Genomic DNA, 115,343 nt, shown 5'->3' with positions numbered 1-115,343 from the left:
GGTCATGCGTCTATCGCGGCATATTGCCGGTGTAAGAAGATACACGTACTATTAAAATCCAATTTTCAATATAATATAGGGTATCCAAAATGAACGGAGCCCTATTTTTCTTTACTTTCGCTCGTCTATGCTTAGCGCCTCTTTTTCGGTTCTTCGCCGCTGGGTTAGTTTGCTTTTACCTTTTGAGCAGCTTTCTCATGTTTTTATAAATTGGCATTCTTCAAGTATTTCATGATAATGGGTGTCGCCCCTGCTTTCTGCTGTACATATTGGCGTGCGCATTTCGCTGCTTCCAAGCGTTTGGATTGATCCTGCAACCGTTCAAATACAGCGGTAAGCTCCTCGCCGTTAGGAAAGGAGAAACCACCGCCTTGTTCAATCAGATCTTTTGCTTCCTGAAATTTCTTAAAATTAGGCCCAAACAGTACCGGCATCCCATAAGTCGCTGCTTCCAGTGTATTATGTATCCCTACCCCAAATCCACCACCAATATAGGCAATCTGACCATAAGCGTACAAAGAAGACAACAGCCCGATATTGTCTATAATCAATACCTTTGCTTCCTTTAAAGTTGCCGTATCATATTCCGTTATTTTTGAAAAACGAAGTGCCGCAGGCCATAGATTTAATATACTGACAATATGGCCCGCATTGATCTCGTGCGGGGCTAAGATCAGCTTATATTCTTGAAACCGTTGGAACAGTTCTTTCAATAATTTCTCATCCTCAGGCCAGGTGCTTCCTGCCACCAAAACAGGAGCGGTACCTACAAAATCCGCTATTAACGGTATGTCTTTCCGATTCTTAGGTAAGTCAATTACACGATCAAAACGTGTGTCACCCGCCAATCCCGCATTCCGAATTCCATATTCTTTCAATAAACGCACGCTTTCCTCGTTCTGTACAAAGAAATAAGTTACGAAACCCAGAATCTTAAGAAAAAAAGTACCATAAGCCTGAAAGAAAATCTGTTCCGGTCTAAAAATTGCCGAAACAAGAAATAATGGAATAGACCTGCTGTGTAAGCCTTCAAAATAATAATACCAATATTCATATTTTGTGAAGACTGCAAATGAAGGATTGATCAGGTCTAAAAACAGCCGTGCATTCTGAGGCGTGTCATAAGGTAAATAGAAAACATGATCCGCCAGATTGGTATTCTTTCTTATTTCGTAGCCTGAAGGTGAATAAAATGTTACAATTATTTTATGGTCCAAATAATTATTTTTTACGGCCTCCAAAACAGGTCTGCCCTGCTCAAATTCCCCTAGGGAAGCGAAGTGAAACCAGATATGTTTTTGGCTGGAATCAACCGTTTGTTTCATCCGTGAATGCCAGTCTTTTCGTCCTGTCACCATGAGCCGCGCTTTGGCATGAAAAGGGGCCAAAATACGCAGTAAGAGTCCATAAAGAAAGATTCCAATTGAATAAAGCAAACGCATGTTGTTAAAATAATGTTTATCTTAGTCAAAGATATCAAACCCATTTCATTAATAAGGAAGCATTGAGTGGAAAATAAACATCGCAAACGGATTTTGATCACTGGAGCAGCAGGCTTCCTTGGTTCCCACCTTTGCGATCGCTTTATTGCCGAAGACTACGCTGTTATCGGGATGGATAACCTGATCACGGGCGACCTAACGAATATCGCACATTTGTTCAAGCTGGAGAATTTCGATTTTTATCATCACGATGTTTCAAAGTTTGTCCATATTCCGGGGCATTTGGATTATATCCTCCATTTCGCTTCTCCTGCAAGTCCTGTAGATTATCTTAAAATTCCGATTCAAACCCTCAAAGTTGGCTCGCTGGGCACCCACAATCTCCTTGGTCTGGCAAGGGCCAAACAGGCCCGGATCTTAGTCGCATCCACTTCAGAAGTTTATGGCGACCCCTTGGTATCGCCACAATCAGAAGATTATTGGGGCAATGTCAATCCTGTCGGCCCCAGAGGGGTATACGATGAAGCCAAAAGATTTCAGGAGGCCATTACGATGGCCTACCATAATGCCCATGGACTTGATACACGCATTGTCAGGATATTCAATACCTTCGGTTCGAGAATGCGCCTCAATGACGGTCGTGCCATCCCTACTTTTATAGCCCAAGCTATTCGTGGCGAAGACATTACGCTGTTTGGTGATGGCTCACAGACGCGCTCATTCTGTTATATTGATGATCAGATCGAAGGGATCTATAGATTATTGCATTCTGATTGTATACAACCGATAAACATAGGCAACCCCGACGAAATATCGCTCTTACAGCTGGCACAGGAGATTGTCGAACTAACGGGCAGCTCAAGCAAGATCAGCCATAAACCCCTGCCGGTGGACGATCCCAAACAACGGAAACCGGATATTGGTCTGGCAAAGGCAAAATTAAACTGGCAGCCCAAAATAGATCGAAAATTAGGCTTAGAAAAAACCATCGATTTTTACAGAAAGGTTCCTTTGGAAACCTTATCACATAAAGACTTTACATACTATAATCAAAAATAATGAGCAAAAAAATATTAGTCACAGGCGGAACAGGCTATATTGGTTCTCACACCGTTGTCGAACTACATCAGGCAGGATATACTCCTGTAATCATTGATGATCTTTCCAATTCAAATATCAAGATCTTGGAACAGATCGAGAAGATCATTGGTATTAAACCCGAATTTCATCAATTCGATCTTTGTGATGCCAATAAAGTAAATGAATTTGTAAAAAATAACAGCGATATCTCAGGGATTATTCATTTTGCAGCATCCAAAGCGGTAGGCGAATCCGTTCAAAATCCTTTAAAATACTACCACAATAATTTCTTCTCCCTGATCAACATCCTGGAGTCCTATCGAAACAAACCAATTAATTTTGTATTCTCTTCAAGCTGTACAGTATACGGCGAACCGGACACGCTTCCTGTCAATGAAAGCGCTCCTGTAAAAAAAGCGACTTCACCTTATGGCAATACAAAACAGATTGCTGAAGAGATTCTTGAAGAAACAGCCGCTGCGTACGATAATTATAACATTATCGCATTACGCTATTTCAATCCGGTAGGTGCCCATGAGTCCGCCTTGATTGGCGAATTGCCGAATGGTGTACCTCAAAACTTACTTCCTTTCATTACGCAGACGGCTATCGGCAAGCGAGAAAAATTAACGGTATTTGGCGACGATTATGATACGCCTGATGGTTCTTGTGTACGTGATTATATTCATGTGGTCGATTTAGCAAAAGCCCACGTCGCTGCAATCAAATTATTGGAAAAAGGAAATCCAAATGGCAAATATGACGTATTCAATGTAGGCACCGGTAATGGCTACTCTGTACTTGAAGCCATCAAAGCATTTGAGAAAGCCTCTGGTCAAAAATTGAATTATGAAATTGGGCCCCGTCGGGATGGTGATATCATCAAGGTATATGGGGATGTAACGAAATCCGCCAATCAATTGCACTGGAAAGCTGCACTGGGTATCGATGAGATGATGGCCTCCGCATGGGCATGGGAAAAAAATCTAAAAGAAAATCCGTTGGATTAGAAAGCCCCTTTCTAGTATTATCTTATAAATGATATAAAAAAAATGGCCGTCTTAAGAATTGGGACGGCCATTTTTTTAGCAGTGAATCGGATTATTTGCATCCTGTCTATTTTTGCAAAAGCTACGCCTTGCTTTTCAGGAAGCAAGTCTTTGTAAAATCATTTCATTTTTGTTGGAAAATCTGCACGAAGGACAACTTTAGTTCTTGCAATTTTCCTCGCCCTTTCTTGTAAATAGCTTATGGGCAAGTTCGCCCCAGCTTCGCCCTCCTCCCGACTTGTAAAAAACGTGCAGGCACAGTGTAAGCACGATAAAAGGTGGACTCAACGTGGACTCACGGTACACTCAATCTGCTTGCAATCCAAAGTTGGTAATAACATGGTGCGAATTTGGTCCCCAGCAAAGCGCACTAATGGTCGAACATATCAGGAAAGAAAAAGGTATAACTTAAATTAATTGAGTACGATATTGTCTAGACCAGATGGGCTGCTTGATTCAAAAAAGTAACAGAAATACACTATAAAGAGCTTGATAAAAGAGTAATTATTCTTCAGCGATCCATTGGACGTTTTATCAAGAAATCTAGTTTGGAATGAATGACTAAACAAGCTCTTTATCTGAAATATATTGCATCAATATGCCTGCTTGTGCACCAAGTTTCTTTTTCAGGCGTTGCATTGATTTTTTGATCGCATCGGGGGTAACGCCCAAAACATTGGCGACCTCTCTATTATTTAGACCCAATTTCATCAGCACGATCACACGCAGATTAGATTCAGTAAGATCTGGAAATTTAGCTTGAATATCTTGCAGTAAATTCGGAAATTCCCTGGTAAGCAAAAGCTTAAATTCCTGCCATTTCTCATCGGTGATAAGATGAGACTGCAAAAGTATTTTAAGCTCATCCCGGTCTTTGATACTTGCCGCCCCCCGCTCTTCAAGCATAGACGAAAGGAGATCGATTTGTTCATTATTACGTCTGAGATAGACCATATACTCATCTATTTGGCTCTTGGAACTCATTAGCTCTTTGTCCAGCTCGGCTTTGGTATATTTGAGATTAAGCAACTGATATTCATATTCCCGCATACGCTTCCGTGAACGGTATCGAAATGCGTTATAAATAAAGAAGAATAGCACCAATACAAACAAGCTCAATATTACCCACAATCTTGTCTCAGCACGCTTTTTCTTGATGAGTGCCTGGGCTAATGATAACTTGTCAGCATATTTCTGCCTGTCAGCCATAAATTTCAACTGGGACAAAACCGGATCACCATCCAGGAAGCGCAATGAATCCTGGAGTTGTTCAATACGCCGACGTGCTTTTAACTCTTGCTTTAGGTCATGATTTTGGATAGCAAGATTCAGCTTATGCTCTTCCAGTTCGAGGATTGTCTTTTTGTCATCGGTTCCTTCCAGTAGTTGCTCGGTATCGCTGATCATTTTTTTGACCTCTTGGTTTGCACCCATTGAAATACGCAGCCGAATCCGCATCATTAAAGCAAAAATGGTGTTTTTATTATTCCCCAGAGATTTTGAAATTTCCAGATCTTTTTCTAAAAGTGATAAGGCTTTTTGATAGTCTCCCCTTCCTTCATAAACCCGCGCCTGATTGCCCAAAGTCTTTGCATAACGAAGAGAATCTTTTTCAGAAAGCGCCAGATTCTGCGCAATCTCAAAATTTTTCATTGCCTCCACGGTATCCCCACCACTTTTCAAAGTCAATAAACCCAGGTTGTCCAAGATCTCCGCCTTCAATTTTGGAGAAATGCCCGCCTGCTTTCGGCCAAGCTCCAGGTACTTAATTCCTGCGCTGTAATCTCCGAGCGTGCCAAAAAAGTAGCCGAGCTTCTTGTAAGTATGTGCTAGATCCAACGCCAGATCCTTGGGTATCTCCTCCAACCCTTTTTCGCCCTCTAAAAGCAAAGGAAGAGCTTCTGACGCTTTTAAACACCTATACAGATAAAAACCGTACATGACCTTTACCCATGCCCTGACATTTTGATAATTATAGTCCTTTTCCAGATCCAGAGCTTTTAGGTAGTATTTGTCACTAAAACTATTTCTTCCACCTTCACTGTCAAAAGATTGATCCGCTAACAAACAATAATAAATGGCAAGCAACGCATTGTCATTTTTCCGAATAGCCTGATTGAAATAGGGAGTTAGGTATCTGCTCAACGCCGCACTTGAAGCATGGTACTTCTGTGATTCACGTATAATTGTCTCATAAAAATTCTTTTCCTCCATCGAGGAATTAGAATCCATCATATCCATTCCAAAGACAGCACGACCGGAAATTATCGTTATAGAAAAAAGTACAATAAAAAATCTCAGCATACTGACATAGTGGTCGAATTTCACATTAAAAATAAAAAATAATTTTAATTAAATCAGTATATAATAAAATCAGCAGGAATTAAATGAGAAATGCCAACAGGATTATGGGCTTCGAAGATACAATAAGCCATGGAAGGAGTACACTTTAGCTTGCTACACCCACAAAATCAGCATAAAGCATATAGAAAATTAAAAACTATAAATGCGATTGGGTGTAATCGCTTGAGTCAGTCGAACATCGTGTTCATTTCGGTCAGCGATCCGTTCGATCGGATTAAAAAAAGATAATCCCACACGTTGGATTTCTGGCGCACAAAGTGCAAAAAACCGATCGTAAAATCCTTTTCCATAACCGACTCTATGGCCGTCAACATCAAAGACCAATAAAGGTACAAGGATAAAATCAATCGCCGTTGGCAGTACTTCTGTTCCTGAAATAGGTTCTGGAATACCCCATTCATTTGTTTCAAACACAGTTTGCTCATCAAGAATATAATGCTGCATGGAATAATCCGCAAAATTTGATCGCGAGACAACGAGAACGACCTTCGGAAAAAATTCCTTCACATAGTTAATGATGGAGTAGGTATTTGGTTCATGATATTTTTCAATTGGAAGAAAAACATGCATAAACTTAACTGCTGTTAGATCTATTTTCTGAAATTGCAGCAGTAAATCACGATTAAGACGCTCCTCTTCTTCCCCAGAAAGCTGGCATCTTTTTAACTTAAATTCCTGTCTTAATTCCTTTTTAGATTTCATGCTTAAAGATATATCATTATCTCATCATTTCGTGGGATAACAGTGGACAAAATAGATTTCTTTCTTATCGGAAATAGTTGACGAAAGGAAAACAGCAAAAAAAACGGCCTTGTAGCGAGCGCTATCAAGACCGAATAATCAACCTAAACCTAAAATCTTATATTACTTTACGCGTTCGATATAATTACCTGTTTGCGTATCGACTCTTACTTTCTCTCCTTGGTTAATGAATAGAGGAACCATAATCTCTACTCCCGTTTCTACAGTAGCTTTTTTCAATGCATTCGTAGATGTATCTCCCTTTACAGCAGGTTCTGTATACGTAATTTCCAATTCAACACTTTTAGGTGCCTCTGCCATAATAGGCTCATCACTTTCAAATGCAATAATCACAGTCATTCCTTCTTTTAAGAAACGCGCTGAATCACCAAATAAAAATTTAGGAATATTAAATTGCTCGTACGTATTATTATCCATTACGACGAAAAACTCGCCATCTTCGTATAAGTATTGGTAATCATTCGTTTCAACACGTGCAATCTCCACACTCTCGTCCACTCTAAAACGATATTCTACTAATTTACCAGTCTTCACATTACGCATTCTTGCTTGATAAAAAGCGCGCAAATTACCTGGTGTACGGTGTATATATTCTTCTACGGAGACCAACTCTCCATTAAATCTTAAAATATTTCCTGATTTTACCTCTGATGCCTTAGCCATTCTTTGAATTGAACTTTAAACGGTTATCTCATTATTGAGTCGTCAAAAATACAAAAACTAATTGTTTTATTAAAATTTCATTCGCTACTTTTTGAAGTCGATGATAGAAATCCTTTCGTCACAGAATTCGTATTCTTTTTTTTGATTTGAACAGATAATAAACATTCTAAAATCCCGCTTGGTACGGTCTATTAAATCCAGATACCATTCCTCTCCTGCTGTATCCAGATTACTTGTTGGCTCGTCCAATAATACCAAATCTGAATGAGAGCAGCAGGCCAAAACTAATTTAACCCGTTGACGCATACCCGATGAAAAATATTTTATTTCTTTATCTAAGGCATTTTCTAACCCCAACAGATTCAAAACACTTTCTTTATCGAATCCTTGGAGATAAGGTTTAAACTGAAAGTGAAAATCGAACAGCTCACGCAAGGTAAACTCTTCGATCAATTCGACATAGGGTGCGGCGATAGACAGTTGCCTGTAAACCTGATCGATACCAATGATGCGCTCTCCATCTGTATAAATCAATTCGCCTTCGGAAGATGACAGACTGCCGGAAAGCACTTTTAATAAGGTCGATTTTCCGGAGCCATTCTGTCCCAGGACAGCATAGCTCTTACCGGATTCAAAACGATAATTAATATGTCTGAAAATCCATTCGCGGTTATATCTTCGACCTATATCCTTTAACGTTATTTCCAAAGCTATGCGGTTGGGTAATGCGATTACATCGCTCTATTGTTGAATCCTTTCATGATACCTCTACCCGAATTGCGGATGAAATCCAAAATTTCATCTCGGATTTCAGTAGCCTGATATTCAGCTTCAATAATTTCGATTGCTTTCGCTAAATTGCGGTTTTGAACAAATAGAATGCGGTAAAGGTTTTGAATTTCGGCGATCTGCTCTTCTGAAAACCCTCTTCTACGCAATCCTACGGAGTTAATTCCGGCATATGAAATTGGCTCACGGGCTGCTTTTACAAACGGTGGAATATCTTTACGCACCAAAGAACCTCCTGTGACAAATGCATGCGAACCAATTTTCACAAATTGATGTACTGCTACCATTCCTGCTAAAACAACATAATCTCCGACGGTGATATGTCCGGCAAGGGTACTGTTATTTGAAAAAACGCAATTATCACCCACTTCACAGTCATGTGCAACGTGGCTGTAGGCTTGGATCAAACAATTTTTTCCAATGACAGTTTTATAACGATCCTTCGTGCCTCGATTAATTGTCACACATTCACGGATCGTTGTATTATCACCAATTTCTGCTGTTGTAATCTCACCATCAAATTTTAAGTCTTGCGGTTCACCAGAAATTACGGCACCGGGATATATCTTACAGTTCTTTCCAATTCGAGCTCCATCCATAATGGTCACATTTGAGCCAATCCAAGTCCCCTCTCCAATGACAACGTCTTTGTAAATGGTTACAAATGGTTCAATGACCACATTTTTAGCAATCTTTGCTTCTGGATGAATATAAGCTAATGGCTGTATCATCTATACTTCTTTAGTTGTTATTTACTCTTACGATCTGTGCCATAAGTTCAGCCTCACAGACAATCTTCTCTCCCACCATGGCCACACCTTTCATTTTAGCGATGCCCCTCCGGATCGGTTCCATCAGATCACATCTAAAAATAACAGAGTCTCCTGGAGTTACTTGTGCTTTAAAGCGTGCATTCTCGATTTTGAGAAATAAGGTTAACCAGTTTTCAGGATCTGGAACAGTCTTTAAGACCAAGATCCCACCAGTCTGCGCCATTGCTTCGACTTGTAATACGCCCGGGAATAATGGTGCTCCGGGGAAATGTCCCATAAACAAATCTTCATTCATGGTCACATTCTTTAACCCTACCACATGGGTTTCCGTTAATTCTAAAATTTTATCGACCATGAGCATTGGTTGACGATGCGGAAGAATTTTCATGATTTCCACCGTATCATACAATGCGGGCATATTAGGATCGTAAACCTTTATCTTTTTGCGTGTTTTATCTTTTTTAATCTGCTCTTTGATTTTCTTTGCAAAGGCAACATTCGCTGCATGTCCAGGACGAGCGGCCATAATATGACCTTTCAAAGGCCTGCCCACCAGCGCCAAATCACCAACCATATCCAACAGCTTATGTCTCGCTGGTTCGTTCTGATGACGCAATTGATTATTATTCAGAATACCTTCTTTTGCTACAGCAACGGTTTCTTTATGGAAAAGATGAGCCAGTTTTTGCAACTCCTCCGGAGAAGTTTCTTTATCTACAATGACAATCGCATTGCTTAGATCTCCCCCTTTAATCAACCCGTGATCGACCAGCATCTCCAGTTCATGTAGGAAACAAAAGGTACGTGAAGATGCGATTTCAGCTTTAAAATCTTCTATTGACGTAATCGCAGCATGTTGACTGCCCAAAACAGGTGAATTGAAATCAATCATACAAGTCAGACGATAACCATCCATCGGCATACCCAAGATCTCGACTTTACGATCAGGCTCTGCATAATGAATATTATTGGAGATTTCATAGTAATCTCTATCTGCTTCCTGTTCTTCAAACCCTGCTTCTTCCAACAGTTTCACGAAAATTGCCGAACTACCATCCAATATCGGAATTTCAGGACCATCAATATCAATCAGGACATTGTCGATTTGTAAACCAATTAATGATGCCATTAAATGCTCTATTGTACTAACACTTGCTCCATTTTGAGAAATCGTGGTTCCCCTGGAAGTGTCTGTGACATTATCTGCATCAACCAATATCTCTGGCTGACCGTCTAAATCTACACGTCTGAACTTAAACCAGTGATTTTCCGGAGCTGGTTTGATTGTCATCGATACAATTTTTCCTGTATGAAGACCTACCCCCGAAATTTCAACCTCGTTTTTGATGGTTCTCTGTTTCACATTCATTTCTAATAACATATTTTTAAATCAAAACTTCTTTTGACAAAACCATCATGAGATTATAATATTATATCGAAATAGCAGCAAGCTAGGACTGCTCATGATAGCTTCATTACAATTAAATAACAGTTTATTTCAATGAAAAAAGATTATTTTAACTTCGATTCTATTAATTTCTCCAGCTCCTGGATACGTTTCTCCAACTCAGGTAAGCGCGCAAATATCACGTTTGATCGTAACTGCGGCTGATAAGGCATTACTGGTGTTCCGCCCCATTTTTTCCCTTCGTCTTTTATTGATCTGTTAACGCCTGATTGAGCCTGTATCTGAGAGCCTTTAGCCACAACGATATGGCCTACAACACCAACCTGTCCACCCAATACCACACGCTCTCCAATTTTTGAACTTCCAGAAATACCTGTTTGTGCAGCTATTACTGTATTTTTACCGATATCAACATTATGTGCAATTTGAATCAAATTGTCCAATTTGACACCCTCACGCACAATAGTTGCTCCCATTGTAGCTCTATCGATCACCGTATTTGCGCCGATCTCAACATTATCCTCGATCTGCACATAGCCTATCTGTGGAACTTTCTTATAAGAACCATCTTCCTGCGGAGCAAAACCAAAACCATCCGAACCAATCACCACACCTGAATGCACAACAACATTCTTCCCTACCTTACAGTCATGATAAATCTTTACGCCGGGGTAAAGCGTCGTATTGTCATCGATTGTGACCTTATCGCCAATAAAAACCTGGGGATAAATCTTAACATGATCTCCGATCTTAGCGCCCTTACCGATATATGCAAAAGCTCCAATGTAGCCCCCCGCTCCTATTGTCGCCTCAGGATGTATAAAACAAGGTTCTTCGCGTCCACTTTTATCAAGACGAAACTCATTGTACATATTCAATATGGTAGAAAAAGCTGCATAGGCGTTCTTAACACGAATAATCGTCAGTGTGGGTTTGGTTGCTTGCATCAATTGCAAATCTTCATTTACAATCACTATCGAAGCATCAGTCGTATAAATAAAATGCTCATATTTTGGATTTGACAAAAAAGAAAGATCGCCTTTTTTACCTTCCTCAATTTTGGCAAGGTTACCTACAGTAACTTCTGGATTCCCTTCAATCCTTCCTTCTAATAATGTCCCTATTTGTTGAGCAGTAAATTGCATGGTACAAATCTATGTTTTTTTATTAAAAAATAACTATCCCATGGAAGGAATTGCAATATATCCGACCTCTTTTGGATAACATAATGCATATTTGGACACATTTTTTGATAATGCTTCTAAATTTCCAAGATCCGACGCCTCAGTAATATCAACCAGTTCGCCCGACTTCAATAATATCTTGATTTGGTCATTGGAAGGGTCATATGCACGATTATGAATTTCCTGCGTAAACACATAATAATGAATATCCTCTTCCTTCACCCCCAGAAACTGTCGAACGCTGTTTTTTACCTGTTCAATATAATCCGGAGAAAAGGGTTTGTTGCTCATGATTGAACGATACAAGTCCCTTTTCATGATCCGCTGACACATTTTACTTAAAATTTTGTCTTCGTGCAGTTCCCATGTTTTTATCGCTGACATAATATCTGTATCATCTAAACGAGTAAACCAGTCTAAATGCAACGGGTCTGCCATAAAATTTGTACGATCAATCTCTTGGCTCAAAAACCAGTGGAATGCTGGAGTAGAAAAGAGTTGTACCCCAGATGCTGTTAAATATTTGGCTCTTTGTAAAATTTTAATCAATAATTGTTCCGCTCCTATTACCGTTTTGTGTAAATAAACCTGCCAATACATCAGTCTGCGCGCGATAAGAAATTTTTCCACCGAATAAAGCCCTTTGTATTCAACGACAATCTCGTCATTCACCACATTCAACATCTTTATAATGCGGTCAAATGAAATCACCCCCTCAGAAACGCCAGTAAAAAAACTATCTCTATTCAGATAGTCCATACGGTCTACATCCAATTGACTGGAGACAAGCTGATGGAGAAATTTTCGTGCGTATTTATTATTAAATATATCAATCGCCAGGCTTAGTCTCCCGTCCAGATCCTGATTCATGCGATCCATCAGTAATGAAGACAGCAATTCATGCGAAACACCTGCAATTAAACTATGTTCCAATGAATGCGAGAAGGGGCCATGCCCGATATCGTGCAGTAAAATCGCGGCTAAGACAGCTTCTTCTTCTTTTTCAGAAATCTCGACCCCTTTACTCCGAAGGGTTTCCAGGGCCATCGACATCAGATGCATTGCTCCGATAGCATGCTGGAACCGTGTATGTAAAGCACCCGGATACACCAAATGTGTCATACTCACCTGCTTGACATAACGAAGTCGCTGAAAATAGGGATGCTGTACAAGGTCAAAGACCAAACCTGTAGGAATGGCAACAAACCCGTATACAGGATCATTAATGATTTTATTTTTGTTCAATGCGGCGATAAATTAATGCTACTTTTCAACATATTAAATAGAAAACCCAGTTATGTAACATACAAACTTATGGTTATCACTAATATAAACTTAAAACAAAGATAGTTAGTTCATCGTTAAGAAATGTTAAAAATAAATCTAAAGCACGATATTTGCTTATAATAGTACGATATTGAAATCCATTCAATAAACGAGGTATTTTTCTTTTGTTACGATTTGAGTAACATATCAACCTCTCTTATAGTAGACATATATAACAAGATGCAAAAAACACATATTCTCTGGGCTGATGACGAAATTGACTTTCTAAAACCTCATATTTTATTTTTAGAAAGTAAGGGGTATAAAGTTGATACGGTCAACAATGGAAACGATGCGGTTGAGGCCTTTAAAAATGGTTTTTTTCACTTAATATTTCTAGATGAAAACATGCCGGGATTGACCGGGCTCGAAACACTCGCGATCATCAAATCCATTAACCCCACAGTTCCGATTGTACTCGTCACCAAAAATGAAGAAGAGCACGTCATGGAAGATGCGATCGGTTCTAAAATAGATGACTATCTCATCAAACCGGTAAATCCGAAACAGATTTTGATGACCATAAAAAAACTCACTGAAAACAAACGCATTGTCAATGAGAAAACTTCCATGGCCTATCAACAAGATTTCCGCAACCTGGGCATGATATTAAATGACAACCTGGATTTCAGCCAATGGTCAGAAGTATACAAAAAACTTGTTTACTGGGAATTATCTCTTGAGAAGCTCGAAGACAACAACATGCATGAAATCCTGACGATGCAAAAGTCCGAGGCAAATATGCAGTTTTCAAAGTTTATCGAAAACAATTATATCAACTGGATCAGTAGACCTGAAAATGCACCTATTTTATCCCACCAGTTGTTTAAAAAGAAAGTATTTCCAGTACTTGAGGAAGAAATATCCACCTTTTTCGTCTTGATAGACAATTTACGTTATGATCAGTGGAAAATCATCAACGAAGTAATTACAGATTACTTCAGACTGGAGGAGGAGATCAATTATTTCAGTATTCTGCCTACAGCGACGCAATATGCAAGAAATGCCATCTTCAGTGGCTTAACCCCGCTGGAAATGGAAAAACGTTTTCCGAAGTTATGGCAAAATGATGAAGATGAAGGTGGCAAGAATTTATATGAAGATAAATTCCTTGATGATCAGATCAAAAGGTTGTACCGCAAACCAATAAAACATTCCTACACGAAAGTTTTAACACTTGAACAAGGGAGGGATGTTTTGGACAATCTTGGCAATATGATGCACAATCAGCTCAATGTCTTGGTCTACAACTTTGTGGATATGCTGTCCCATGCCCGGACAGATAGCTCCATGATCCGCGAATTGGCCAACGATGAAGCAGCATATCGATCGCTTACCTTATCATGGTTTGAACATTCACCCCTCCTAGAGGCGCTCAAATGGCTTTCACAGAAAAAGGTACGGGTTATTATCACCACAGACCATGGAACGATTCGGGTAAAAAAGCCAAGCAAAATCGTTGGCGATAGAAATACAAACACTAATCTCCGCTATAAACAAGGAAAAAATCTAAACTACATTGAAAAGGATGTGTTTACGATCAGGAACCCGCACGAGGCACAGTTACCGAAGCTGCATGTCAGCTCCACCTATGTATTTGCCAAAGAGGATTCTTACTTTGTATATCCAAACAACTACAATCAATTTGTCAATTACTTCAATGGGACATTCCAACATGGCGGAATATCCTTGGAAGAAATGATCATCCCCTTTGCGACATACTCGCCGAAATAGTAATTTTGCAGCATGGAAATTATCGTAAATACAACAGCTGATCTTTCTGCTGCGGCACAAACTCTTTTAAATAGTTTTCCAACGGATCGAATTTTTCTATTATATGGCCCAATGGGAGCAGGAAAAACGACCTTTATAAAATATTTATGTGAACAGCTGGGCGTAAAAGACAGTACTTCTAGTCCCACCTTCTCCATTGTCAATGAGTATGATTCTGACAATGGGCCAATCTATCATTTTGATTTTTATCGGATCAAAGATGAACAGGAGGCCTTTGATTTTGGCTATGAGGAGTATTTCTATTCAGGCGCGTACTGTTTTATTGAATGGCCTGAGAAAATACCAAATTTACTACCAGAAGAAGCAAAAGAAATACAGATCAGCATCTTAGATGCAGCAACACGTAAAATTTCTATCCGTTAAACTATCTTTCATCCCCATTATGGCTCATCCGTCCTCTTGTCAATATATCCCTTCCGATACCCACGTACCGGGATTAGCAGCAATTCATGCCGAAAATCTAAGTTTTTCATTCCATGAAAACAATGTGCAGTTTGCTGTTGAAAATGCGTCTTTTGCTATCGAAGGCGGGAGAATAACAGCTATTATTGGAGAGTCAGGAAGCGGGAAAAGTACATTACTTAGATTAATTTATGGTCTGTTGGAACCGACAAACGGTGTCGTCCGGTATAAAGGCTGGCAAGTGCCTACCCGCAAAGACAAGCTCATACCGGGACATGATGCCATGAAACTGGTGTCGCAGGGGTTTGACGATCTAAACACCTATGCGAATGTATGGGATAACGTTGCTTCACAGCTGCCTAATACGGATATCAAGCGGAAACAGGATAAAACCGCTGCAATTTTACAACGCCTGCGCATCGATCATCTGGCAAAGAAAAGAGTTGCTGACATCAGTGGGGGAGAAAAACAACGTGTTGCCATCTGCCGCGCATTGATCAATGAACCGGAAGTATTGCTGATGGATGAACCATTTAATCAAGTTGATGCGTCCTTTCGAGACACATTGCAGCAAGACATCAAAGATATCGTTAAGGAAACAGGTCTTACGATCATCCTCGTTTCACATGACCCCACAGAGGTACTCGCGCTGGCGGACAACCTTATTGTCATGAAATCGGGAAAAATATTAGATCAGAATAATCCTCACCTATTGTATAGTCAGCCATCACATCCTTATACGGCACAATTATTGGCAAAAAGCAATATCCTCAGCCCCGAAAAAGCTCAAAATTTAGGTATCCAAAGCGATAAGTCCATTGCCATTCATCAAGAATGGATTTCTATTTCGCCAACAGAAGCGTCGTCTTTCTTTGTCAAAGACATTAAATTCAGGGGTTTCTATTACGAACTTGTAATTTCCAATACTATCGTTGATCTACATTGTATCAGCACTTCACAGTTAATCCCAGAGAAAAATCAAGCTATTGATCTAACAATTTCCAATTGGGTCACTTTCGATTAATGCAAATCTGACAACCAGGATAAAAATGCATCAAACCATTTTTTTTCCGAGGTTTTATTAATTAATCCAAAGCCGTGGCCCCCTTGATCAAAAACATAAAGCTTATTTGGGACATGGACTTTATCCAGTGCAGCCATCATTCTATAGCTGTTTTCGATCGGAACAGCAGTATCATCTTTGGCATGCACAAAGAAAGCAGGACAGACTTCAGGTGAAACCTGTAGATCTGAAGAGAATAATTGAACTAGTCCTTCGGAAGGATTTTCTCCAAGGAGATTCATTTTCGAACCTTTATGCGTCACATCGTTCTGCATCGAAATAACAGGATATATCAATCCTGCAAAGTCTGGTCGCAATGAGATATGCGCTGGATTACTGATGTAAGCATTTTTAAACTTAGTCATCAGTGTTGATGCTAAATGCCCGCCAGCTGAAAAACCAATAACACCAACTTTTTTAAACTTTGGATTTGATTCCCGGATCAGCTGTATTGCCCGTTGGGCGTCTTGTAGGGGTCCGATACTTTTATCCCGCATAATATTAGGGGACGGTAATCTATATTGCAAGACATAGGCCGCATATCCATTGCTTACAAGTTCTTTGGCAACCGCATGCCCTTCGTGATCCATTGCAATATGCGCGTATCCTCCCCCAGGAATAACGAGTACGGCGATATTTTTAGCTATATTTTGATCCGGGGTGTAAATAAATAATTGCGGTCTGTTTTTTTCCAGCGAAGCTTGGGCTTTGTCCGTAGCATTTGGAATTGAATCCTGATAAAGATTAATCGCTTCCTGAGCTTTGGCAAGCGAAATTATAGCGCATAAGATCATAAGTATTTTTTTCATCCTTTTAAATTTGGTTTTTCAGTTATGGTTAAGCTATCAGCGTTATTTATCCCCACGATGTGATTACTCGTCCATATTTGTGATTCATGAGTTCGTTTACTCATTATTTTTGTAAGACATCCATGAGCTCATTTCGTTCGTTTCACTCTGTTCGAATAATTCATGATAGTTTCATCTGTATTGTATTTTATGGTATTAGGCTTTCATTATAGCGAGGAAACTACCAATAAGTCCAAATCTTTTGCGGTCATATTAAAGCGGGACGCCATATCGGCATTGGTTAGGTTGCCCTGATAAAGATAAATTGAACTTCTTATCCCGGGGCTTTTCCAAATTGCATTTTTCAATCCACCTAATTCGGCAAAATCCAACAAGATCGAGGTAAAAATATTACTCATGGCATAAGTTGCTGTACGAGCTACCCGCGACGCAATATTAGGGACACAATAATGAATGACATCAAATTTTCGAAAAACGGGCTTATCATGTGAAGTTACTTCCGATGTCTCAAAATTCCCCCCCTGATCAATACTGACATCAATAATAACCGAGTTCGGCTTCATCTTTGACACTGTTTCTTCGGAAATCACACAAGCAGAACGGCCATTGCGTGCGCGCAATGCGCCAATAACGACATCTGAACTGATTACGGCTTTATTGAGAATGATAGGCTGAATGACCGAAGTGAAAACCCTGCTTCCGAGATTATTTTGCAAACGTCGAAGTTTATAAATTGAATTGTCGAATACTTTTACTTGTGCGCCCAGGGCCAAGGCAGTACGAGCAGCTTGTTCCCCCACTGTCCCAGCTCCGATAATGACAACTTCAGTAGAGGCGACTCCGGTGACACCGCCAAGCATGAGTCCTTTTCCGCCGAAAGCATTACTTAAATATTCTCCGGCGATCAACGTTGCCGTCGCCCCGACAATCTCACTCATTGCCCTCACCACGGCCAAACATCCACCTTCATCGCGTAGGTATTCGTAAGAGATTGCTGTGATCTTCTTATGCATAAGTGCCTTTAATACCTCTACATTCATTAAAGACGGTTGCTGAGAAGATAATAGTACCTGCCTTTCTTTCATCAATTTGACTTCAGATACAGTAGGACTGCCAACTTTAATGATTAAATCTGCCTGGTATATTTCTTCTCTAGACGTCACGATACGGGCCCCTTGCTCGCTATAATGGTGATCCAAAAAATTAGCCCCGGCTCCAGCTCCAGTCTCAATTAAGACCTCATGCCCGTTTTCGACCAACAGTGCCACAGCCAATGGTGTTAAACATATACGCTTTTCCTGAAGTGAGATTTCTTTTGGAATCCCAATAAAAAGACTTTTTCCATTCTTTTTCTTCTCAAAAAGCATCTCTTTTGGAGAAATCATGGCCTGGCTCGCAAGCTTTCCTAACTCATTCATTTTATTAAATTGACTTTAGTTAAAATTACGATAAATAATCAATCTAATCAAACGCAGATAAAATTGCTAGAATCACTGCTCGCTGCCTGCCTTTAACAGCAGGCCATCGATCTTTGGTTAGCCTTCAGCAATCATTGGACAGTATAAAGATTAATGCATAGAAGACCATGGGAATGAAACAAAATTATCTACATTTGTCTAAATTAATCAGATATAATACGATGCTAAGTAAAATCAGTATAGTACCCAGGTGGATCATTTTTTTATTGGATATTTTCAGTGTCTCTGTTGCCTATCTCCTTGCAAACATCATTTATTACGATTTTAATTTCGATTTTCTCCTTGATATCGATTTCAGCATAAGGTATATTTTATTTGTAAGCGTTTGTTCCCTGTCCTTTTACCTATTCAAGATGTATACCGGGATCATTCGTTACACAAGTGCAATTGACTCCATCCGGATATTATCCACCATCATATTTAGTGTTTTCATGCTTTTAATCATCAAATTGATTATTCAGGCTAATGAAATTGAACGTAATATCCCCACCGCATTAATTATTTTCTTTGCACTCTTCTCATTTTTAATATTAACCGTATATCGAACTATCATCAAAATTTTCTTTCTCTATACTAAAAAGGTCAATGGCACCAGAAAGAAAACCCTGATCTATGGCGCCGGTGATCTCGGCATTGCTGTAAAAAGAACCTTAGATCACGATCTGAGATCGAAAAATGCGATCATCGGTTTTCTGGACGATAACGACCAGAAGATCAACAAAGTGATTGATGGCACCAAAATTTACTCATCTAAAAAATTTAACCATCTGATCAACACCCTGAATGTTGAAGAGGTCATTATTGCATCACACAATATTCCCTCAGAGCGCAAAAATGAAATTACGGATATTGCTTTGGAAAGGAATGTTAGTATCTTAACCCTTCCCCCTGTCAAAAAGATTATGAATGGGGATCTTAATCCTAACCAGATCCAAAAAATAAAAATTGAAGACCTATTGGAAAGGGATCCAATCAAAATCAATGACGACCATATCCTAAGCCAAACAAAAGGAAAAAGAATTCTTGTTACCGGCGCTGCGGGTTCCATCGGAAGCGAAATTGCCTCTCAATTAGGCAAATATGAACCACAGATGATTATTCTCTGTGATCAGGCAGAATCGCCATTACACAATTTACAACTGGATTTGCAGGACGAATTTCCAAATCAGGTATACCATACCTATATCGCGGATATCCGAAGTACAGAAAGAATGCGCTTGCTCTTTGAAACATTCAAACCACACTATGTCTATCATGCAGCGGCTTACAAACATGTTCCTATGATGGAAAATCATCCGCTTGAAGCTGTACAAACCAACGTTATGGGCACGAAAAATCTAGCTGATCTAGCGGTGGAATTTCAGGTCGAAAAATTTGTTTTCGTTTCAACAGACAAGGCTGTTAATCCAACAAATATTATGGGAGCAACAAAAAGAATCGCGGAGATATATGTACAGTCGTTGAACAATCATTTGGAGAGTTTATCAACTGGAAAAGTCAGTACAAAATTTATTACTACGCGTTTCGGAAATGTTCTTGGCTCAAATGGTTCTGTTATTCCTCGATTTAGAGATCAGATCCAAAAAGGCGGCCCTGTTACAGTAACACATCCTGAAATCACACGTTATTTTATGACTATACCCGAAGCCTGCCGACTAGTCCTTGAGGCTGGAGCTATGGGCCAGGGCGGAGAAATCTTTGTTTTTGACATGGGCAAATCCGTGAAGATCGTTGAGCTTGCTAAGAAGATGATCCGTCTTTCCGGATTTAAGCCAAATGAAGATATCGAAATCAAGTTCACTGGTTTAAGACCAGGCGAAAAACTCTATGAAGAGCTACTAAACGACCTCGAGAATACCCTTCCAACACACCATGAGAAAATTATGATCGCCAAAGTGCGTGAAAATAATTATAACATTGTCAGTTTAAAATTAGCGGAATTGAAAGAAAGATTAGCCACTCAAAATAAGAACGAGGTCGTTTACCAAATGAAGTTGATCGTTCCGGAATTTAAAAGCAAAAATTCGATCTACGAACAATTGGATAAAGAAATCGAATTATCAAATGAGTCCGAAAACAAAAGTTAATTCACTTTAAAATTTCCAAAACACTTGCAAATTTGTTCGAAAATTGTATTTTTGCAATCCATATTTTACTGATTAGTAATGTCTAAAAATACAAATAATACAAATCAAGGTTTAAAACCTTCAAAAGGATCTTTTTTTCAGGATAACCAAAAAAGCGTTGCGTTTATTTTAGGTGGTATCGTTGTATTGATTTTGCTGTACTTTGGATACGAGAAGCTCTATTTGCAACCGCGCGCAGAAGAAGCATCAAATCGCATGTATAAAGCCGAGCAGCTTGTTACAATTGACTCTTTACAGAATAAAGCGATTACAGGTGATGGATCATTCCTTGGTTTTAAACAAATTGCTGAAGAATATTCAAATACAAAGTCTGCAAATATTGCAAATGCATATTTAGGTGGGCTTTACCTACGTCAAGGAAAATTTGATGATGCTGTAAAAGCATTGGAAAAATATTCACCTACAGGAAGTCAAATCTTAGACCCACTGGTTATCGGTTTAACAGGTGATGCCTATTCAGAGTTAAAAGACTACAAAAAAGCTGCTGATTACTATAAACAAGCATCTGAAAAATCAAGCAACTCATACACAACTCCACTATTCTTAAAAAAATTAGGACTTGTTTATGAAGCACAAAACGACTACAAAAGTGCTGAAACAGCATACCAAAAAATCAAAACTGATTTCCCAGAAAGCCAGGAAGCATCGACAATCGACGGTCTGCTGGGCAGAGTACAAGCACATTTATAAGAGATCATAAATACACAAAAAAAGAGGCTATTTGATAGCCTCTTTTTTTGTGACCATCTAAATTCATTATCTTTGTATCTATTATGGCAAGTAGCATTAAAAATCTATCAGACTTTTCGCATATCCAAGTTGCGGATGCAAGTCCATTCAAATTTGCAATTGTAGTTGCACAGTGGAATGCAGAAATTACTGGTGCATTATTGAACGGCGCAATCTCAGGTTTAGAAAAACATGGCGCAAAAGAAGGTAATATCGAAATCATTGAAGTTCCAGGGAGCTTCGAACTGACTTCCGGAGCGGATCTGGCATTGAGAAATCAAAGCTTTGATGCTGTTATCTGTTTGGGTTGTGTGATCCAGGGAGAAACCAGACATTTTGATTTTATCTGCCATGCGGTTGCAAATGGCGTGTCAAATGTAGGACTAAAATATAACAAACCGGTTATCTTTGGCGTACTGACGACGGACAACCTGCAACAAGCTTTGGATCGCGCTGGTGGAAAACATGGCAATAAAGGAGAAGAAGCCGCTATTACAGCAATACAAATGGCTGCCATTGCTAAAAAATTCTAGTTTGGTATCAATTTTGTCTATTATTTAATCATGAAAAAGTATTCTGGGCTAAAACATAAAAACGCAGGAGTACTTTTATTTTAAATAAATCGATTAATAAAGTATGATAATATCTTATTAATCGATTTTTATTTTTTAGATATGATTATGAAAACATTCTCAAACATACTTTTAGTATTGATGTTATCGTTCTTCGGTTCCGGGCATTTATCTGCCCAGAATGATAGTCTGAACAAACAGATCTGGCGTAGTATCGGTGGGCAGGGCAAATGGGATTCCCTACAGTATCTCGCTTTTTCAGCGAAAGGAAATACCGTATCAGAAGAGCTATCCAATGAAGAACGTAAATTCCTCTTTAACCGAACCACGGGAGAATGTAGATTCGATGGGTTCAGTGGTTCTGATCAGGTGACCTATTTATTCAATTTTAAAGGAAGCAGTGCCGATAAACTTTTTATTGCGGGCAATGCAGTTACTGACAGACAGGAAATAAAGAAATCCATAAAAAACCAGCTTTTTGCGGACCTTAATCTACTTCTGCTACCCACGCTAATAGAGCAAAGAAGTGTGCAGTTTAAAATTCAGGAAGAACGTTTTATTGGTGGACAAAAACTTACAATCGCAAGTATTACCTCCTCAGCCCCAGTTCTCGGTTCGAAACTGGAGGGTTTAATCTATATCGATCAAAATACGGGCGAAATTACTCGTTATGAATACACTGATAAATCAGAAAAAATCAGTTATGAGGTTAGCAAATACAAAGAAATAGGAGATGGAATACGTCTGCCCAGTTTATTTAGCGCAGCAAGCAACGACAAGAGAACCTGCGTCTTCTCTTCGATCTCCTCCTTTGTACAAGTCGAGCAAAAGAAATTTAAAGAATTATAATTATGATCAATTGGATAGAATTAAATACAGAAGAACAATTACAGGCGCTATATCAATCAGATAAAGTTTCTGCCATATTCAAGCATAGTACGACTTGTGGCATCAGTAATATGGCAAAACGCAGCTTGGAGCGGATGTCAAATACTGCTGATCAAGACTATTCGATTTATCTTTTAGACCTGTTGCGTTATCGCGCGCTTTCCAATGAAATTGCACAACGCTGGAATATTGAGCATCAATCCCCGCAAATACTTATTGTCGAAGGTAAAAATAGCCTTTACAATGCTTCGCATGGGGATATCCAATTTGACGAAATTGAAAAATACCTATAGTTATTTGATCATGAACACTTTGCCCTTATCATAAGCGCTCAGTGTGAGATGATCCCAAGTCATCATTCCTTTAAATTTTTTGCTTAATTCGCATGAGTTTTGGATAACGATGACTTGGGATTCCCCAACCAGTTTTACCGTATTGTCGAATGACAATCATTGTCCCTTCATCCTTATATCTTCCGCAGACTCTTCGATTAGCGTGGAGGACATCTATGAACTCACAATTAAATCTTTGGCGAGAGCTGAGCTGTATCTGTTTGATTATTTATAAATCTCTACTGTTACCTTACCGTCTTTGGTTACGGTCCCTCTGTACATACCTTCGGTATTAAATGGCATAGCGACATGCCCCTGCTTGTCCATGACGATCATTCCGCCATCTCCGCCCATCTTTCCAATTCGATCAATGACCGCTTGGCCGGCTTGCCATATATTATCATTTTTATATTCCATTAAGGCCGAAACCGAATATGCGGCTACACTACGAATATAAAATTCACCCCAACCGGTACAGGAAACTGCACAGGTCGCATTATTCGCATAAGTTCCTGCGCCAATAATTGGTGAATCGCCTACACGGCCAAATTTTTTGTTGGTCATTCCACCGGTCGAGGTACCCGCAGCTAGATTTCCCTGATTATCCAATGCGACACAACCCACTGTCCCAAACTTAGAATCCTTGTTAAGGATCCCTAAACGTGAGCTCTGCTTCTGATCGTGATCCAGCTGTGTTTTGGTGCTGTCTTCCTTTTTAATTTTTTGCAAGGCATCCCAGCGCATTTTAGTCCAGAAGTAAGATGGATCCACAAGCTGTAAACCCACTTCTTTGGCGAATTCTTCTGCTCCTTTGCCTACCATCATCACATGTTCGGATTTTTCCATCACCGCACGCGCTGCGGAAATGGGATTTCTAATAGTTGTAACCCCAGCAACCGCACCTGCAGCCAGTGTTTTACCGTCCATGATAGACGCATCCATTTCATTTCTTCCGGCGTTTGTAAATACAGCTCCCTTTCCGGCATTAAACAAAGGAGAATCTTCCATCACATGAATAGCGCGCTCAACCGCATCCAAGCTGGAACGTCCCGCCTTCAATTGGTTATAGCCTTCATTCAAAGCTTGTTCTAAGACAGTTTTATAAGCCTGCTCCATCGAGTCGGTCATATTTTTTTTCAAAATTGTCCCTGCTCCACCATGAATTGCCAGAACAAATTTTTCTTTCATTTCTTCTTTTTTATTTCCATCGTTGCGATTACAGGAAGCCGCAACCGCAGCAGCTCCGATAATCATCGCTATCATTGCATGTATCTTCATATTATTCTTGTATATAGCCTAAATTTTGCACCCTATTTTTGGTCACAAATATTTCATCATAGGAAGCGAAGAATTTTTACGAGCACAGTTTGCTGCCATCATTTAAATAAATTCCCATAATTGACAGATGAGGCGGATTGGCTGCAAATAATTACCGAAGAAATGAAATGTTTTTTGTCCTATTCATCGTCTTTGTCCCACCATTCGGAAGCCTGTAAATCATCTATTTCACGACGATCTTTCTTCGTTGGTCTTCCTGTTCCGCGGTCACGTTTAAGCACTGGTGCCTGAAATACCGATTTATAACCCACAGTATCTTCTACCGGGGTTTGATCTTCATAAAACTGCACAGCAGTTTTTGCATCCACCCTACGCTCAAGAAGACCAATTACCTTAACGACCTTCTTCTCTATTCCTTTTTGGATATGATAGACATCGCCGATCTTCACTTCGTAAGAAGGTTTAATATTTTGACCGTTTAGCTTTACCCGACCCGCCTTACAGGCTTCGGTCGCCAAAGTCCTTGTCTTAAACACTCTTATCGACCATAAATATTTATCAATTCTCAATTTTTCTGATGCTGCTGCCATAGCACAAAAATAGTTATATTAGCAAATTATCGTGGTATTTCCACCCAAAATTAACAGATTCTCCGGATGAATATTTTCTTCACCGCTGGGGAGAGATCGATAAAGTTGCTTTTAAATACAACTTTATCTAAGTTTGTACATCAAAATAAACAAATTCAAATAAGCAAACAAATAATATGGTAGAGCCACTTAAAAAATTGATTGAGGAAGCTTGGGAAGATAGACAACTATTGGAGTATAAGGAATATGCAGAAGCTATTCGGACAGTAATCATGAAGCTTGACAGCGGTGAAATCCGTGTAGCAGAATTGATTGGCACCAGATGGCATGTAAATGACTGGATCAAGAAAGCTGTTATTTTATATTTCCCGATCAACGATATGCGCGAAATGACTGCAGGTCCTTTTGTATTCCATGATAAAATGAAGCTAAAAACAGACTACAAACATACTGGTGTACGGGTTGTTCCTGGTGCTTCTGCCCGTTTGGGTGCTTATTTAGCAAAAGGTGTCATCATGATGCCTTCTTATGTCAATATCGGAGCCTACGTAGACGAAGGCACAATGGTAGATACCTGGGCGACAGTTGGATCTTGTGCTCAGATCGGCAAACATGTGCACTTAAGTGGTGGTGTTGGTATCGGTGGTGTACTTGAGCCAGTTCAGGCAGCTCCGGTTATCATTGAGGACAATGTATTTATTGGATCAAGAGCGATCGTTGTTGAAGGTATTCGCGTCGAAAAAGAAGCGGTGTTAGGAGCAAATGTCGTATTGACTGCATCAACCAAAATTATTGATGTTACTGGACCTGAACCAGTAGAATACAAAGGCTATGTCCCTGCCCGTTCGGTTGTCATCCCTGGATCTTATACTAAAAAATTTGCCGCTGGCGAGTATCAAGTTCCTTGCGCATTGATCATTGGTCAACGCAAAGAATCGACCGATAAGAAAACATCATTAAATGATGCTTTACGTGAGCATAATGTGGCTGTCTAATTCAAGATCAGAATTAAAAAAATAAAAAATGAGTGCATTTGTGGATCGAGAGGATCTGAACATGGCGTTGGAAACGCTGAAAGCTGGTGGGTTAATCTTATACCCAACAGACACCATCTGGGGAATAGGCTGTGATGCCACCAATCCTGATGCAGTAGAGAAAGTCTTTCAGTTGAAAGGGAGAGATAAGTCCAAAAGCCTAATCGTCCTTTTACATAACGACAACCAATTGGCTAGTTATGTAAACGAAATCCCTGATGTTGCTTATCAACTTATTGAATATACAGACAAGCCCTTGACCATAGTCTATTCGAATGCCAAAAATCTTGCCCCCAATGCCATTGCAGAGGACGGCTCGATCGGCATTCGAATTGTCAAACATCCTTTTTGCGAACAGCTACTGCAACGTTTCCGTAAGCCCATCATCTCTACATCCGCAAATATCAGCGGCGAACCGACAGCAAAAGATTTTAATGAAATCGCTGAAGAAATCAAAACAGGTGTAGATTATATTGTCGCATACGATAGGCATGTGAAAACGGATGGTAAGTCGTCTACCGTAATGAAACTGGATCCAAGTGGTAAATTTGAATTTATTCGAAAGTAATATAAAACAGGCCTATATCCTATTTGAATACCGTCTTTACAGGCAAGCATGATAACTTGGCTCTTATGCCCGGGCAGTAAATCGGATGGCTCCATAAACTTTAAAAATCAACTTCTATACAGATGAAAAAGATTATTTTATTTTTTACACTGTCAATTGCTGTAAGTACACAATTGCATGCACAAAAAAAAGAGGTCCCTTCGGCAAAGCCAGGTGTAAAATATGGAAAGGAAATTCAGGCAGCTAAGGCGATTTCTATTGCTAAATTAGAGAAAGAGTTAAGCAGCAAGCATACATTCACGGGCAAAATTGAAGGTAAGGTTGTTGAAGTCTGCAAAAAGAAAGGTTGTTTTATGACCCTACAGCGAGATGGCGAGGAGCCTATTATGGTTCGCTTTAAAGATTACGGATTCTTTATGCCAGCAGATATCGTTGGCAAGACCGTTGTTGTCGTAGGGGTAGCTAAGAAAAAAGAAACGTCAGTGGCTAGCCTGCAACATGCCGCAAAAGATCTCGGCAAATCGCAAGCAGAGATAAATCAGATAACGCAGCCAAAAAACGATATTAATATTGTTGCTGATGGTGTTCTAGTGGTCAGATAAACAGGACTTATAATCGTTATTCTCTCCCCAGCAGCGGAGAACAATTTATTCCGATGAAAAAATTTCAGACAGCACCTGCCCCATCCATCAACGTCGGTGGAAAACTAATGACATTTGAAAAACCTGTTATCATGGGTATTCTCAATGTAACGCCTGATTCCTTTTTTGATGGTGGCGATAATACCACGGTGGAGAAAGCGCTGGAAAAAGCAGGACATCTTTTAGAAGCGGGAGCTCAGATCCTCGATATTGGCGCTTACTCTTCACGTCCGGGTGCTCCATTGATCTCTTCACAGGAGGAAATGGACAGAGCACTTCCCCCTATTCAGGCCATCAGAAATACATTTCCAGAAGCCATCTTATCCATAGATACCTTTCGGGCGGATGTTGCCGCTGAAGCTATTGATGCTGGAGTGCACATGATCAACGACGTATCTGGTGGCACGCTTGATGAGGAGATGTTTGCAACAGTAGCCAAGTATCAGGTTCCTTATATTCTAATGCATATGCGGGGAACTCCGGAAAACATGCAAGAGCAAACCGAATATTCCGATATCGTGACCGATGTTGCTACTTTTTTGGGACAGGGTATAGCGCAGTTAAGAGATTTGGGTGTAAAGGACATTATCCTCGATCCTGGGTTTGGCTTTGCGAAAACAATCGATCAAAATTACGAATTGTTATACCGTATTAATGAGCTCCACTATTTTGGACTACCAATTTTAGGTGGTATATCCCGTAAGTCTATGATTTACAAAAAATTGGGCGTTACAGCCCAAGAGGCCCTTAATGGAACTACTGCATTAAACACGTTATTGCTCGAAAGAGGGGTACAGCTTCTTCGTGTCCATGATGTAGCAGAAGCGAAACAGCTCATAGATCTTTTCTATTAGTAGGTATGTATATGGATAAAATGATTTGAACTATACCCTACCCCTTGCTTTATTTTCCAATAAATGTTGGATCACTGAGCGTCTCTATAAAAGCGATAATATCCAGCTTTTCCTGTGCTGTTAATGGAATTCGATTCCCATTTTCTTTTAGAATAGGGTCAAGATTTTCTGCATCCAAGACACCCTTATCAAAATAATCCAAAACAGACCTTAAGGTTGGAAATTGGCCAAAACTCCCATAGGGAGCCGTATAGATAGCATTTCGTAACGACGGAACGCGAAAGGCCATCTGATCTGCCCGACGCCCTGTCACCCGTCCACGTCCTGCTTCCTCCGCATTTGGATTCAATGGAAAGCCAACATTCCTAAAACTCTGATCGGTAAATAATGCAGTACCATGACAACTTGCGCATTTACTTTTAAACGTTGCATATCCCCGGGCTTCTTTCTCCGTAAATTGATCGCCCTCATTTCTTTTTACACGATCGTATTTGCTGTTTGCTGAAATCAAAGTATACTCGTATTGTGCAATACTGCGATAAATCCGATCAGCTGTTATCGTTCCATCGCCAAAGGCCTGCGTAAATAATTTTTTATAATCGGCGTCACCAGCGATTTTACCGATAACCTCCAGAATAGAAGAGTTCATCTCCTCATGTGTAATTATCGGAACAAGCGGTTGTTTTTCCAGTTGCAGGATATTCCCATCCCAATTATAAAACTTCATAAATGCCATATTTTGGATGGCAGGGGTATTGCGAAATCCCGTCCGTCCGTAAATACCGACAGCCCGTGGCTTGCCATCTGAAAAAGCTAGGGCGGGATTGTGACAACTCGCACAGGAAATGGTATTGTTTCCGCTGAACCTCTTTTCATGAAATAACTTCTCGCCTAATTCGACCCCATATTTCGTCGGTCTATTTTGCGCTACGGAACTATTTAAAGCTGGAAATTCAGCAGGAGTCTCCAAAGCAATTTCAGGGTTGTTGATTGATTCGTTCACTTCTCTTTTACTGCATGACATTGCAATCAACAATGCGGTTAAGACCCATAGGACTGTTTTCATTCGAATACGTGATTTTGTATTAAGAATAACCGCCGATGCGGTTATTGTTGCTTGCCTAACAACAAGAAGCTGTTAGATGTTATAGTGAAACAAGGTCACCCTATGAACATCTGAGACATTACTATTTTTAAAATAAAGCTCCGGATGACCTTGTTATCAATTTATGTTTCCTTTAGTTGTTTTCTACACGTTCAACAGAGAACATACCACTCTTATTCTCTTTGCCATTACCACCAATATTATTTACAAATACTTCCATGGCTGCCATGCTGCTATGCAGGCTCGGTGTAATCGCATTTTTTGCTGTAAGGATTACCCTCGTTTGTCCACTCAACAGTTTATCCAAGTCTGCTTTGACGGTGATTTTAGGTGCATTGTTGCCCACGACAGCGGCAGCTGTAAGATCTAATGTAATATCGCGATAGGCATCTACACCCTGTGTATACGTTTCGGGCTTACCCCCTTCTCCGTTCAAGGTGCTTCCTGTATGAACCTGAAATGCTTTATTTTCACTGCCAAAGAAACCTTCGATCTTCGTAAAACGATAGCCAGTTGCCCATTGCCACATCATATCCGTATCGTTGGCACCTGCCGCCGCATAAAATGCCGGAAATCTGACCTGATCCAGTGTATTAATTTCTTGCTTCACTCCTAGTCCAAATTTGAGCTGCCGATATTCCCCGACAGGTATATTGGTCAATATATAGTCGAGACTTGCCGGTTTGGCTTGGTTAACGACAGTAGCACCTTTGTCCAAGTCATTTACATTGTAGGGAACCTCCGTTCCGTCTGCTTTTACAAGCCGGATATTGCTGACAACGTACTTAAGCTCGGAGAGATGATGCACTTGAGCGCTATCGGAAATATTGCTGGTTGCATCAACAGAATTGGCACCCCCCAAAACAATCGTGTTATTTTTAAAGGTATTATTAAAATGTAAACTGATATTGTTGGCGACTGGGCTGTGCTCGTTTTTGCTACAGGCAATCATTACGCATGAAACAGCCACTAAAATCAGATAGTTTGTTGTTTTTTTCATTGTATGTGTTATTTAAATGTGATTGATTTTTAAAAATTGACTTTTAGGGATGTGAAAATATTCCGTCCCATCCGCGGAATATTTCCCCAATCCGCATAGGTGCTATAATATTCATTCAAGAGGTTCTCGGCACCAACCTGAAAAACAGTTTTGAATCTGCCAAGACTGAAACTGTAATCTCCGGACAGGTTCCACAGATTGTAGGCCGCTGTTAGATCTTCACCGTATATGGGGCTGTAATTGCGCTGTGCGAAATCACCGTTTAGTGAAGTCTGCAAGCCGAGCCGTTTAGATCCATAATGCAGTGTTGTCTGATAACTCAATGGCCGTATAAAAGGGAGATTTCCCCCCGCGTCGTCCTTGCCTCTGGCATAGGTAAGCACCGCTTTCCAATGCAGGTTATCCAGGATTTTGTAATCCATGCTCACCGCTGTATTAAACAGCGTCGCATACTTCAACGATGTATAGCCTTTTACACCTATGGATTGATAATTCATGGGGCTTCCTAAACTCAGGATCCGTCCGATGATATAATTGTCGATGTAGAAGTAGTTGACTTTTGCGGCAACACTTAGTTTTTCCGTTTTGAATCCAACACTGGCATTGACCTCATAAGAAATCTCATTTTTGAGATCAGGATTTCCGATGTAATCATAACGATCAAAGCTATTGTAGATATAATAGCCATAGGCTTCCGAAACGGAAGGAGCACGATGTCCAAAGCCTGTTCCGATTGCGATATCAAATTGATTTAAGTTTAACTCGTAACTGGCCTGTAGGCTTGGAAGTACCCTGTTCTTTTTTTGTGGCGCTCCCGGATGAAAAATCCAGTTAAATTCCACGTATTTTGAGTAATTGTAATTCCAGCCTAACGAACCGCCTAAATTCACCTTATCTCGATCGGAAATTTCCCAGGAATTATTCATCGCAATACTTGCAAAACGGGTTGTAATCCAAGGCCAGCTGTAGGCAAACATGGTTTGTTTGGAACGATCCTGAGGATACATCCGCATTTCCGCTATAGAGAGATTATCATAGGCATTCAACTGTATTTCCGAGGAATACTGATCTTTTTTCAAATTTATTTTTGATACCAACCCATAGGTCGTACTCCATCCCGGCATATCCATGTGTACCAAATTCTCCGGACGCGTCGTATCATCCATATAGTGCTCCACAGCGTTGAAATAAACTTTGGTATCCCATACTTTTACCAAACCTTCCTCAAACAATTGCTTATAGGATGCGGATGTAATAATCGCACGTGATAACCAGAGGTCCATAGGCAAAGCCGGGAAACCAACATCTTTTGCACGGTCAAATATCGCATCTACCCGGATGGCAGAAAGCGGACTTGTCTTATAGGCTAGGCCCAATGATGCGTTCAGTTTATTATATTGTGAATGCAATACTTCTTTGTTGTTCCCGTCATAATAATTACCTGCGTTACGATAGGCAATACTACCATCGGCAACAAAATTGTCTGTTGAATAGAATAGATTACCAAGATTAAATGCCTGCTTATTATTAAATTCGAATCCTGTCTGATAAGCTCCGCCTATTTTTTGAGGTAGACCAAAGGGGGTGTTCCTCTTTTTAAGGTCTATACTTCCCGCAACAGTAGCTCCATGCATATTCCCCCCTTGTCCGGATTTGATATCAATGGAAGACAGGTTATTACTTTCCACATAGGAAGTTATGGGATCCATCTTATCTGTACAGGCGCCAAATATATGCATGCCATCAATGGTTATGGTTGAACGCTCCGTACTCATGTTATTTAACAGAGGCTCCCATGCATAGGCCCCACGCTTGATAAAGCTGATATTGTCCGCTGAAGCCAAAAACTCATCGACGGAGACAGCCATTTTCAGGTCACTTTCAACTTTTCGCCTGACCTGTGCGTCGACATTAACTTCGCCTAACCTTCTGGTTGTATCTCTTTTTTCGGGGGTATTCTGCCCATGTACTTTCAATCCAAGAGAAAGAATAAAAAGAACAGTACTTAATTTCTTCATGATTCTTAGAATAAAATATCGAGATGTAGCTCGCTCTTACGTCCTTCCACTCCCGGTGTAAAATCCTTTGGCACCTCAGTACCACGGACTACTTTTCCATCTGGATCCAACAGGATAAAATTTAATGTCCAATTTCCTGTCATGGTGTAATTCACCACACCATGGTATAAACCGTCCCTATCCTGGATCAAATCTTTGTTGTTAGGAGATGAGTGATTGCCCATAGAAGGTTCAGGCATACGTGGGTCTAACTTCAGTGTATAAAGATCGGCTTGCGAATAGGAAAACTTCAATTGATCAGCGATGCTCTTCGATGAAGAATCAAGTGGCTTATTCAATTTATAGATACCAGCGACCAATTTATTTTCTGCAACATTGGGTTTCTGCGGAGAAACCAATGCGATGATATATTGCTGATCATCTTTCCCCGTAAAGGCAGTCATATTCAGATTTTTATTTGTCTGCTGTCTGACCGACACCTCTTTTATCAGGGAAACGGTTTGATTACCGACTGTGAAACTGATATCGAGGGTCCAACTTCCTTCGGTGCCACTTTCGCTCGTGAAAACTGTATAACCGAAAAAATACTTATTCTCCGCGTTATAACCGAAATCATACTGATTTGGACATGATCTTTTCTCTCCTGAAACAGCAGTCTGGATTGGCAAAAATGTAACGCTGGACACTTCCGCAGGCGTATTCGTTTGCGTGTCCTTGATTCTCACGCGGATATCATTATAACCGCGATAGAATGTTCCATTCAACGCCTCTATACTGATCGTGCAACCAGCGGTCACAGCACTTGTAACCTCCTTGAATTCAACAACCTCATCAACAACACCACCTCTTTCGGCTTCATAATCCGTTTTTCCTTTTGTACATGATCCGAGAAAAACGCATGCTATAGCACTATAAAAACCAATGGTTTTTATCAATAAACTTACCTTCATAAAAATCCTATCTTAGCTTGACTCACAGGCCGGGCTTTTGGCACGGGGACGAGCTGGAACCCGTCATCCAAAAAACGACGACCTGTCCAAATAAAATTTTCATCTGCTTAAATTTTTATTCAGTACTGATAAAGCGATCAGATTTATTCATCGCGTGTACTAAGCGGCATTCAGCAATAGCTTTGCCCGGTTATTCCTGCTACGATCGAATAAATCACGATGGCTCCATCGGAATAAATTATACTTTATAGCCGATGAACTGACCATGAGTAGGTATATCGCTATCAATTAGCAACATACATGTCACGATGACTTCTAAAATGGATTTAAACTAACGGTGGGTGGAAAATTGTGAAGATTGGTCTGTAAGAATAATTTTCTTTATATTCAGGGAACGAGCGTTCCACTTCCTCTTCTTGAAATAAAGAAGAAATCTTAAAATCAAAACTCTGGGAGTTATTGATAAAAACGACATCGATAATACGTGATTCAAGGTTCTTTTGCTCCTTTTCTTCATGTTCACGCATTTTCTTCATCAGGATACATTGTCCTCTACACGAGAGTGCCTTATCGTTGAAACGGTTGATACATTCGTAACGGGCGATGTAATCCCGATTTAGCTCAAAAATGGACCATAGCCAAACTGTTGAGAAGCTCTGGAGGAGCATCAAAGGCAACAAAATCCATATGAACTGTCTAGCTTTCATCTTGTGAGTTCGGCAAATATATAAATGAATCGCTGAATACGCAAATTCAGTAGGAATATTAAAGTCCCCAAGTAAAGCCTTACCTGGGGACTGAAAAATCAAAAGACGGATTATTTTGGTACAACTGTAAGTACGGCTTTTTTATTACCGGCGGATAAATCCAGCATAAATTGATAGGTTTTTCCAGCGTCTAAGGTTTTACCCGTTTTGATACCCAGGTTTCCGGAATCACGTCCATTTTTACCGTCACCGATAAAAATCAGATCGCTCGGGGTTGTCACATCCGTTCCGCCAAATTCGCCACCCCAGCCTTTCTGATGGAAAAACTTAAAGTTGATATTATCGGTGTTGATAGACTCCCCAGCCTTTACTGTAATTTGGTACTTCTTATTCCCCAATGGGACTAAACAAAGTGCCTTATCTGTGTTCCAGCCCACCTGATTGTTGGATACCTTTGGTTTTCCAATACCTTCTCCAATAATCCATACAGCTCCAGTACCATCTTCCTGCAATTTAGCAAGGTCATTTCCCGCCATCGCTTCGACGACAAAATACTTTAGCGCAAAATCAGCCGTAACCCGGTATTTTCCATTAATGCCATTAAATGTAATGGTTCCATCGGTTGACTGGCTAAAGAAATCCGGATCAATCCACCAATCTTTCAAATCTTCGATACCATCGATCGTGACCGAATTACCTTTGGTCATATTCAGTTCCGCTCTAAAATGTGTATCATCAAGACGATTAAAAACCGTACCGTCGATCGCGTAGGCGATAATAAAAGGTGATGCCTGATAAGTCAAGGTATTAAATGCGATACTATATACACCAGAGGTTGAATTTGAGAATGGAATATCCAATATGGATCCGAGTGAAACGGCATTATTGACCCATCCAAAAGTCATGTTATTCCCCTGCTCACCAACCTTTGGCGCCTGAATATACCCTTTAACGGAAAATGGAAAATTCTCCTTGGCGGCATATTGATTCCGTCCGGTTTTCTCCATCCGATAAGACTTTGATTCAGTAACCAAAGTGAGGTAAGGAAAGTCCGGACGGCTTAAATCTACTTCAAAAGACTGTTCAGTCTTCTTCTGACTAATATTCTGCAAAACAAACTTAAGCGTCGCTTTTCCATCTGGGATGTCTTTCAAAAAAGGGACATAAATTTTTCCACTATACTCGCCATTCTCTTTTGTACGGATCGTCGTTTCGCTAACTTTATCATCTGTAAAATATAATTGAGCTTTCAGCGTGGACAAAGCGACTTCGCTATCCGATACACGAACATTAAAAACCAAACTATCACCAAAATGGGCAGCAGAAATAGCTGATTTCAATTCAATTTTGGGATCGCCGATTTGATAAACATATTTTTCATCCTTTTTACAGGAACTGACAACAGCTACTGTTCCCAATAGTATATTGATGAGATATCTTTTCATAAGCCCATTATTTAGTTTTTCCACCGATAAGAGACGATTGAATTCGCGGGAACCTCATAGCTAAAATGATTTTTACCATCTGCCAGCGTAATTTTCCGATTATCACTCGATTCATTCAACAATACCACAGCATAGGTTCCGTCCGTATTTTGAAAGGCACTATAGACTAATCCTTCAGCGGTATATCCGGTAGCACCAATGCGAGTTGCCCCAGGCTTCACTACAGATGAAAGTTGACCTATAATATAATAATGCGAATTGCGTGTGATACTCTTGTAATTTGACTTGCTAATATCAACGGCGCCATAACAGGTCTGACAACCGCCCTGGCGATTTGGCCCTTTATCGGTATCCAGCATCAAATTCCAAACAATAACCCCCTTACTCCAATTATTCACTGTTCCCAACGCTACTTCGCGCATATCCTCCATCAAACGCTTGTCAAGGTTACGCCCCTCATTCCATTCGCCAATGGATGTTTCTGTAAAGACTAATTCTTTATCTGGTCGCTGGTTATGAATATCGATGAGCTCGGCCTTATCTCCACCATAGTTATGGTAGGCAGCGCCAGCGATAAAAGAAGCAGCGCCGGAGTCATTATAGATTTTGATCGGATAATCTTCCTGATCGGCCATATTATCATAATTATAATTATGGTCGAAAGCATAGATCTTTGTCGTTATACTTGCGGCCTTTAACTGAGGTCCCAAGGATTGTTTGATAAATGCCTGCTGTTCCTGCCATGACATGTACATTGAAGCAGAATTTTTTCGATTCAATGGTTCGTTTTGAACAGTAATCGAATAAATATTAATGCCCTCTTTTTTCATTGCCTGAATCCATTGCACAAAATACCAGCCGTAATCCTGATAGTATTTTGGATTTAATTGTCCACTGGTCCAGGAATCGAAAGGCCTTAGATCAGTCAGATTATTGACCTTCATCCATTTTGGTGGAGTCCATGGTGATCCCATAATTTTGATGCTCGGATTGATGGCCAGGATTTCCTTCAGCACAGGGATGACATATTGGGTTTCTTCTGATTGAAGTCCAAAATTTTCCTTTCCTTCTTTGTCCCAACAGGTATACTCACTCAATGAAAAATCCGAACAACCGATAGCAATACGGATATAGCTCATGCCTATTCCATCTTTATCGGAGAAAGTCTCGGTAAGAAATTTCTTCCGATCTTCCTTACTCATTTTCATCAGGTTGTAACATGTTGAACCGGTAATAGCCGCACCGAATCCGTCCATTGTCTGAAATTTTTGAGTGGGATTTAAGGTAATTGTATTCGGCGACATATTAAACTTTGTGCTAAAGTCGACGTATTTTCTGGTCAGATCATAGGCGCGCTTTGTATTGGTCATTACCACAGTGACATCGCCAGATTTTTTGATATCATCACCTTGTGAAGGTACGAAGCTATCACGGTTACAAGATGTTGCTGTGATCAAACAGGACAACAAGAATGTATATATCATAGTGTTATTATTACGTTTCATAAACAATTAAAATAATTAGTATCCTGGATTCTGAACTAAGTTAGGATTCTGGTCAATTTTCGGCTGTGGAATCGGCAGACGGTAGGAATTCTTTGTGAACGGATATACCCGCGCCTTTCTTCCTGAATCCTTCGCATACACGGCATTCATGACTGCTTCTACTTTCTCCAAACGGACCAAATCAAACCAACGCTGTCCTTCAAAGGCCAATTCCAGGCGGCGTTCTTTCAGATATGCTTCCAATAAAGCATCTTTATTGGACCGAATTCCCGCAGGTAATTTCGGTAATTTTACACGTGCACGGATCTTATCAATAATGTCAGCTGCTCCGGAAAGATCTGACCCTAATTGGATCTTGGCTTCGGCCTTTAGCAATAAAATATCGGCATAGCGGAGTTTGACGATGCTATTCAATCCCGAACGCAGCTTGAACATAAAAGGATAATGGTTTGAGGGGTAATAGTTGCTCCAGGTTGTTGTATAATAAACAATGGATTGCGCCATCCGAATTTGATCTGCTTCATTCGTATATGCCTGAATCAAATCGCGTGATGGTGTGACCCATTTGGCCCAGGTAAATGCATTGTCGTAATTAGCCAGGTCGCGGCCAAACATCCAGGTCGCCCAGTTTCCCGATCCAGGCATAAATTGCGCCTCTAAAATTGATTCTTTGGTATTTCGCTGCGCTAAATCGGTCTTTGCCGTATTCAATTCATAGAGATCTCCGTAATTAGGATTTAACTCAAAACCATCTCCGGCCAATGCGTCCGCATACTGAATAACTTTATTGTAATCCCGGAGGGGCTTTTCGGCATAGAGTTTGGCCAACATTGCCCGGGCGACAGACTTTGTAAACAAGGTTTTATTTGCATTGTTGTTGACCGGGGCATCAACCAGAGCCTCCAAAAGATCCTTCTCAATCTGTTTATGCGCTTCCTCTTCGGTCGCCTGTTTGGGGAAATATTCTGGATATACTGCTTCGATATTTTCCGCGGTAATATCTTTTCCCTGTGTTGTTATTACTGGAATGGATCCAAATATGCGCACCATATCAAACATTGCCAACGCCCGAAAGATTTTACCCTGTGCCTTATAGACTTTGATGTCCGCATCACTAATGGATTTATCCGCAACACTATCGACATTGATGATTAAACGGTTGGCTCGCGCGATATCTTCGAGATAACGCGCCCAATCGCGATCAATAACGGAATTAGATCCCTCAATAGAATTATTCTCAAAGGGTACAACTTCGGCTCCTGTTGTTCCTGCGTACGCATTGTCCGCATGGGAATCACCGATCAGCAATAGATCCAAGTACCAATGCTCTTGCCTATCGCGCATCTGTTGGTAAATCCCCGAAAGAAAGTTATCAACCTCGCTTTTATTTTTAAAGACGATCTGTGTTCCATTTTCAGTTTTACCTTGGCTCACATCTGTATAACTGTCCAGAGGATCACGATTTAGCGAGCAAGAAGCCAGCAGCAAACCTGTCACAAACAAAGGTAAAACGTATTTAATATTTGTTTTTTTCATCACAATTCAATTAAAATTCTACATTTACACCAAGTACAAAAGATCTATTTTGCGGATATGTCCCCCAATCGAGACCTTGTACTCTTCCCGAATTTCCCCACTGGTTTACCTCCGGATCCATACCTGAATATTTAGTTAGGGTAAATAGGTTGCTGGCGGAAAAATAAGGCTGGATCTTTTGAATTCCAATCTTTTTCAATCGTTCAGGTGCAATGGAATAACCCAATGAAATATTTTTTACGCGCAAATAGCTTCCATCTTCCACAAAATAAGATGAGTTTCTGATATCAAAGCCTGCTTTAGGCACATGTGTAATCTGTCCCGGGACGCGCCATCTATCGAGTACAACTGTCGTTTGATTACGGCCATCATACATGCCCTCGGTTTCCATTCGGCTCGCATTGAAAATATCATTACCATAAGTGCCCTGAAGAAATATACTTAAGTCAAAATTTTTCCAGGAAAAGTTATTTGTCAATCCATATACAAATTTAGGATTGGGATCTCCAATATAAGTCAGGTCGGAAGGAGATGTTTTGCCATCAGCATTCAGATCTCTATACATCAATTCGCCTGTCTCTGGATTTACACCATCGGAGATATAACCGTAAAATCCACCTAAAGGCCTGCCAGGTTCATTCCTAACGACCGTTGCATTGACTAAGTTATTTGTAACCGCATCGTTGTAGATTTTTGTAAAGACCAGTTTATCGAGACGGTTCTTATTAAAGGAAATATTGAAATCTGTATTCCATGTAAAATCACCTGTAAGATTTTTGGAACTGATGCCAATCTCAAATCCTTTATTGGTCATCTCCCCCTCATTCCGTTTAATTGTACTCGCCGAAGAAGAGCCTGTAGGCAAGCTCACTTCCATCAACATATCTGTTGTTTTTTTATGGTAGTAGTCTAAGGTCAGGTTCAATCTATTATTTAATGTAGAGAAATCAATCCCCACATTTGCCTGAGTGGTTGTTTCCCATTTTAGATCTGTTGCGCGCAAAGTAGTCGAATTCCCAATATTTGGCGGAGAATATTGGTATTTGTCCTCAAACCAAGGTAAGCGCTGAATTACATTGAACGATAGATAAGAATAGTCGCCAAGTCCGGATTGGTTACCGGTCTGGCCCCATCCGCCACGTATTTTCAGATCATTGATCCAGTCCACATCTTTCATAAAATCTTCTGCGGATAAGCGCCATGCGGCTGACACCGAAGGAAAATATCCCCAACGACCAGAAGGGCTTAATTTAGACGATCCATCCGCACGCATATTTGCAGTTACAAGATATTTTCCATCGTAATTGTACATCGCACGGGCAAAATAAGATAAGATAGCCCAATTGGACGCTCCTGATCCGGTTCCATTCCATGAAATCTTATTTGCAGCATTAAGTGTCTGAATAATTCCGTTAGCATAGTTGGAACCATAAATATAACTATTGGTATATTTTGAATCGGTCCAGGATGAACCCGCCATCGCCTCCAAGCTATGTTTTCCGAAGCTTCTGCTATAAGTCAGCACATTATCCCAGGTCAATACCGTGTTTGTGTTTCGGGCATCGGAAGCTTCTCCAAACTGATTTCTACCCTGTTGTGTAATCCAGGGATCTAAAAATGTTGTCAGTACGCCCGATCGTCTGTCCATTGAAAATGAAGACTTCCAGGTTAAATTGGGCATAAAGGATATCAATGCACTTCCTGTCGCCAATAACCTATTCTCACGATTATTGTTATTCTTGGTTCGTTCAAGATTTTCTAAAGGGCTGTTGATATTTAGCCCATTAAAATTGGTGTTGTACCGATCAGGGAACAAAGGATCCCATATAGGTGCATAAGTTGGTGTATTGATGATCGAAGTAACGACTCCACCCCGATTAGATCCATTACCTGATATAATTCCGTTGGTATTGTAATCCGCATAAGCTATATTAGCGTTAACCTTCATCCATTTTTTTACCTGATTGTCTATATTCGCTTTGAAGTTATAGCGTCTAAAGAATGAACCTTGCAGCGTGCCTTTCTCAGTCAGATAGCCCCCACCCAAATAATAGCGCAATTTTTCATTACCATCAGAGATTGATAACTGGTAATTCTGTTGAACTCCGGTTTTATAGGTTTCCTTAAACCAGTCTGTTTGATCAGTAAGCCCTTCTGGCAGTTTAACATAACCTGTCTCCGCCATCAATTCCTTGTATTGCGCGGTATTCAACACTTTTACGGTATTATTTACGACATTTGCTGTCGCCTGCGCTCCTAAGGTAATTTTAGCTTCCCCTGCTTTTCCGGATTTTGTGGTCACAAGAATAACACCATTTGCTGCGCGCGACCCATAGATAGCCGCAGAAGAAGCATCCTTTAAAATCTGGATGTCTGTAATATCACTTGGCGATAGAAATTTGATGTCCTCAACAGGTAATCCATCGACAACATAAAGGGGATCGTTTGATCCATTGAATGATGTTGTACCCCGGACTTTAATTGACATTTCCCCTCCTGGTGCTCCATTGGGCTGGATCACCGATACACCGGCCGCCTTGCCTTGTATAGCCTGTCCCAAACTTACGACCGGCCTCTTCTCCAAATCTTTGGTTGATACAGAAGAAATTGCAGTAGTTACATCCTTCCGTTTTACGGCCCCGTAACCAATGACAATAACATCTTCAAGGACATTAGTCGCAGCGTTTAGCTGAACAGTCATGGTACTATTGGCGGGCAACTCTTTGTTGTCATAGCCAATAAAACTAAATTGAAGAATACTGCCTTGTGAGGCCGAAATCTGGAAACGACCTTCTCCATTACTGGAAACTGCATTGCTGGTGCCCTTTTGTGTGATCGTTACGCCAGTGAGTGGTTTTTGATCCTGCGCATCCAGCACCCGCCCGCTGACCTGAATACGGTCCTGTGCAAATACCGAATTCAACCAGGCACACAAGAAAACCAGCCCCATGGAAAAGGTTACTTTTCGAGTAAAGTAAATCATATGAAATAAAAAATTGGTTATTGTTTTGTTTGGTTATTCCAAATTGCGCGGAGTTTCCCCTGCTCCATCGCTCAAAACAAAACTAGCAGGACCCAGACAGGGAAAAAAGTGCAGGTACTTAAAAAGTACCCGTAAAAAATCACAAACAACTGAAAAACAATACTTTTGGAAAATAAAAGCAGGATAAAAAGTACTAAAAAGAGATAGATTTCATTCCTGTATTATTACTTTTCTGGTAGTTTCACTGCTTATTAAGCCGATCGATGGTTGCAATTTGACAAACTGATGCCTCAAAGGTATCCCGATTGCCGGCGGCTTTGTTGCGTACTTTGGTTCTGTAGTTGTAAACTGTGCGCAGGGAGTACCTCAGGAAACTGGCGATCTTAACGGAGTCGTCTATGCCTAAACGAATCAGTGCAAAAATACGCAGTTCTGTATTGAGCAATTCGCTTTTCTTCGGATATATCTTCTCGTCCTCCTGAAGAAGTGCATTAAATTCGTCAACAAATGTGGGATAAAGATTTAAAAAGATACGGTCAAAATTGATATACAGTTGCTGTATTTCTCTTTCCTCCATCTGCGTTGATTTCAATTGTTCACGAAGTGCTTCCCACTGCTGATTGCCTGCTTTCTTCAGCAAAGCCTTTCGTATATCCTCCATTTTGTCGATATAACTTGAACACATATCAAAAAATTGCGCAATATATTCTTCTTTAATGTGATTGGACTCGGAGAGTTTAAGATTCGTTTGATTGATTTCACTGTTCAACGCGCGTAACTGCTGGTTGGTTCCGGACAATTCGGATCTGATTCTACGCAGATGCTGTACTTGACGATAAATTACAATCAATCCAATAATAACACCGATCAACAAAAAACTGACCACAACAATCAAGGCAATCAACTGTTTATTCTGACTATTGATTTTCTGCTGATATGCAGCATTAATGATCGGGTAGGAAGAAGTACCCTCGATAATGCGATAACGAACTTTACATAGCATTGCGTCATCGATCGCCTTTTCAATATAGCGAAAGGCACGATCAAAATCCTGTTTATCATAGTAAGTTAGTGCTAGATCATGAAATGACGCATTGTCCCGATTTGCCATTTCAATATCCGCACTTGCCGACACAGTCAGATAATAAAGTTGGCCGGCCGCATTTTTTTCGTATTTATAGATCAAACTGATAAAATAGGACAATAAGGCCCGCTGTTCGAGGTCTTTTTGATTTTGTTTCCAAAGGTCGAAAAATTGTTTTTTTGCATCTTCCCGACTGCCATTAAATAAGGTTTTTATCGCCATGGTCGTCCGGTATTCCAAGGAAGATTTCGGCAAAACCTGTAATAAGGAATCCCTATAGCGTTCACTTGCCTGATAATATTCCTGACGATTGTTACTTTGCCCATAATGACTATAAAATGAACTATAGGTATCGTAATATTTGGCTAAAAGTTTATTGTCAAGTCCTGCAGAACTAATCTCATTCAACAATTTTGATGCTTCAATATAACGCCCAACTGTCGAATAAACCCAGGCTAAATCAAGTTGAATAACCGTATGAAGTGAATCATTATTAGGTGGAGCTAATTTTTGGCAAAGTGTGATATAGCGAAGTGCAGCATCGGAATCGAACTTCTTATAGTTCTGAAAGATTTCGTAATTCTTTTGAAAAAAGCGGTTTCTATCAGTTTCAAGTGCTTTCGCTTCCTGTTTTAGTTTATCCAGCTTGTCTTCCCGATTTTTAACATACATCTTCTGATTTTCCATTAGATATTCTAGGCGATGAAAAATCTTGGTACTATCCGAATAATCCTGAGCAGATAATAAACAACTCAAATGAAATAGAAAAATGAAAACAAAAATACGCTGCAACATAATAAGGCTCGGTTCAACATCATCAAAGCTAAACTACATAAAAATAACAATAAAAAAGAGGACATCTCCCGACGGCCTCTTTCTCTGCCCCTGTTAGGGGCCTAAGAATTAACAATTTAATTCTTTATCGCATGAAAAATAGTTTTCTTATTTTTATTCAAAGGTGGATTTATTTCCACCCGCCACCTAAAGCTTTGTAAAGTAAAATCTGGTTAAGGGTATTTTCTTTCTCCAGTTCCACTTTTCCAATCTGAGCTTCTAGGGATTCCTTTTGCGCTGTAACCACATCCAGTGATGTCACGCGGCCAGCGATAAACAGCTCCTGCGCGGCTTCAATGGATAGATCCAATGCCTTTACATGCTCGTCTACGAACGTACGACGTTTGCTGATAGCCTCCTGTGTCATAATGACATTAGAGACCTCATTATAAGCATTCACTACAGCTTTTTCATAGTCCAAAAAAGCGATTCCATAATCGGCTTTTGCAATTTCATATTGTGTCTTCAATTGCCGTTGATTCAATATTGGCAGTGTAATGCCGCCAAATAAATTATAAGCAATGGATTTGTCCAGATTAAACAACTTGTTAAAACTGAAACTCTGCAAACCGACAAAAGGGCTAATGGCCACCGAAGGCAAAAAAGCCAGCCGGGATGCCTCCTGACTATTTGACGAGGCCATCATCTTCAGATAGGCTGCTTTGATATCCGGACGCTGGTTGACCAGATCGTCTGGCGTCCCGAAGGACATTGCATGGTATAGACTTGTATTCTCAACATATTCACTGCGCTTGATAGGTTGATAATATCGTCCCAGCAATCCGTTGATATGATGCTCCCAAAGCGCAATTTCCTGACTTAATTTCTCCTTAGCAGATTTAGAGTTTGCCAATAATGCTTTAAACTGTTGAACAGACAGTTCTGTGGCATAACCGGCATCTTTTTTTACCTCCACCACTTCAAGCGCATTGGCATGCAGTTCAATATTGCGGTTATACACCTTGATCTTTTGGTCTAAAGCCATTAATTCATAATAGGCAGTCGCAATATTGGATACCAATTCCGTTTCCAACAGGCGTTTTCCCTCCTGCTCAGCCAAAAAGCCAAAATAAGCAGCTTGTTTTTGGCTTTTTAATTTACCCCATAGATCGATTTCCCAAGAAGAACGAAGTCCAATAAAATAATCAGGAATAAATGGTTCAGGCAGCTTTTCATCACTTTTTAAATTATCTGAAAAGTTTGAATCATAGTTACCGATACCCGATTCCGTATAATGACCATACTTACGTATCCCGCCCTCGACAGCAGCTTCGACTGTAGGCCCCAATGCTGCTTTCCGCTGTTTAAAATAAGCTTGCGCAGATTCCAGTCGTAAGATGGATTGACGGATATCGATATTATTCTGCAAAGCGGAATCAATCAATGCGACCAGAAGTGGGTCTTTAAAAATTTCACGCCAGGATCGATTACCCACATTTACACTATCAACAGCTGCTCTTGACGAAAAAGTCGTCGGCACGGAAACTGCTTCAGGTTGAGCCGTCTTCTTAGGGACGGAACAACTACCGAAAAGAATGAGCGCAGTGATCACTAGTGAAGTCTGTTTGATGACCTGTTTTTTATTCTCTTTTTTCGAGAATAAGATGACCAGCCCCGGGATAACAATAACTCCTAATATCGTCCCAATAAGCATCCCGCCGACCGCAGCTGTACCAATACTTCGGTTACCCAAAGCTCCGGCACCACTAGCCATCATCAAGGGAATCAATCCGGCAATAAAGGCAAATGAAGTCATTAAAATAGGACGTAGACGGGCCACAGCACCTTCAATAGAAGCTGTTACAATATCCATTCCCTGTTTATATTTTAAATTAGCATATTCGACAATTAGGATGGCATTTTTACCCAAAAGACCGATCAGCATGACTAAAGCTACCTGGGCATAAATATTGTTTTCCAAGCCAAAGACTTTCAGGAAGATAAAGGCGCCAAAAATTCCGGCTGGTAAACAGAGTAGAACCGGTAACGGCAATAAAAAGCTTTCGTATTGGGCGCACAACAACAGGTAAACAAATAATAGACAGAGCGCAAAAATATATAGGGCCTGATTTCCTGAAATCTTTTGTTCGCGCGTCATTCCGGACCATTCAATACTATAGCCCTGCGGCAAAGAAGAAGCAATCTTTTCCACTTCTTCGATCGCTTGTCCCGAACTGAAACCTGGCGACGACTGGCCGGTGATCATGGCCGAACTAAACATATTGTACCGCGTAATCTGTTCAGGGCCATAGATACGTTCCATGGAAATAAACGCATTATAGGGTACCATCTCGCCGGTTTCATTCTTGACATATAGCCTGAGGACATCTTCAGGTCGCTGACGGTACTCCGGTCCAGCCTGCACCATCACCTTATACATCTGTCCGTAACGAATGAAATTTGTCGCATAGAGACTGCCCATCAAGGTCTGTAAGGTATTCATCGCATTTTCTACGGATATCCCTTTCTTAGCGGCCATATCATAGTCCACTTTGAGCATATATTGTGGAAAGTTAACGTCGAAACTGGAACTGATATCCTGGATAACTTCACTTTTCTCCATATCCTCCATAAACTTCTCCAGCACCTCTGCAGTCTTATTCAGATCCTCATTACCGCTGCGGTCCAACAAGCGTAATTCAAATCCGGAAGAGTTACCGAAGCCCGGAACCGTAGGTGGCGGAAAAAAATCAATCTGCCCATCGACAAAATCTTTCGTTTTCTCCCGTAGTTCTTTGATCACATCATCCACCGTCTGATCACGTTCTTTCCAGGGTTTAAGGTTGATCATTCCCATTCCATAGGAAGCACCCGATACCTCGGTCACGATACTATACCCTGATAAAGTTGAAACCGTTTCAACAATATCCAGTTTGCGGGCGACGGAATCGATCTTATCCAACACACGTTCGGTACGATCCACCGTAGCCCCTGGAGGGGTAGTCACAGCGACATAGATCATTCCCTGATCTTCCGTTGGAATAAATCCGGATGGCAATATTGCGCTACTTCCCCAAGTCGCTACGAAGAATCCACCCAACAATAGCAACGTAAGGCCGCGCCGTGCACTTGTTTTCACTAAGATTCCTTTATATCCGAAAGCTGTGCGGTCATATATCGCATTGAATTGTTTAAAGAAACGATCTAACCAATTATTGGAAGGTTTACGGTCGTGCGGTGACCTCAGGAAAAGCGCACATAGTGCTGGTGTCAATGTCAAGGCATTTATACCGGAAATCACAATGGCAGCAGCCAAAGTCAGCGAAAACTGTCGATAAAATATCCCGACCGGACCGGAAAGAAAAGCAACGGGTACAAACACCGCTGACATGACCAGCGTGATCGCTACTACAGCGCCCCCCACTTCTTTCATTGCCTCTAAGGTCGCCTCCATAGGCTGCAAATGTTCTTCCTCCATTTTGGCATAGACAGCCTCTACGACCACAATCCCGTTGTCGACCACGATGCCGATGGCCAATACCAAGGCAAATAGCGTTAACAAGTTGATCGAAAAGCCTAACATCTGCATGAAAAACAAAGCACCGATCAGACAGACCGGAACTGCTAAAATCGGGATAACAGTCGCTCTAAAATCCTGTAAGAAGATAAACACGACAATGAAAACCAATAGAAATGCTTCCAATAGGGTTTTGATCACCGATGAAATAGAGGCATCCAAGAAACGGGAAACATCATAACCCATGGTATAAGTCATACCTGCTGGAAACGAAGTCTGTTTCAATTCCGCCATCCGATCTTTTACCCGTTGAATAACTTCTTGGGCGTTTGATCCGGGGAGCTGTTTTAACATGATCGAGGCAGATGGCCGACCATCCGTCTTAGAAACCATTTCATAATCCAGGGATCCGAATTCAACATCGGCGACATCCTTAATACGGATAATCGAACCATTTGAATTGGCGCGAATAGGCACATTGGCATATTCATCAATTTCTGTAAACTTTCCAGGGTAACGCAATACGTATTGTTGCATATTACGCATTTTATCGGAGCTGATACCTGTCTGTCCAGGAGCAGCTTCAATATTCTGTTTACGCAAAGCAGCAACCACATCTTCCGCAGAGATATTATAGGCTGCCATACGATCGGGCTTTACCCATACACGCATCGCATAGTCGCGCATACCCATAATCTGAGCGAGTCCTACCCCTTCAATACGTTTAAGTTCCTTCAGGATATTGATATCGGCGAAATTATAGATGAAGCGTTCGTCAGCAGTTTCATCGTCGGTAAAGACATTCAGGTACATCAACATGGAGTTGACTTCTTTCTCTGTTGTTACACCGGCTTTGATAACTTCCTCGGGCAATTCATCGAGCACTGTTGTCACCCTATTCTGAACATTGACCGCAGCAATATCTGGATCAGTTCCTACTTCGAAGAAAATCTGTATCACCGTACTTCCGTTATTGGTCGATACAGAGTTCATGTAGGTCATCCCTGCTACCCCATTGATTGCTTTCTCCAAAGGAATAGCAACGGCATTGGTGCTTACTTCAGCATTCGCACCAGTATAATTGGCATTCACAACTACCGATGGTGGAACGATATCCGGAAATTGGGTAATCGGCAAGGTAAATAATGCCAGTAAACCCAAGAGTGTAATAAAAACCGATATGACTAGCGATAATATGGGTCTTTTTATAAATGTTTCAAACATAATTATCCTCCGCTACAGCTTCCTCAATTTTGGATTAATTTTCATCCCGTTACGCAAGTTTTGCACACCTTCATAAACCACTTTAACATTTGGATCAAGGCCTCCCTCAACAATGTAATAGTGACCTACACGAGGCCCCGCAACAAAAGGTGTCATCTTGACTGTACTATCGGCCTGCATGGTATAAACATAGGTCTTGTCCTGTATCTCAAATACTGATTTCTGGTGTACAAATGCATGTTCACCCGTTTCCATAGGTACGGCAATCTTACCGGTTGCACCATGTTTCAGGATATGTTCCTTATTTGGAAATTGTACACGAAGTGCGATAGATCCTGTATTTGCCTCAAATTCACTTTCGACAATATGTGCTACGCCTTCATGTGGATATAATGCTCCATTTGCTAAAATTAATTTCACCGTTTTACGGGTTTCCTTGCCATTCATCTTATCCTGCATCATCGTCAGGTACTCGCGTTCTGAAATGTCAAAATATACGTTAACCTGGCTTAGATCGGAAATTGTTGTAATGAGGCTTCCTTCGGTCAGCAGTGATCCTTCCTTCAATAGAATCCGATCTATCCGACCATCAAAAGGGGCTTGGATAACCGTGTAATCCAGTCTGGTCTGGGCCTGATTGACTAAGGCACGGGCTTCCTCAATTTTAGAATTGGCGGCTTTCAACTGAATTTTCAGTAGATTATATTCCGAAGAGCTCACAATGTTTTTATCCACCAACTTTTGGGTTCTTTCCATCTCCAGCTTAATTTTTTGGGCTTCAGCAATGGAATTATCATATTGCGCCTTTGCTTTAGCAAGCTCTGAGCGGTACTCTTCGTTATTATATCTGAACAAAACCTGCCCTTTCTTTACCCAGGCGCCTTCATCCACGTAGATTTTATCTAGAAATCCATTTAGTTTGGAGCGGATCTCCACATTTTTCAAGGCCTGAATATCTGCAATATATTCCTGATACACTGTTGTGTCCATTACAACCAATGGTGTAATTGGGATATTCTTAATTTCTTTGTTTTGCTCGGCATTAGCATTGGAGGAGCGACAAGAAGCCAGCATCCCTACCGCGCCCAATAACAGGCACAGTGCAAATAATTTTTTCATAAAAACGATAAAAAATAAAATGTAAAACTAGGGGGGAGCTACAATAATATTGTAAAGGGATACACCAGAGCAACTGCTCCAGGTTACCAGAAAAGTAAAAACACTATTATTTTATAGACTCCAATAGAAAAGTAGGGCGAATACCTAGAAAGGTCGGAGTCTATATAGGAATTGATAATATCCGGGTCTACAGAGTGTTTTAGACCGATAAAATGGATGTGCCTTATCCTTTGAAAAGCATAAAGCAGTAAATACTATCCCAAAAACAAATATGAAAATGGATAATACCTGACTATTAACAGAAAATATACGATAATCGTCCTGCAATAGGACTTTCTCTTCCTGGGAAGAATGAATAGGTTCTAAATCCAATACATCATCCAGAAAATACTCCACGATCGTTTCACCCGCATGCAGCACTTGTCCTGTCGTCGATGAGAATGACTCATACGTCAGGAGATTGAGATACGCAAAAAGTGTTAAAAAATGAAATAATTTACCTAACATATCGAATTTTCGAATCACAAAGGTATGACTTTAAATAACCAAGATTATTTTATTCGTGTAAAAAAACCATGACAGCAAGTCGATTAATTGTCATGGTTTTTTAAATGTTTTACTTATTTTTTGAGCGAACTGTATCCGTTATTTATAACAATTTGTTCATCCAGGCCTTTTTATATTAACGCTTTTCATTACTGAAAGAATATGGCGCATCACCTTTCTCAATTCCTCTATTTTTATTCGGTTCGGTACTCATTTTGAATTCCAGGTCTGCACCATCTATCAGATCCGAATAGCGAATATAATTTTTTTCATAAGTTTTTCCATTTAAGGAAAGCTGGTTTACATACACCTGATTTATATGCTCCTGTTTGGCATGGATATGAATCTCCTTTCCGTTTTCGAGTTTTAAAGTTACCTTATCAAACTGAGGTGAACCGATTACATATTCTCCAGATCCAGGTGAAACCGGGTAAAATCCCAAGGATGAAAATACATACCAGGCAGAAGTCTGACCATTATCTTCGTCGCCACAGTAGCCATCCGGCGTCGGGAGATACAATTTGTCCATTATTTTACGAACCCAGTATTGTGCCTTCCATGGTTCTGCCGCATAGTTATAAAGGTAAGGCATATGTTGGATGGGCTGATTACCATGTGCATATTGTCCCATATTCATCACTTGCATTTCACGCATCTCGTGGATCATGCTACGACTCTTCATTCCTTCATAACTCGGAATAACAAATACAGTATCCAACATGGAAACGAAAGATTTATTTCCGCCCATCAAGTCTATTAGCCCCTGGGGATCATGGAACACACAAAAACTCCAATGCCAGGCGTTACCCTCCGTATATTCACGGGACCATGCACTTGGGTCAAAATTCGCGACAAAAGAACCATCTGCTTTTTTACCACGCATCAACTTTGTTGTTGGGTCAAAAAGATTTTTGTAATTCATCGCCCGTTGTGCATAGATCGCTGTTTCAGATTTTGGTTTGCCGAGTGTCTTTCCAAATTCATAGATACACCAATCGTTATAAGCATATTCCAAGGAGCGGGCCACGTTCTGGTCAACCTTTACATCTGCTGGGATGTAGCCTAGTTTATTATAGTATTCATAACCAAAACGTCCAGTAGAAGAATGTTTAGGGTAAGCATTATTTGCACCATGTTTCAGGGCCTCCCAAAGGATTTCTTTATCATAACCTGTTCGATTGGTGACCAAGGCATCCGTTACGACCGAGGCAGAATTATTGCCAATCATCGATGCACGATGTCCAGGCGATGCCCATTCCGGCAAATATCCACTTTCCTTATAGGCATTCACCAAACCCGCCTGCATACGATCATTCATGGTTGGATACAATAAATTCAAAAGCGGGAACAAGCTTCTGAATGTGTCCCAGAACCCCGTATCGGTGAACATTTCGCCGGGTAAGACCTGACCGTTATATGGACTATAATGCATTCTTTTCCCTGAAGCATCAATCTCGGAAAAATCCCGTGGGAACAAAGTTGAACGGTAAAGACAGGAATAAAATGTACGCAAACGGTCTACGTTTTTATCTTCTACCTGAACACGCCCCAATACCTCGTTCCATTGTTGTTTACCTTCATCTACAACCTGCTCAAATGATTTGGACCGCACTTCGTTGAGATTAAGTTCTGCCTGTTCAAAACTAATAAAGGATGAGGCCACCTTTGCTAGTACCTTCTCTCCGCGCTTTAACGCAGGGAAACCAACGATCGCTCCCGCATGATCATCCTGAATTTCCAGCTGATTATCCTTCATATTGCCATTCCTTACGCCGGCTTTATACGAAAAAGGACGATCAAAAATGATAACAAAATAATTCTTAAAATTATCAGGGACACCACCACTATTTTTTGTTGAATAACCAATGATTTTATTTTCCTGCGGAATAACCTTGATATAGGATCCCTTGTCAAAAGCATCGATAGCTACGTAGGCATGCTCTGTCTTTGGAAAAGTAAACTGAAATATCGCCGCTCGCTGCGAAGGTGTGAGCTCCGTAGTGACATCATGGTCAGCGAGATAAACACTATAATAATAAGGTTTGGCAACCTCTGCTTTATGTGAAAACCAACTTGCACGTTTTTCTTGATCAAACTGAGGTTTTCCGGTCATGGGCATCAACGAAAATTGCCCATAGTCATTATTCCAGGGACTCGGTTGATGTGTCTGTTTAAATCCCTTAATTTTATCAGCAGTATAAGTATATACCCAACCATCACCCATATTCCCCGTTTGCGGTGTCCAAAAGTTCATTCCCCAGGGACGTGCTATGGCAGGATAAGTATTTCCATTAGACAGTTCGTATTTAGATTCGGTACCGATCAACGGATTTACATAGTCTACCGGCGAAGGTTGCTGCGCTAAACTTACATGAGCAGCAAAAAGAAAAAGGATACCGCCCGTTATTTTTTTAATGTTAAACATAATTCTTGATTTGGTTGAAGCCGTCTTAAAAACACCTCAAAAAGCTAAAACGTATTAGTAAATATAGTTAAGAAATTTAAATATAGGAGAGAACCGCTTTATTTTCACAAGATGGTTACAAAAAATCCCCTATTCAAGCGTCTGTTTGAATAGGGGAATGGATTCTAAAAATGTCAGCTCAGCGAGCTTGGCTGCGCTATGCTATATTTTATACTTGTTTGATTACTATATTCGTAGATTGCCTACCATACTATTTATTTGGTTTACTGCTCATCGTGTAGATCAATTCGGCACCATTGATCAAGCTATTGTATGGCAGTTTCAAATTATTCAAAGGCTGACCATTCAGCGTCACGGATTTGACATACACATTCTTCTCCGACTGGTTACGCACGGTGATGGCGATCGTTTTTCTGTTTTCGAGATTGATCTTTGCAGATTTCACCAATGGGCTACCGATCCAATAGGAATCTTCTCCCGGTGCTACAGGGTAAAATCCGAGTGCCGTAAATAGGTACCAAGCAGACATCTGTCCACAATCATCGTTTCCTCCCAAACCGGCATGACCGTTATGATATTGATTTCGAATAATCTGACGTAGACTTGCCTGCGCTTTCCAAGGGCTCTGCGTTATGTTATAGAGATAAGCCACATGATGTGAAGGCTCATTGCCATGAACATAGTTCCCAATAATTCCATCCCGGGTAATATCCTCAGTATGCTCAAAATATTTATCGGGCAATTCCATTGTAAATAAAGAATCCAGATAAGTCTCCAATTTCTTTTGCCCCCCCATACGTTCCATCATCTCCCGGGGTTGATGAGGGACATATAAGCTATAATTCCAGGAATTCCCTTCAATAAAGCCCTGTCCATGGGTATCCAATACATCAAACTGCTCCTTAAATTTCCCTTGAGAATTCTTTGGTCGCATAAAACCAATTGTCGGATCATAAAGTGATTTCCAACTCTCAGCACGTTTCGAAAAAGTACGGTAGATATCTTCTTTCCCTAGCTTCTTGGCCAATTGTGCAATACACCAGTCGTCATAAGCATATTCCAGCGTATTGGAAACTGAAGTGCCAGATACATCATCTGGGACATATCCTTTGTCAATATAAGCGCCTATCCCTTCATAATTACGTGTATTTGCTGTTTGTACACAAGCCCGTAATGCGGCTTCAGGATCGCCCTTATAGACACCTTTCAATATCGCATCCACAATGACGGATACAGAATGGTAACCACTCATACACCAGTTGTCGTTCGCATAATGCGACCAGATTGGCAACATCTTTAATACGCTCTGATCATAATGCGCCATCATTGAGGCCACCATATCCGCATTTCGCGAAGGATTAATCAGATTCAGCAGTGGATGAAAAGCTCTAAACGTATCCCAAAGTGAAAATGAAGTATAATTCGTGAACCCCTTAGCCTGATGAATCTCCTGATCCAGTCCTTTATACTCCCCGTTCTGATCCATATAAATGGTCGGCATCAGACTGGCATGATACATTGCCGTATAGAAATTGATCAGATCCTCCTTATTCAACATATCCACTTCAATTTTGTGAAGTTCCTTTTCCCAAGCGGTTTGTCCAGCGCGCACATAAGCCTCAAAATCCCAATTTGGCGCTTCGATTTCCATATTATGGAGCGCATTCCTCATACTTACCGGGCTTAACGCAACTTTCATCTGGATTGATTCCTGCGTTTTGGTATCGAAGTCCAAATGCAATTTGATATTGTGGGCCGCTAGATCAGGAAAATTCTGCTGTTGGTCAAACTTGCGCCAGAAACCGTTATACACCGTTTTTCCATCCTCGTATTTAGCCCCGTAGTTTTTGAAAGGCTTGGATGTCTTTATAGCAAAATACACCGTACGTGTACGCGACCATCCATTGGTCTGGCGATAGCCTACCAAGGTCGAGTCATTCAATACTTTAACAACTGTCCAGACGTTTTTACCATCATAGTTATAAATTCCAGCAGTTAAATCCAGGACAAGATGTGAGGCATCCGATTGTGGAAAAGTATAACGATGGATACCGACACGAGATGTTGTGGTTAACTCAGCCTTAATCTGATGTTTATCAAGTAAAACGCTATAGTAGTTGGGCTCAGCACGTTCATTCGCATGCGAATAAGGAGATCTATATCCTCCCTGAGGTTGATCTGCAGTGCCCGGATTGAGCTGCACCTTACCTTGGGTTGGCATGACCAATATATCACCAAGATCAGAGTGACCGGTACCACTAAAGTGTGTGTGGCTAAAGCCGACAATCGTCGGGTCACTGTACTGATACCCTGCACAGTAATTATATACATCACCATTGTACCTTCCATTTACAGCATAGGATAAGGTATCCGTATCCGGACTTAGTTGCACTGCCCCGAAAGGAACTGTTGCCCCGGGGAAGGTGTGCCCCATCCGCGCGGTTCCGATCAGTGGTTTGACATACTGAATCAATTTGGTTTCCTGCGCTCTTACTAAATAAGGGAGGCAAAGAAAACCGAAACAAATTAAACTTCTTATGTTCATCACTTAAGGATTAGATCTTTGGATTTTGACTATAAGCATTCCACAGCTCGTCAATTGTCTTTCCCGTCTGCGCTTTCCAGAAATCATCTGTATACGTTTTACTCCGCATTGCAGCATCCAATTTTTTAACAAAATCCTTTTTTACGTTTTTGTTAATCCAATAGAGGAAACGTGCCGTAGTACGATAAGAATCCGTATATTTTTGTTTTTCTGTAAACTCAGGTAACTTCCAATTTGCCCCAGCGTTATCTAATCCGTCATCAAAACGAACAAAATCTGCTATCCCTTCGGTTATCCACCAAGGGCCAGCCCCATCCGGATAGGCCTGCACGATATGCATCACTTCATGGGTAACAACATCGATATCGCCCGGATTTTTTGCAAACCATTCTGGACTATAGCGGACAATACCGCCGGCTGTAGCCGCTACCCCCTTATAATCCGGATCAATGACAAAAGACACTTTTTTAATGGTCTTGCTATTATATTTTTTTGCCAGCTTGGGATAATTCGTAAAATACGCCGCTATCAACCTATCTTTTAGCGCTGGACTAAAATTTTTGTCTTTATTGATCCAGATCAAGGTATAGCCGTTTTTGCTAATACTATCCACATCCACAGCGATCTTACGGTCGTTTTCGGTATGTTGCCAATTGTCCTGTGCCAAAACTGAACAGGAATACAATAAGCCTACGACAGCCAATGTTTTTTTTAGATAATTAAAGTTCATAATCAGGTTTATAATTTGCTTATTTTTTCTTTGTTGATTTTGTTGATTTCGTCACCGTCTTCAATTCATTCGACATCGAATATGGAGCGGCATTTGAGGTCGCGCCTCTATTGTAATTGGGCTTGGCGGTCATATCAAAATGAAGATTTCCACCTTCATGAAGTGCTTTGTGACTCAACCAGTTCTTACCATGCGCTGTTCCATTCATCTGCAAAGTATTGACATACACATTTTCCTTCGAATTATTCGGTGCATCGATTGTCAATGTTTTACCATTTTCAAAAGTTAAGGTCGCTTTCTTAAACAATGGAGCCCCCAGCACATATTCATCTGTCGCTGGACAAACAGGATAAAAACCTAATGCAGAGAATACATACCATGCTGACGTTTGACCATTATCCTCGTCACCACAATAACCGTCAGGAGTTGGCTTATACATTCTGTCCATAACCTGGCGTACCCAATACTGTGTTTTCCAGGGCTGGCCGGCATAATTATATAAGTATGGCATATGCTGAATAGGCTGATTACCATGTGCATATTGGCCCATATTGGCAACCTGCATTTCCCGAATTTCGTGGATAATACCGCCATAATAGCTATCATCAAAATCTGGCGCCTGAACAAATACTGAATCCAACATATTGACAAAAGTTTTTTCGCCGCCCATTAGATCGATCAGCCCTTTTACATCATGGAAAACACTCCAGGAGTAATGCCAACTATTACCTTCAGTAAAGGCATCCCCCCATTTCAATGGATTGAAAGGTGCCTGGAATTTACCATCCTTATTTTTACCACGCATCAAATTAGTGGAAGGATCGAATAAGTTCTTATAATTTTGAGCACGCTTCGCATACAACTCTATCTCAGCCTTAGGACGGTTCAATGCTTTTGCCAACTGGTATATGGTAAAGTCATCATAAGCATATTCCAACGTACGGGCAGCATTTTCATTGATTTTAACATCATAGGGAACATAACCTAAGCTATTGTAATATTCAACACCTTTTCGTCCAACAGCGGTCATTGGCCCTTCATTGTTCGCACCATGTTGCAAGGCCTCATATAACTTATTGATATCATAACCGCGTAACCCCTTTATATAAGCATCTGAAACCACCGAAGCGGAGTTGTTACCAACCATGATATCCGCATATCCCGGGCTGCTCCATTCCGGTAAGAATCCACCTTCCAGATAGGCGTTGAGCAATCCTTCCTGCATTTCTTTATTGATAGAAGGATACATAAAGTTTAAGAAGGGATACAAGGCTCTAAAAGTATCCCAAAAACCTGTACCGCCAAACAAGTATCCCGGCAGCGTTTTACCATTATATGGGCTGTAATGGACGGCCTTTCCTTGCGCATCGATTTCATATAGTTTATTCGGGAAAAACAAGGTACGGTACATTGTCGAATAAAATGTACGCAATTGATCAATATCATCGCCTTCCACCTTAATTTTACCTAAGGTTGTATTCCATATCTGGCGACCATCTTCTTTAATTTGATCAAATGACTTATTGCCGAGCTCATTTAAGTTTAACAGTGCCTGCTCAGCACTGATAAACGAGGAAGCAACTTTTATCTGAACAGGTTTCGACTTATCCTTCACTTTGAAACCAACGATAGCACCTGTATGGTCACCTTTGATCTGTAGCTGGCCATCTTTCTTTTCCTTTCCCTCCCAGGTAGCAACACTGGCAAAAGGTTGATCGAAAACAAGAACAAAATAGTTCTTGAAATTTTCAGGCAATGGGCCGCGCGCATATTTCGACGAGTAGCCAATGATCATATTCTTTTCAGGAATGATTTGAACTTCTGAGCCTTTTTCATAAGCATCCAAAACGATATAAGCATCATCCGTCTTATTGAAAGAGATGCGGAAGATTGCTGCCCGTTCAGTCGGTGTCATCTCCGCTGTCACGTCATGATCTGCCAAATAAACAGAATAATAATAGGGTTTTACAATTTCCGCTTTATGCGAAAACCAGCTTGCACGTTCATCCTGATCAAAAACAGGTTTTCCGGTAACCGGCATAATAGAGAAAACACCATAGTCATTCATCCAAGGAGAAGGCTGATGCGTCTGCTTCAAGCCGCGGATTTTATCAGCTGTATATTGATACTGCCATCCATCGCCATTTTTCCCAGTCTGCGGTGTCCACATGTTCATCCCCCATGGTCTCGCTATGGAAGGGTAAGTATTCCCATTGGATAGCTCAAATTTGGATTCAGTACCCATCAACGGATTCACCAGATCCACGGCTTCCATTTGCTGTCCTCTAAACTTCTGAGCCAAAACCGGTTTTGCGCAAAACAAACCCAAGGACAATAATGACCCTAGAAAAACACTAAATGATTTCTTCATTATTTAGGATATATATATAAATATTTCTACTAAAACGTATTAGTAAAGATATAAAAAAGAATACGAATTCAAAAAAACTATAAACTTTCGCCTATTAGGTCTTATGATTTTTACAATATGGCTTTATTCCCAAGGGATGAAAACGCCTTATTCCAACATGCGGCAGTGCTACTGTCTTTTAATCAAATTTGTTGAAATTACATATTCCTTTGGACTGGAAATCCCCCGATCTATTTCCTTCAGCAATACACGTACACAGGTTTTGGCCAAAGGTTCCAAGGGTTGTTGGATACAGGAGATTTTAGGATTCAATATATCGAACAATTCATGATCGTCAAAAGAAAACAACGGAAAATCAAACTGTTTTCCACCTTCAGTCCGAAGGGACTTTAACCCGAGAATACAGAGATAATTGGTTGTAAAAAATAAACCATCCAAGCCTACATTTTTAGCTACCCAACTCTGTAAAGCACTTATACCTTTCTGTTTCAAACGATGGTAGGGTAGTTGCAGTATCCTCGATTGCATACCTGTTTCTGCACAAAATTCCAGATAGGCCTCTTTACGCGCGAGCATCTGAGGCTGATCCGAATCGATTGTGATCAATCCAAAGTTTTTACATCCGATAGACTGCAAATAGGAACAGGCTTTACGGCTGCTATCTCCATTGTCAATATGAACATAATGTGTCGCTATATCGGGTGAATTTCGATCAAATACAACCAAGGGCACCTTATGTTCCAAGATCTTTCGCTGATGTTCCTCGAGGTTTATCGTGGGTGCTAGAATGATGCCTTCAACCCTCTTCTCTAGCATGAAATCAATAATATCTTGCGCATTTTGAGGATCTCCTAAAGTACTACTATATAATACATGGTAATTTTTCTTGCGCAGCAGTTCCTCGACATGCAAAGCAAAAGGGCCAAAAAAGGAATCGCCAATATTTTCGACAATCAGTCCGATTGTATTCGAACGGCCAGTGGCGAGGCTCTTTGCCAAAGCATTGGGCTTATACCCTATTTTCTCGACATAGTCCAAAACACGCCGTTCCAGCTCCTTACTGATACGGGCCTTTTCCGCTTTATGATTGATCACCAATGAAATGGTGGATTTGGAGACATTAAGTTCTCGTGCGATTTCTTTAATAGATTTGGCCATAAGAGCATTTCATAAAATTAGGTGAAATTAGAAAATAAAATGAGAATTGTTCGTTTTTTATACTGATGACATTCCGTTGTTCATACGTCTACGCACAATATCAAACAGGTAATATGGCCGCTCAGAACTATTGCTTATCCGTAAGCATATTTTCTAGGCTTTAATTTACCTAATACAATAATCAACGGACTAACTAAAGTAGCTTCATTATAATACGATAACTATACTTATCCGATACCTAAGCAATATTTCAAACATACTGAAAGCCTACCGCATAACTGAAACAATTAGTTGTTGATCCCTATTAAAAACGACTGATTTTTGTCGAATATTAATAAATATTCAAAAGTAAATATAAAAAGCGAAGCCTCTTTACAATCTTTATAATGAAAATATTATTTTTTTTTTAAATTTACTAGCTGCTAGCTCCTTATGAAAAACTCCAAATCATACCAATACCAAGAACTTCTGCCCCTTATTCAACAGGGAGATCAGCGCGCTTTTTCGGTATTATATGATTTGTTTGCCCCCGATCTGATTTCTTTTATAACAAAAAAAATTAGCAATCGTGAAGCGGCCGAAGATATTCTACATGACCTATTTATCTCCGTATGGAAAAATAGGGCATTTATTACTGAAATAGAGTCTCTTCCTGCCTATCTATTTAGTTCTTGTCGCTATCTGGTTCTCGCCTACTACCGCAAAGAGATGAAAATTCAGATTACCCAAGGTTTTGAACATCTTGAGTTTGAAGATCAATCCATACCCATCGAAGATCGGCTGTACTACCGCTACATCATCGACCTTGTTGCCAAAGAAGTCGAAAATCTGCCTCAAAAATGTCAGGAAGTATTCAAATTGAGCCGGGAATACTATTTAAGCAATAAAGAGATTGCTATAAAACTAGGAATCAGCGAATCGACTGTTGAAAAGCACATTAACAAGGCTATTCGTCATTTACGCACCGCAACAGGCCACCTTTTTCACTTTATATTATTTTTCTAGCCTTTTAATCAGCCATTTACTGGACAATTTTTACAATAATATATTTTTTTTTCATTTTAAGTAGAAGCTCTGCCTCTTTTAGGTCACTTGTATTATAACCAACCAGTATAACGTTGCGATTTATGAAGCAAGTGAAAGAATTATATAGACTGATAACCAGTTTCCTAAGCCGATCCGAAAATATTGAGGAACGTAAAGAACTTTTTGATTGGTTTGATCAGCAGTCGGTCGGTAAGATACCAGAAGCGCAGTTTTCGACCATCCAAAAGAATGTAAAAAACCGGCTGTTGGCTGAGGTAGGCTTAATAGAAAAAAAATCCTCTACCATAAAGTATTTACAGATTATCAGTACAGCTGCGGCAATATTGCTGATCGGTTTTTTCGCCTATACATACTGGCCCGCAGCAGAGCACACTGCTTCCAATAAATTATTAGCATCCATCCCTCCAGGAAGTGAAAAAGCTATTATCACGCTAGCCAATGGAAAGCAGATTAATCTTGACGAATTAGCGTTAAATCAAAGTGTACAAATCGGAGAGACAATCTTAACAAAAGATGCGCAGGGAAAAGTTAGTTATCGAAATGTTAAAACCGGAAACATTGTTAGCCAGCAAAATATATTAAAAACTCCCAAAGGCGCTACTTATGAGCTCGCCCTAGCAGATGGCACCTTGGTCAGCCTCAATGCTGATTCGAAATTAATCTATCCTTCTTCATTTGAATCGGGAGACCGTATCGTTGAATTGGAAGGTGAGGCTTATTTTCAGGTAGCAAAAACGAAGGATCACAAAAGTTTCATTGTTAAAACAAAAAACCAACAGACAAAAGTCCTGGGTACAAAATTCAATATTAATGCCTATTCGGAAGAGGACGGAGTACGTACCAGCCTAGAGGAAGGTGCAGTTATTGTTTCCAAACAAAATAGTGCGGTGAGGTTAAGACCTAATGAGCAAGCTTTTTCCGAAGATGGAAAGCTCCGGTCGAAGCGTATCAATATAGATCAGGTACTTAGCTGGAAAAGTGGCCAATTCTGCTTTGATGGTACAAATACAGCAGAAGTATTTAAGGACATCGCAAGATGGTACGATATAGATGTCACTTATAACGGGACGAGCAATGCCAGTCAATATAGTGGGAAAATTCCACGAAATTTAAGCTTAGAAAAGCTCATCGCACTTTTAAATTATGCAAATATCCAAACCAAAGCTATCGTGAAAAAAAACAATAGAATTAACTTAATCATAACATAACCAAACCATTAACGAAATGAAAAGCGAAAAATCCCCACCTTGATAAGCGTTTGTTAATATCAATAAAAGACGGATCCTGTTGGCGCAGAACCCGTCCAACTTAATTGGTATTAAAGTATCGTCTAACTTCTAAATTATTAACACGTTAAAACCAAACGAATTTAATGAAATTTACCTTAACTCCGTTCATTAAGAAGGAGAAAGATTTTCATTCGACCAATTTGGACGCTAACCCAGCGTCCAACATTTGGCGGATTTATGAAAAACAAAAGCCTCTTTTTGCGCGCCCATTATCCAGATCTCTCATGAGGATCAACTTAATCACCCTACTGATCGGTTTAGGTCTGTCACAAGTAGATGCACACACCTATGCCCAACAGATTAGCTTGAAAAAGCAAAAATCGAGCTTGGAATCGATCTTGAAAAACCTCGAAAAACAGAGCGGTTATTCTTTCTTTTATAAGAAAAATGAAATCAATCAAATCATTGACTTAACCGCTGAAATCAAAGATGTACCTTTTAAACAAGCGTTAAATGTTATTCTCAACAAAGCAAATCTATCGTATGACTTTTTTGATAAAACGGTAGTTGTCAAAAAGAATCCAATTCATCCCAAACAGCGTACCATAGTAACATCCAACGCTGATCGGATCGTATTGGCTATGCAGCAAGAGTACCTAAAAGGACGAGTCATCGACAATGAAGGAAAGCCGATTTCGGGGGCATCAATTCGCCTCAAAGACAACGTACGAAAAGGTGTAATGAGCCAGGCTGATGGAAGCTTCATATTGCCAATATCTTCACTAAACGAAATCCTGGTGATAACTTCCTTAGGTTACGAAAGACAGGAAATTAAGGCAAGCTTAAATCAGGAGAAAATGGTTATCCGCCTAAAAAAACAAGAAAACGCCCTTGAGGAAGCGGTTGTTTCTACGGGTATTTTTAAGAAGGAAGATAAAAGTTTTACGGGAGCATCACGTACAATCACGACAAAAGAACTCAGGCAATATGGGGCTCGGAATCTCGTGACCTCTTTACGGAATATCGATCCATCGTTTAATATCATTGAGAATAATCTTTTCGGTAATGATCCTAACCGACTTCCAGAAATTCAGATGCGGGGAAATTCCAGTATCCCAAATGTGAATGAAATTCAGAGCGAATCCGCAAGTCAGCTCAACACTCCACTGATTGTTTTAGATGGTTTCCAAACATCGCTTCAGGCATTGATAGATATTAATGAAAACGATGTTGCTTCGATTACCCTCTTGAAAGACGCCGCAGCGACCGCACTTTACGGATCAAGAGGTGCTAACGGAGTCATCGTCATTACAACGAAACTTCCGAGACCAGGAAAATTAAGATTGAGTTTTGGATCAGAACTAAAGGTTGAAAACGCCGACTTATCGGCTTACCATCTCCTTAATGCAAGAGACAAACTAGCGCTAGAACGTATTACCGGGCTTTATGACTCTCCGAACGCAAGTACAGACATTCCGAATAAACGATACTATAATTTTCTGTTAGATGAAGTGAATAGCGGCGTCGAGACAGACTGGATGGCTATTCCACTGCGCACATCCTACGCATTAAGAAGTAATTTAAGACTGGAAGGCGGTGACAATCAGTTCCGATATTCAGCCGGTATCCAAAATAACAATACAGCGGGTGTCATGAAAGGCTCTTCCAGAAATACACTGAATGGATCCATCACCCTATCTTATACTTACAAAAACTTAATATTTAGAAATTATTTAAACATTAATAATATTAAGAATCAGCAGTCACCATATGGATCATTCAATGACTATTTCGACCTCAATCCATATTGGCGCCCTTATGATAAAGATGGAAATGTAAATAAAGTATTGGGTGATCCGGGTACAACTGATTATTCAAATATATGGACTACCCTTCCGACAAACCCCTTGTATAATGCTAGCCTAAAAACATTTGACAAAGGAGAACAAACAGATATTACCAATCAGACTGCTGTCGAATGGTCAATTCAAGAAGGATTAAGATTAATTGGTAAATTCAGCTTTACAAAATCCGATAAACAGTCCGATGCGTTTAAACCGGCTGAACATACTGACTTTGCCAATTATACCGGAGTTGATGTCTTTAGAAAAGGAGCTTATTGGATTGGCCTTAATCGTGGAATGAAATACGAAGGAGCTTTAAATCTATCCTACAGCAAAAAAATAAAAGAAAAACATCAGATTTTCGTCGGAACGGAGGCAAACATTTTCCAGGATAATACCTCACAGCTGAAGAACGCCGCGGAAGGTTTTCCAAATAGTGATCTTGATTTTCCATCGATGGCATTGCAATATATGAAGGATGGAAAACCTTCAGGTAATGAGTACTATTATCGAACCGTAGGCTTTGTTGGAAATGCAAACTACAATTATGACAATCGTTATTTTATCGACGGAACGTTCCGTATGGATGGTTCTTCCCAATTTGGCGCCAATAAGCGTTTTGCTCCTTTTTGGTCAGCAGGCCTCGGCTGGAATTTACATGAAGAAAAGTTCTTTAAAAAGAATGAAATCGTCAACCGCCTTAAATTGCGTGGATCGGTAGGGACATCCGGATCCACAAAATTCAATACTTACCAAGCGCTGACCACTTACGGTTATTACACTTCCGATAGATATTATAATTGGCTGGGTGCTTATGTCTTAGGGCTCGGCAATCCGGATCTAAAATGGCAACAAGTGCTTAAATACAATATTGGGACAGATATCGACCTTTTCGACCGTTATTTAACGTTACAGGCGAACTATTATATTGAAAACACCAATGACCTTGTTTCCTCCGTTAATACCCCCGCATCCAGTGGTGTAGGCTATTATACAGCCAACATCGGAAAATTACGGAATAAAGGATTCGAGTTATATGCGACAGTCTATCTGATGAAAAAGCCAACCGGTTTAACCTGGTCAGTATCAGGTTCAGTATTGCATAACAAAAATAAGGTACTTGAAACCTCACAAGCATTGAAAGACGCACAGAAAACTCTTCAGGGGGATCTCTATAATGCCAACAAAATGTACATCGAGGGATATTCGAGTAACGCTATTTGGGTAGTTCCATCCCTCGGGATAGACCCGAGCACAGGTAAAGAGCTTTATCTCGCTGCTGACGGCACACCAACTTATACCTGGGCCTCGAAAGATGTTACTGCCGTTGGAAACACAGACCCTAAAGTTTGGGGAAACTTCAATACGATGTTGCGTTACAAGGGATTTACATTTACCGCATCGCTGGGCTATCGCTTTGGCGGTCAGGCATACAATAGAACCCTAGCTGAACGAGTCGAAACCAGCAGTTACAAATATAATGTGGATGAACGCGTCTATACTGGTAGATGGCAAAATCCCGGTGATTATGCGCCATTCAAAGGGCTCTTAAATACAAATCCGACCTATAAAACGTCCCGGTTTGTCCAAGATGAAAACACCATTTATGCGAGAAGTTTCAACTTCCAATATGATTTTCGTTACATGGATTGGGTCAAGAAAATTGGTTTCGAAAACGTGAATATAGGGCTGGATGTATCTGATCCATTTATCATTTCGAGTATCCGTCAAGAACGGGGAACAGTTTATCCATTTTCAAGGCAGGTAACTTTTAGTCTTAACGCAACATTTTAATAAGATGAAAAAACATATCATATTAGCAAGCCTAGTAAGCGCTTTATTTTTAGGCTCATGCAATAAATTTTTGGATGTCTTACCTAGAACCCAAATCCCAGCAGATAAATTATTCGACTCCGAACAAGGATTTAAAGATGCTTTGGCTGGCGCTTATATTTCAGCAAAAAGCAATGCAACTTATGGAAAGGCTTTAACATTTGGAACCATAGAAAATTTAATCTCCAGTTGGGATATAAACACAAATACGCTTGAACAACAACTGGGGCTTTTCAATTATTCCGACGATCGCGTAATTGATCAATTCAATGCGATATTTGCCAAACAATATGCAACAATTGCCGCAATAAACGCCATTCTGCAGAATCTGGAATCCAATAAATCCATCTTTAAGACAGAAGGGGTATATCAGGTCATCAAAGCAGAATGCCTCGGATTACGCGCCTACATCCACTTTGACCTGATGCGTCTTTATGGTCCCATACCCACTGAATCTGGAATCGGAAATCAGCTCGCTTATGTAACCGAATTCAACAGGGAAATCCATCAGCATATTTCTTATGAAGAATATAAAAGCAAAATTTTCTCGGATCTGAAACAGGCAGAAGAGCTCATCAAAGAATTCGACCCAATGCTGTCCTATTCGATGAACGATGTTAGAAATCCCAATGGATTCGGAAGCAACTACAAGCCACTAGATGATTTCATGTCATATCGCAATATGCGGATGAACTATTATGCTATGAAAGCGTTAGAAGCTCGTGCAAGTTTATGGTATGGAGACAAAGACAATGCTTACAAAGCCGCTAAGGAGGTGATTGATGCAAAGAATGCAGATGGGGAAGCTAAATTCAAGCTAGCCACTGGGAAAGACTTTACAGCAACGAACTATATCCTCACTTCTGAACAGATATTCGGACTGTACGCTTTTGATTTGGCAAAAACCTATACGGATAATTTTGGCAATGCGACATATCGCAAAGGAACCTCTGCAACAACCATCACGAATCAGTTATATGGCAATACTGGAACTGATTTTAGAGAATCATCCCTTTGGAATATGATTACATTGACCAATGGTTCTAAATACAATGTGATTAGAAAGTTCTGGGTCACTGCGGATAATGTAACCGTTTTAACAGACTATAAACAACTTCCAATGATACGCACCAGTGAGCTTTATCTCATATTGGCAGAGACTGCAGCTTTCACTGAAGGCCTAGAATACCTCAAAACCTTTAGAGCAAATCGAAATATATCCGGGCTGGCAATACCAGGAGATCCACCAGCGCTACAAAACGAGATCATCAAGGAGTACCGAAAGGAATTCTATGGAGAGGGACAGGCTTATTACGCTTACAAAAGACTGAATATCCCAAAACCGCAAATATTGTTTGCCCCTTCAAATGCAGTGGTCAATTACCTCCTGCCAATGCCAACTGTCGAATCCATTAATTAGTTACAATTATGAAACCATATTTTTTACTAATCCTAATTGGTATTGTATGCTTCTCATTACATAGCTGCAAAAAGGACCAATATTATATATTTAATGATATTCCAAGAGTGCAATTTGGCCCACCACTCTCTAACCTTAAACTTAATGAATATACGGATTCATTAAAATCTGAAACGTTCTTTTACGAAGCACAGCAAATACATCAGGATACCGTGTATTTTGATATTTATACCATCGGAGAAACATCGAAAAAAGACCGGAAATACCAGCTCCAGCAAATGGAACTGAAAGGCGTAGAAAATGCTGTCGCGGGAAAACACTTTATCCCATTTGATGATCCTGCCGTCGCTGATCTCTACGTTATCAAATCCGACTCTGTACACGCAAGGGTACCGATCGTTATTTTAAGAGACGGCGAGTTAAAAAGCAAAACAGTCAATCTTGGCATTTCCATTGTCGCTAACAGTAACTTTACTATTGGTGAGCCCACGAAATCTTGGAGAAAACTACAATTTACAGATCGCCTCAGTCAACCTAACGCCTGGACAACTTCTTACTCTACGTATTATTTTGGAGCATACAGTGTTCGAAAACATGAATTCATGATTGAGGTCACTGGTAAACGTTGGGATCAAAACTTTATAGCTTCCCTACCCTTGGATCAAATGAACTATTATAAATCTGTACTTGGGATGGCTGTAATAGATTACAATAAGCAACATCCGAACGCGCCCTTACGCGCTGAAAACGGTGATCTCATTACTTTTCCTAATTAATCAGAAGCGATGAAAAATATAAATATTTACCTATTACTCCTAGGATTTCTATTGGTATTATCCTGTTCAAAAGATAAAAGTAACTATGACTATAGCGAAAAGGAGCACATTGATATCGAAGGAATCGAATCAAAATATACGGTCATCTCTCTAAAAGACACGTTAAAAATTTTCCCCACAGCAAAATCAAATAAAGATGGTGAATTAGAATATAAATGGGGATTTTACGAAACCAATGTTCAGGGAAGGGCCGAACCTATGGATACAATAGCCCACAGTCAGAACCTAAGCTATTTTATCACTGAGGATGCCAAAGACTGGGTTGTAGTTTGTATTGTAAAAAACAAAAAAACAGGTTATAGCCAATATAAAACTGCCACCGTAACTGTTAGTACCCAGTTTACACGGGGTTGGTATGTCCTTAAAGATGATGAAAATAATGCTGATTTGGATCTATACCTTACTCCGCAAAATAATTTGGTAAGTGGAAAAATTGAGAATGTATACAGCGCGGCAAATAACCAAAAGATAGAAGGCAAGGGCAATTTTATCAGCTTTTCTTCTAGTTACAAAAGCAATATTCTAAATCCTTCCACTTATTCAAATACCCGAGCATTATTTATCACCACTGAAAAAGATATCCAAACAGTGAATGTCAATAATTTAAAAAAAATTAGAGATAAACAGAATCTATTCCTGGGTGGTGCACAACAAATTACCGGTAATACGGGCGCTTTTTTGGGTAGTACAGCCAATTACCTTCTTAATAATGGGCAATTATACAATATCTATGCAATGAGTGTCAATACAGGACAATTTGGCAACAAAGCCATGCTGGATGGAAATAACAGCAGTTATGAATTGTCCAAATACATGATCTCGAGTGGTAGCAATGATCCCATTTTATTCGACAACCTAGGTGGAAATTTCACAACTCTGGGTAACGGTTATGGTTCTACTATGACCATATTTTCAAATGATGCGGCTAATGATCTCAGCACCACAAATAACAATCAAAAAGCATTGTTTTTGGGAATGAAATCCAATGTCTACTTACCTGCCCCTGATTATTACTATAAAACAGTCGGCTATGCAATTCTACAGGACAAAACTGACCCTACTCAAAAATCACTCTGCGCTTTGGAGAAAAAGCAGTATGTACTGTCCATAAAAAAAGAAGCAATTGATCCTTCATCCAAACTCTATAATGCTAGTCTGCATACATTGCTTTTGGACGATGAAAACTTAATGTACTTTGTCAATAACAATCAATTATACAGTAGAAATTTAAGTAACGGATTTGAACAGCAACAGTTTAACGCTCCAGGAGGCGAACAGATTACGTTTATCAAACATCTAAAATATTCAGAATCAGGTTACGCTTTTAACTTCGTCATCGTTGGTACAAAACTTGGATCAAGCTATAAGATCAGAATGTTTACAAAAAGTTCTGGGAATCTGGATTCGACTCCTGTCCAAACACTCGAAGGAAAAGGGACCGCACGGGCGATTATCTATATCGCTCCCGCCGTGTCAGACTATACCTACCCCTCATCCTATTAGTTTTATTTATTAACAAAACACAAATGAAAAAACATATCGTAACTTCAATAACAATATTCGCGGCAAGTACAGTTTTCGCTCAATCACCAGTTCAAATCAAAGGCATATTTGACAAGGAATTTGTCAAACCCGTTAAACTTTTTAAGGTCTTAGAAGGTGATATGGTTGAGATTGCTTCAGCTCAACCTCAAGTGGATAAAAAGTTTGGTTTCACGTTTTACCCCGAATACGAAGGATTTTACGCCATTGGTTCGGGAACAACAGGTAGTCAAACCGATAATAATATCTTTTATTTCAAGCCGGGCGACCAACTTGAGTTTACCATCTCCGAAAAAAACTACCAATTGACCGGAACGAATAACAGCAAAGAAAATCAGATCCTAAGCCGTTGGCACGACGAAATAAGCCCAGTAGAACAAAAGGCATTCTACTGGATGAAAGCTCAAAGTACTTTTGTCGATTTCTTCCCCGACCTGGAGAATGTTGTTGCCAAAGCAAATACCTTCGCTAAAAATAATAAAAGTGGAAACCCTAGGTTTGACGGCAAACTGCAGGATTATATCCAATGGGATCTTGCCGCCAACGCGACGAACTTCCTCAATACGCCACGTTCAGCACATCCTGCAGTAGAAGAATATACGGATTACTACAAAAGCCTGACCTTAGCCAATTTTGCAAAAAACGCAGCATTGGTCTATCAAACTCCTTGGGCAAACCGTACTTTGAACGCCATCTCATTTGTATCTCGTCGTACGGCGAATATTCCTCCGGGAAAAGGCATCACTGGGCTCCAGCAAGATCTGGATTTCCTTCCCAATGACACTTTAAAGGGTGATGCTATACTGAATTATCTGGCAAGACAAAAAGATTATGCCAGTTATAAGGAAGCCGCGGATAAGTACCAGTCATATTTTATGACTGCAAGTCAAAAGAAACGTGCTATTGACATCATGAATGACATGGCTCAACTAAAAAGTGGAGACCAAGGACTTAACTTTTCTTTTCCTGACAACAACGGGAAGACTATAAAATTTGCCGATTTAAAGGGAAAAGTGGTTTTAATCGACGTATGGGCAACCTGGTGTGGTCCTTGTAAAGCAGAAATACCGCATCTCAAAAAACTTGAAAAAGAAATGCAGGGTACAGATGTTCAGGTGGTAAGCATCTCCGTTGATGAAGAAAAAGATAAAACGAAGTGGTTAAAAATGATTAAGGATGAGCAACTTGGTGGCTTGCAACTTTTTGCTTCCGGATGGGGAGATTTTGCCAAATATTACAAAATTACGGGTATTCCCCGCTTCATGGTTTTTGACAGACAGGGAAAAGTAGTCACTATAGATTCACCACGACCATCGAACCCAGAATTAAAGCAACTCCTTGAAAAAGTACTAGCAACAAAATAGGTATGAATAAACTTTGGATTTACTTCTTATTTTTAACGTTATCTCCCGCGCTTCTATTTGCGCAGGGGGATAGCGTTACAATCAAAGGAAAAATTACATCATCTGTAACAGACCCTGCCGCGAAGTTAAGCGTTTCTTTCATTGACTATCAAGGCAAAAGGGTAGGTTTTGCAGCTCCAATACAGAATGGATTATTTGAAATCAAGATCCCAAAACAAAAACAAATAGTTGATGCTACCTTAAGGACTATTGGCAAAGATCCAAATGCCAGCGCATTACGACAAGCGATGCGTTATCCGCTCAATATTTTCATTTCTGAAGATGACATCCTTATAAACGCCGATGCCGAGGAACTTGATTTAGCGCAGGTTAAAGGTGGGAAAGAAAACAATGAATACAATGACTTGCGTCAGTCTACAGCGGGATTTGTAAAGCAAAAAAATACTTTATACAGTCCAATCCTCCAGGGAAAGATAAGCCCCGAATCTACAGAGGGCAAAATCATACTCGAGCAGCTTAGTCAATTGGGCAAAAAGGAAATTGCTCTTCAGAAAAAATTTATAGAAAATCATCCTACATCTTATGTAAGTCTGTTTTTGCTCTACAGAATGAAGTCTAGCTATACTTCCGAAGACTATAAATTAGCATTTAACCGTCTTGATCCCAACTACAAATCAACAGACATGGGTATGGCAATAGCTTCAACAATCGCAAAAGAAAGCGTGACCGCGAAAGGGAAAGCAGCACCACTCTTTTCGCGGATCACCGCTAGCGGCATGCCTTTTCAGTTAGAAAAGATGCAAGGGCGCATTATACTACTTGATTTTTGGGGCAGTTGGTGTGGCCCCTGTCGTGCAAGTATGCCGCACCTCCAGCAACTTTACAGTCGCTACAAAAATAAAGGCTTTGAAATCATCGGTATCGCACAAGAAAGAGGCAAAACACTGGAAGAATCCAAAGCGAGCTGGCACAAAGCCATAGAAGAACTCAACTTATCCTGGACAAATGTGCTAAACAACGAGAACAAAGAGCAAATGGATATTGTGAAAGCATATCAGATCAGTGGTTTTCCAACAAAAATCCTCGTGGATGAAAATGGAAAAATCATTTTGCGCGTTGTAGCCTCGGCAACAGACGACATTGACATTACGCTGAAAAAGATCTACGGCTTCTAATCCTTTTACATCCTTCACTAAATACGCTAATTTATTCTCTATTGCCATGACTTATAAATCCATTATAAAAGCCGGAGCTCTCTTGCTGTTAACAGCCTTAGCATCGTGGTCAAAAGCTCAGCTCGCAAGCCAATTGCCGGCCAAACTACTCACCTGCTTTGAACAAAAAGACAGCTCTTTCATAAGCGCTGAGCTGGCGCCAAATTTTTCCATAGCTGGACATACCGGTGCAGGAGCCAGCTTCCGCTTAAACCAAATTATCAAAAATTACCCCCTAAAAGCAGTCAATATTCTATCGGACAAGAAAACTAAAAAAGGAACATTACTTCAAATAGAGGTTACCGATACGAAAGGCAAGACAACAAGCAATCAAGCGCTAGTTGATCATAAGGGGAAATTAATCTATTTCAGTCTTTTTGATCAACTATATGGGTTAAAAAGAGAGAACACTCCCAAATTACGGGCGGTTATTCCTTTTGAAAACAAGAATGGCTCCATTTACCTGCAGGTCAAAATCAATGGATATGAAAGGCCATTAAGACTCCTGTTTGACACTGGGGCAGACGGAATGGCGGTAAACCAGCAACTTGCCGATGCTATTGGCCTAAAGGTAACGCGTGAGAACAACGCTTCTGTCGTCGGCGGAAACACAAAAATTCAGGTATCTGACAACAATAGTATTCTATTGGACACGCTTAAACTGGCAGGACAGGGTATTGCGATCTTTCCTGAAATGGGCAAAGAAGGTGATGGCATTATTGGTAATACCCTGATACGCCAATTTATCACACACATCGATTACGATAAAAATACGATTTCATTGTACGATTTTGGCGATTTTCAATACAAGGGTAAGGGAACTGCCGTACCGATTACAATGCCCGCGGGGGTAATGATACTACCCGGGCAGCTTGAAATTATCAAGGATAAGAGCTACTCCGGACATTTCGTTTTCGACACTGGTGCTTCATACGATCTGATCTGCTTCCGTCCCTTTGTACGTCAAAACAAACTGCTTGTTAGCGGCTTCAAAGCCGAGGCACAGGCCGCAACCGTAAGCATGGGTGTTTCCTCGCCCACCTTTTCGGGCAAAAGCTACAAATTTGCCATTTCTCCCCTCCCACCCATGCAGGGCTTGCCGGTAACACTCATGGGCGGCAGTACTGGCAATGAACATTGGCAACCTGGTTTTGATGGCTCAATTGGGGTTCGCCTATTAAGCCGCTATAATATCACCATAAATCTGGCGGAAGGTGAGGTATATTTCTCCCCCAATAGATTACACGACCACCCGCAGGATTTTTTAGTTAAGAATTATCAGTTTGGCTGGGATAATACCGGAAAGCTGAAAGCACTTGGCGCTGTAGGTGCTGCCGAAGCACCAGGTGGTCTGAAAACAGGTGCATTGATCCAACGCATAGACAGTTATACAGCCGATCAATTGAAAAAAAATCCATCCCTCATAGATGAGATTCGATTAAAAGCAACCGGAGGATCCATTTCTATAACAACTACTGATGATCATACCGTAAATATCTAATCACGCTAAAACGTAATACCTTCAATTCTCAAAACAAATCATATGAAAAAGCTTATTTTTTATATTATTATAGCCTATTACGGCATATTCTTTTCAAACGTAGCAATTGCCCAGGAAAAAATCTTCCAAGGGAGTTATGCGGAATGCCAAGCTCAGGCAAAAAAGGAAAACAAACTTATTCTGATCGATCTGTACTTTGTTGGTTGTATGCCTTGTGCAGAAATGGACAAACAAGTATTTCCGGATCCGGCAGTTACTAAAGAACTCAACGATAATTATATTCTGTACAAAACAGATGTGATGAAAGAGGAAGACGGGAAAAAATTAGCCCGGAAGTACGCTGCCCCAGGATTTCCAACCTATGTCATTGTAAGCCCCGAAGGCAAAACCATAATGACTGAATCCGGTTTTTTTGGCGTAGACCGATTTGTTCCTCTATTAAAAGAGGCTGTCCAACGCAACAAATCAGCCCAATATCTCGCATTTAACAATACTTTAGACAACAGTTATCCCGCAGCCTATAGCGAACGCTTTATCAAAACCGGAGTAAAACATGATTTTGCGGAACTCGAAAGCTACCTCGGGCAACAAAAAGACCTGTTCAACGAAACTGCTTTCGTAGCCAATAGCGTGACTTCCTTCAAAAAATACAATAACTGGGCTTATGCCAATCTTCCAGAATTAATTAAACGATATGGCGGAAATTTACTCCGCAATAAAATTTCAACAATCGCGAAAGCAAAAAGTAAACAATACGGCACAGAACAGCAATTGGACAGCTTAAAAATTATGCTGACCTATATACGTCCGACCTTCAATGATAAATTGTGGGCGGTCTTCTTACCTGAGTTTGTTACAAGTTACTATGCCGCCTCCCAAAATGCGGCCGCCTATTTTGCACTGATTGACGAATATAAACTCTATCCTACTTGGGATGAACGCAGCAACGCTTTCGGGCCTGTCATTATGCATCAATCAAAAAATCCCGCCATCCTGAAGTCTATACGCGCTGAATATCTAGCCGCAGAACAACGAAAAACACTAGATCCCGTTGACAGCTATCGACTGATCCTATTACATTACTATTTAGAAGATTTTGATCAAGCTTTCAAAGGGATAGAAAGGCTACTGAAATCAGATTTAACAGCTCCATTCTTAGCCTTGGACAAAAAGGACCTACAGGAGCTAAGAGAGGCCATACAAAGAAAAGATGCCAGTTTATATAAGGCTAAGGAGATTAAGAAAATTATACCATTTAAATTAAGTTAACCATCTTTCTCATGATTAGAAAAACCATTTTATTGCTCACTACTGTGCTTTGCTCAGTTGTAGCATTTGCACAACAACCAAGCAACATTACCGGAACGACAGACCCCTCGAAAGTAAAACGCGTCGGCCTATTTAAAGTACTGAATGGCCGACTGAAGGAAATTGCCACATCCATCCCCGATGCGTCAGGACGATTTGCATTTCGCTTTACTCCTGAATATGAAGGATTATATGCTGTTGGTAGTGGGAATGCACAGAATCAACAGGGACTTTTTCGTTTTTACTTCAAGGGAAATGAGGATTTAAATCTAAAACTAAGTCAAAATGACTACGAATTAACAGGTAAAAACAGTCCAGAAAACGAAACCTTATACGCTTGGGACAAACAGTCGAAATCTTTTCGTGATAAAGGAACCACTCCCGGAGGTATGAGCACCTATGTCGATTTCTTCCCCGAGGTTGAACAGTTTAAGGTAAAACTTGATGCCATCAAAAAGAGCGCAAAAACAGGAAACGTTCTTTTCGACAAATTCTTTCCCGAGCTAGTCGATTATGATTTTGCCTATTATGCGATCTCTTATCTTTACATGCCGCGTACAGCCCACCCGAGCAAAGAGGAAATGAGCGATTTCTATACGCAATTCAATGCAGATCGTTACCTAACAACGGAACTATTAAAATTTCCGTACGGCGACCGCTTTATGAGCAATATCATTTATCGGAAATTGGACCTATCCACTAAACCAACTTTCGATCAACAAATTGCAGCCATCGGACCAGACATACTTAAAGGACAATATATATTGCAACGTCTTGAGGGTGCACGTTCCTATGGTGACTTTCAGGAAATGAATGAGAAATACAAAAAATATTTTACGCTTCCTGAGCAAATCGAACGATCAAAAGTTGTCGAGGCACGGTTGGTGGAAACGAAAACAGGTGTACCTGCATTTCAATTTGCTTTTTCAGATATTACCGGGAAAAAAATTAGTCTTGCCGAATTAAAAGGCAAAGTCGTCTTGGTGGATATGTGGGCGACCTGGTGCGGTCCATGCCGTGCCGAAGAACCGCATTGGGAAAAATTAAATGAAGAATTTAACGGAAAACCAGTAGCCTTTGTAGGCATATCAGTAGATCAGGACAAACCCAAATGGGACAGCTATGTGAAAGAGAAAAAGCTAAAAGGAATTCAGCTGCATGCAGGCGCTGACAATGAACTTTCCAATGCTTACAAAGTCAATTCTATTCCACGCTATATACTCATTGATAAAGCCGGAAATCTAATCACGGCGGATAGTCCAAGACCAAGCGATCCAAAATTAAAAGCTCTGCTGGAAGAATGGATTAAAAAATAAAATACCGAATATCAACGTACCAAAAACATAAAAGCCCCCGGTTCAACTAAAACTAGGGGCTTTTGTTATATTACAAATGGGTTAGCCAAATTCATATCAGCATTTTACACCTCTTGGTTTTTAGCCCAACTGTGGGTCAGTCTTCGAGTGGCTACCCGTCTCTACGCGGCCAGCAAATTGGCGAACAAATTTACTTCCAACAATCTGTAAAGTCACATCATACCAACCACTTACTTTCTGGGATTCTACAACCCATTTGATGGATTTACCAGGACCCAATACGGTATTTTTCTTCCAGGTGCTGTAGGCATTATCCTTCACCTGCACGTGAAGGGTCTTGTCACCTTTATTGCTCGCTTCCAGGATGAGGTTTCCTGTGGGAACTCCTTTCTTCCCGATTTCATAGCTCGCAACAATAGATAGACGATCCGCATCTCCCTTAAAGCTGCGCATAAACCCATTTGGGCCGTATACCGTTAAATCATAATAACCATCTTTAAAGTCTGCTCGGTTCCAGTCAAAACTCAACTCCTCCCCCGCGATAACCGCAAATGGCCAAAAACTTGCACCATCTTTATAACTCGGGCCACTATACACATTAAAAGGGCTGCTCAGGGATTTAACGCCGAAAATCCTATTCCCCGCAGACATCACCAGTTTTATCGTGTCCTTATCAACAGATTCATTTGCATATAACTCATAGGCCAGCGCATTGGAGTTTTTTTGACCTTTTTCCTGTCTTGCCAATTGTGCTGCCTTGCCCGTATTTTGTAACGTTTGCATCTCATCTGCAGTCCAAACATGAAAATTATTCGGTAGTGGTTTAGATTTCGCCTGATCAATCGCGTAAATCTGTTGATTACGGTCCAAGAATGGTAATTCCACAGCAGTTCCACTTTCCGCCTTCCGGAATACCGAAGTCAGATCTCCCGTAATAGCACGGCGCCAGGAACTGATATTATGTTCTTTTACGTCCTTACCAAGTTTCTTGTCAAAGAAATACTCCATAAATTGAATGGTCGACGTAATATCGCAGACCTCCGAATTGACCCAACCGCCTTTACTCCAGGGAGACGCAATAATCAGAGGTACCCGATAGCCCAGACCAACTGGTCCCTCGGTGGCATGCTCCTTCTTCTCGCCGCTGGCCAGTTCTTGTTCCAAACTCACATATTCATCGCTATAATCCAATCCTGCTGAAGTTTTTCCCGACCGGGCATCTGCCGGGTTTGGCGCTACAAACGGTGGGATATGATCGAAGTAACCATCATTTTCATCGTAATTGAGCATAAAAACAGTTTTTTTCCAAATCTCCGGGTTTTCAGTCAGTATATTCAAGATTTCAGATACATACCAAGCCCCGTACATTGGTGCACTAGGGTGATCCGAAAAACATTGTGGCGCAACCAACCAGGATACTGTAGGTAAATTCCCCGACTTCACATCTTTCCGAAACTGATGTAATACATCCCCTTTTGGTACAGTAATCTGTTCTCCTTCATGTAATACTGAGGTCGTTTCACGATAAAATGCATCATCCTCATTGGTTTGAAACGCACGCTCATGCAATGCAATTTGTTCTTTCGGAAGCTGTTGGAAAGCCTGTTCGGTAAGTCGTTCCAGCTTTTTCTTATAGCTGCTGAGCTGCTCCTGTTTCTGCTTGAGCTTATTTTTGGTTTTCTGTACGCTTTCAGTTCCATTATCAGCCAATGCTTTTTCAAGCTCCTGGATCTCAGCAGGAAGTTCTGCCACGCGCTTGCGCATAAATTCCAGGTGACTTTTCTTGAATTCAATATGGTACTGTGAAAACCACTCTAAATTATTGTCCGTAAAATTACCTAACCATTCTTCTCCATTAAGGCCAGTCTCCATACTGACTTCGTTCTGATAGACCTTCCATGAGATACCCGCCGCCTCCAAACGTTCTGGAAAAGTTTTCCAATGCGCCCAACGGTTGAAGTAAATATCTGAATTACGGATCAACGGTTTTGCCCCTTTATGTGGCACACAGGTACCCGTCCAGAAAAAATGGCGGTTGGTTGTCGTACCTGTAATGGAGGAACAAAAATGCTGGTCACAGATCGTAAATGCATCGGCTAATGCATAATAGAAGGGAATATCTTCACGGGTATAATAGCCCATAGTCAAGGGAATCTCGCTCAACACTTTTCCACCGGGACGTTTTGCCTCTATCCAATTATCATGTTTTCCTTGGTTACGCGCTGCCATTTGATTTTCCCAGGAATGGGGAAGATTTCCTGTCCAGGCTGCATTGGAATTCTTAATATCCAATCGAAAAGGCGAATACGTCTTACCTGAAGCGGATGCCTGCAGCCATACAGGATTTCCGCTAGGTAGTGTGATAGCCCTGGGGTCATTAAATCCCCGCACCCCTCGCAATGTACCAAAACTATGATCAAAGGAACGATTCTCCTGCATTAACAAAACAATATGCTCGGCATCTAAAACAGAACTCCCCGCAACTGGTTCAATCGCCAGAGCACGCTGTATCGCATCCGGCACAGCACTCTGTAAGCCAAAAACCCCAGCCAACAAGGAGGCCTTCTTGATAAAGTCTCTTCTACTATCCATAAAAATATCTCTTATATCTCTTATAAATTCAATGGTCTATCAGCGAATATATTCATTCGCAAGCGCTTTTTATGTAACGTTTTTAAGAAAAATCCCCGCACACGATTGATCTCATGTACGGGGATAGTTTTACCATAAAAAAATCAACAGCTCAATGTATTACCTATTTTAAGATCCACATCAATTGATTAACGTTATCCACACCCTCAAATTGTCTGGACACCGCGGCATCCACGTTTTCCGTGTTGTAATCATATTCAACGGCTGGATATCGCCAGCGAACCGGTATCTTGCCTGTTGCCTCTGAATTCAAGCTCGTCTCTGGATTGATCTTCCATTTCGGATAACCTGTTCTTCGGTAATCGTAATACGTATTGAACTCCGATTGCAGAAAACTGGCGAGATATTTTTGGGTAATGATTTCCTCGATTTGTGCCTCTGCTCCAACAGGTAATGTCAGACCACCGATATAAGTATTTATGTAAGCTGCATCCAAAGGCATACCATGATGAAACTGTTCAGTATTAGGCGTATTATCGAAGATAAATTGCATAGAGGCTTCCACTCCCTTTTTGTGCCATGCCAAAGCCGGTTCATTTATCCAGCCACGAACAGCTGCTTCAGCGAGGATAAAACAAAGCTGCGCATACGAGAGCTGCTGTGTAGGTTCTCCAGTTGCGATCTCAGTATAACGGTCATTCAGTTTCGAATAGTCATTACTGTTTTTAATATCCAGGATATTATCATATTTCAACGAAGGGTCAATACCGACGTAAGCGTCATAGTTCGCTGCCGTCATTCCACCGCTAATCTTTTTGGGCGAAGGGTTTCCATAATAGAATAGACGACGATCCGAACGCGCTTTTAACCTATCCACGATTTCGGTAGACATGGTTGGATAGATTGTAAAGTTATTCCCGACTTTATAAAAAGGGTACTGTTGTCCACTTTTATCCGAACGAATTAATTGGTAATTATCTGCATTTGCCGTAAAAATCGGTTTATTGGCAACGATCTGCTGAAAGCGGTTTTTGATATTTAAATCTGCGTCACCAACTTTCTTGCTCAGCTGCATTAATACATTTAATGTGTAACTATTCACCAATTTACGCCATTTGGTGGTATTCCCCCCGTATAGAGGGTCTCCAGTGAAATTTTCTCCCGCGGCAAAGGCCTGATCGGCCAATTCCAATTCTTTTAGAATACCGATAAATACCTCCTTCTGGGCGTCATATTTAGGAAAATATTGCTTATCTGTTTCTCCTTTTAACGCATCATGATAAGGGATATCCCCTAAATCCATGGTTGCTTCAAAGAATTTAACGGCGCGGGCAAAATACATTAAACCTTCATAAGATTTAGCCAATTTCTCCGAAGTAGCAAATTTAGGCATGAAGTGCGCATCATTTATAGCACTAAAACTCAGGGTACCTGCTCCAAAACCGTTATATTGAAACGACTCCACAAATTCCGTCCAAACGATATTTTTGTTGAGCATATAAGGTTGCAGAAAACTTTTTTGTGTAGGCTGGTTTGCAAGGTTTAGTATGATCCGTGTGGCGATCATGCCCGAAGTTACCTTATCGGTCGCCTCAGGATTGGTATTGATCTCTTCAAACTTGGAACAGGATACTGTTGTTCCAAGGAGTCCGATTAATAAATATGTGACTATTTTTTTCATTTGTAATCCGTGTTAAAAGTGTTAGATTAGAAACTAAGGCTTAAGTTAAAACCAAGGTAACGCATCGATGGAGAGTTTAGATCTTCTGAACCCGCATCCGGATCGGAGAAACGATACTCTTTCGTCCATAAAAACAGATTCTGTCCAGTGACACCAATACTCGCCTTTTTGGCTTTAAATCGAGAAGCTACGTCTTTTGGCAAATTGTAACTTAATGAAACTTCTCGTAACTTAATAAACGTTTCGTCCCAAATATTTCGCGTACCGGAATAAGCTCTTTTCCAATAGTTTTCATAAGACACAACGGTTTCATTCGGTGCAAAAACACGTGTATCTTTTATAATTTGACCATATTTATCGTAGCTTACCTCGCCTGACACAATTTTTACCCCTTTACCGACAAAAGTGCGATTGCCATTCACCACCTCTTCATAACGTTCCTTCGTGTCGGAATCAGGGTGTGCTCCAGTCTGCCATAAACGTGCGTTCATGTTAGAATAGGACAATCCTTTGATACGACCGTCAAAACTAAAGGAAAGATTAAAATCTTTGTATTGGAATTGATTGGTGATTCCCCAGAACCATTTTGGGGCAGTATAACCAAACAATCGTGCTGTATGTACAGCACTGACAGGCATGCCGGCAGCATTATGGATAATCTCTCCATCTGGTGAGCGTTCCCAATCCCGCGTCACATAATGGTCGGTGCGCATACCCTCTTTTATATAAAGTGCATCGGCCGTATAGTCCGGATCAAGTTTATGATAATATTGTAGATTCTGCGAAAGATTACCATTAACAGACCATTCAAAGTTTTCTCTCCGGACTGGAACTCCGCCCAACGAGATCTCATGACCTCGGGTCATACGCTCTTCTTTCAAATTGATTAGACGAGCCCTAAAACCAGTGGTATGTGATATATTGCTGTAATTGGAGTTTGAGATATCAGCGATGACATTATAGCGCCTTCTGGCGTAGTAGGTGTAACTTCCGGTCAGACGATTGTTTAAGACGGCCCATTCCAGACCGAACTCGGTCATATCCTCTTTAGTCGGATTAATAAAATAGTCTTTTATAATATTTGGATATGAAGCCGTACTCATACCATCCCACACATTGTTGCTTACGCCAAACGTTTGGTTAATCTCATACGGATCAGGTGGATATACCGTAGATGCCCAAGAACCTCTTACCTTCAATAAATTCAACCAATTTGGCTTGTGAATTAAGTCAGACACTACGACACTTCCTGATACCGATGGATAGAAATAAGATTTATCAGGCCTCATAGAATACCAGTCATTACGGGCTGTACCTTCGATGAATATCGCATTGCGCCATGACAGGGATAATCGGCCGTATATACCATTACGCATTTCCTTGGTTTTACCCTCTACAGCAGAAACAGGGCCTATGGAGTTACGCAAGGAGTAAAACCCTGGGATAGTGAGACCATTGACCGTGGATGCAGTCATGGTATTATCCCTGCGATAGAAAATAGAACCGCCTGCAAGTGCATCAATACCAAAATCACCAAAATTCTTTTTGGCCGTAAAGATAAAGTCATTGGTTGTGCTAAAGCCATCTTGTTTTCTGGACCAGTACTTCCCTCTATTATCATAACCGCCTGAGCCATCAAAACCGCCACGGGTTCCGTAGATACCCATTGGATTGGTCTGTTCTCTTGTATTACCATAGTAGTCATACCCACTGCGCAACAAGAAATTCCCCCAATCAGTCATTTTGTAATTTAACGTAACCGCAGCATTCAGTTTATTGATTAGTTCTGAACTTATTTTCTCATAGGCTGAGAGATAGGGGTTGTCATACCAAGCTTTGTATAACCAGTTTTGACTGACATTTTCTGTTTGCCAATAGTCCTTGTATTGTGTTAAATCATATTCTGGACCTGTCCATACCAAGATATTATAAATATAGCCTTGATTATTGTAGCCCGAGCCAAAATCATTTGGCGCATACCTTCTGTTATATCCCAAACGTGTTTCCAGATTTACCTTATCAGATATCTTAGTTTCCCCAGACACGGAAATATTGGTCATATTCAGCTTGGTATTCGGATATTGACCCTTGTTGTAGATATGGTTTATGGAGGTACGGATACTTCCGTTTTCCCCTTGATTCGTAAAACTAACCGAGTTGTTGGAGATAAAACCAGGCTCTAAAAAATTCTGAAAATTGTTTTTTCCCTTTGAAGTCAATTCGGTTTCTACATCATCCATTTGTTTAGTGAGTGGATTCCATTGCTTATATTTCCGACCGATATCCAGCTTGTCCCCCCAGACCTCATCGTCTGTATTGTATTTACCACCATATCCAGCAGAATAAGATGTCTGTACATTCGGGAGCGCTAAATATCCCGCAAAGAACATGTTATTGGAGTTTACAGTGATTTCTACTCCTTTTTGGGGAAGGCCTTTTTTTGTGGTGACCATGATTGCTCCACCGGCCCCTTCAATCCCATATAGAGCCGCCGCTGTAGAGCCTTTCAGTACTGAAATATTTTCAATATTGTCAACAGCGATATCACGCAAACTCATGTTTTCATAAGCAACACCGTCAATCACCAACAAAGGATTTTTTCCACGAAGTTGTATATCTGGTGCACGATTAAATTCAGTACTGTTCATGACACGCAAACCCGAAACACGACCAGTTAATGTTGTTCCCACATCAACACCTTTAACTTTGGCCAATTGGTCACCTTTGATGTCCTGAACGGCATACCCAAGTGCTTTTTGCTCGCGCTTGATACCAAGAGCTGTTACCACGACCTCCTCCAAAGCCTCCGACGATTTGGAAAGCCGAATCAAACTTGCGCTATTTGCTGACACCTCAACAGGCTCATATCCGATATAAGAAACCTGCAGTATCGCATGATCCGAAACTCCGGATAACTTAAACGCCCCCAGCTGATCCGTCGTTGCCGCTATAGATGACTCCTTGACACGTATTGTAGCTCCCGCAATAGGTAGGTTGGTTTCCTGATCCACTATTTTTCCACGCAATTCCTTTTGCGTAGCTAACATCTTTTCATTTGCGGATTCATTGGTCTCTTTTTTTGACACAACATAAAGCTTATCATCAATCTTTCTCACCTCGAGATGTCCATCAGAAATCAATTGGATGAATTGGGCAATTCCCTCCTTTTTCAGCTTTTCAAGATTGGCGAGTTCATTGATTTTTTGATCGGCAATAGAAGCATCATAGCCAAATTTTACGTTGAACTTTTGTTCCATTTTGGCAAGAATTTTCCCGATCCCTTCCCCAGTTGTAAACTGAGAAGCCATGGTTTGAAGCGCTAGAGACTGAAACAGCAACGCCCCGCCCATAAGTTTTAAATAGTAATTGGTTCTTTTCATAAATTACTTTTTATGGATAATTATTTGATTAAATGCTGTATTAAGAATTGTTAATGATTTGTCAAGATCATTGGCTGGTAGATATCCTGTAAAACTTGCTGTTTGAAATGAATCGATCAAGCGTAGATTTTGATCCGGATATAGGTTATTCAGATCGGCAACAATCCGCGAAAGGGGTACATTCTTGAAAGACAATAACTCACCTTTCCCATTTGAAGAAACGACGGTATCGGCAGGCGACACATCAAATTGCCCATGATCCCTGTCATAAGCCACCTGTTGACCAGGGTGAACTATAGAGAACTGATGCCCATGGGATACCTTCACCTTTCCGTGATTTAAGACCAAACGGCTACGCTGCGGAGAGCAGATTAAATTAAATGCCGTTCCTAATACGCGTACGTCAAAATCACCCGAATTAACAATCACAAAAGCTTGGTCAGGATTTTTGGCCACTTCAAAAAAAGCCTCGCCCGAAAGTTTGACCCGTCGTAGACTGTCTACATTAAAATCAGATAGAATTTCAATACATGCCCCTTGGCGAAGGGAAACACGTGTACCATCGGAAAGCGTAAGCTGTTTGACAAATTTCGTTGGGTTGCTGTATTTGACCACTTTGTATTCTGAATCGCCTTGTAGTGGTTGCACCCTAAACAAAAATAGAAATGCAAAACCGATCAACAGCAAGGCAGCAGCGGCTAAAGCGATAACGCGCCATCTCCTCCAGATAGGTTGCAATTTGGGGGTCAATTCCGTGCCGGTAATTGTATAATAAATATGGTCAGCGGTAGATTGATCTAAATCGAAAGCGCCTTCTTCCAGCGCGATTACCTCCTCCAGATCCGGTAAATCGTCTTTATCGCAAGAAGTCAATAAATCTAAAAATATGGTGTTTTCCTGTGGGGTCAATTCCCCTTTTAGGTATTTCGTATATAGTGCAGCTAATTTGGGATCCATCATCTTTGCCATCGTTTAAATACATATACGTATCTAAAAGACGATAAGACGACGCTACGCTAAAAAATAGTTAAGAAAATCAACAGGGCTGTCGAAATCTCAAAATTATCCAGGATATACTGGCGTACAAACTTGTTTCCCTTGACCAATTGATCGCGTACAGTATTCACGGAGATCCCTAAGCGTTCCGCAATTTCCTGATTATCCAAAAACTCTTCTTTGCTCAAAAGGAATATCTCCAGACGAGCTTTAGGCAGCTTTTCAATCGCTTCACGATAGACACGTTCCAGGTCTTTAAAACGGATAGATTCTTCGTTTGAATTATCCACCTGTTTGGAGGCATCATTTTCATCAAGTTTAAATTGGAACCGTACTTTCTGCTTTCTCAATTCGTCAAATACGAGGTTTTTTGCAATGGTATATAAATAAGACTGCGGATTCTTATTTTCATCTAATTCTCCCCACTTTTTCCAAATACGAGAAAACGCTTCCTGCACCAAGTCAGCGGCGGTATCTTCTTCTTTCAGATGTAACAAGGCATATTTGTAGACCTTGTCTTTGTAAGACAAAAAGAATTTTTTAAAATCGGGAACATTGTTGTTTTCGATAGGCATCCTTCATCACTTGTAATTGACCTTACAAGTTTAGGTAGAATTTTCCAAAATATCGGAATGAAAATAGATCATAACCCAAAGCTTGTCCTTTCCCGGAACAGTGATAACATTTTAGGTACGATTAATTTACATTAAATTAATCCGCAGGGGCAGACATCTTCCGCAGGGATGGCCAGCAGCAAGATAGCAGGGTCAGGATATCGCTCCTGTCAATAGGAGTTGATGAAAAAAAATCCCATTGGAATATCCAATGGGATTTAAAAAGTTTATAGGTACGCAATAAAACGCACTTATTTTATCAGCGGGAATGGTCCCAGAAAATAACTTCCTCTTTTATAAAAGCGTAGAAAGAAATCCAGTACGGCTTCTTCTAAGGGAAAAAAGAATTGCTTATCCACTTCCGTTTTAAATAAATTGGCATAATACTTAGGCAACTCGCTCGGGAAAAAATCTTCCACCAGCAGGTTCAAGAAGTAACGTGCAAATGGAACATCTGCCTCAGTCCCCTCATCTTGCTTTTCAATAAATGGGTTATGCGGTAGTGGGAAGAATTCCTCTATTCCACCAAAGACCTCTAATCCTGTTTTCGGATTAAAGAAAACCGTTACTTTCGCATCCGCCGTCAGGTCTAGATTTGATTCCGGAAGTGGTGATTCCTCCTTGCTGGGATATTTTTGTTGATATCTCTTAAAGAACTCATTTGCAAACTCTTTCACTTCCCGCCCCTCCATAAAAGCTACAGCAGCCTTTTGCTCAGACTGGAATAATTTGCCCATATCTTTCAGCTGTTTTTCTGTTTTTTTCAAGCTCTTGTCCTTACCGTTCATCGCCTCAATGCGATAGGTCATCTCATATTGCTCCGGTAGGTCAAAATTCACCTCTTCCGAATTGACCACCGTCATAATGCCGGACAGGTTCCAAGCTTCCTTCCAAGGAACGATTTCCATATAGAAGGATAATGGCTCCGAAGGTTCAGCAAACTCCTGAATTGAATCCTTATAAATCTTGAATGCTGTTTTCGTACCGATATGTTTGACATGGACAAACTGTTCATCCGTTTTTACATAGTCAAAGAAACTGTTGATACGGTTCCCCAAGGTTTTAACAGAACCGTACAGTGCATGTTGATTACCCAGTACTTCAGCAACAAATTCAGAAGATTTAAGGGCAAATAAATGTAACCGGTAATTGTTAAAATGGTTATCACGGACCCGATAAATCATTTGCTGCAATTGCGCTTGGTCATGTTGATATCTTCCCAATTCTGCCACCTGCATCAGGTGGTTAAGGTTGGTATTATACTCGCCTGCGGTCAGATAGTTGGTTGCGACAAGTTTCTCGATAAAATTACGGACTTCAAAATAATTCGCAGCTTCATCCAGCGTATATTCCAATTTTAACTTTGGATTTTCAGGAGCCACTTCATAATGTTCTTCCAGAATAGCATAGGCCAGATCCGTTATCAACTGAATCAAACGTCCATGAGGATCGATAAACAAATGTGGATTACGCTCACTAAAAAATAACCAGGTCAATACCGCCACATCTTCACTATTGATATCCTCGGGATAGTAGTCTAACAGGCTGTTATCCTTATAGAAAGGTAAAAACTGATCATATAGGTCTTTATGAATATTTCTGAAAGCGGCAAATATTCCTGTATTGGCAATTACGTCCTCCAAATAACAGGTAAGATAAATACTTAATGTCTTTAAGGCGTCCGTATGGATAAGATCATTTGTCTCTGGCTCTTCAAACCACAACGTTGATAAGCTATCGTTGATCTGATTGGCAACTCTTAAATAATAACTGTCTATATCGTTTGCTTTCTGATAAGTATGGTGTGCTATCCAATCTTGAATAAAAATTCTGTTTCCTCTCATATGAAAAATGCTAAATCCAAAAGTAGCCAAATTTTCGAAATTTCCATGATTGCAAAACACATGCATAGCTGAAAATAATTTAGACATCCAACCGGATCAATAATAGGTAAAATAGCCGCATATGATTTAGCTGCAAAGGATAAAAAAATACCCTGTCAAGGAGAAACAAAAAGAGATGCCTTAGGGGGCATCTCTATATCTTAAATAGTATTATTCCTTATCCGGCGGCGATTACATTATCATCGTTTTTCAAATGATCCTGAAGGGTCGGATTTAAAATAGAACATGTTTTTAGTAAATCGCGGACAGGATATTTAGCAACAATCTCTTCCAATGCTGCAAGATGGCGGCCGTGATGCACATCCGTCCCTACAAAATCATACATACCTGATTTAATCATCGTCAAAGCGGCCGATTTCACCTCAACTCCATAATACCTGCTGATTGAAAGCAGATTCAATTGCAACATACAACCAGCATCTTTGATCTGTTTGTACATATTAAAATTATAGTGATAATAGTTATAACGCTCTGGGTGCGCTAAAATAGGTTGGTATCCCAGTTTTTGTATATCTAATATCGTTTGAAACAAGGCTTTGGATTCCTGTAAATAGGACATTTCAATCAGCACATACCCTCCCGGCATCACACAAAGCTCATTTGTCTCGATCAACCGCGCGATGCCATCATCGATCATATGCTCAGCGGCATGATGGATTTCGGGACGATTAGGAAGCTCTTTCAGACCTTCCACTAATTTATCTTTGGCTCCCTCAATTGTTCGGATGGTATTCGGATGTACGCCATCCATAATATGCGGTGTACAAATAAATTTTTCAAATCCCATTCTGCCCAGCCCTTTCAATAAATCAATAGATTGTTCAATGGACTGACTCCCATCATCTATTCCCGGAAGGATATGATTATGCATATCCACCTCTAAAAAAGCGAGGGCACCTACAACCTTGATTTTTGACTCTTGAGTTTTGTTTCCAAACAGTTTTGAAAATATCCCCATATCCTATAATGTATAAATCGTTTAGCTATCCTATTATTTTGTAAACAATAAACAACAAAAATACCACTATTCGTCCGAAGGAGCGTAATATTAATTTAACATTATAAAAATATAACCATAATATTACAAACTTTGCACGAAACAATTTTACTTGTCAAATTGTTTCCTAGCCCATTTATTAGTTTCTTATTTGCTGATCTCTTTTAAAATCTGATCAATCATATAACTGATCGCTCCATCTTTTGTCTGCGGAAGTTTTGTGGAAATTTCTGCTTCCATACGGTCAGCTACAATTCCTTTCGACGTAATTGCCGTGCTACCGTATTGATTCAACTGCGCCACAGTTTGCTCCCACTGTCTTCCCGGGTTTACTCCCATTTCTTTTAACATAGCGGGCAATTTTTGTAAGTCAATCGCAGCAGACATCTTATTTTGTTTCATCAACTTGATGAAATCTTTATTTGCAGGAGCCATGGTTTTATTTTGGCGAATATCATGTAAAGCCAATGAATCATTACTTACCATTACCAAATCTTCTTTCAGAAGGACATACATCGGAAAATCCATGCTTTTTTTGGACGAAAAAGCGTAAATACCATCCTGCATTTTACCAAGGGTTTTGGCGACTGCAAGATCCAGTCCTTTTCTGAACAAACGCTGGTCCTTTGAAGTAAACATCCAGATAAAAACGGGCAAGGTTTCGTCTTTCGTTTTCTTTACCTCTGTTGCATTATAATCATCATCATAACTATAATCTATATACTCCTTCCTGAATTTGCGTAATCCATTAACCACAAAAAGATGATCCCCGGGCATCACCTGGGCAATTGCTTTCTCATCCAATGCAACTTCTAGCGCCATTAATCCCCATTCAACTAAATCTTGTTGTGGCCCCAGTAACCCGCCATAGTATTTTGCCATATAAGCAGGCATATCTCGCAAATAGGCCTCTGAATTAATGTTTACATTAAAGAATCCAAGCGTTTTATCTGTCAAATATTTACGGAATTTCCCATTTGGTTTTCTTGCGTATAAGCGTTTAGACATTTCAGCCAGATCTTTGTCTAATCCCATGGATCCCTTCAATCGCAATACATCGCCATCTTGCAGTAAATCCAGCATTCCATCCTTATAACCTGTTTTAAATTTATCCATATTAATTCCCATATAGAGATAAGGAATGGTTTTATAAGGCGTCAGACCACGGTAAAGCTCTTCGACTCGCGGCACATATAAACGAACCAGTCCCAAATTTTTAAGCACTTTTCCCTGATCCGAAATGGACAGCGGCTTATAGGAGGCAGATAGCAAACGCGTCGCTTCTTCGTTCAACCATTTATCACGAAGTGCATTCCGTATCGAATCATTTTTTCGGTTTTGATTCTCATAGGATGTATAAAGCGAATCGTAATAACTTGGATCTTGCATTTCTACGGGAGCTACATCCACAGTCATGGGCACAGCAGCTTCAGCATTCGCCAAAACGGTATCTGGAACACTTTCTACAATTGCTGGCGGAGTTGGTGGTTCCAACACCTTTTCATCTTCTTCCCATGCTGCTGAATCTATTACTGTGGCCACGGAATCCACTGCCGCAGGCGACATGTAGGCGACCTTTTTAATCCCATAACGATTCGCCACAGCCTCATCCTCAAAGAAAGTTGTGCTTATCGTCGACGAAATAAAACGTGCTACACGGTCATTATAAACCAAGATGCTCCCGGCTTTCATCCCTATACTTGAATATCCATTGGCAAAAGGTTTGGGCTCACCGGCATCATGTATTAGCTTTTCGAATTGTCCCTTATTGGACAACGGAAATATAAACTCGAGAAAACTTACACTATCCGTTTTTCTATTATAGAAATAAGCCGTTTGAGACAAATCGATGCCCAGGTTTTTGATATCATTCCCAACCGAAGCGCCAGATTTTTCAATTTTCTTGAAGAGACCTGCTTTTTGAAGCAGCTCATTCAATTTGTTGGCATTTGCCTTCTGTACAATTTCTTTTATATTAAATGCTGCAATAACTTCAGCATTTTCAGGAATGAGTGTGATTAAATCTTGCGACTTCACACTTCCCATTAAAGAGAAACATGCCAATCCAGTCAATAAAATTTTTGATTTCATATAGGTTATTTTGTCAGTGTGATTTTATTTGCCAATGTAGCCTTGCCATAAACCAAATCTGTAAATGGCAGTTTTAATAAGACGCCCTTCTTATTGCCGGCCAATTTTGCTTTATTATTTTCTTGAGCAACAATTGCTTTTTCAAAACGCACAATCTGCGTATAAAAAGCATCCGCAAACTGGGCAGTATTATCAGTTCCCAACTGATTGAATTTTGACTTCCAGCTGTTTGAAGTCACAAATTTACGTTCAAAAATATTCCTCTGAGCGTTGTAATAGTAGCGGTTGGATTCCGATATCTTTGTCTTAAACCGATTCGCTAATATGTCCGAAAAGGCATTTAACGATTCGATCTGGCTAAAGTCACAGGATATATTTACAATAAAATTTGTGAAGTCAGTCTTATACTGAACATTGGAAATCCCCTTAGTCTGTTTAAGTAACTGAACTGCAGCCTTAATCTCTTTTTCCATCTCGGCCTGCGTCGGAATCTGTATCCCTTTTATACTTTTCATCTTCATCAAGGAAGATACTTTTGTTTTACTTTTACTCAGGTTCAATGTCGCTGCAATATGTCCCGAGCCGTTGGGTTTAAGGTCAATCTGTTCAACAAAGTCAAAACAACTTGACAATGTAAAAGTCATCAACAATGCAGATACAAACACAAAAAACCTTTTCAACCTCTCTTTTGGTTTAAAAACACCCTTCATTTCTTTTCAGTACCGATTAATAAATTATCAAATCAATATATGCTCGGGCATTCACAGCAAACATTGTGCTATTTTCTTTACTTTAGGAAAATTTTGGAAAAAACTACAGTATTGCAACCTTCCAAAGCGAAAAACTTGTCTTCCCACTTACCTTGTCTTTTTCGATACTTACTTAGCACCAATACTCACTCCCATTTAAAAATAATAGTCCTCCCCAAGAGTTATTCAATAACCACAATAAATATCTCTAAAAATCAAATAGATGCATTATTCGAAGTATTTGCTCACACAAAAAGAGCGTTTTATGCTCGAAGAATTCAACTTTTCTTAGGTACTTTTGCCCTTCTTTGCTAACAAACACTAACGATTACTATGATTTACAAGTCCAAGACTATTCCACAGCATAGCATGTGCCGGATAGTTTATTTTATGATTACCCTGCTTATACTGAATTCATGTAAAAAAAACGAGTCCAGCCTGGAACAAACGGCATTAAAATTTGCACCCAGCATTGTTGGCCAGATTAATACCGACGCTACTGGGACCTCTTGGGACAAAGGTGACCAAATTGGCGTTTATATGGTCAAATCGGGTCAACAACTAACATCAGCCTCCATCTTGAATGCTGTCAACAATCATGTATTCACGATCAACGGTTCCTTATTTCAAAGTAAATCGCCGGTCTTTTTACCAAACGAACAGGTCGATTTCATTGCCTATTATCCTTACAGGTCCATTATTGATTTTCAATATCCAATTGATCTGAGCGACCAGACAAAGCAATCAGGATTGGATTTCATGTATGCCAGCAATGCAAAAAATATTGCCAAAACCAACACCACTGTCCCCCTTAATTTTGTCAGACAATTGAGCAAGATTGTCATTCATCTTTCCATTAGCAATACGGATGCTTTAGATGCCAATCAGATTAGTGTCAGTATGCCTTCAGTACACACACAGGGGGAATTTGACCTATCAGCAGGAAAGCTACATGTGAACCTCGCTGAAAAGAAAGATATACAGGGAAAAGTAATGGCAAATTCCAACAATACTGCCATCGTGGAATTTACCCTTCTTCCCGGGGAAGATATAACCGGAAAGACGATTAAACTTATGAGTACCAATGGCGTTCGTTATACCTGGACAACTCCACAAAATCAGCTACTGAAAAATCTGATTGGTGGGAATCGCTATAACTTCAACATCAAAATCGACAATGGAGAACTAAGTGGCGGCATCGGAGATTCCCAGGCCTATCTGGAAATTCCCAAAATGAACAATCTGAAGAATGAAGAAGTATTTATACAGCACTTTCTTCCTGATGCAAGCAGGGAGAGAAACTACGCTATGCTGTATAATAAAAAGTTAAAAATGGCTTATTGGGTCGCTTATCCGTTATATAACAGTATTTTGGGATCGGGCAATCGTACCGATGCCTGGGGCTATGATCCGGCCCTATCGACAGCATTCCAGCCGGTTTTATTTAAGGGATTCCAGCCGACGGGCTATGACAGGGGACATCAATTGCCTAGCGCGGACCGCAACCTGAATATCACGCAAAATAAAACAACATTTTATTTTACCAACATGACCGCACAGGCTTCCCGTCTCAATCAGGGGCTTTGGGCAAACCTGGAGACTAAGGTTCGAACCTGGACTGCGCAATGTGACACCATGTATGTGGTAACGGGAGCAATGCCCACGACAGAAGCCGATAATCTGCTGGACTTTGCACAGGACAATGACGGAAAAGATATCGCAAAACCAAAATACTATTTCAAAGCCCTTGCCATGAAGAAAGGAAATGAATATTATACGATCGCTTATAAGATCGACAATGTTACTCCGCCTGCCAAAAGTACTTTTGACAATTATAAACTAACGGTAAGTGAGCTGGAAAAAGTAACCGGATTTACATTTTTCCCTGATTTAGACAACACGAAAAAAGAACGTATCGATACCCGTATCTGGAAATAATTTATAAAAGATTGTTATCGTATTATTTTATTCCGATTAGATAGCTTTTTTAAGACTTGATAAGCCTTAAAAATAGGAAGATCCGCACAGTAAAAAGACAAGGCACCATGAATGGTGCCTTGTCTTTTTACTTACCGGTATAGCCATGATGCGTAAAGAATTTGACATCCTTGTAAAAAACAGCGTTTTATCCCTAAAATACTCGATCAATCCCTCATAGTTTTTTATTAGCTTTAGCCCATGAAGCTTATAATATTTGATCTTGATGGGACATTATTGGATACATTACAAGATCTTGGAGACAGTTGCAATGCAATCCTTCAACAATATGGCTATCCAACCCATCCGCTCTCAGCCTACAAGAAATTTGTAGGTAATGGTGTACAGAAGCTGATCGAACGGGCCCTTCCGGAACATGCACGAAGAACTGAAATAATCGCAACACTGTTAACGGCATTTAAGACCAACTACGAACAGCAGACAATATCCCATACAAAGCCCTATGTTGGTATTGTCACCTTATTAGAGACGCTTAAATCGTCGGGATATCTCATCTCCGTAGCGTCCAATAAATATCATGAGGCGGTTATCCCTTTGATGGAAAAATATTTTCCCACGATCGCTTTTGACCTGATCCTTGGCCATCGAACAGGACATCCGGCTAAACCCGATCCCGACATTGTCTTGGATACGCTCCAGACTTTAGGCATAGCAAAAGAAAACTGCTATTATGTTGGCGATTCCTCCGTGGACATGGATACAGCCAATAATGCGAGGGTGACTGCTATTGGTGTAACCTGGGGCTTTCGTGATGAGAATGAATTGAGGCAACATGGTGCAAAGTATATTATTCATGCTCCACAGGAATTGCTGGACATTGTATAAAACAAAAAGCTGAACTTAAACCTTAACGGTATGAAGTTCAGCTTTTTGATTAAAAAGATGTTGTTAACTACATTTTTGCGTCCATTAGCTTTTCACTTTGCGACTTTGGTTTTCCTAATTTCATTTTGACCACAAAAGCTTTAATTGCCATAAACGAATTAGGGAGCATAATATCGTAATACGTATTTTTATCTAGGTCCAGCCCCATATCCGTATGACTCAATTCCAAAGACTGTCCATTATGGAGCAGGGTAGCAGAAACCGGGACCTCCGCTGCATTCTTAGGAACCGCAATGCGTACAATATTGTTAACGGGACGATTAAAAACAGTAAGATAAAGGTCATCCGCTTTTTTCGTAAAATAACCCAATTTAGATGGAGCGAGACCAGCATGTCTGACACCGTATACCGCTTCACCATTAATTTTGATCCAGTCTCCGATTTCCTTCGCCAGTTTATCCTCTCCCGGATGCATGTGACCATTCCCATCAGGGCCAAAGTTCAGTACAAAATTGCCATTCATGGAAACACAGTTCATCAGCATATCAATCAGATCATCGGAGGTCTTGGTATAAATCCCCGACCAGTCTTTCATATACCCCCAGCCATTCGGTGGAATTGTCATGACACAGTCCCAATCACGTCCCTCCAGCCACTCAAATTCCTTCGGCATTTTTCGTTCCCAGCCCTGTTCATAATCACCTAGCATCTCACCGTTGGAGTCAAAATGCCGCTTTCCAAATTCATCATTTCGAAACCGGCTTCCGATAATCAGTCCCGGATGTTTCTCACGTAGCTCCTTTTCCAATCTATAGGTAAAGTCATACGCCTGAATCCAAGATTGATCCCAGGTACCATCAAACCAAAAACCTTTTATTTGTGGGTAATTTTGTAGGAGCTCTAGCAACTGATTACGCGTGTACTCCAAAAATTTATTGAATTTAGCCTTTTCTTCAGGAGTGGAGGGCGCTTTCCCCATATAGTTTGAATTATTCCATTCCAGAATTGAAAAATACAAAAACACATCTATTCCTTCCGCTGTATATGCATCTACGACCTGCTTGACGATATCTTTTTTATAAGGGCTTTTCTTAATGGTATAATCAGTATACTTAGAAGGCCATAGAGCAAATCCATCATGATGTTTTGTCGTAAAAATAAGATACTTCGCCCCCATTTCTTTCGCCTGTTTAGCCCAGGCTTTTGCATCAAAACCCGTAGGATTAAACTTTTTGTAGAGGTTGTCATAGGTATTCTTCCAATCTTTCGGCGCTGTTGGCCCACTCCAGGTACGTATCCATTCGGATGCTGCTGCTCCTTTTCGAGCACTTACCCCTTCCCATTCATTCCCGGGAATTGCATATAGCCCCCAGTGGATAAATTGTCCTAGTCCATAGTTGCGGAACCGTTCCATGGCCTCATCTGTCCGATGCGCCGGCGTCAAAGGCCCATATTTCACCTCCACTTTGTTTTCAACCTTCTTGCGTGGACCTGTCCATTGCGCCGAAGTAGTTTTTACTCCCAGCAATATGCCGCCGAGAATCAATGCTGTGATTAATTTATTATATTTCATCTGACCATTATTTCTTTAAAATCGATTCTGTCCAACAACAAATAAATCTATGTTTATTGACCAGCTATATGTTGCCCATCCGAAGATCACTTCGGATTATCTATATATTGTTTTTGTGACTTCTTGATCACTGCAGGCTCTGGGTTACTGTCCTTAAAGGGATCAAAGTAATAAAGCCCCTGATCACGGTACAAGAGCAAGTGCTTTTTTAATTTCCTTGTAAATTCCTCAAAATCACGCCCTGTTCCAGGTACCCAAGCTGCCTCCGCTAATGCGGCTATTCTTGGAAACACAAGGTAATCCAAACGATTGACATTGGTCACTGTTTCTGTCCAAAGATTCGCTTGAATACCCAAGATCTGTTTTTTCCTTTTTCCCAAACTATCCAGTTGGCTTCCAGCAAAATTGTAAACATCCTGCAAAGGATTAAAGCCTTTTCCCCATTTACGGCCATACTTATGGTTCTCCTGCTGTACAAAGTCAAAATACATGGGCAGTCTGGGAGTTAATATGGTCTGATAACCTTTATCCAAAATTTTGTTTAGCTGCTCCGGTTTATCATGACGCCACCACATCATGACCGTTTGATCTTTCGTTAGCTTAGCGTCCACCATTTCGTCCCAAACCATAATCTTTCCGTGTATCCCAGCCACAGAATCAGCCATACGACGAATAAAATATTCTTCAACTTCCTTGTTGGATTTTATACCTGCTGTGTTTTTCAGTTCCTGAACTTGGGCATCATTATCCCAGGCATCACTGCCAAAGGCCACCTCATCTCCGCCCAAATGAATATAGGGTGATGGAAAAAGTGATTTCACTTCTCGCAAAACATCGGTCAAAAACGTATATGTTGTATTTTTAGCAGGATGGAATGTAAAATCAGGATGTTTTTCATTGCCACCACCGGACAGGAAAGGATATGCACGATTGGCCGCTGTAGCATGCCCCGGCATATCAATTTCAGGAATGACCTCAATATTCCTTTCGGCAGCATAGGCAATGATTTCGCTGATATCAGCCTGACTATAATACTGTAGCGAGGCATAAGGATCAAGATAATTGCCTATCCCGCCAACCTGTGTTAACCAAGGATATTTTTGTATACTTAGACGCCATGCCGGTTCATCTGTCAGATGCCAATGGAACTTATTCAACTTATAAAAAGCCATCCAATCCAGTAGAGATTTCACTTTATCCTTACCGAAAAAATGGCGCGATTCATCCAGCATAAACCCGCGCCAGGCAAATTGCGGTTTATCTTCAATCTCTACTGTATGTAATTGAATCTGATCACCTTTTTGTTCAGCCGCTGCGAGTAATTGGTCAATACTCGATACAGCGCTGAGCATGCCCGCCCGACTGGAGGCATAAATTTTTATAGCTGTACCTTTAATTGATAGCTTATAAGCCTCTTCATCCAATTTATCATCTTTTATCAAACAGACGCTGGCGGCGTCCGACTGATCTGTAACAGCACTTGTAAAACCATATTTGGTTAATACTAGTCTTTGAAAATATTGCTTTTCCGATCCGAACCCTGGATCAGCAAAGACAAGGAGTGTATTCTTTAATACGACCGGTTTATCCAGCACTTTTGCATAAAGCGGCTTTGGAATAATGTCAACTTGCCCCTGAACATGTTGCATGACAAAAAAAGAGAAACAGAAAAAAAAGAAGCGATTTAAGTTCATCAAAATTTGGTTTAATAAGTCTTTAAACAATATTCCAACATATCCATTATCATAAATACTGTTTGTCAAATTTAAATCACGGAAAACAAAAAAAAGGAAGATACCCAATGATATCTTCCTCGTTCTTATTACCAATTGGGATTCTGTGTAATTTTGGGATTTTTTGCAATCTCTGAAGTAGGGATTGGCCACAAATAATCTTTGGCAGGATCAAATCTTCTTAAAGAAGCATCCTGTAAAATAATATAATTCTTAGCATTTACCGGAGTCTTAGCATCCCACTTCTGATCTTTATCAGTCAAATATTCAGCAAATAGATAGCTTCCAAACAGGGTTTTGGGCAATTCATTTTCTGCCGTTTTCCAACGGAGTAGATCCCAATAAGCGAATCCTTCAAAAGCCAATTCTACATTTCGCTCCCGACGTATTTCTTTTTGCATATATAAGCCGTTACTTGTCACCAAAGTATTGCTAAGTTTAGCCATTGACACGAAATTAGGTGCAGCATCCGTTCCAATATTAATCTGAGGTAGACGAGCTCGCAATAGATTAATTGTTTTATCTAAATCCGCATCTGATATCCCGTTGTTAAGTTCATAAACTGCTTCTGCGTAATTCAACAGCACTTCCGCATAGCGCAAAACAGGTTTGTCAATATAGGAAGCTTGTCTTGCCCAAAACGGTTCATTCGCATATTTACGGATACCAAAGCCACTACGTTGTCTGCTCGGGTTTGGAATTGTGTATTTTCCACCCGAGATATACTCATCTCCCTTTTTAAATAATGTAAAAGACATTCGGGGATCACGTTTCTTAAAATATGCAGCGTGTGTAGTTGCGCTATTTGGTTCTTCATATAAAGGCGACTTATCGGTTGGCAGGCCGTCAGCCATCACATAATTATCGACAAAATTCTGGGTAGGTACAATAGAGTTTCCCTCATAATAACGTTGTACGGGTGTAGATACGACACTATTCTCCTGATTTACGCCATAGGCTTTAATAATGATGTTTTCTCTATTTGCCCTGCCTTCTCCCGCTAATTGAAACAGGTTAAAATAAGCATCGTTATTCACGCCTCCTGCTTGGGAGAATAAAGCATGCATACCTGAGTTCATCACGGCCTCGGCAGCTTCTTTTGCCATTAACAAATGTTTGTTTGCATCACCATATTTATGAAATTTTTCACGCGTTCCTTCAAACAAAGCCACCCGTGACTTGAATGCTAAGGCCGCCGTTTTAGAAATTCTTCCATATTCTTTTGCTGCATTAATTTCATCTGCATTACGTAAAACATTAATTGCGAAATCCAAATCGTCTAAGATTAACTTCAATGTCTCCTCTCTTGAGGCGCGCGACAAAAAGATATCCGGATCATCTACCCCCATTGTTTTAGTAATCAATGGTACTCCACCAAAACGTTTGAACATCTCAAAATAGTACCAAGCTCTAAAAAAGTGGGCTTCACCAACATACCAATTCACCTGACTAGCATCAACACCTTTGGCCAATACCTCAGCCGATTTTTCAATTAATTTATTCGCCTGAAAAATATTATAGTAATTATAATCATCGCTTGTAGCAGCTTTTACACGTGAACCGTCCGAAATTGGATCTCCTTTCTCATTTGGGTAAGCAAAAGTTGACCAATTATCCATATTCACGTCTTTCTGCGTCAAGCCAGGCAAAGTAGTATAAAAATAGTTAGCTGCTAGACGTAAATCAGCTACAGTATTCCAAAAATTAGCATCGCTTATGGTAGTTTCAGGAAGTTCATCTATTTTACAAGAAGATACCGAACCTAGAACAATCGATGATAGAAGTATATATATAAATTTCTTTTTCATGTTAATCAAATTTAAAAATCAAGATTTATTCCAAATGATATTGTCCTAGCAAATGGATAAGGGGAAGCGATCTCAGTCGTTGTTCCCTCTCTAGTTGGTTTCATTTCAGGATCAACTACACCTTTAAAGACACCCATTTTTGATAGTGTGAATAGATCCTCTCCTGATGCATAAAACCTTACGCGTGAAAAAGGCAATCTCTTCATCTGATTCTTTGTCAAAGTATAACCGACTTGAATATTCTTCAATCGAGCATAAGCACCGTTTAAAAACCACTTACTCGAAGGTTGAAAATTTTGTGTGCCTTCAAGGAATGGTCTTGGAAATGCAGCATTTGGATTCTCTGGTGTCCAATAGTCTGTTTGGAAAGACATTGGCATATACCATGAAGCCAACAATGGTTGAATCAATTCATTACTTGGTTTAAATTTTCTTTTGGCAATGCCTTGAATAAATATACCGAGATCAAAGTTCTTATAACTTGCATTGATATTAAAGCCATATTGATATCTTGGGTTAGTGTCTCCTAAATAGACTAAATCACCAAGATCCCCGAGTCGTTCACCTCCTGGACTTATTTGCCCATCGCCATTGATATCAACGTATCTAACATCGCCTAGTCCAGGCACCCCGTTTTTATTCACTATTGCTTTATAACTCGGTGCATTTGCAAGTTCCGCTTCCGTTTGGAAATAACCATCCGCCTTATATCCCCAAATTGAATTCAAAGCATACCCCTCGACCAATATAGTTTCTCCTTTATCATTTTTCCCACCATTTACACCAGCTTTAATAATGTCATTTGCCCCACCGTAACGCATCACTTTATTCTGATTATCAGCAAGGTTGAAGTTCACACTATAAGAGAAATCCTCTCCAATTTTATCATTGTAACCAATATTAAACTCCCATCCCCAAGTTTTTAGCTTTCCATCATTTGACTTCGGTACATAAATTCCTACTGTAGCTGGTAGGCTGACAGATACCAACATATTATTATTATATTTATTATAATAATCAAAGGATCCTTTCAGCTTACGATTTAGAAGGCTAAAATCAACACCAAAATTTTGGGTCTCGACCGTTTCCCAACTAACGCCTACTGCAGGAATTAAATCCTGATAAGTATAAGATTGTTTGTTATCCCCTAACACTACACCTGTTTTGCCTGGCTCTGTGTTCGGACCGATTTTTAATTGGGCCAGGAAGTCATAATAACCGATTCCTATCTGAGAGCCGACCTTACCCCATGAAAGGCGAGGTTTTAATTCATTCACAATATGTGAAATTCCTTCAAACCAGATTTCCTTTGACATATTCCAGCCAGCAGAAAATGAAGGAAATACTTTTCGACGATTACCCGGGTACAATCGCGAACTTTCATCACTTCTTACTGTTGCCTCAAAAAGATATTTTTCGTCATAATTATAGTTAAATCGCCCAAAATAGGATTGAGACTGCGAGCGCTGTACAAACTGATTATTTGATTTGTTGACTGGATCTGAAGTGAAATTCAAACTTGGATTATCGTTTACATATAAATTTTTGGTACTGGCGGTGATGTATTCATGGTCATAGGACTGAAACTGATAACCACCCATCACATGGAAGTTGTGCGACGAAGCAAGTTTAAAATCATAATCAACAATCGCTTGATAGTTCTCTGATAATGTTTTATAATTTGTTATGGAGTAATTATTCGGATTATTTAATTGACTAGCCGTCGATTTAGAAGGACCAGAGTAATATGTCACTGTACGTCTAAAGTTCTTATTTTCTCGTGCTGTATTCTCTCGGCTATACATCAATTTGATGTCCAATCCCTTTATAAAATTATTAAACGTGGCAACAACGTTGTTAAAATAGATGTCTTTCCGATCCCTATTAAACCCACCATCTTTCATTAAAGCGTAACCGATAGCAGATGAAGTTCCACTGCGATAATAGGTGCCATCTTCATTATAAAGGGGGAAACGCATGCGGGAAGAATAAAATTGTCTTAAGAGCCCATTTCCACCGCCATCAATTCCATAACCGCCATCTTGGGGATTATCTGTTGCCTGATTAATATAAGCAGATCCAACATCCAATTTAATATATTTATTAACTTGTGCAGAGATATTGGCCCGTGCATTCCAACGTTCAAAATGATCCTCTCCCACTTTAAACATCCCAGCCTGGCTCATATTTCCTAAAGATGCCATATAAGTTATCTTCTCATTACCGCCAGTAATCTGCAAGTTGTGATTATATAAATTGTATGATTTTTTTGCAACTTGATCTATTAGGTTTTGTTGATTATATGTCCGCCACTGCCCATTTGCGCCTTCGACAAACACTGGCCCATTGACTGCATAATTAAGATCTTCATCCGTATATTCAGCTGGCAAGCCTGCATTGGCACGACCAAGGTTCATATACTTCATCTCCTCCACAAGCGAAAGTCGATCGGGCATATTTGATGGCATTTGTATAGCAACGTTACTCATTAAAGAGATCCGGGACGGTCCTTTTTGCCCCTTTTTTGTTGTAATCAAAACAACACCCCCCGCCGACTGTGCGCCATATATTGCTGTCGCACCGCCATCTTTTAGAACACTGAAATTTTCAATATCATTTGGATTAAGTGCATTAAAAGTTTCCTCCGTACTAATTACCCCATCTATCACATAGAGTGGACTCACACTCCCATTGGCAGATGATGCACCTCTAATCTGGATATTCATACCTTGATCTCCTGGGCGACCGGACTGTCTAGTTACATTTAAACCAGGAGCTGCCCCCTGTAATAAATTTGCAACTGTAGGTGCGGGTCTATTTTGCAGAAGTTTTGTATCAACTTGCGAAACTGCGCTAGTTAGATTCGTTTTCTTTTGAGAACCATATCCCACTACAACGACCTCTTCCAACAGATCATCAGATTTGGACAGACTCACCTGTGTAGCTTGGCTCGCTGCAACTTCCTTAGGAACATAACCAATGTAATTGAAAACCAAAATAGCGTTTGCAGATGATACCGATAAAGAAAATTTTCCCCGATCATCTGTTGAGGTTGATTTCGATGTTCCTTTCTCCGAGATGGTTACACCGACAATAGGTTTGCCATTTTCGTCAACAACTGTACCACTGACTTTCTGCTGAAAAGCAGGTATTGAAGCCTCTTTTTTTACTGTCGATAGATGGGAATTTTTAGCCTGCGCAGTGCCCATTAATGAAAATGCGACAACCGGCGTTAAGAACGCGAGATAGCAATATAGTCTCGTTTTTCTAAATTGATGTCCGTAGTGAGATCTATTCATATTATGTTTTCTAAGGTTTGTTAGCTTTGGTAATTTGGTCTTATATCTAATGCAATTGTAAAGAAATTATTAAGTTATTCCCCAAGCCGGATCCCAAACAATCGTTTGCGCTATCCTCGAAAACGTTGTAGTGTATATCATACAAACAGGATAATAAAGAAATAAACAAAACAAACAGCGAAAAATAAATTACATAAGGTAAATTTACTTTCAATTAATTGTTTCACGGAAATAAAGGGAATTAGGCATTGTCTTTTTGTTGGTTATATTTGAAAACGAAAAAAATACCCTAAGTTAAAAACCATATGATTAAAAGGATTTTTTATACGCTTTTCTTTATTGGAATAACAATACTGCATCTACAAGCCAGAACGGTGATTCCATTCAATGCAAACTGGTCGTTTAAAAAAGGTCCATTTTCCACCTCTGCATTAGACTATAACCAGACGTTTGAGGGAAAGTGGCAATTGGTTACCCTTCCGCATACCTGGAATGCAGTAGACATGCAGACAGCCGAGATCAAACCCGGTAGCCTCGGAAAAAACGAACGCTTTTATACCGGTGATGCCTATTATCGCAAAACATTTGTCCCCGGATCAGATTGGAAAGGCAAGCGTGTTTTCATCCGATTTGAAGGGGTAAATACTCATACCGAAGTTTACTTAAATAATAAACCGCTCCCTGTCAAAACAGGGAAAAATGATGTTACCTACGATAATGTTCAAAGAAATGGCAACTACAATTTTGTTGGCCGGCATCAAGGCGGTTATTCCGCTTTTGTTTTCGAATTAACCAATATGCTCCAATTGGGCGCAGAAAACGAACTGCTGGTCAAAGTAAATAATGAAGCCAGTCCACAGGTGATCCCGGTCAACCACACGCTATTCCCCATGTACGGTGGTATTTATCGTCCTGTTGAACTTATTGTTACCGATGACATTCATATTGCCGTGAATGACTTTGCCTCCCAGGGCATCTATATCACCCAGCAAAACGTTTCCAAGAAAGCAGCAGATGTAGCCTTAAAAATAAAAATTGATAACAAGTCCGGAAAAATACAGCCCATCGAAATACTAACGACCATTTTTGAAAAAGATGGTACTGTAAAAGCAAAACAACAAACGGTTTATACATTGCCGCCACAGGGCCGTCAGGTATTATCGCAACAAATTGCGGTCAAAAATCCGCACTTATGGCAGGGACTGGACGATCCTTACCTTTACCGCGTTGTCACACAGATCAAAAAAGATGGTCAGCTCATTGATGAAGTGACGACACCTTTAGGCATACGCAAATTTGAATTACGCACGGGCCAAGGTTTCTTTTTAAATGACATTAAGTATCCCTTATACGGTGTATGTCGACATCAGGATCGCTGGGGCAAAGGTTCAGCGCTCAGCAACGCCGACCATGACGAAGATCTATCCATTATTAAAGAAATGGGGGCTACTTCCATCCGCCTGGCACACTATCAGCAGTCCGAATATTTCTATTCCAAATGCGATAGCATCGGACTTGTCATCTGGGCCGAAATCCCATTTGTAAATCGCGTGACCACATTTGAAGATAACAATGCCCAGCAACAGCTGAAGGAACTGATTCGTCAAAACTTCAATCACCCTTCCATTTATATCTGGGGAATGCACAACGAAGTATATTCACCATCGGCTTATACCGTAGAACTGACAACCAAACTAAATGACCTCGCTAAATCCGAAGACCCAGATCGTTATACCGTATCCGTCAGTGGCTATAATGTGATTGACCATCCGGTTAACAATAATGCCGATGTACAGGGTATCAACCATTATTTCGGCTGGTATAACGGTGAGCTGGAAAACAAATCGGATAAAGATGACGATGTGGCCACTTGGGCACAACGTATAAGTAAAGAGTTCAAAGATTACAAGATTATCTTCTCTGAATACGGTGCTGAAGCAGTTCCCGAAGATCAGGCCGAAGAAGTAGGCAATTTCGGGAACCAATGGAGCAACCCATCGTTCTTTCCAGAGGAATATGCGACAAAATTCCACGAAGTCCATTGGGGTGTGATCTCAAAAAGCCCTATTTTTTTAGGATCTTATGTTTGGAATACATTTGACTTTGCCACGCCGATTACAGCGCTGAACGTGAATCCAAGAAATTATAAAGGATTGGTATCTTTTGACAGAAAATTGAAAAAAGATGCATTTTACTGGTATAAAGCGAATTGGAGTAAAGAACCGGTATTGTATATCACTCAACGCCGTATGATCAATCGGGGAAATGAAATTACGCCGGTAACGATCTATTCCAATAGAGGTGAACCAACCCTAACGGTCAACGGAAAAATTATTAAAGCTGTAAAAAAAGGGCAAACCGATGTGCATTACATTTTTGACCATGTTAAACTTGCAAAAGGAGCAAACACAGTAGAAGCCAAGGTCATACTAAAAGACGGAAAAGTATTGACGGATAGTATTCATTGGAATTACGATCCATCTTACAAACAAGATACAACAGGACCAACCAAATCCAAAACCGAGCACGTAGGGCTCTAATAAAGAACTAGATAAAAAAAGAAAAGCAACACTACTCCCTGTACTAGTGTTGCTTTTTTATGTAATAAGGGTTTCGGCTTATCCGATCTTCATACTGTTCCGCAGTTACCAAGCATCTCGATACAATAAGCGGAAAACCATTGACCGACATAAGCCGAGTGTTTACCGAGATTCTCTCCGGATTAGCCTAAAGGCTCTTCCCCCCTCAGCAAATCCCCCCTACCTTTGAGCTATCAAATAAGAAATAAAAACATTAAAAAATAAACATCATGGCAACTAAAACAACATTCAGTATTAACAGCAAAACGATCACAAAAGCTTTTCAAGATCTCTTTGATTCATTTAAAAGCTCGCGATTAAAGGTTTCTTCCAAAAATGGACAGGAATATCTAAACATATCATTACTGCTGGCGGTGATCATTGGCATTATCTTTCCGGTAGCATTTGTGGTCCTTATTATTCTTACTTTGGTTTGCAGCCTCCAGCTAGCCATCTTACAAGAGGATAAACAGGAGGAAGAAAAACAAAAAATGATTGAACTAAAATAAGCGCTATATACGATATAGCTCAACATAAACGGGATGCCCAGCAATGGACATCCCGTTCAGTTTTTATATACGTGTAGTAATCGGTAAATACACTATTCTAAGGTAGGATTAAATTCTCCACCCCAATCTTTGTTTTGCTTGATATTCGGATTCTTATCGATCACAGATTGCGCAATCGGGAAGAAATAATAAGTATCTGGTACCAGATTGACTTTATTCCCGGTGCTAGGCACCTGCAGCACATTATATTTAAACTGGTTTTCTTTTAGTTGATAACTTTTTGCCAGGTCTGCTGCCACCTTTAGATCCATATCAGTTCCGTTGGCATTGATCGCAATTGCTTCCACCCCCTGTTTGGTTTTATTGTTCAGTATGTCAAGCTTACGCAAGCGGCGCAAATCCCAAAAACGATGTCCTTCAAAGCAGAACTCAATGTTTCTTTCTGCCAATAAAGCCTCTCGCATATCAGCTTTATTGCTGGCGGTGATGCCATAACTATTATCTTGGCCCGGTTCGATACCCGCACGCATCCGGATTTGTTTTAAAAGCGACGTTGCTGTAGCCAAATCCCCTGTTTCATTGGCAGTTTCGGCATAATTCAACATAACTTCCGCATAGCGCATCAGTACAAAATCCACATCATATTGGGTTTCTACCTGCGTTTGTCGCAAAGAGAGCTTTGAATTCTTCAATATAAAAAAACCTGTATACCGGTCTCTGTTCGAAGAGGTTGTTCCAGCTTTCGGATTTTCGCCGAAATTGTCAAGCGCATCCGCAATACCCAGCGAGGTATATTGTCTCTTCCCTGTTTTGCCCGATACCTCATAGACCTTTCCATTCCAAACAATGGATTTGTCAAAACGGGGATCACGGTTTTCCCAATAACTTTGTAAGAACTGTTCCTCCGTTTTATGGTATTTACCCGTAGGATCAGTATAGCGTTTACCATCTTTCATTGGAAACTCTTTCACAAAATCCCAGGTCGGGACTGCACTCGCCGTTCCACGGCTTTCGGAACCCGGCCGTACCCCATTATCCCAGTTAGCAACCTTATTGGGATAGGAGTTTATAACTGCAAAAACTACCTCAGGTCCTTTCTCTACCAAGGCAATATTGTAGTAATCAGCAGTCAGGTTGTAGCCCTGAGCTTTTAGTTGCTCATAAGCTTTTTTATTCACCGCATTTGCTTCTGCCCAATACGCATTTCCATACGGATTGGAAGGATTAAATTGTGGCGATGCTTTATACAACAATACTTTAGCTTTAAAAGCCAGGGCAAAATTACCGTCAATACGTCCATAATCGGCCGTACCCTTTCCGATCGTCATTGGTAAATTGGCTAATGCCTCATCCAGGTCTTTTACAATGAAATCAAAACATTCCTTGGTACTGTTGCGCGGAACTTTCAATTCATCACTTTCCAGGTCTTGCGGCTTTGTGATATAGGGCACACCGCCATGATGTTTGACCATATTGAAATACATATAAGCACGCATAAAAAGTGCCTGACCTAGTACAGATTTCTTCGTAGCCTCATTTAATCCTGTACTTGCCGCCACCTTCTGAATCGCTGTATTGATCTTGCGTATGGTCGTATAATCCCAGGCTTTGTAGGCGGAGTTATTGACCGTCACCGCGTTCAGAGGAAAGTTGATCCCTGCTAGCTGTTGCGAATTATTGTCAGCAGCACTGTTCCAGTTGCCGAACAAGGTATATAAATTAGCCAGGTATGCATTAACAAGATTGGGGTCGTTCCATACCTTATCTTCGTTTACCGAATTGAGGTCCTCAATATCCAGTACATTTTTGCAGGAAGCCGTTGTAAGCAGCAGGGCAACCAGCGGATAAAATATCTTTTTCATCATTAAAAATCAATTAAAATTTAACATCTAGGCCCAACGTAAATGTTTTCATCACCGGGTAGGAATCGTACATTTTTTGTTCCGGGTCATGGAATTCCTTCATCGGTGAAAAAACAAATAGATTCGTACCATTTAAGAATACGTTGACACTCTTCATTTTGATTTTTTCCATCATGCCCTGTGGCAGTGTATACGAAATATTCAAATCCCGTAGCCGCATATAAGCTCCATTCCGGATCCAGAATGTTGACGATGTAGCTCCCGATTCCTGCCAGTTATAACCTACAGGCCGCGGGTATTTGGCATCTGTATTCTCTGGAGTCCATACATCCGATGTCCAGATCGGGTAATAAGGTCTAAAGGTATCGCCATGCTGGCGCATTCCAGCCCCCTCCTGGTTACTGATGATGCGATCATAGGCCAGTACGCCCTGAAATAAGGCCGAAACATAAACACCTTTCCAGCTGGCGTTAAATCCAAATCCGTAATTAATACGCGGTGTATTATTTTCCGATAGTAATTGCATATCATTGTCATCGATAATACCATCAGGCTGGTTCGTGTAATTTTGCCCACGAATATCTTTATAAAGAATCATCCCCGGATAAGGGTCACGGCCATAAGTCTTAAATCCTTTTGCTTTCAAAGCGTCTGCTTCGGCCTGTGTACGAACCAATCCCGAAGCTTCTAAACCAACAATACGGTTTTCAGGCCTTCCCACTTTGGAACGGAAATTTTGACTTGCCCCGGTTGCATAAGAGGGCTCCTCATCAAAAATATCCCAGCGGTCTTTTGCATAGCCCATATTCGCATTCAAGCCATACGAAACCTCGCCGATCCGGTCACTCCAGTTGAGGGAAAGTTCTCCACCTCGAAAGCTGCGCGCCGCATAGTTTTCAGGAGCCAGCCCACGGCCATAATTGTCAGGAACCTTGATCCCCCTCGTGCCGAGAATATCGGTTTCTTTGCGAATAAATCCATCTAAACTACCGGTCAGTTTATTCTGAACGAAACCAAAATCTATCCCCACGTTGTAACTCTTTGATTTTGTCCAGGTAAGGTTCGTGGTCGGGTTGTCCAGATACGTTACCCCAGTGTAATAACTGTCCCCGAAAATATAACCGGGTACGGGTGTTCTGCTTCCTGTGCGTGATGTGATGATTGAGCTATATTTCTCCATATACGAATAAGGTAATATCGAATAGCCCTCCACATCGACGAAGTTGCCCGAACTTCCGTACGATGCCCGTAGTTTTAGATCACTGACCGTATTTTTGATGGCCGAAAAGAAGTTCTCATCCGACACACGCCAGCCTAGGGACATGGATGGGAAAAATCCCCAGCGTTTATCATTCGGGAATAGCGGCGAGCCATCGTAACGGAAGGAAAACTCAGCAATATACTTATCCGCATAGTTATAGTTCGCCCGCCCGATCACCCCTCGGCGTGCGTCCATTAATTCAAAGGCATCTGTCGACCGCATGCTCCTGTCTGTCGGATAGATATACATCTGATCCAATGGGATAATCGGATTTTCTGCCCGCGAAGTAATGTTGGTATTACCCGATTTAAACTGTTCATAAACTACCAGACCGTCCACTGTATGTTTACCAAACTTGCGGTTATAGTTGAGAAACCAATCCACTTGATACTGCCATTTCCGCTGTGGATTGTAGTCCATAAAAGGCTGTGCTTGGCTAAAGGTAAACACGTTTATACGATCTTCGGAAGGAGGGGCTGGTATAAAACGGTTTCCATTGGGATTCAATGAGGTGAATGTATAATTTTTTTGAAAACTCATATAGCGTTTACGCATATAATCTTCTGCAACATAGCTTCCCACCAATTTTGTTGACAGTCCTTCAAGCAACTTATCCAATTTTAAATTAAGTGTCATAATGGGATTTACCTGACGCACCTTACGATCGATATACCGGTCGCCAATAACCTGGTCGATCACATTCCAGGCTTGCCAGCTTCCCATTGGCGTCTGTACCGGATAAGCTGTTGGAGTATTACTCGGTGTTCCATCCGCGGTAAGATAAAACGGATACATCTTGGGCCAGTTGAAAGTAACGCGGTAGAAATCCGAAACATCAAAATCATCATCACTGGCGGATGTACTAAATGGCCAGAAGAACCTATTGGAATTTGTCTGATTGGCTGAGATATTAAAATCCATGCTAAATGCATCACTGATCTTAGCGGAAATATTGCTGCGGAGATTAAATTTCTCGTGGTCCAGCGATTTATAAGATCCATTTTCTTTCCGATAGCTCAATAAGGCATAATAAGTAATCTTGTCGCCTCCCCCGTTAACGGCGATCGACTGCCTATGGCTGAAAGGATTTCGCCAGATTACATCATTGGTATTATAATTTTTATCTTTAAAATAATCAAATTCACGTTGTCCATTTGGAGCCACCCAAGGTTCACTTTTCTTTCCCTGTTCCCAACGGAATTGGGAAACCCGATTCTGATAGATCAGTTCATCCGTCGCGGTGGTCAAGTTGGCCAATAAAGTCTGTGTGGGTGAACTAAAGGAATAATTACTCTGGACATTGAAGACCGGTGCCTGGGTCGTTCCTTTTTTTGTCGTGACCAATACCACACCATTACCCGCTCTCGTACCATAGACAGCGGCAGTTCCAGCGTCTTTCAGGAAACTCATCTGATCGACTTCATTGGCTTCCAGCGCGTCAAAAGCAGCTTTATCGCGCACCACACCATCAATCACATAAAGCGGTTCGACTGCAGCTCCACGGATACGTAAGGAGGAGGAAGCGCCGGCCATCCCTGAAGTATTGGTCACATTGACACCCGCTGCCCTTCCAGCCAAAGTATTGGACAGATTCGATGGTGAGATGTTTTTCAGTTGTTCAGAGTTCACCGCTGCAACCGCCCCGGTTAGATTGCCTTTCTTTTGCTTGCCGTAACCCACGATCACCACTTCTTCTAGGGACTCTGTACTGCCAATCATGGTCACAGCGATCGTTCCGCTACTCACCATGACTTCTTGCCGCGCATACCCTTGATAATTGATAATCAAAAAATCGCCCTGTTTGGCACGAATGGAAAAGCTACCATTGGCATCGGTGGAGGCCTGAACCGTACTACCTTTTACGGTAATCGTGGCACCAGCAAGCGGATCGCCTTTTTCGTTCTTTACACTACCCGAAATTTGCTGCTGTTCAACATGAAAATAGCTCAATTTCGATTTTAGATTGCTCGCAAATAGATTAGGGGACGAGCATAGAAGAGCAAGACCTAAAAGACTTAAAGGCCTGGCTTTACTGTAAAAAAGATAATTCTTTTTCATAATTAAGATGGAGGTTTTTAGATAATAGTTTACAAACAATTCCTAAAGGTTTACTGGTTTTTCAACTTTTGTAAAAAAATAACAAAAGACTGTCGATTTTGATAGGAAATTAAATAAAAGAATCTGAAAATAAAAATGAAAATGAACAAAAGAAACTGAAAACTAGACTGTTTTTAATATTTTATCGAAAGATTATTAAAATATTTAACCAGCTATTTTTATAAAAGCGATACTCATTTAAACTTATAGGGACCCAAAAATGTAGATTTTAGATGAGTTAGGGGGTATTATAACAACAAAGCAGCTACCGGAGGGGCAGCTGCTTTAATTTGATCGTAAGGTGTGTTGTGTTGTATTATCTTTTCTCCGTTTTGTTGAAAGGAAGGGTTGGGGACAGATTAAATGTAAAATTACCTTTTGAATCTACACCGCCGGCGCCCCTAACGCGTGCCTTGATCTCGTATTTCGCATTCGGATTATAGTCTTTAACCGTGAAATTGTAATAAAAGGGTTTAATCTTATTCGTTCCTCTAAATTTATCCGCTAGCGCATGGTGTCCATCCTCCTCTATAACCTGACCATCTTGCAGCAGTTGGACAGCATCAATTTCCAGAAAATTCTTACCATCTACAAAGAAAAAACCAGCTTGTGCCCGGCCGTTGTCGTAGATTTTTTTGGTTACATCAAAGGTTAGTGTACCATACTCCTCCCGAATGTCATCACTTGTCCAACTACCTGCAATATACCCCCCAGGATGATAGTAATCGATCCGCATGGAATCCAGACGCGGGAGATTGGCATCCAGTCTGCGACAGAACTCTGCGTAATCTTTCTTTGACTTGGAAGCCCATCCTATTTCAGCGACCGCCAACAAGCGCGGAAAATTCTGTACATTCATATCCTTGATATCTTGGGCAAGCGCTGACCACATATTCCCCTGTACACCGAGCAGCAATTGATCCTCGTCGGCTGTCAGCCCATTTGATGGATCGAAATTATAAACTCTTTCCAAAGAATTAATCTGTGGATAGGCCAGGTCAGTCATTGTGCCATCATTACGATCGGCTTGTGTAATATCAAAATACAAATGTGAGGCCGGTGTTGCAACCGCCTTAAATCCATCTTTGGTGGCCTCCTTTATTGCCTCCTCACCAAGCCAGCTCATAATTGCGGTACTCTGGGGCAGGTTCTTAGCATCGGCTAAAATATCATTCCAACCGATCGGCTTTTTCCCTTTCTGAACAATAATAGCTGATACACGCTGTACAAAATAACTTTGTAAAGCTTTGACATCCGCAATCTGATGCTTCTTCATAAATTCCTGCACATGGGGGTCCTTTTCCCACAGATCATGACGAACCTCATCCCCTCCAAAATGAATATAACTGCCCGGAAATAGCGCGGCAATCTCCGTAAACACATCATCTAAAAATTGATAGGTCGTCTCTTTTGTGGGATCAAGTGTATTTGGTGTAAACTGGTTGCCCCAATAGCCCCAGGAAGATACAAAAGGAAAAATATGATTGGGATAAGAATTTTTGTTTACCCCTAATGTCGGATAAGCCAATATTGTTGGCCAGGAGTGCCCTGGGACATCAATTTCAGGAACAATGGTAATATTGCGTTCTTTGGCATACTGAACCACCTCTTTGATTTGATCCTGTGTATAAAAACCACTACGTTCAGCCGGTTGCTTCTCCGTACGATGGAAGATGGTCGTATTTTCTGCTGTTAACTTGGGATATTTCTTTATTTCAATGCGCCACCCTTGATCGTCTGTCAAATGCCAATGAAAAGTATTCATTTTATATAAAGCCATTACATCCAGATACTTTTTGACAGTGTTAATTGTGTAAAATGTACGGCTCACATCTTTCATGTAGCCTCGCCAGTGGTATCGGGGATAATCTTTGATCGCAACAGCCGGAATAGACCAAGCAGCTTCAGGAACGGTGTTATTATTTGCTTCGATTGCGGAGGGCAGGATCTGACGCAAGGATTGTGAGGCATTGAAAAGACCATGTGCGGTCTTTGCTTTAACAGTTACTTTTTTTGCCGACACATCCAATTGATAACCTTCATCACTTGGAACATCCATCTTTTTATCCAAAATAAACTCAATTGTATTGCTTGATTGCTTTTTCTCTATCATCGGATAATGGCTAGCCTGCCTTAATTGCCGAATAAATAGGTCCACATCTTTAAGGCTACAATTTTTAAAACTTATGGTTGTCAGTTTATCCAATTGGAATACACCTTCGCCGTAAGTGATTTCCTGAGGTTTTGGAATGATATTCAAAACGGATTGCGCCTGGCTTACCTGTCCGATAATCAACGACAACATTGCTGAAATAAATAGTTTTTTCATCAGTTTTACAATTTGTTTTTTTAATGGAGATGAAGTATTCTGAGTCAACATTGACCCTTTTTAGGTTTCCATCGTTAAAATAGAAAATAAAAATGGTACTACCGATTTACTGCTTCAATCAAACGATTGTGTAAGTTTTTTAAAAAGTAGCTATTATTTGACAGTGATACCCAGCAGCTTTCATTTTTAAGTCTTAAATTTGATTTCCAAACAAAACAAAGAGGCTGTAGTTAATTTATTGGTTGAAAGAAGAACAACGTGAAAAATAATAAAAAAATATTTATTTTCAGGACAGTTTTAATTGCTTTTCTGATTCTTTCTTTGGTGTATATCGGCTCGATATTCACCTATCAATATATTGAATATCAAAAAACAGAAGCCCGTCTTAATAAAGCCTACAGCTCCAAAAATCAGTTGACAAGTTTATTTTATGAGCTGTTTGCCTCTTATAACGCAGCAGGGAATGCATTCCGTTCCTACACGGTAGATTTCAGTGCTGAAAATTTGACAAATTATACAAAGAGCTTAGACAGCCTTCGATTTTACATCGATTCTCTGTCAACGCTTTCTTCCAAAAAAGGGATTTCGTTTTCAACCAACGCACCTCTGGAACAAAATATACATCTCTCTGATGAATTCGCACGTATTAAGAAATCCGTTGATAATATGATTTTTCTAGCGAAGGATTCTCTTTCTCTATTAACGAAAACCAGCCGAACATTACGTCCAACAAGCAATCGAATCAATGCAGATTCAGTTGTCAGTAAAATATTACGCGATACCGCTTTAACTGTCCATAAAAAAGATACGATCGTCAGAAAAAAGGAAAAACTGTTCTCCAGGATTTTCAAAGCCAAAAATGACACATTAGTTTCGGACAGACTTGAACAACAATTTAATGTCAATCAGATTAAGGCAATTCACAGCCAGATACAGACACTAATTGAACAGAATGAGTCGTTTTATAAACAGGATTTCAGTAAAATCCGTCGTTCCTTCGTCGCCCTTCAGGGCAAGGAAAGGCAGCTGCTACAGTCAAATTATGCGCTTTTTAATACAATCAGTACCGCCCTACTCAAGATAAAAACGCAAGAAGACGAATCCTTGCGGGCGGCCGAAATACAGGATTTCACGCTATATAAGAAAAACTCCGCCATTTTTGGAAAGCAGGTTATTGCCTCAATCATCTTAATGATTATTATGGTGACCTTAATTCTGTCCTATCACTATAATACCATTATTTATGAGCGCAAAATCACAGCCGCAAGAGATTATGCACTACGTACCGCAAAAGAGAAAACCAGCATACTAGCCAATGTAAGTCATGATGTGCGCACCCCTGTCAATTCGTTGCTCAGCGTTATAGACCTTTTAAAAAACAACACCTCCAACAATCGCGTTAGTCCGGCACTATTGGATTCCATTACACAGGATATTCATGTCATCAATGATACTGTCGAAGATATACTCAATCTGGGCAAATTGGAGTCAGGCATGCTGGAGATTAAAGAAGAATATTTTTCACCGGCCAGCTTGCTTGCCAATCTGATAAAGATGCAACAAGGCCAAGCTGAAAAAAAAGGACTTAAATTAATCAGCAATATTGCAATTGAACGGGATACATTGATCAAAAGTGGTGCTTACCGCTTGCGCCAGATCGTATCGAATCTCCTAAGCAATGCCATTAAATATACGGATAAGGGACAGATAGAGATTAAGGCATTCATTAATCCGGATGGAAAGAAAACCTTGCAGATAGAGGTTATAGATACTGGAAAAGGAATTTCGGTTAAAGATCAGGAACATATTTTCGAACAATATTACATGACCGATCTCAAGTCTAAAAATAGCTTTGGACTGGGATTGCATATTTCCAAGCTTATGGCAGAGCAGCTTAATGGAACATTGAGTGTGAAAAGTAAACAGGGTAGTGGATCGATATTTACATTGATCATTCCGATTGCTGATGAAAAGAAAAGCCTAAAGCAAGCTGTCCCACAGAACAATCTACCTGTGCACTTACGCATTGTGGTGATAGATGATAACCCCATCAATAACCTCTTTGTTAAACAAGCTCTGCAGCAGTTTAAAGATGTAAAAATTTTTCAGGATTCGCAGCAAGCGATAGCGTATCTTCAAAACAATGGCAGCGATATAATCATCACTGATCTTAATATGAATGGCCCCAGTGGTTGGGATATTTTGAATCTGGTCAAAGGAAACAATACAATCCATGGTCCGAATAATAAAGTAATCGCGTTAACTTCAGATGAATCACAGGTAAGTATACAGCGTCCGGAGGGACAGACCTATTATTTTGACGGGATCATGGTCAAACCTTTTAATCTAACAACATTCATCCAGATTTTAGCTTCATAGATGGTATTGTTGGACTATACTGATAGTATCCTCTCTTATTGGTAATACCGGCTCCTGTCAGCTTCAAAGCGAGATCAGATTTTAATCAGTAAAATTAAGATAAAATCCCTGTGGATCGATCAAAACTTTGACAGGAAGCAAACTTACGCCATAACCTTCTGTCACATCCTGACTTTTGTCAAAGTTCTTGCTATCGTATTTTAATCCCAAGAGCCATGTTTTCAAAATACCAATTTCATCCTGCTCTCCCACTTTGTGTATTTCTGAGGTCAGTGTCTTCATCGTGAATTCCGATAATCTCAATCCGAGGAGAAAAACAGTAAAACACCATAACATTAACAGCGCATAAGAAATGGAGCTAGCCAACAGAAAAGGCTATCCAATATAAGCGTACCATACGAATGTACGGTACTCAAACATAGTCCCTTAAATTTCCTTGTAGTATTACAATCTTGTAGTCTTACAATAAGGAGCGAAGTGCCTCCAATGTCACGCATTACTGGAGACCGCCCACATCTTTTAAAAAAATTAAGCCAATACACCTATGGGCTGTCAGCGTAGTCATCTACTACGACCTTATCAGGAAGTCTCCTCCCCTGGTTAGTTTCGCTCTCAGATGCTTTCAGCCTAGACACAGTCCCTAACGCCGTACACCTCATACCTTTGTCCAATAATGATGTTGCAGGAATAAACTGAGCGTGGTGAACTTCCCATCCATCCCGGTTGGCTGCCCGCAGAAAAGAAGGAGAAAAGTCTCCAAACGAAAGAAGCCCTTGACTGTTTCCAGCAAGGGCTTCCGTGTAAAAAAAGGCACCGACCTACTCTCCCACCTGTTACGGCAATACCATCGGCTCTGGCGGGCTTGACTGCTC

At 40.4% G+C, this 115,343-nt stretch carries 80 protein-coding genes (1 of these 80 running past the window's edge); 31 read left to right on the top strand and 49 right to left on the bottom strand.

Translation table 11 applies throughout. The features are described from left to right. Positions 1-55: the end of a glyceraldehyde-3-phosphate dehydrogenase gene (locus tag ABDW32_RS17925; RefSeq protein WP_343564865.1), read on the top strand. It extends 1,394 nt beyond the left edge of the window; 55 of the gene's 1,449 nt are visible here — the last part of the coding sequence; the start codon falls outside the window, past its left edge; its stop codon occupies positions 53-55. 148 nt (positions 56-203) lie between these two features. Here the strand turns inward: ABDW32_RS17925 and ABDW32_RS17920 are convergent, their stop codons facing one another. Next, a complete protein-coding gene (locus ABDW32_RS17920; RefSeq protein ID WP_343564863.1) occupies positions 204-1,442 on the bottom strand; it encodes a glycosyltransferase N-terminal domain-containing protein in 1,239 nt (412 codons plus the stop codon). A 66-nt stretch (positions 1,443-1,508) separates the two neighbouring features. Here ABDW32_RS17920 and ABDW32_RS17915 point away from each other — a divergent pair, with 66 nt between their 5' ends. Both ABDW32_RS17915 and galE read left to right on the top strand, forming a co-directional pair. Next, positions 1,509-2,501 (top strand): UDP-glucuronic acid decarboxylase family protein, encoded by a 993-nt coding sequence (locus ABDW32_RS17915; RefSeq protein ID WP_343564861.1) that lies wholly within the window; start codon positions 1,509-1,511, stop codon positions 2,499-2,501. Continuing rightward, positions 2,501-3,532, top strand: a complete 1,032-nt coding sequence (gene galE, locus ABDW32_RS17910) for a UDP-glucose 4-epimerase GalE (RefSeq protein ID WP_343564859.1) — start codon at positions 2,501-2,503, stop codon at positions 3,530-3,532. The genes ABDW32_RS17915 and galE overlap by 1 nt, the downstream gene beginning before the upstream one ends. Before the next feature lie 600 nt (positions 3,533-4,132). Here the strand turns inward: galE and ABDW32_RS17905 are convergent. The 8 genes from ABDW32_RS17905 to ABDW32_RS17870 form a co-directional block, all read right to left on the bottom strand. Next, on the bottom strand, positions 4,133-5,875 hold the full coding sequence (locus ABDW32_RS17905; RefSeq protein ID WP_343564857.1) for a tetratricopeptide repeat protein: 1,743 nt from the start codon (positions 5,873-5,875) through the stop codon (positions 4,133-4,135). A gap of 189 nt (positions 5,876-6,064) precedes the next feature. After that, positions 6,065-6,637 carry a 5-formyltetrahydrofolate cyclo-ligase gene (locus ABDW32_RS17900; protein WP_343564855.1) on the bottom strand — a complete coding sequence of 191 codons (573 nt, stop codon included), beginning with the start codon at positions 6,635-6,637 and terminating at the stop codon, positions 6,065-6,067. A gap of 162 nt (positions 6,638-6,799) precedes the next feature. Continuing rightward, complete coding sequence (efp, locus tag ABDW32_RS17895) at positions 6,800-7,360, bottom strand: elongation factor P (protein WP_077438233.1); 561 nt, start codon at positions 7,358-7,360, stop codon at positions 6,800-6,802. Between the two features lie 84 nt (positions 7,361-7,444). After that, a complete protein-coding gene (locus ABDW32_RS17890) occupies positions 7,445-8,068 on the bottom strand; it encodes an ATP-binding cassette domain-containing protein (protein WP_343564852.1) in 624 nt (207 codons plus the stop codon). A 23-nt stretch (positions 8,069-8,091) separates the two neighbouring features. Then, complete coding sequence (lpxA, locus tag ABDW32_RS17885) at positions 8,092-8,880, bottom strand: acyl-ACP--UDP-N-acetylglucosamine O-acyltransferase (protein WP_075990789.1); 789 nt, start codon at positions 8,878-8,880, stop codon at positions 8,092-8,094. Positions 8,881-8,890: 10 nt separating this feature from the next. Further along, positions 8,891-10,291, bottom strand: coding sequence for a bifunctional UDP-3-O-[3-hydroxymyristoyl] N-acetylglucosamine deacetylase/3-hydroxyacyl-ACP dehydratase (locus tag ABDW32_RS17880; protein ID WP_175992111.1), 1,401 nt, complete (start codon positions 10,289-10,291; stop codon positions 8,891-8,893). 143 nt (positions 10,292-10,434) lie between these two features. Continuing rightward, positions 10,435-11,475 (bottom strand): UDP-3-O-(3-hydroxymyristoyl)glucosamine N-acyltransferase, encoded by a 1,041-nt coding sequence (gene lpxD, locus ABDW32_RS17875; protein ID WP_077438236.1) that lies wholly within the window; start codon positions 11,473-11,475, stop codon positions 10,435-10,437. Positions 11,476-11,508: 33 nt separating this feature from the next. Beyond that, on the bottom strand, positions 11,509-12,759 hold the full coding sequence (locus ABDW32_RS17870; RefSeq protein ID WP_343564849.1) for an HD domain-containing protein: 1,251 nt from the start codon (positions 12,757-12,759) through the stop codon (positions 11,509-11,511). Positions 12,760-13,020: 261 nt separating this feature from the next. Here ABDW32_RS17870 and ABDW32_RS17865 point away from each other — a divergent pair, with 261 nt between their 5' ends. The 3 genes from ABDW32_RS17865 to ABDW32_RS17855 are packed head-to-tail and all read left to right on the top strand — an operon-like array spanning position 13,021 to position 16,060. Further along, positions 13,021-14,574, top strand: coding sequence for a bifunctional response regulator/alkaline phosphatase family protein (locus ABDW32_RS17865; RefSeq protein ID WP_077438238.1), 1,554 nt, complete (start codon positions 13,021-13,023; stop codon positions 14,572-14,574). Between the two features lie 12 nt (positions 14,575-14,586). After that, positions 14,587-14,997: a tRNA (adenosine(37)-N6)-threonylcarbamoyltransferase complex ATPase subunit type 1 TsaE gene (gene tsaE / locus ABDW32_RS17860; RefSeq protein WP_343564844.1), complete on the top strand. Its 411-nt coding sequence runs from the start codon at positions 14,587-14,589 to the stop codon at positions 14,995-14,997. After that, positions 14,966-16,060, top strand: a complete 1,095-nt coding sequence (locus ABDW32_RS17855; protein WP_343564842.1) for an ABC transporter ATP-binding protein — start codon at positions 14,966-14,968, stop codon at positions 16,058-16,060. The genes tsaE and ABDW32_RS17855 overlap by 32 nt, the downstream gene beginning before the upstream one ends. Here ABDW32_RS17855 and ABDW32_RS17850 read toward each other — a convergent pair. Both ABDW32_RS17850 and ABDW32_RS17845 read right to left on the bottom strand, forming a co-directional pair. Then, positions 16,057-16,908, bottom strand: coding sequence for an alpha/beta hydrolase (locus ABDW32_RS17850; RefSeq protein ID WP_343564840.1), 852 nt, complete (start codon positions 16,906-16,908; stop codon positions 16,057-16,059). The two genes, ABDW32_RS17855 and ABDW32_RS17850, sit on opposite strands and share 4 nt — an antisense overlap. Before the next feature lie 206 nt (positions 16,909-17,114). Next, a complete protein-coding gene (locus ABDW32_RS17845; RefSeq protein ID WP_343564838.1) occupies positions 17,115-18,326 on the bottom strand; it encodes an alanine dehydrogenase in 1,212 nt (403 codons plus the stop codon). Between the two features lie 221 nt (positions 18,327-18,547). On the opposite strand from ABDW32_RS17845, the gene ABDW32_RS17840 reads away from it, so the two are divergent. The 5 genes from ABDW32_RS17840 to ytxJ all read left to right on the top strand — a co-directional run bounded on the left by ABDW32_RS17840 (position 18,548) and on the right by ytxJ (position 23,015). Next, positions 18,548-20,473 carry a nucleoside-diphosphate sugar epimerase/dehydratase gene (locus ABDW32_RS17840; protein ID WP_343564836.1) on the top strand — a complete coding sequence of 642 codons (1,926 nt, stop codon included), beginning with the start codon at positions 18,548-18,550 and terminating at the stop codon, positions 20,471-20,473. 78 nt (positions 20,474-20,551) lie between these two features. Beyond that, positions 20,552-21,223 carry a tetratricopeptide repeat protein gene (locus ABDW32_RS17835; RefSeq protein WP_343564834.1) on the top strand — a complete coding sequence of 224 codons (672 nt, stop codon included), beginning with the start codon at positions 20,552-20,554 and terminating at the stop codon, positions 21,221-21,223. A gap of 83 nt (positions 21,224-21,306) precedes the next feature. Beyond that, positions 21,307-21,795, top strand: a complete 489-nt coding sequence (gene ribH, locus ABDW32_RS17830; protein ID WP_343564832.1) for a 6,7-dimethyl-8-ribityllumazine synthase — start codon at positions 21,307-21,309, stop codon at positions 21,793-21,795. A 147-nt stretch (positions 21,796-21,942) separates the two neighbouring features. Next, complete coding sequence (locus tag ABDW32_RS17825) at positions 21,943-22,683, top strand: hypothetical protein (RefSeq protein WP_343564830.1); 741 nt, start codon at positions 21,943-21,945, stop codon at positions 22,681-22,683. Between the two features lie 2 nt (positions 22,684-22,685). After that, on the top strand, positions 22,686-23,015 hold the full coding sequence (gene ytxJ / locus ABDW32_RS17820) for a bacillithiol system redox-active protein YtxJ (RefSeq protein WP_343564828.1): 330 nt from the start codon (positions 22,686-22,688) through the stop codon (positions 23,013-23,015). Positions 23,016-23,279: 264 nt separating this feature from the next. On the opposite strand, the gene ABDW32_RS17815 is transcribed toward ytxJ, so the two are convergent. Together ABDW32_RS17815 and ABDW32_RS17810 are read right to left on the bottom strand one after the other, a co-directional pair. Beyond that, a complete protein-coding gene (locus ABDW32_RS17815) occupies positions 23,280-24,332 on the bottom strand; it encodes an isoaspartyl peptidase/L-asparaginase (RefSeq protein ID WP_343564826.1) in 1,053 nt (350 codons plus the stop codon). A 179-nt stretch (positions 24,333-24,511) separates the two neighbouring features. Further along, the gene (locus ABDW32_RS17810) at positions 24,512-24,922 is read right to left on the bottom strand and encodes an RNA-binding S4 domain-containing protein (RefSeq protein WP_077438247.1); all 411 of its coding nucleotides are present in this window, start codon (positions 24,920-24,922) and stop codon (positions 24,512-24,514) included. 176 nt (positions 24,923-25,098) lie between these two features. Here ABDW32_RS17810 and ABDW32_RS17805 point away from each other — a divergent pair, with 176 nt between their 5' ends. From ABDW32_RS17805 to folP, 4 genes are all read left to right on the top strand, one after another. Then, positions 25,099-25,917, top strand: a complete 819-nt coding sequence (locus ABDW32_RS17805) for a 2,3,4,5-tetrahydropyridine-2,6-dicarboxylate N-succinyltransferase (protein ID WP_343564824.1) — start codon at positions 25,099-25,101, stop codon at positions 25,915-25,917. 28 nt (positions 25,918-25,945) lie between these two features. Beyond that, positions 25,946-26,524, top strand: coding sequence for an L-threonylcarbamoyladenylate synthase (locus ABDW32_RS17800; RefSeq protein WP_343564822.1), 579 nt, complete (start codon positions 25,946-25,948; stop codon positions 26,522-26,524). A 122-nt stretch (positions 26,525-26,646) separates the two neighbouring features. Then, the gene (locus ABDW32_RS17795) at positions 26,647-27,126 is read left to right on the top strand and encodes a DUF4920 domain-containing protein (RefSeq protein ID WP_343564820.1); all 480 of its coding nucleotides are present in this window, start codon (positions 26,647-26,649) and stop codon (positions 27,124-27,126) included. A gap of 53 nt (positions 27,127-27,179) precedes the next feature. Next, on the top strand, positions 27,180-28,019 hold the full coding sequence (gene folP, locus ABDW32_RS17790) for a dihydropteroate synthase (RefSeq protein WP_343564818.1): 840 nt from the start codon (positions 27,180-27,182) through the stop codon (positions 28,017-28,019). A 49-nt stretch (positions 28,020-28,068) separates the two neighbouring features. On the opposite strand, the gene ABDW32_RS17785 is transcribed toward folP, so the two are convergent. From ABDW32_RS17785 to ABDW32_RS17700, 18 genes are all read right to left on the bottom strand, one after another. Continuing rightward, on the bottom strand, positions 28,069-29,085 hold the full coding sequence (locus ABDW32_RS17785) for a cytochrome c peroxidase (RefSeq protein WP_343564816.1): 1,017 nt from the start codon (positions 29,083-29,085) through the stop codon (positions 28,069-28,071). Between the two features lie 172 nt (positions 29,086-29,257). Next, complete coding sequence (locus tag ABDW32_RS17780; RefSeq protein WP_343564814.1) at positions 29,258-30,124, bottom strand: MbnP family protein; 867 nt, start codon at positions 30,122-30,124, stop codon at positions 29,258-29,260. A 29-nt stretch (positions 30,125-30,153) separates the two neighbouring features. Next, entirely contained in the window at positions 30,154-32,142 is a 1,989-nt protein-coding gene (locus ABDW32_RS17775) for a TonB-dependent receptor (RefSeq protein WP_343564812.1), read from the bottom strand. A 5-nt stretch (positions 32,143-32,147) separates the two neighbouring features. Further along, complete coding sequence (locus ABDW32_RS17770) at positions 32,148-33,092, bottom strand: hypothetical protein (RefSeq protein ID WP_343564810.1); 945 nt, start codon at positions 33,090-33,092, stop codon at positions 32,148-32,150. A gap of 326 nt (positions 33,093-33,418) precedes the next feature. Then, a complete protein-coding gene (locus ABDW32_RS17765) occupies positions 33,419-33,799 on the bottom strand; it encodes a hypothetical protein (protein ID WP_343564808.1) in 381 nt (126 codons plus the stop codon). A gap of 110 nt (positions 33,800-33,909) precedes the next feature. Continuing rightward, positions 33,910-35,244, bottom strand: coding sequence for a DUF5125 domain-containing protein (locus ABDW32_RS17760; RefSeq protein WP_343564806.1), 1,335 nt, complete (start codon positions 35,242-35,244; stop codon positions 33,910-33,912). 11 nt (positions 35,245-35,255) lie between these two features. Then, entirely contained in the window at positions 35,256-36,728 is a 1,473-nt protein-coding gene (locus ABDW32_RS17755) for a glycoside hydrolase family 30 beta sandwich domain-containing protein (RefSeq protein ID WP_343564804.1), read from the bottom strand. A 36-nt stretch (positions 36,729-36,764) separates the two neighbouring features. After that, positions 36,765-38,285 carry a RagB/SusD family nutrient uptake outer membrane protein gene (locus tag ABDW32_RS17750; protein ID WP_343564801.1) on the bottom strand — a complete coding sequence of 507 codons (1,521 nt, stop codon included), beginning with the start codon at positions 38,283-38,285 and terminating at the stop codon, positions 36,765-36,767. A gap of 10 nt (positions 38,286-38,295) precedes the next feature. Then, positions 38,296-41,268 carry a TonB-dependent receptor gene (locus ABDW32_RS17745; protein WP_343564799.1) on the bottom strand — a complete coding sequence of 991 codons (2,973 nt, stop codon included), beginning with the start codon at positions 41,266-41,268 and terminating at the stop codon, positions 38,296-38,298. A gap of 241 nt (positions 41,269-41,509) precedes the next feature. Further along, positions 41,510-43,039 carry a DUF6377 domain-containing protein gene (locus ABDW32_RS17740; RefSeq protein ID WP_343564797.1) on the bottom strand — a complete coding sequence of 510 codons (1,530 nt, stop codon included), beginning with the start codon at positions 43,037-43,039 and terminating at the stop codon, positions 41,510-41,512. A gap of 277 nt (positions 43,040-43,316) precedes the next feature. Then, positions 43,317-47,867, bottom strand: coding sequence for an efflux RND transporter permease subunit (locus tag ABDW32_RS17735; RefSeq protein WP_343564796.1), 4,551 nt, complete (start codon positions 47,865-47,867; stop codon positions 43,317-43,319). A gap of 12 nt (positions 47,868-47,879) precedes the next feature. Continuing rightward, positions 47,880-48,986, bottom strand: a complete 1,107-nt coding sequence (locus tag ABDW32_RS17730) for an efflux RND transporter periplasmic adaptor subunit (RefSeq protein WP_343564794.1) — start codon at positions 48,984-48,986, stop codon at positions 47,880-47,882. Between the two features lie 144 nt (positions 48,987-49,130). Next, entirely contained in the window at positions 49,131-49,511 is a 381-nt protein-coding gene (locus ABDW32_RS17725; protein WP_343564792.1) for a hypothetical protein, read from the bottom strand. Positions 49,512-49,668: 157 nt separating this feature from the next. After that, positions 49,669-51,957, bottom strand: coding sequence for a GH92 family glycosyl hydrolase (locus ABDW32_RS17720; protein WP_343564790.1), 2,289 nt, complete (start codon positions 51,955-51,957; stop codon positions 49,669-49,671). A gap of 250 nt (positions 51,958-52,207) precedes the next feature. Beyond that, positions 52,208-54,502: a GH92 family glycosyl hydrolase gene (locus tag ABDW32_RS17715; protein WP_343564789.1), complete on the bottom strand. Its 2,295-nt coding sequence runs from the start codon at positions 54,500-54,502 to the stop codon at positions 52,208-52,210. A 10-nt stretch (positions 54,503-54,512) separates the two neighbouring features. Then, the gene (locus tag ABDW32_RS17710; protein ID WP_343564787.1) at positions 54,513-55,232 is read right to left on the bottom strand and encodes a basic secretory protein-like protein; all 720 of its coding nucleotides are present in this window, start codon (positions 55,230-55,232) and stop codon (positions 54,513-54,515) included. 19 nt (positions 55,233-55,251) lie between these two features. Continuing rightward, positions 55,252-57,603, bottom strand: a complete 2,352-nt coding sequence (locus ABDW32_RS17705) for a GH92 family glycosyl hydrolase (protein ID WP_343564785.1) — start codon at positions 57,601-57,603, stop codon at positions 55,252-55,254. A 168-nt stretch (positions 57,604-57,771) separates the two neighbouring features. Continuing rightward, positions 57,772-58,761, bottom strand: coding sequence for a LacI family DNA-binding transcriptional regulator (locus ABDW32_RS17700; RefSeq protein WP_343564783.1), 990 nt, complete (start codon positions 58,759-58,761; stop codon positions 57,772-57,774). Positions 58,762-59,193: 432 nt separating this feature from the next. Between ABDW32_RS17700 and ABDW32_RS17695 the strand changes: the two genes are divergently transcribed. The 11 genes from ABDW32_RS17695 (at position 59,194) to ABDW32_RS17645 (ending at position 75,215) form a co-directional block, all read left to right on the top strand. Beyond that, on the top strand, positions 59,194-59,766 hold the full coding sequence (locus ABDW32_RS17695; RefSeq protein WP_343564781.1) for an RNA polymerase sigma-70 factor: 573 nt from the start codon (positions 59,194-59,196) through the stop codon (positions 59,764-59,766). A gap of 122 nt (positions 59,767-59,888) precedes the next feature. Next, a complete protein-coding gene (locus tag ABDW32_RS17690) occupies positions 59,889-61,016 on the top strand; it encodes a FecR domain-containing protein (RefSeq protein ID WP_343564779.1) in 1,128 nt (375 codons plus the stop codon). Positions 61,017-61,180: 164 nt separating this feature from the next. After that, complete coding sequence (locus ABDW32_RS17685; protein ID WP_343564777.1) at positions 61,181-64,675, top strand: SusC/RagA family TonB-linked outer membrane protein; 3,495 nt, start codon at positions 61,181-61,183, stop codon at positions 64,673-64,675. A gap of 4 nt (positions 64,676-64,679) precedes the next feature. After that, complete coding sequence (locus ABDW32_RS17680) at positions 64,680-66,134, top strand: RagB/SusD family nutrient uptake outer membrane protein (protein WP_343564775.1); 1,455 nt, start codon at positions 64,680-64,682, stop codon at positions 66,132-66,134. A gap of 8 nt (positions 66,135-66,142) precedes the next feature. Next, positions 66,143-66,910, top strand: a complete 768-nt coding sequence (locus ABDW32_RS17675) for a DUF4843 domain-containing protein (protein WP_343564773.1) — start codon at positions 66,143-66,145, stop codon at positions 66,908-66,910. 9 nt (positions 66,911-66,919) lie between these two features. Next, positions 66,920-68,473, top strand: coding sequence for a PKD-like family lipoprotein (locus tag ABDW32_RS17670; RefSeq protein WP_343564771.1), 1,554 nt, complete (start codon positions 66,920-66,922; stop codon positions 68,471-68,473). 23 nt (positions 68,474-68,496) lie between these two features. Further along, positions 68,497-69,876: a TlpA disulfide reductase family protein gene (locus ABDW32_RS17665; RefSeq protein ID WP_343564769.1), complete on the top strand. Its 1,380-nt coding sequence runs from the start codon at positions 68,497-68,499 to the stop codon at positions 69,874-69,876. 2 nt (positions 69,877-69,878) lie between these two features. Beyond that, positions 69,879-71,051: a TlpA disulfide reductase family protein gene (locus ABDW32_RS17660; protein ID WP_343564767.1), complete on the top strand. Its 1,173-nt coding sequence runs from the start codon at positions 69,879-69,881 to the stop codon at positions 71,049-71,051. Positions 71,052-71,097: 46 nt separating this feature from the next. After that, positions 71,098-72,591: a retropepsin-like aspartic protease gene (locus ABDW32_RS17655; RefSeq protein ID WP_343564765.1), complete on the top strand. Its 1,494-nt coding sequence runs from the start codon at positions 71,098-71,100 to the stop codon at positions 72,589-72,591. 42 nt (positions 72,592-72,633) lie between these two features. Beyond that, the gene (locus ABDW32_RS17650; protein ID WP_343564763.1) at positions 72,634-73,860 is read left to right on the top strand and encodes a thioredoxin family protein; all 1,227 of its coding nucleotides are present in this window, start codon (positions 72,634-72,636) and stop codon (positions 73,858-73,860) included. A gap of 11 nt (positions 73,861-73,871) precedes the next feature. Further along, positions 73,872-75,215, top strand: a complete 1,344-nt coding sequence (locus tag ABDW32_RS17645; protein ID WP_343564761.1) for a TlpA disulfide reductase family protein — start codon at positions 73,872-73,874, stop codon at positions 75,213-75,215. Positions 75,216-75,335: 120 nt separating this feature from the next. Here the strand turns inward: ABDW32_RS17645 and ABDW32_RS17640 are convergent, their stop codons facing one another. The 9 genes from ABDW32_RS17640 to ABDW32_RS17600 all read right to left on the bottom strand — a co-directional run bounded on the left by ABDW32_RS17640 (position 75,336) and on the right by ABDW32_RS17600 (position 90,150). Next, positions 75,336-77,807 carry a phospholipase C, phosphocholine-specific gene (locus ABDW32_RS17640; RefSeq protein ID WP_343564759.1) on the bottom strand — a complete coding sequence of 824 codons (2,472 nt, stop codon included), beginning with the start codon at positions 77,805-77,807 and terminating at the stop codon, positions 75,336-75,338. Positions 77,808-77,970: 163 nt separating this feature from the next. After that, entirely contained in the window at positions 77,971-79,488 is a 1,518-nt protein-coding gene (locus ABDW32_RS17635; protein ID WP_343564757.1) for a SusD/RagB family nutrient-binding outer membrane lipoprotein, read from the bottom strand. A gap of 26 nt (positions 79,489-79,514) precedes the next feature. Further along, a complete protein-coding gene (locus tag ABDW32_RS17630) occupies positions 79,515-82,868 on the bottom strand; it encodes a SusC/RagA family TonB-linked outer membrane protein (protein WP_343564755.1) in 3,354 nt (1,117 codons plus the stop codon). A 3-nt stretch (positions 82,869-82,871) separates the two neighbouring features. Continuing rightward, complete coding sequence (locus ABDW32_RS17625) at positions 82,872-83,837, bottom strand: FecR domain-containing protein (protein WP_343564753.1); 966 nt, start codon at positions 83,835-83,837, stop codon at positions 82,872-82,874. A 47-nt stretch (positions 83,838-83,884) separates the two neighbouring features. Beyond that, the gene (locus ABDW32_RS17620) at positions 83,885-84,439 is read right to left on the bottom strand and encodes an RNA polymerase sigma-70 factor (protein WP_343564751.1); all 555 of its coding nucleotides are present in this window, start codon (positions 84,437-84,439) and stop codon (positions 83,885-83,887) included. 290 nt (positions 84,440-84,729) lie between these two features. Beyond that, positions 84,730-86,322, bottom strand: coding sequence for a DUF3843 family protein (locus ABDW32_RS17615; protein WP_343564749.1), 1,593 nt, complete (start codon positions 86,320-86,322; stop codon positions 84,730-84,732). A gap of 217 nt (positions 86,323-86,539) precedes the next feature. Then, positions 86,540-87,340, bottom strand: a complete 801-nt coding sequence (locus tag ABDW32_RS17610; protein ID WP_343564747.1) for a CpsB/CapC family capsule biosynthesis tyrosine phosphatase — start codon at positions 87,338-87,340, stop codon at positions 86,540-86,542. A gap of 186 nt (positions 87,341-87,526) precedes the next feature. Continuing rightward, a complete protein-coding gene (locus ABDW32_RS17605) occupies positions 87,527-89,470 on the bottom strand; it encodes a DUF4836 family protein (RefSeq protein WP_343564745.1) in 1,944 nt (647 codons plus the stop codon). A gap of 5 nt (positions 89,471-89,475) precedes the next feature. Next, positions 89,476-90,150: a hypothetical protein gene (locus ABDW32_RS17600; RefSeq protein WP_343564743.1), complete on the bottom strand. Its 675-nt coding sequence runs from the start codon at positions 90,148-90,150 to the stop codon at positions 89,476-89,478. Between the two features lie 402 nt (positions 90,151-90,552). On the opposite strand from ABDW32_RS17600, the gene ABDW32_RS17595 reads away from it, so the two are divergent. Both ABDW32_RS17595 and ABDW32_RS17590 read left to right on the top strand, forming a co-directional pair. Beyond that, a complete protein-coding gene (locus ABDW32_RS17595) occupies positions 90,553-92,157 on the top strand; it encodes a DNA/RNA non-specific endonuclease (RefSeq protein WP_343564741.1) in 1,605 nt (534 codons plus the stop codon). A gap of 240 nt (positions 92,158-92,397) precedes the next feature. Next, positions 92,398-93,042 carry an HAD family hydrolase gene (locus ABDW32_RS17590; protein ID WP_343564739.1) on the top strand — a complete coding sequence of 215 codons (645 nt, stop codon included), beginning with the start codon at positions 92,398-92,400 and terminating at the stop codon, positions 93,040-93,042. Positions 93,043-93,109: 67 nt separating this feature from the next. Here ABDW32_RS17590 and ABDW32_RS17585 read toward each other — a convergent pair whose 3' ends face one another. From ABDW32_RS17585 to ABDW32_RS17570, 4 genes are all read right to left on the bottom strand, one after another. Continuing rightward, positions 93,110-94,615, bottom strand: coding sequence for an alpha-L-fucosidase (locus ABDW32_RS17585; protein WP_343564737.1), 1,506 nt, complete (start codon positions 94,613-94,615; stop codon positions 93,110-93,112). An 86-nt stretch (positions 94,616-94,701) separates the two neighbouring features. Next, positions 94,702-96,309, bottom strand: coding sequence for a beta-N-acetylhexosaminidase (locus ABDW32_RS17580; protein WP_343564735.1), 1,608 nt, complete (start codon positions 96,307-96,309; stop codon positions 94,702-94,704). Positions 96,310-96,437: 128 nt separating this feature from the next. After that, positions 96,438-98,156, bottom strand: coding sequence for a RagB/SusD family nutrient uptake outer membrane protein (locus ABDW32_RS17575; protein ID WP_343564733.1), 1,719 nt, complete (start codon positions 98,154-98,156; stop codon positions 96,438-96,440). Between the two features lie 11 nt (positions 98,157-98,167). Next, the gene (locus ABDW32_RS17570; protein ID WP_343564731.1) at positions 98,168-101,455 is read right to left on the bottom strand and encodes a TonB-dependent receptor; all 3,288 of its coding nucleotides are present in this window, start codon (positions 101,453-101,455) and stop codon (positions 98,168-98,170) included. Positions 101,456-101,760: 305 nt separating this feature from the next. Between ABDW32_RS17570 and ABDW32_RS17565 the strand changes: the two genes are divergently transcribed. Beyond that, positions 101,761-103,995: a glycoside hydrolase family 2 TIM barrel-domain containing protein gene (locus ABDW32_RS17565; RefSeq protein ID WP_343564729.1), complete on the top strand. Its 2,235-nt coding sequence runs from the start codon at positions 101,761-101,763 to the stop codon at positions 103,993-103,995. 269 nt (positions 103,996-104,264) lie between these two features. Beyond that, complete coding sequence (locus ABDW32_RS17560) at positions 104,265-104,543, top strand: DUF4342 domain-containing protein (protein ID WP_077438291.1); 279 nt, start codon at positions 104,265-104,267, stop codon at positions 104,541-104,543. Positions 104,544-104,635: 92 nt separating this feature from the next. Here the strand turns inward: ABDW32_RS17560 and ABDW32_RS17555 are convergent, their stop codons facing one another. The 3 genes from ABDW32_RS17555 to ABDW32_RS17545 all read right to left on the bottom strand — a co-directional run bounded on the left by ABDW32_RS17555 (position 104,636) and on the right by ABDW32_RS17545 (position 112,092). Next, a complete protein-coding gene (locus ABDW32_RS17555; protein WP_343564727.1) occupies positions 104,636-106,408 on the bottom strand; it encodes a RagB/SusD family nutrient uptake outer membrane protein in 1,773 nt (590 codons plus the stop codon). Between the two features lie 10 nt (positions 106,409-106,418). Then, positions 106,419-109,724: a TonB-dependent receptor gene (locus tag ABDW32_RS17550; protein ID WP_343564725.1), complete on the bottom strand. Its 3,306-nt coding sequence runs from the start codon at positions 109,722-109,724 to the stop codon at positions 106,419-106,421. Between the two features lie 355 nt (positions 109,725-110,079). Beyond that, a complete protein-coding gene (locus ABDW32_RS17545) occupies positions 110,080-112,092 on the bottom strand; it encodes a beta-N-acetylhexosaminidase (protein WP_343564723.1) in 2,013 nt (670 codons plus the stop codon). 258 nt (positions 112,093-112,350) lie between these two features. Between ABDW32_RS17545 and ABDW32_RS17540 the strand changes: the two genes are divergently transcribed. Then, on the top strand, positions 112,351-114,471 hold the full coding sequence (locus ABDW32_RS17540; RefSeq protein WP_343564721.1) for a hybrid sensor histidine kinase/response regulator: 2,121 nt from the start codon (positions 112,351-112,353) through the stop codon (positions 114,469-114,471). Between the two features lie 81 nt (positions 114,472-114,552). Here ABDW32_RS17540 and ABDW32_RS17535 read toward each other — a convergent pair whose 3' ends face one another. After that, positions 114,553-114,753: a hypothetical protein gene (locus tag ABDW32_RS17535; protein ID WP_343564719.1), complete on the bottom strand. Its 201-nt coding sequence runs from the start codon at positions 114,751-114,753 to the stop codon at positions 114,553-114,555. A gap of 373 nt (positions 114,754-115,126) precedes the next feature. After that, positions 115,127-115,343 (bottom strand): hypothetical protein (locus ABDW32_RS17530; protein ID WP_343564717.1); only part of this gene is annotated, 217 nt, incomplete at its 5' end.

Origin of the sequence: Sphingobacterium sp. (assembly GCF_039596235.1) — a bacterium.
GTDB lineage: Bacteria > Bacteroidota > Bacteroidia > Sphingobacteriales > Sphingobacteriaceae > Sphingobacterium.
This window is presented reverse-complemented; position numbering and strand designations above follow the sequence as displayed.

Bases quoted from the DNA above. Each gene is read 5' to 3' on its own strand.
- ABDW32_RS17920 (WP_343564863.1), bottom strand. From the start codon at position 1,442: ATGCGTTTGCTTTATTCAATTGGAATCTTTCTTTATGGACTCTTACTG.
- galE (WP_343564859.1), top strand. From the start codon at position 2,501: ATGAGCAAAAAAATATTAGTCACAGGCGGAACAGGCTATATTGGTTCT.
- ABDW32_RS17905 (WP_343564857.1), bottom strand. From the start codon at position 5,875: ATGCTGAGATTTTTTATTGTACTTTTTTCTATAACGATAATTTCCGGT.
- ABDW32_RS17900 (WP_343564855.1), bottom strand. From the start codon at position 6,637: ATGAAATCTAAAAAGGAATTAAGACAGGAATTTAAGTTAAAAAGATGC.
- efp (WP_077438233.1), bottom strand. From the start codon at position 7,360: ATGGCTAAGGCATCAGAGGTAAAATCAGGAAATATTTTAAGATTTAAT.
- lpxA (WP_075990789.1), bottom strand. From the start codon at position 8,880: ATGATACAGCCATTAGCTTATATTCATCCAGAAGCAAAGATTGCTAAA.
- ABDW32_RS17880 (WP_175992111.1), bottom strand. From the start codon at position 10,291: ATGAATGTGAAACAGAGAACCATCAAAAACGAGGTTGAAATTTCGGGG.
- lpxD (WP_077438236.1), bottom strand. From the start codon at position 11,475: ATGCAATTTACTGCTCAACAAATAGGGACATTATTAGAAGGAAGGATT.
- ABDW32_RS17865 (WP_077438238.1), top strand. From the start codon at position 13,021: ATGCAAAAAACACATATTCTCTGGGCTGATGACGAAATTGACTTTCTA.
- tsaE (WP_343564844.1), top strand. From the start codon at position 14,587: ATGGAAATTATCGTAAATACAACAGCTGATCTTTCTGCTGCGGCACAA.
- ABDW32_RS17855 (WP_343564842.1), top strand. From the start codon at position 14,966: ATGCAGCAACACGTAAAATTTCTATCCGTTAAACTATCTTTCATCCCC.
- ABDW32_RS17850 (WP_343564840.1), bottom strand. From the start codon at position 16,908: ATGAAAAAAATACTTATGATCTTATGCGCTATAATTTCGCTTGCCAAA.
- ABDW32_RS17845 (WP_343564838.1), bottom strand. From the start codon at position 18,326: ATGAATGAGTTAGGAAAGCTTGCGAGCCAGGCCATGATTTCTCCAAAA.
- ABDW32_RS17840 (WP_343564836.1), top strand. From the start codon at position 18,548: ATGCTAAGTAAAATCAGTATAGTACCCAGGTGGATCATTTTTTTATTG.
- ABDW32_RS17835 (WP_343564834.1), top strand. From the start codon at position 20,552: ATGTCTAAAAATACAAATAATACAAATCAAGGTTTAAAACCTTCAAAA.
- ribH (WP_343564832.1), top strand. From the start codon at position 21,307: ATGGCAAGTAGCATTAAAAATCTATCAGACTTTTCGCATATCCAAGTT.
- ABDW32_RS17825 (WP_343564830.1), top strand. From the start codon at position 21,943: ATGAAAACATTCTCAAACATACTTTTAGTATTGATGTTATCGTTCTTC.
- ytxJ (WP_343564828.1), top strand. From the start codon at position 22,686: ATGATCAATTGGATAGAATTAAATACAGAAGAACAATTACAGGCGCTA.
- ABDW32_RS17815 (WP_343564826.1), bottom strand. From the start codon at position 24,332: ATGAAGATACATGCAATGATAGCGATGATTATCGGAGCTGCTGCGGTT.
- ABDW32_RS17810 (WP_077438247.1), bottom strand. From the start codon at position 24,922: ATGGCAGCAGCATCAGAAAAATTGAGAATTGATAAATATTTATGGTCG.
- ABDW32_RS17805 (WP_343564824.1), top strand. From the start codon at position 25,099: ATGGTAGAGCCACTTAAAAAATTGATTGAGGAAGCTTGGGAAGATAGA.
- ABDW32_RS17800 (WP_343564822.1), top strand. From the start codon at position 25,946: ATGAGTGCATTTGTGGATCGAGAGGATCTGAACATGGCGTTGGAAACG.
- ABDW32_RS17795 (WP_343564820.1), top strand. From the start codon at position 26,647: ATGAAAAAGATTATTTTATTTTTTACACTGTCAATTGCTGTAAGTACA.
- folP (WP_343564818.1), top strand. From the start codon at position 27,180: ATGAAAAAATTTCAGACAGCACCTGCCCCATCCATCAACGTCGGTGGA.
- ABDW32_RS17785 (WP_343564816.1), bottom strand. From the start codon at position 29,085: ATGAAAACAGTCCTATGGGTCTTAACCGCATTGTTGATTGCAATGTCA.
- ABDW32_RS17780 (WP_343564814.1), bottom strand. From the start codon at position 30,124: ATGAAAAAAACAACAAACTATCTGATTTTAGTGGCTGTTTCATGCGTA.
- ABDW32_RS17775 (WP_343564812.1), bottom strand. From the start codon at position 32,142: ATGAAGAAATTAAGTACTGTTCTTTTTATTCTTTCTCTTGGATTGAAA.
- ABDW32_RS17770 (WP_343564810.1), bottom strand. From the start codon at position 33,092: ATGAAGGTAAGTTTATTGATAAAAACCATTGGTTTTTATAGTGCTATA.
- ABDW32_RS17765 (WP_343564808.1), bottom strand. From the start codon at position 33,799: ATGAAAGCTAGACAGTTCATATGGATTTTGTTGCCTTTGATGCTCCTC.
- ABDW32_RS17760 (WP_343564806.1), bottom strand. From the start codon at position 35,244: ATGAAAAGATATCTCATCAATATACTATTGGGAACAGTAGCTGTTGTC.
- ABDW32_RS17755 (WP_343564804.1), bottom strand. From the start codon at position 36,728: ATGATATATACATTCTTGTTGTCCTGTTTGATCACAGCAACATCTTGT.
- ABDW32_RS17750 (WP_343564801.1), bottom strand. From the start codon at position 38,285: ATGAAAAAAACAAATATTAAATACGTTTTACCTTTGTTTGTGACAGGT.
- ABDW32_RS17745 (WP_343564799.1), bottom strand. From the start codon at position 41,268: ATGATTTACTTTACTCGAAAAGTAACCTTTTCCATGGGGCTGGTTTTC.
- ABDW32_RS17740 (WP_343564797.1), bottom strand. From the start codon at position 43,039: ATGGAAAATCAGAAGATGTATGTTAAAAATCGGGAAGACAAGCTGGAT.
- ABDW32_RS17735 (WP_343564796.1), bottom strand. From the start codon at position 47,867: ATGTTTGAAACATTTATAAAAAGACCCATATTATCGCTAGTCATATCG.
- ABDW32_RS17730 (WP_343564794.1), bottom strand. From the start codon at position 48,986: ATGAAAAAATTATTTGCACTGTGCCTGTTATTGGGCGCGGTAGGGATG.
- ABDW32_RS17720 (WP_343564790.1), bottom strand. From the start codon at position 51,957: ATGTTTAACATTAAAAAAATAACGGGCGGTATCCTTTTTCTTTTTGCT.
- ABDW32_RS17715 (WP_343564789.1), bottom strand. From the start codon at position 54,502: ATGAACATAAGAAGTTTAATTTGTTTCGGTTTTCTTTGCCTCCCTTAT.
- ABDW32_RS17710 (WP_343564787.1), bottom strand. From the start codon at position 55,232: ATGAACTTTAATTATCTAAAAAAAACATTGGCTGTCGTAGGCTTATTG.
- ABDW32_RS17705 (WP_343564785.1), bottom strand. From the start codon at position 57,603: ATGAAGAAATCATTTAGTGTTTTTCTAGGGTCATTATTGTCCTTGGGT.
- ABDW32_RS17700 (WP_343564783.1), bottom strand. From the start codon at position 58,761: ATGGCCAAATCTATTAAAGAAATCGCACGAGAACTTAATGTCTCCAAA.
- ABDW32_RS17695 (WP_343564781.1), top strand. From the start codon at position 59,194: ATGAAAAACTCCAAATCATACCAATACCAAGAACTTCTGCCCCTTATT.
- ABDW32_RS17690 (WP_343564779.1), top strand. From the start codon at position 59,889: ATGAAGCAAGTGAAAGAATTATATAGACTGATAACCAGTTTCCTAAGC.
- ABDW32_RS17685 (WP_343564777.1), top strand. From the start codon at position 61,181: ATGAAATTTACCTTAACTCCGTTCATTAAGAAGGAGAAAGATTTTCAT.
- ABDW32_RS17680 (WP_343564775.1), top strand. From the start codon at position 64,680: ATGAAAAAACATATCATATTAGCAAGCCTAGTAAGCGCTTTATTTTTA.
- ABDW32_RS17675 (WP_343564773.1), top strand. From the start codon at position 66,143: ATGAAACCATATTTTTTACTAATCCTAATTGGTATTGTATGCTTCTCA.
- ABDW32_RS17670 (WP_343564771.1), top strand. From the start codon at position 66,920: ATGAAAAATATAAATATTTACCTATTACTCCTAGGATTTCTATTGGTA.
- ABDW32_RS17665 (WP_343564769.1), top strand. From the start codon at position 68,497: ATGAAAAAACATATCGTAACTTCAATAACAATATTCGCGGCAAGTACA.
- ABDW32_RS17660 (WP_343564767.1), top strand. From the start codon at position 69,879: ATGAATAAACTTTGGATTTACTTCTTATTTTTAACGTTATCTCCCGCG.
- ABDW32_RS17655 (WP_343564765.1), top strand. From the start codon at position 71,098: ATGACTTATAAATCCATTATAAAAGCCGGAGCTCTCTTGCTGTTAACA.
- ABDW32_RS17650 (WP_343564763.1), top strand. From the start codon at position 72,634: ATGAAAAAGCTTATTTTTTATATTATTATAGCCTATTACGGCATATTC.
- ABDW32_RS17645 (WP_343564761.1), top strand. From the start codon at position 73,872: ATGATTAGAAAAACCATTTTATTGCTCACTACTGTGCTTTGCTCAGTT.
- ABDW32_RS17640 (WP_343564759.1), bottom strand. From the start codon at position 77,807: ATGGATAGTAGAAGAGACTTTATCAAGAAGGCCTCCTTGTTGGCTGGG.
- ABDW32_RS17635 (WP_343564757.1), bottom strand. From the start codon at position 79,488: ATGAAAAAAATAGTCACATATTTATTAATCGGACTCCTTGGAACAACA.
- ABDW32_RS17630 (WP_343564755.1), bottom strand. From the start codon at position 82,868: ATGAAAAGAACCAATTACTATTTAAAACTTATGGGCGGGGCGTTGCTG.
- ABDW32_RS17625 (WP_343564753.1), bottom strand. From the start codon at position 83,837: ATGGCAAAGATGATGGATCCCAAATTAGCTGCACTATATACGAAATAC.
- ABDW32_RS17620 (WP_343564751.1), bottom strand. From the start codon at position 84,439: ATGCCTATCGAAAACAACAATGTTCCCGATTTTAAAAAATTCTTTTTG.
- ABDW32_RS17615 (WP_343564749.1), bottom strand. From the start codon at position 86,322: ATGAGAGGAAACAGAATTTTTATTCAAGATTGGATAGCACACCATACT.
- ABDW32_RS17610 (WP_343564747.1), bottom strand. From the start codon at position 87,340: ATGGGGATATTTTCAAAACTGTTTGGAAACAAAACTCAAGAGTCAAAA.
- ABDW32_RS17605 (WP_343564745.1), bottom strand. From the start codon at position 89,470: ATGAAATCAAAAATTTTATTGACTGGATTGGCATGTTTCTCTTTAATG.
- ABDW32_RS17595 (WP_343564741.1), top strand. From the start codon at position 90,553: ATGATTTACAAGTCCAAGACTATTCCACAGCATAGCATGTGCCGGATA.
- ABDW32_RS17590 (WP_343564739.1), top strand. From the start codon at position 92,398: ATGAAGCTTATAATATTTGATCTTGATGGGACATTATTGGATACATTA.
- ABDW32_RS17585 (WP_343564737.1), bottom strand. From the start codon at position 94,615: ATGAAATATAATAAATTAATCACAGCATTGATTCTCGGCGGCATATTG.
- ABDW32_RS17580 (WP_343564735.1), bottom strand. From the start codon at position 96,309: ATGAACTTAAATCGCTTCTTTTTTTTCTGTTTCTCTTTTTTTGTCATG.
- ABDW32_RS17575 (WP_343564733.1), bottom strand. From the start codon at position 98,156: ATGAAAAAGAAATTTATATATATACTTCTATCATCGATTGTTCTAGGT.
- ABDW32_RS17570 (WP_343564731.1), bottom strand. From the start codon at position 101,455: ATGAATAGATCTCACTACGGACATCAATTTAGAAAAACGAGACTATAT.
- ABDW32_RS17565 (WP_343564729.1), top strand. From the start codon at position 101,761: ATGATTAAAAGGATTTTTTATACGCTTTTCTTTATTGGAATAACAATA.
- ABDW32_RS17560 (WP_077438291.1), top strand. From the start codon at position 104,265: ATGGCAACTAAAACAACATTCAGTATTAACAGCAAAACGATCACAAAA.
- ABDW32_RS17555 (WP_343564727.1), bottom strand. From the start codon at position 106,408: ATGATGAAAAAGATATTTTATCCGCTGGTTGCCCTGCTGCTTACAACG.
- ABDW32_RS17550 (WP_343564725.1), bottom strand. From the start codon at position 109,724: ATGAAAAAGAATTATCTTTTTTACAGTAAAGCCAGGCCTTTAAGTCTT.
- ABDW32_RS17545 (WP_343564723.1), bottom strand. From the start codon at position 112,092: ATGAAAAAACTATTTATTTCAGCAATGTTGTCGTTGATTATCGGACAG.
- ABDW32_RS17535 (WP_343564719.1), bottom strand. From the start codon at position 114,753: ATGAAGACACTGACCTCAGAAATACACAAAGTGGGAGAGCAGGATGAA.